Raw genomic sequence first — 113884 nt, 5'->3', positions numbered from 1 at the left:
CCATGGCACCGGCCTGCCAACGGAGCCCAGCACGCGTTCCTTGTTGAAAGTGGTGATGCTGGACGATTCCGTCATGCCGTAGCACTCATGCAGAGGTACCCCGAACCGCCCCTCGAATGCCCGCCAGATGTCCCTCGGACAACCTCCGCCCCAGGCGACGCGAACAGAGTGAGCGCGATCGCGATCGCTTTCGGGCTGCTTGAGCAATATCTGCAGGACGCCGCCGAGATAGTGGATCTGCGTCGCGCCGACCGCGCGGACCTGGTCCCAGAACTGGCTGGCGCTGAAGCGTTGGACCATCGCCAGCCTCACCTGCCGGATAAGCGGCAGCGCAATCAGCTGCGCGCCGCCGATATGATAGAGCGGCTCCCAGACGAAGAAGACATCGCCGTCACGCGCGTCCGAGCATAGGATCGCGCTCTCGCAGGCGAAGCGAAGCATGCGGTGAGTGACGCAGACCCCCTTCGGCCTGCCGGTGGTTCCGGACGTATAGTTGAGCGCGAACAGGTCACCAGCCTGGGGCAACGGCTCCGCGAAGATATGGTCATGCCCGGTCATCGATTGCAGCGTCCGGCCTTCACCGGCTTCGGCGATCAGCTGGAAGGCAGTGGCGTCGGCGCCACAGTCACGGATGACCGCAAACAAGTCCGCATTAGCGAAAACCACCTTGGGATCGCAATGCCCAAGCAGGTAGTTCAGGCCATCGCCCAGCAGCTGCACGTTCACCGGAACCCAGACGGCCCCGCACTTGGCGATGCCGAACAGCGCCGCCAGGCTGTCGGGACTGTTGCGCAACATCAGCGCCACGCGATCTCCCGGCACGACGCCGAGACGACGAAGCTCGACAGCGATGCTGTCCGACTTCCGATGCAACTGCGCGAAGCTGATCGGCTCGCCATCGAACGTGGCGTAGATCGCCTGTGGCGTCGAAGCGGCCCGTGCCGCCAGCAATGTAATAAACCCCTGTTCTTCCACGCTTGATATCCCGGGTGCCTTGGCTTTCAACGGATTGAGATCGTCTGACCGTGATCGATCAGGCGGATCTGCCTTTGCCACGCTTGGCCAGGAACTGCCCCATCATCCGGTTGGGCTCGCCGTCCTCGTAGGCAATGCGCTGGTTGCGCACCCCAGCCACGAGAGAGTCGCGGAAGCGGCCTTCGGTGACTTCGCAGAACCGCTGCTTGTTGAGCTTCATCGCCAGGCGCGGTTTGGCGGCGAGCTCCTCGGCCAATGCCAAGGCGGACTTGAGGACCTGTTCACGCGGCACGAGCCGGTTGATAAGCCCGATGGCTTGGCATTCGGAAGCCGGCATCATCCGACCGCTCAGGGTCAGATCGGTAGTGCGGGCCAGGCCGATCATCTCCATCATGATCCAGGGCCCGGTCGTGCTGGCTATCCCGGAATTGATCTCGGGCTGGCCCATCGTGACGCCCTCATGGCCGATGCGGAAGTCGCCGAGCAGAGCCAATTGGAATGCCGAGCCCGCCGCCAGGCCATTCAAGGCGATGATCAACGGCTTTGAAAGGCCGCGGATGCAACCGTAGAGACGTTCCCATTCGCCGATCCACAATTCGGCGCGGTCGGGATCGAAGGTCTTGGTCTCATTCAGGTCTTGCCCCGCGCCGAAGGCGCGCTCTCCGGCGCCGGTCAGCACGATGGCGCCGGTTGCCGGATCATTCTCGGCGTCGGTAAGCGCGGCAACCAGGGCCGAACGCATGGGGCTGTGCCACGCATTCAACACCGCCGGCCGATTGAGGGTGATCAACCGCGTGGCGCTGCGTTGTTCGGCCAGCACAAAGTCCGTCATGTCCTAGGTCCCGTATTACATTACAATATGGTAGATCGTATTGTAATACGGCCGAGAGTCAAGGACTGACGAAAGCGATTTTTGATCCCGGTGGCGCCAGCCCGCGGCCGCACGGTCAGCGCCTGCGTCCCCCCAAGGCCAGATAGATCTCAGAGCACGGATTTTGACGCGACCGGCGACGTCGCGATTGCCTACACCGGTGGCGGCATGCCTTGCGAAACCGAGCGCGCGGCAGCCGTCACGAGCGGTCCGAAAATCTCTTCGGCTTTCTCGGGCGTGTAACGCGCATTCGACACCCCGATATTGATGGCCCCCACTGGCCTGCCATCCTTGTCGATTATGGCGGATGCCACGGAAAGGTCGCCCGGGAAGAACTCGCCCCAGGCCGTCGCATAGCCGATCTCGCGCGCGGTCTCGAGACGCCGCATGAGATCGTCGATATTATGGACGGTGTGCGCCGTGAATGCCTGCAGCGGCGCGCCGCCAAGCAGTTGGCGTGCCTCGCCGGGGGAAAGCCTGGACAGGATGGCGCGGCCTGGAGCGGTACAGAACGCCGGCATGCGGGTTCCCACCACGACATCGGTGTTGAGCATATGCCGGCTCATGAAGCGAGCCGCGAACACGATGTCGGCTCCGTCTGGCAAGGTCAGGTTGACGGTCTCTTCGGTCGTACGGCTGAGATGAAGCAGATACGGCATCGCCTGGTTGATGACGGGATTCGCGCGGATGAAATGGCGCGCCATTTCCAGAGATTTCAAGCTGAGCTCGAACCGCTTGCTGACCGGGTCCTTGTGCAGATAGCCAAGTTTGTTCAGCGTGTGCGTGAAACGCTGGGCTGCGCTCTTGTCTATCCCGACGGAGGCGGAAATCTGCGCGAGATTGAGCGAGCGGTTCGCATTGTCGAATGCCTCAAGCACGCGAAAGGCTTTCACGACGGAGTTCACCAGCAGCTTGTCGTCCACCTCGGTTGGTGTCCCGGCCGGATCTGTTTTCATAAGAGGGCAATTCCCGAAGGTCTTGACAGGCTGTAGACGACAAGGCGCATCCTCGTAAAGGTGTGGATAACAATCGGCTCAGCCGATCTGAACCTATAGGCTGCCCATCCAAACGGAAAAACGATATCGCACAGCAAGCTGGCGGGCAGCACCATGTGCGAGATTGGTTTTTCCTTGGTTGTCGCCTTGATGAACTGCACGCGCGAACGGTTTGGCTGTTTTCACTGAGCTGGCAATCAATAGAATCGGCAAGAAGACAAAATATGGACACCATGGAACGATCTATGATCGGCGACGGCGAATTTGCAATCAAGACGGCATTCGTATCGGGCGCCGCCTCCGGAATCGGCGCGGCCATCGCGCGCCAACTGGCAGCACACGGCGCGCGCGTCGCTCTTGCCGATTTCAACCTCCATGGTGCCGAGACCGTGGCGGCCGAAATACTATCCGCTGGCGGGGAAGCTATTTCGATCCAGACCGATGTGGCCTCGGCGACATCCGTCGAGATGGCTGTTGCGAGAGCTGTCTCCCATTATGGCGGCCTGCAAATGGCGGTGAACTCGGCCGGCATAGACTTACCGCGCTGCGCCACCGGCGAATATCCGATAGAACACTGGCGACGTGTGATAGGGGTCAATCTCGACGGTATATTCCATTCGCTTCGCTACCAAATCCCCGCTATTTTGGCGCAGGGTGGAGGAGCCATCGTCAATATTGCATCCATCATGGGACTTCGCGGTATTGCCGGGCAGCCGGCATACACAGCCGCGAAGCACGGCGTCATAGGATTGACAAAGGCGGCAGCTCTTGATTACGCCCAAGCGGGCCTACGCATCAATGCGGTGGCACCAGGTTTCATTGAGACGCCGCTGCTTTCGCACCTGAGCGAACAATCTAAGAGGGAGGCGGCGTCAAGACACCCAATTGGACGAATCGGCACCTCGGACGAAATAGCCAACGTAGTGCTGTTTCTGCTCTCCCAACGCGCTTCATTCGTCACAGGGTCGTGCTACGAGATCGACGGTGGCTATCTCGCACGGTAATTCGGACACGCTCCACCTCGAATTGAGAGTGTCGAGCGCACGAGGTACCACAAAACGCACGGTGTCTGGCAGTGGCTTATTTTCATGATCCGCTCCAGCGGCGTACGGCCGGTCCTCCCCGCCGCCTACAGAGGTCATGGCCTCGCCCAAATGAGCCAGGCAGTGGATGTAGCCTGCGCAAGAAAAAGGTCCAACCACGAACGCTTCGTGGAACCGCTCATGGCACCAGTAGGCATCACGATCGCATGGAACGAATCTGTCCGAGCGGGTTTCCCGCGCGGTCGGCGGGCTCGACCGCGCTTCCAGGCTTTCTCGTCAGCACGTCTGCTGCGTCCGGCATACGCACGACCGCGGCGGCTGGCTGGCGGTCAAGATCGCTATGGGTCAGTGAATGCTGATGCGGACGGCCGCCAAATCCGCGAGCGCTGTGCAGCATGCCGATGAACGACACGTCGGAATAGCAGGTAGAACCTCATAGGCTCGCAAGTCTAGAACAAGGCGATCCGCCGCGGCCGTGCGCGTGAAAAACAGGCGGCCTATTCGCGGCCAAGTTCGATCGACCGGCGGCGGGCTGCCCCCACCGCCTCCTCGATAAGTGACTGAAGTCGGTTCCCACTCATCAGCACGCCTAGCGCCGCCGCCGTGGTGCCGTTCGGGCTGGTTACCTGGCGTCGCAGTATAGCCGGTTCTTCGTTGCTCTCGGCAGCAAGCGAAGCGGCGCCATTGACAGTCTGCATCGCAAGGAGGCGCGCCGTGTCGGCTGGCAGTCCTGCCTTCTCGGCCGCGATGGAAAGGCATTCGATGAAATAGAAGATGTAAGCTGGGCCTGATCCGGAGACCGCGGTCACGGCATCCATCAAGCTTTCATCGGCAATGCTTGCGACAGCACCGCTGGTTGACAAGAGGTCGTTGATGAAATGGCTTGTCGCAATCTGCACCTGCGGGGTGGAAAAAACCACCATCATGCCCTTACCGATTGAGGCTGGCGTGTTCGGCATGCAGCGGACGATCGGCGTGGTCGCTCCCAACACCTCCCGCAAGGTGGAAACCGATACACCCGCTGCAATGCTTAGGAACGTTGTGTTGCCACCGCCGAAGCGTTTGTAGCTTTCAGCAACGGTGCGAATGACCTGCGGTTTGACCGCTAGGACCACCAGTTCTGGCTGAGTGTCCGCGGGCAGGCTTTGTACGTTCTCGGCGGTCTGGCAGCCGAGCGTTTCAGCCTTCAGCCTCAATTCAGCGCTCGGCTCGACCACCATGATTTCTCTGGCGCTGATCTTGCCCGCCTTGTGCCAGCAGCACAGCATCGCATAGCCCATATTGCCGCAACCGGCGAGAACAAGTCTCATAGTCATCGCAGAGGCCCTCAATGTTCGTAGGAGAAACTCGTCCTTGTTGCGCAGGTCGAGCGCCGACTAGGCGCACCAGCAGCGGTTCAAAAGTCATCCAGAGTGTACGCCGCTTGGTACTTGGGATGACTGGTCCTGATTGGATGGAGGGTTCCGCCTCTGCCGGAACCGGTTTCTAATTCCTGCTTACGCGGTCGAGGCCGGCGACACGGCCCGGATTCAGCCTGCACTCTTAAACAGGAGGTCGCGCACACGGTCGGAATCGCGGGAAACATGGTCTCGCATAAGCGTCCGCGCTGATTCACTATCACCTGACACTATGGCTTGGGCGAGTAGCCGGTGGTCAACGGGTTGGGGCGTTGAAGGCGGCGCACTTTGATTGCAGAAGTACCACAGGCGCAATGCCAGATTGAAATTCAATGTCAGCATGGCCTCGAGATATTCGTTCCGCGCCATCTTGTAGATGCGTCTGTGCACCTCGGCGTCACCAGCGATCTGGCGCGAGATGTCTGACTCGCCGCAAAGAGCCTCTGTGAATTCGGCCAGCGCCTGACGCTCTTGAGGCGTCGCCCGCAGCGCCGCAAGGGACGCGGCAAGGCTCTCGATCTCGAGGCGTATCTCCTTTATCGATTGCTGGTCCCGCAGGCCGATCTCGGCGGCGAAGATCCCCCGGCGCGGATAAATGACCACCAAATGCTCACCCTGCAGGCGGCGCAACGCCTCGCGGATCGGCGCCAGCCCTATCTTCAGTTCGATGGTCAGCTCACGCTCGTTCAGCGGTTGAAGCGGCTGATAGTGCAGGCGCACGAGGCGATCGAGCAGCATGGAGTAAGCCTTGTCGCTGAAGCGGCCTTCCAAAGTGTCTGCCCGATCGTTTGCGGGAAGCATTGCCGGTCCCGTAGCGATGTTCACGATGTTCTGTCCTTTGGTCGCGTAGAGGATTGATGGTGGCGACGCATCGTCCCGTCCCGATTCTTCAAAGCCTTCCCGCAGCAGTCACCCGCCGCAGGAAAGATTGCGTGGCCGCCTCGCGGGGCGCTCCGAAGACCTGCTCGGCAGGCCCCTCTTCGAGGATTCTGCCACCGTAGAGGAAGCAGACCTTGTCGGAAATCTCCCGGGCGAAGCTCATCTCGTGTGTCGTCAAGAGCATCGTCATACCCTGCTTGGCCAGGTCGCGCACGAGGTCCAGCACCTCCATGACCAGTTCCGGGTCGAGAGCAGAGGTGATCTCGTCGAGCAAGAGGACCTGCGGCTGCATGATCATGGTGCGGGCGATGGCCACGCGCTGTTGCTGGCCGCCGGAGAGTTGGTCGGGAAAGGAACCGGCCTTGTCTCGCATGCCGACGCGCTCCAGCATCGCCAGGGCGCGCTCTTCCGCCTCGCGGCGCCCGCATGCGCCCGTGGTGAGCAGGGCAACCGTGCAATTGCGCAGCACCGACATGTGGGGAAACAGATTATAGCTCTGGAAGACCATGCCGATGCGCCGCCTGAGCGCGACATGGTCGACGCCAGGCCCGGAGATGACCTCACCGTCGAAGCTGATCTCGCCTTCCTGCACCTCCTCCAGGCCGTTAAGGCAGCGCAGCAAAGTAGACTTGCCCGAGCCGGACGCGCCGATCAGCGACACAACCGAATGACGCGGGATATCAAGGTCGATGCCGTCGATGACGCGGACATGGCCGTAGGCCTTGCCGACGCCCTTGAGTTCGATGAGCGCATCCATCTCAGCGGCCTTCCTTCGAATCGGCGCGGGCGACGAGATAATCGACCAGCCGCGTCTGAGGGATCGTGATGGCGATGAAGAGGATGCAGACGACGGTGACCGACGACAGGTTGTAGTAGTTGGCGGAATAGATCTTGGCCTGCGTAAAGGCGTCGACGATGCCGACGATGTTGACCAGGGCCGTATCCTTCTGAAGCGCAATGAAATTGCCGAGCAGCGGACCGGCGATGCGGCGCATCGCCTGCGGCAGCACGATGAGGCGCAGCACCGCGGAGGGCGGAATGCCTAGCGAAAGCGCCGCGGAAACCTGGCTGCGATGGATGCCCTGCAGGCCGGCGCGAATCTGTTCGCCGTTGTAGGCGGCGTAGGTCAACGAAAGCGCGACGATGGCATAGAGCATAGGCTGGCCGTCGCTGATGACAGGGATGCCCATCAAAGGCACGCCGAAGCACACCAGGTAGATGATGACGATGGCGGGCAGGCTGCGGAAGATGTCGACATACGCGATGCAGAAAGCCCGCACCAGGGCGAAGCTCGATCCTTGCAAGGAACGGCCGATGGCGAGCAGCAGCCCGATCAGCATCGACAGCACCTGGGCGCCTACCGCGATGGAGACGTTGACGCCAAAGGCCTTGGTGACGTCGAGGAGGCTGGCGAGGATGACGTCGCCGCGCAGGAAGGTCTTGTAGACGACGGCATCGTTGATGGTGACGAACGTCACGATGGCTAGGCAGGGCAGGAGGAACCCGCCCGCGCCAACCGCGGTGAAGGCGTGATGCCGCGCATGAGCCGCTTCCACGCGGGCTTCCACAAAGCGGCCGGCCGACCAGGCCTCGGTCGACCGGACGCGCGCCGAGACTGCACGGCCGATGAGGCCGGCAAGCACCGCCAGCACGCACAGAGCGGCCAGAACACCACCGGGCAAGCCTGTGCCCTGCCCGACCAGCGCGCCGACGTTGGCGCCTGCCAGGAAGGCAGCGCAGGCCGATCCAGCCGCAAGGACGGCAGCGATCGCCACCGCCCAGCCAGTCCGTAGCGGCGGCGTCTGCCGGGCGGCCGGGACCGCTGTGCCGCGCACGTCCTGGAGCCTGACCCTCATCATTCGACGGACCACTCCGGGATCGAGGAGACGGGGGCTCCCAGGATCGGTGCCAGCCACTTGGTCTCGATGGCCTCCAGCGATCCGTCGGCTCGCATGTCCTTCAGAATCTGGTTGGTAGGTTCCACGTTCTTCGAGCCCATTGGGAACAGGATCGCGACATCGCCGCCGATCGGATAGCGCCCGAAGACTTTCAACGCGCCGTTGGAGGCGGTCGCGCGCGGCAGGGCAGTCTCGGTGTCGGCAAGCGCGGCGTCAATCTGGTTGGCCATCAACGCTGCCCACATGTCGTCATTGGACTGAAAAATCCGTAGGTCGCTGGTCGGCTTCAGCTTTTCGCGAACGAATTTCTCCTGCACCGACCCCAGGAGCACGCCTATGCGCTTGGCAGCCAGCGTCTTGTCGGTAACATCGCTGCTCGACTTGGCGATCACACCCGTATCGGTAAAGCGGTAGCTATCAGAAAAATCGACGGATTTCTTTCGCTCCTCGGTAGGAAAGAGATCCCAGATAGACATGTCGAAATCGCCTGCTTTGCCGGTAACCAGCGACTCAAAAGACGCGTTCTTGACGACGATCTTGTCGACGCCACCACGGTTGGCGATCTCTGCGCCGAGGCAATACAAATAGCCGCCGTCGATCGTCTCGGGAGTGTTGCCTTGATAGGCCTGTGGCGAGGGAAGCGGCACGGCGATGGTGAGCACGCCGTTATGCGCCGGCGACAACGCGTGTTTGGAAACGTTCTCGCGGATTTCGCAACGGCCGAAGTTGCCGGCCTGGGCTACTGTCGGCAGAACCGAGGCTACCGCCAGCATCGCGACAACAGAAGAAGTGAACCACGTCTTGTTAAGAAGATTCTTCATTTCACGTTTTCCCTCTGGATGGAGCTTTTAGTTATTAAGTGAAGCGCCTTTTCTCGCGAGCGGATGGTTGGCCCAACTCTCAACCGGGCAACCGGAACCGCTCAGATGAGCGAAGCGACCACAGTGGGTACGCCGTTCTCCGGGGTTGAGGCGAAATCACCCACGGTGTGTTCCGCGCCTAACACCTCTTCGATGCGCAGCCGCTCATCGCCGACTGCTATGACAGGACCGAGCGAGACACGGCCGCGCCCGACTTTCCGTTCGATCAGTTTGTAATCCTTGATCGTGTTACGGCTGATGATGTCGAAGGACTGGAAGCCCGGACCATTGACCTCAGGCACCGCTCGCACCTGGTAGTGCGGAAAGAGCTGCAGGTCCGCCCAGGCGTCTCGGTTTACAGATGAGTCGAATTCGACTGCAATCTCGAACATGAGGTCGTCGTAAAGCGACGTCTTGCCGCGAAAACCCTCGGGCGTTCCTTCCATCTCGATGCGCGCGAAATGCTTGGGATAGCCCCAAAGTTCACGCCCTCCGGCAACGGTCGTATGCTTGTCCTCGTATTCGAAATAATAAGTTCCGCCGACATGTTCGCCGTAGCGGATCGGCAAAATGATGGCTGCATCGTAATAGGTACGGCCGGAATTGTTGCTGAAATCCGCAATCGAGACCACGAACCGGTCATCGGCCAATTCGAAAGGCAAAGGTTCGAGCAGCCTTTGCATCTGCTCACGGTTTCCCCGGCAATAGACCGACAGCGTTTTCAGGCCCGGGCAGGCATAGGTGGTATTGCCGGGCCCGAAGCGAAGGAATTTCCAGAACGTAAGGGGGTCGTACTTTTTCATGCCATCCACAGCCAATCAACATTACACTGACATTTCAGTGCAATTGCGATACGCTGTCAAGCGAAAATTTGCCAGGGCGATCTCCATTTTTAGATGTTTTGATCTACACGGCGACGTTCGATAAGGGTCTCGACGATCTGCCTGCGTCCTGATCGACGAATGCCTGAGCTCCGAACTGGCGAAGCTCGCGCGCGACCGTAGGTTCCCGGAGGCTGAGCCTTGATGTCGTCGCAGCCATGGCGGCGAAGCATCGCGATGGGCCGACAAGCGGCATTGGTGGAACATCCGCTGGCACCTCATCGAAGCGCCCGCCGGATGACGGTCAAGAGCGCGCCGCTGAGTGATGTGCTGTTAGTGCCGGAGCCATCGGCGAGGTCAAGGAGTCTGCGCCGGAGCGCAGCGATCAAAAACTGGTCATCAAGCATATGCCAAGGATTCGTGTTCCTGCTCGATGACGTGCTTCAGCGACGGCTTCAGGCTCGTTTCGAAAGCGAGCTTTTGCTCTGGGGCGCGGATGAGGCCTCCCATCTGATCGCGGTCGCGACCTTCGGCCTCACCCGGCCGGACTTGCGGTCACTGAGAAGATGGCGCTGATGGCCAAGAACTGGGTGCCCTACGACTCCGGCTATGAGAAGAAGCTGGTCGATGCACTTGCGCGAGTGAGTACGCAAAGCGTGAAGGGTCTTCGCTATGATTTGCCGGCAAATCGGCCAACCGCGAAGGCAATGCTTCAACATCAGCCCACGACATCGCTTACAGCCGCCCCCACACGAATTCGATCTCGTTCTCCATGCCGCGCTCGCAAGCGGTGCGATACATGTCCTCCAGTTCGGCGAGGCGGCCTGCATGTGGCCAAATTTCAGATCGCATCGGATCGCGTATTTCTCGATGATGTCGTGGCCACGCCAGCGGAGGTTCCAGATGAATTCGGCAGCGCCTCGTCCAAGCTTGCGGCTGAAATGCTTCAGCATTGCCCGGTCGCCCGAAAGCGAACCCGTTATCTGCCCGCCATTGCGGCTGGATGCTCCCCAGGCCACGCGGTTCGCTTCGAGCACGGCAACCCGCACCCCGCGTTCGGCCATCTCGACGGCCGTGAAATTCCCGTGAACCCGCCACCCACGATGGCGACGTCGACGTCGATGCTCTCCTCCAGTCGCGCGAACGGCCGTACGGGGTTGGCGGTGGCTCGTTCCCACGATCTGCCAGCGGAACAGCGGCAACCGGGAGACTGCATTGGCGATGCGGAACGGCTCGATATAGGCGTGAAGCGCGAGGTGGGAACAGCCGGGCAATACCAGCACCGCGACATCAAACGGACGGGCGGCCGCCATTGCCGTTTGCGGCGTGGTCAGCCCCTTCAATGCGCTGATGTTGGCCGGCGCGTTCATCGGCCCCCGTATGTGACCACCGGTTTGCCAAACATGCCGGGTTCGGGTTTCACGCCCAGCCCGGGCCCCTGTGGCACAGGGATGTGACCCTTTTCGATGACGACCGGGTGCTTCGCGTCAAAATGCCCATCGATATATTCCTGTGCGATCCACGCGCCCTCCATGCGGCGCGGCTCGATTGTGGCAGCTAGGTGGACACATGCCGCCGCGATGATGTCGCCGCCCCAGGCATCATCGCAGCTATGCGGCAACGAGCGAATGGCGCAAAGATCGCGCACGGTCGTCATCTTGGTGAGACCCCCGAGCCGCGTTACCTTGAAGCCGAAGCCGTCGGCGATGCCGAGCGAGATTGCCTTGAGCACCGCGTTCTGGTCCTCGGTGTTCTCGTCCAGATAGACAGGATGCGTCACGCGACCCTTCAGTGTAGCGACCTCATCCATGGTGTTGCAGGGTTGCTCGAAGACGAAGGGGATCGCCTGGCAAAGCCGGTCGAGATGGATCGCGGAGACGACCGTCAGGCCCCGGTTGCCGTCGACCGCGATCCGCGCCTTGTAGCCGATGGCTTCCCAGACCTTGTGCACGACGGCTACGTCCTCCTCGAGGTCGCGCCCTCCGATCTTGACCTGCAGGCGAGGATAGCCTGCCCTCACCTTCTCGGCGGCGATCCTTGCCGTTTCCTCCGGCGGCCCGACGATCAGCGAATAATAGGCGGGCACGCGATCCGTCAGCGCGCCGCCCAGCAACGTCGAAACCGGCACACCGAGCTTTTGTCCAAGCAAGTCGAGGAAGGCCATGTCGAACGCGGCCTTGGCATAGCCGTGTCCGTTCAGGCGCTCGTCCATTCGTTTCGCCAGCAGCCTGATCGAGGCGATCTCCGCACCGATGAGCCCGGGCGCGATTTCGGCGATCGCGGCGCGAGCGCCGAGCGCGTGGTGCGGCTGGTAGACCGGACCGATCGGGCAGGTCTCGCCCCAGCCGACCAGCCCGTCATTCGTCACAATTTCGATGAGGGTACTGTCCAGCGACTGCACGTCGTCGCTCGCCATGCGGTAGACACCGCCTTTGACCGGCAACTGGGCCGCATAGACGTTGATCCGATCGATGCGCACGCTCAGAATTCCTCATTCAATGCATCCACCGCAGGGATCTCGCGGGACCGCCGTTCGATATAGGCGCGCAGCTCCTCGTCCTTCGCGGCATCGAGCTTAGGTTCTTCATACTCGGCCAGAAGCCGGCGTGCATGCTCCAGCGCCCGCTGCTTGATGTCCTTGGCGCCGTCCGCGTACCACTGCTCGATCGAGTTGTTGTCGAACAGTTTTGGGATGAAGAAGGCGCGCTCGAAGTTGGCCTGCGTATGCGGATGGCCAAGATAATGGCCGCCGGGCCCGACGTCGCGCACGGCGGCCAGGGCCTCGTCGAAGTCGTCCCATTGTATTCCTTGCGTCATTCGATAGCCCATGGAGCAGACCTCGGCGTCGACGACGAATTTCGCGATCGAGCAGTGCATGCCTGCTTCATTCCAGCCGGCCGAATGCCAGATGTAGTTGGCGCCCGACATCAGCACGGCCATCATGGTCATGGCGCTCTCATAGCCGGCCTGCGCATCGAATACCTTGGCGCCGCCGAGCAGGTTCGATGTGCGCCATGGTACGTTGTAGCGGCGCGCCATCTGGCCGATCATGAAGTTCATCAGCGAGATTTCCGGTGTTCCCGCCATCGGCGCGCCCGACTGCATCGAGACGGTCGAGAGGTAGTGTCCGTAGATCGCTGGGCAGCCCTTGCGCACCACCTGCGTATAGGCGAGCGCGGAAAGCGCCTCGGCATTGAGCTGCGCGACCGCCGCCGCGGTGGAGGCCGGCGTGTTCGCGCCACCAAGAACGAAGGGAGAGCAAAGCACCGGCTGGTTGCGCCGGCAGAAGGCGCGCATGGCGCCAAGCATCACCTGGTCCCACACCAGCGGCGAGTTGCCGTTGCAATTGCCCGTGGTGACCGCGTGCGTCTCGAGGAAGTCCTTCCCAAACAGGACCTCGCACATATCGAGCACATCCTCGGCATTCTTGGGCGAGGTGGTCATGCCCATGAAGATCTTGTCGGAGTGCTTCATCGATGAATAGGTGATGTGCAAGTGCCGGTGCGCGACGACGATGTCCATTGGCTCGACGATATGGTGGGCCGATGAATGCAGCGCCGGCATCATATGCGCCAGCTTATGGAAGGTGCCGAGGTCCGCGATCGTCGGCCCGCGCCTGACATCGTCGAGGTCGCGCATGTAGGGCGCGCCGGTCATCGGCACGAAGATCGACTTCGGCCCACCGAGTTCGACGTTCTTCGCCGGATCGCGCGCGAAATATTCGATGCTGGGAGGAATGGTCCTGATCAGCTCCATAACCAGCCCGCGGTCGAGATGGACGCGGTCGTCCGCCCGCACGTCGGCACCGACTCTCTTCCAGTCCTCGATCGCGATCGGATCGCGGAAAACCACACCGACGTCCTCCAGAATGGCGAGCGACGCCTGATGAATCCGCTCGACCTGTTCGGCGTTCATCGGCTCAACGACGGGAAGGCCGCGCGTCAACGTGGGAAGCATCTCGGTTTTCGGCGCTGTGCGGATCGTGCGCCGCGCTTCCCTCCCTCCCCTACGAGAAACTTGCAGTTGTTGAGCAGTCATGCCGGCCTCCAGGAACAGATAGTGCGGCCCGTGTGAGCCGCTCGAACTATTGCCGGAAGCCCAAGATTTGACCTACTGCAAAAGTCTCACGCGCGGGTTGATAAAAGCGCCAGCAGACGCGCTGCGATGCGCGCGCACCCACCTGCGGCAAGAGCTCGTAGTCGGAAAGCTCGGGAGGGTGAACTCATCGTCCGTCGCGCTGCTTCCCCGACAAGGGGCATACCAACGAAACAAGCCGGCATTGAGAAATGCCGGCTTGCTTCCGTGTTGGAGCGATGCGTCACGCCTGCTGCAGCCAGACCGTTTGAAGGTCCATCTGAAAGGTCGGGTGGATCGAGTAGTTCTGCACTTTCTTGTTCATATGGTTGTAGAGTTTTTGCCAATAAGCTTGGATGATGATGCCCGAGTCCTGGAGGATAAATTCGACCTCCTTCATCACCGCCTTGCGCTTGTCGGGATCGCTGATGGAGAGTGCCTCCTTCAGCTTGGCGTCGAATTCCGGGTTGGAATAAGCCGTTTCATTCCAGGCCTCGCCCGTACGGTAGGCCAGCGCTAGAATCTGAACGCCGAGCGGCCGCATATACCAGACGGTGAGCGAGTAGGGAAACTTCGTCCAATCGTTCCAGAACGTTGAACCTGGAAGCACGGTGCGCTTGACCTTGATGCCTGCGTCTCTGAGTTGTCCGGCAATCGCGTCGCCCGTGCTCTTGTTCCAGTCGTCGTCCACCGTGATGATCTCATGCTCGAAGTCGGCTTGGCCGGCCTCTTCCAGCAGTTTCTTGGCGCCTTCCACGTCGGGCGTTTTTTTCGGCAACTCAGCGTATTCCGGGTGGATCGGGGCAACATGGTGGTTCTCGGCCACTGTGCCGCGCCCGGCATAGCCAAGCTGGAGCACGACCGCATTGTCGACGGCCATCTGCAGCGCGTTGCGCACGCGCTTGTCGTCATATGGCTTATGAGTGACGTTCGTGCGGGCCACGATCGTCGTCGCCGTCTGGATCTCCGTCGACTTCAGCCCCATCCCGGTCAGAATGTCGACGAACTCCGCGCCGGTCTCGTTGTTCACGTCGACCTCGCCCGACTCGAACGCATTCACGGTCGCATTCGGGTCGGTGCCGTAGTCAATAAACTGGACGCCGTCGAGAAGCGCCTCACCGCCCCACCACTTGCCGTTCTCGCGACGCTTTACCACCGCCTTCTGGCCAACGTCATAGGAAACAAGCTCGAAGGCTCCGGTTCCGATTGGCTTGGCCACCGGGTTGGCGCCGTCGGTATCGAAGTTGCGGTGAACCACCAGCGCTGGATAGTCGGTCATTCCAGGAATAATCGAAATGTCCGAGGCTTCGAGCTTGAGCTTGAGCGTATGGTCGTCGACCTTGGTGATTGCGCCCTCGCGTGCTTTGCCGGTGGCGGCATCGACGAGCGAGCTGACGCGCGCGGCCATCGAGTTGCCGCTGGCATTCTTGTCGCACCAGCGATTCAGATTGTAGATCACATCGTCTGCGTTGAAAGCGTCGCCGTTGTTCCAGGTGACGTCCTTGCGAACGTGGAACACGTATTCGGTAGCGTCGTCGTTGACGTCCCAACTCTCCAGAAGTACCGGCTCGAAGGTGAATTCACGTGTGTAGCGTACCAACGGCTCGAGCCAGGTACGCGAGATGTTGGCCATCTCCACCCAGTCATAGGTCCGTGGATCCTTTTGCTCCTTGACCGCTATCGCTACACGCAACGTTCCGCCCCTGGTGCCTTCTTGGGCAAGTGCCCGCGTGGGCATCGCCAAACCGGCCATACCGTAGGCCAGCGCTGTCGATGCTCCGAGCGCGCTGGCCATGGCCAGGAACTCGCGTCGATCCATTTGGCCGCTCCGAACGTCGGCGGCCATTTGCGTGATGACGCAGGGAACGCGGTCGCCATTGCTTTTGAAAAATCCCATTGAACCCTCCTGGAGTTGTTGTCGTTACGGGCGAGTCTCAGACTCGATGTCACCCGAGCCACATTCGGCTCGTAGTGGTTCGGACCAGAGCCGGTCGATGTTAGATGGCGAAGGCCCACTACGACGGGCCTGCGCTAGGCCGTAGGTAACGGGAGGCGGTCCAACTTCATATTTCACCGGCTGCCAGTTGCGGTCAGCCGTAGCACGACTCCCGAAACGAGCGGCTGCGCAAAAAAGTAGCCTGCCAAGTGATATTATTTCTTCCAGCATCTCACGGTTGATTTTCGCGGCAGCCGGCGCATGCCGCTACACAAGGCAATGATTGCCATCCGCCCGATGAAGTCGACCGGCGATCATCTGGTGTTGTGAACCGACAGGCTCAAACGGCTGAATTCGTGCCCTCTGCCTTTCGCGGGTATTGCACAACACGCCGTTCTGTCGTTCGCTGCGGCCAAAGTCGGGAGGCTAGGGATGGTTCGGCGATATTACGAGTTACCGTCGCTCACGACCCTTGCCGTATTCGAAGCATCCGCCAGGCATCTATCGTTTAAGCAGGCAGCGGCAGAGCTGAATGTCACGCCCGGTGCCGTCAGCCGGCAGATCAAGGCGATCGAGGACGAGCTCGGCGTTCCGTTGTTTACCCGGCTGGGAACAGGCGTCGCACTCACCAGTGCCGGCGAGGACCTCTACGGCGTTTTGGCCAGTAGCTTCTCTCGGGCCGCAGAGATTGTGCGAAATGTGAAGCGCGGCGATCGTTCGAAGAACGTTACCCTGGCTTGCTCGGACGCTTTCGCATCTATGTGGCTGATCCCTCGCATGCCGGAGTTCTGGACGCGGCACCAGGACATTTCCGTTGACCACCTCATCTCCGACAATCCTCGGGACTACCGCCGCGCCGAAGTCGAATTGCGCATCCGTTATGGTTTCGGTTCCTGGCCTGACGAAAGTGCCGAGCTCCTTTTCGACGAGACCATTTACCCCGTTTGCGGGCCGGGCTTTGCGAACGGGCATCGGGATGCAACCGCGGAATCATTAGCAGACCTGCCACTGTTGCACGTCGACTGGGTTGATCCTGATTGGGCCGGCTGGGATGAGGTTTTGCGGCGCACGGGGGTTCTACATGGCCCGACCCGAGGTCGGCGCTTCGGCAAGTTCTTCGTGGCGCTTCAGGCTGCCCAGGCTGACCAAGGCATAGCCGTTGGCTGGCACCGCCTTGTCAAGACACAGATCGACGAAGGAAAACTGGTCAGACTGACTGACCTCGAGTTGCCAGCACCGGGCGGTTACTATCTCACCTGGAATCCCAATCGGAAGCTTTCCCCTGCCGCCGAGAGCCTCCGCAGTTGGATCCGGGAGGTGGCGGCACAAGAACGCGAGACCTAATCTAGAGTTCCTTGCCTGCTCGTCTCTGCATCGCCCACAGCTTCAGTGGCGCCCCGATCGACATCAACGGTTCAGGATAAAGCCGGCCGGGCGCAGGCTCGTTCAAAGCGTCCGCAACCATCGGGTCATCGCGGCCGACCGCAAGGTCGGCGGCCAGCATTCCGTAGAGAGTACCCTGGACCGTACCCAAGCCATTGCAGCAGCCGGCAACGAACACCCGCTCCTCGATTTCCCCAAACGCGGGCGCGGAGTTTAGAGAAAGGCACAGATGGCCACCCCACCGAAACTCCATCGCTATGTCACGCAGCATCGGGAAGCGCGCGCGAAAGGATCGATCGTGCGCCGCGCCGATCTGCCTGATCTGCTTCTCGCTCGTGGACATTGCGGGGTTGTAAGTGAAGGTATTGCGCACCACGATCCTGTCGCCGACGCGCCGCAGGGTTGATCCCATAGGGTCGGCCGGAATCAAGCCCCAATGCGGCTCTCCACCCAGGGCGGCCTGCTCACTCTTGGAGAGGGGCCTGGTCATGCTGGCGTACGTGAAGACATGCAGCAGGCGCTTCTTGAAGAACCCGAAGCTTTCGAGATGACCGTTGACGGTGAGAATCAACCGAGGGGCCGTGATCTCCCCCTCGCTCGTTTTCACGGTATGCAATTTGCCGGTCTGCAGCGAGGTGACTGGAGAGTTCTCGAACAGGTGAACGCGGTTCGACAAACCCTCGGCGAGCCCCCGAATGAAGCCTGCCGGTTGCGCCATGACCGTGCCCGGCGTGAATGTGCCGCCGACGAAGAAATCGGTTCCGGTGATTTTCTTCAGCTGCTGCCCATCGAGCCGCTCGAACGGCTCGTCGAGGCCGGTTAGGTGGTTTTCGAACTCGCGTAGGACGGCAAGACCGTGATCGGTGGCGGCGCCATGGAACTTGCCGGCCCGAACAAAAAACCGCTGCAATCCATATTCGTCCGCCGCCGAACCCGAGAATTCGATCGCGGCGCGGTTCATGCGGATGCGCTTGCGATCGTGATCCGGGGTACCGCCATAATTCTCGCCGCCGAGCTCGTGCGGCAGGTCGATCATAAAGCCCGAGTTCCGCCCGGCCGCGCCCCAGCCGACACGCTGGGCATCGACCACGACGATGCGCTCGCCGGGTACCAGCTGCGACAGCCGGCGCGCGGCAGCCAGACCGGAGAATCCGGCGCCGACGATGACCCAGTCCGCCGTTTGCCGCCCACGCAGGATCTGGGCGGGTGGCGGAGCAGGCAGGAGCCCGTACCAGCCAGACATGTTGATGTCGGCAGGGGTCCTTACGGCGACGTGCATGCTCATGATTGGTCGGCTTAGTCGACCGCGCGCGCGACCGTCTGATCGGAGATGTCCGCCCAGATGGTCTTGAGCTCGGTGTATTGGTCGTGGGCGTGAAGCGACTTGTCCCGTCCGCCGAAGCCCGACAGCTTATAACCGCCGAACGGGGTCGTGATGTCCCCTTCGCCGTAGCAGTTGATGGTCACCGTGCCAGCGCGGATGTCGCGCGCGATCCGATGCGCCTTGCCGAGATTGGCGGTAAAGATCGAGGCGGCAAGCCCGTATTGCGTGTCGTTGGCGACGCGGACCGCCTCGCCGGCGCTCGCCACCTTGATGACCGACAGGACCGGGCCAAAAATCTCCTCACGTGCAATCGTCATTTCCGGCGTGACATCGTCGAACACGGTCGGTTCGATGAAATAGCCTTTGCCATGCTTATGGGCGTTGCCGCCCGTAACGATCCTGGCGCCTTCCGCGCGCCCCTTTTTGATGTAGCCCATGATGCGGTCAAACTGCTCTTTCGACACGATGGCGCCCAGCCGGTTGCCAGGATCCAGCGGCTCGCCCAGAGGCCATTCCTTGAGCTTGTGAAGGACGGTCTCGACCAGACGGTCCTTGATCTTCTCGTGCACGATCAGGCGCGAGTTGGAGGAGCAGTTCTCGCCCATGTTCCAGAAGACGGCCTGAGTGACATGTTGCGCGACGACGTCAAGGTTCTCGGCATCGTCCAGCACGATACACGGGTTCTTGCCGCCGCATTCGAGCACGATGCGCTTGAGATTGGACCTGGCCGAATATTCCAGGAATTTCCGGCCGATATCGGTGGAACCGGTGAAGGCAACCATGTCGACATCCGCATGCATTCCGAGTGCCTTGCCCGTGATCTCGCCCGGACCGGTGACGATCTGCAGGATGCCCGGCGGCAACCCGGCCTCATGCGCCAGCTCGGCAATCCGCAGCGTCGACATGTTGGTCTGCTCTGCGGGCTTCACGATGACGGAGTTGCCGGTTGCGAGCGCCGGGCCGATCTTCCAGGCCAGCATCAGGATCGGGAAATTCCAGGGCAAAACGCAGGCGACCACGCCGAGCGGCTGGCGCACGATCAGCGACACGACGTCGTCGCCCGAGGGTGAAGTCTGGCCGTAGAGTTTATCGGTGGCCTCCGCGTGCCATTCGAGACAATGCAGAGCCTCGGGGATGTCGATCGTCTCTACGTCGTAGATTGGCTTGCCGCTTTCGAGCGTCTCGAGCACCGCAAGCTCATGGGCGTTGCGCTCCATCAGCTTGACGAGACGGCGCAGAACCCGCTTGCGCTCGCTTGGATGCGCGCGCGACCAGACACCTGATTCAAACGCCAGCCGCGCCTTCTCGACAGCAAGATCGACGTCGGCCTCACCGCAGGAAGCGATCCTGGCGATCACCTGCCCCGTCGCGGGGTTGATGGTCTCGAATGTCTCCCCCGATTGCGCCGCGCGTGCCTTGCCATCGATCACCGCATTGGCGGGCAGCGGAAGGCTGTCCGCCAGGTTCTGGTACTCATCACGCGTTAATAGCGATGACATTTTCGGAAGCCCTCTTCTGGGATTTTGCGGTGATGGCGGCGATGACGGTTTTAAGGGTGCGGATCGTCGTCTCGAGTTCACGCTTCTGCTCGTCGTCGAGCGCCCGCATCGGCCGGCGCACAGGCCCGGCCGGCAATCCGGCCAACTCGCAACCGAACTTGATGCTCTGCACGAACTTGCCGCCCTGCTCGAGGACGCGCATCAAGGGCAGCAGCGCCGACATGATCAGCCGGCCTTTGGTGAAATCCTTCTCGACGACACAGGCTTCGTAGAGCGCGATGTGCTCCGTCGGCAGGCAATTGCCGGCCCCGCAGACCCACCCCTTGGCGCCCCAGGCGAAGAACTCCAGCGCCTGATCGTCCATGCCGCAGAAAAGGTCGATATGCGGGTAATCGCGCGCCAGCGCGTGTAATTGGTTCATGCTGCCGCTGGATTCCTTGATGGCACAGAAATTGGTGCTGCGGCCGACCCGGTCCAGAAATTCGAGATCCATCATCGTGCCGGTCCGGCCGGGATAGTTGTAGAGCATGACCGGGAGGTTGGCGGCCTTGTCGATCGCCAGCGCATGATTGGCCAGTTCGAGCTGTGTTGGCACGGCGTAGTATGGCGCGCCAATCAGGATACCGTCATATTTGAGGTCCTTGGCGACCAGCGCATAGTCAATGCAGTCCTCTGTGCGGATAGCGCCGACGCCGGCGATCAGCGGCACCCTTCCTTTTATGATGGTCTTGGCAAGCTTCAGCAGGCCGACGCGCTCGTCGCGCGACTGCCCGTAGTATTCTCCGGTGGTGCCGCCGACGATGATTCCGTGCACGCCCGATGCGACCAGATGCTCGACCACCACACGGAAGCCGTCCCGGTCGATCGATCCGTCCGCATGGAAAGGGGTGGTGACGGGCGGAATAATGCCTTTGAACGACATCTGCCTGGCTCCAATTTGGCTTCAGGCTTGTCGTTATATGCAACGATTGCGCGTTCAGCAGTCGAAATAAAATCACGCGACAGGCTACTTTTTTGCGCACCGGCGTTCGTGAAGGGGAGATATATCGCCGGCCCTATCCGAGCTTATCGATCTTCGCCGGATAGGTCCCCCCTCATAACATGGCGCTGCCCCCGAACGACATCGGTTGGCACGCCCATCCTGACCGCATTGTCGCCTCTGAGGTCGACCAGACGAAGGTCCGCCCTGGTCGTGACTTCCGCGTAACGTCGCCGTATCAACTCCACCTCATCGATCGGAAGGTCGTCGACAAGTCCCTTGCGTCGGTCGCGAAGCACGGTCTCGAGGAAGCACACCTTCAGAGTGTCGCCGAGGTAGAGGACGCCAAAGCGATTTGCATCGACACGGCGCCGCGGATCGCTGAAACGGCTTGGCGCCTTTCCGTATCCGAGGGGATCAGGATAGGCGCCCCAGTAGATCCGTCCAAATGTACGGCCCGGCGGTATCGTCTCGATCTCAAGCTCTGCCCGCTCGAAATCGCGTGGAGGTGGAACGCCAGGCATTCAGTCGAAGTCGCCTCTGGCCATACCTTCCGCGGCGGCCAGCACCAAGGCGTCATCGCCTTGCTGAAGGGCACGAAGACCTGTACGTCCATCGAGGGCGCCGTGACGCGACACCAGAAACCGGTAGACCGCCCAGGCACTGTTGCCCAACGCCGCGTGGAGCGCGGACAATGCGCCGAACGGCCGTCCGTCCTTGTCGAGTTGCCAGCCGGGAAAGCGAAAGCCGCGCTTGGCGCCGTCGATCCCCAGCACCTGACCGCTCTGCCGCCTGGCGTTGACTGTCACCCGCGAGGTGCCGAGCAGCTTGGCGAAGGCTTCCGCACTCAGCATGTCCTCGCCGGCGACAATTTCGGCGACACGCATGCGGCCACGCTGGCGTGCCGCGGCAAGAGCCGCCTCTAGTTCGGCATCCGGCTTGCCTGTGTCTTCGACGGGAAACACGTCGTCGGAAGCGACGGGCTGTTCCTCGACCGGCGTGATCGTCTGCGCATCGGCGGCTGGGTCGACCTCGACCCGGAACGATACGCGATGCTCGAACTTGCGGCTGCGTGCGATTGCTTCCTGGTACCGCTCCAGCAGCACCTTTTTGAAGTTCGCCTGTGCCGGCAGTTTTGTGGTGAAACTCAGGGCGGCGACTCCCGCATGCGACGCGGTCCCGCCATGATTGCTGCGTTTTGGAGCGGCCATGGTGACAACCTCCTTCTCGTTGTCACCAATGTGGTTACAAAAAGCAAGTTCGTCAAGTTCGATAACTTCGTAAAGTCGCCAGAATCATTTCAATGACCGGGTTTGAGCTGCATAATCCCCCAAGCGCGAAACCGTCCCCTCCCCGTCACCTCGCGCAGGCCGAGCTCGCCTATGAGATTGAGCGCTCCCTGTTTTGTTACCTTTAGCCGATCCTGGATCATGCTGGTCGAAGCGAGCGCCGCGACAGCACGAGCTCGACCAGCTCAGGAAGCTTCGAACTGGCGCGGCGCGGCCTCGGCCGTCGTTCCATCTGGCCCTTCGCCATCACCAGCCGGTCGTGCTCCTTCAGCCCTGCGAGCGCCGCTTCCTGGACGGCGTCGATAAGCGCCAACAAGCGCTCGCCGCTCCTTTTCGCGCGCCGGCGCTCTCTTGGAATGGTCTTGGCACCGAGGTGCAGGCCGGCAAGATGCCGGCGGCAACGCCTTCCTGCCGCAGCAGCGCGGCCACCAGCACCGGCCCGAGCCAGGCAGCATGCTACAGCACCTCGATTTGGGACAAGGCCTCGAGCAGGATCGCTGCGCGCAGCACTGGCGGTAACGCTCGCGTACGGCCGGCTCTGCTCGCAGGCGTTACTATCGTCGAACGTGCAGGTCCGGAAATGCTCCGGATGCTGCGCGGGCACATGATGGGCGGCAACCGGACCAGATTCTCTGACGCCGCCGAGAACATGATAGCGAGAGCCGGCAAGCTGCGAGCTTCTGGGCAAATGCAGTTAATTTGAGAATCTGCTGCTGCGATTCTCACGGTTAAGTGCCCAACCCGGCAAAACCACCGCATTCTTGCATTTAAAGGTTCTTCCTCAATTTGTGTGGTTCATCCGCTGTTAGCGACGATATCGCTATGGGCGGGCATGCAAAGGAAATCGAAATGGTCGCCCGGCCCAGGGGTCAAAATTCTGGATGTCGCGCTCGCTGTCGATGACAGTTGGGTTGTTTCCGCTGCCGGACCCACGATCGGCATCTGCCCCGATTGCGGACGACGGAGCCGAAGTCGGCATGGCTGGTCCAACCGGCGGCCGCCCTGGCGAGCGCTTGATGCAACGGCTCGGCATGCCTGTCAGCGACGACACCATCCTGCGGCAGCTGAAGCGGGATGCCGCGGTTGCTCACTGCGCCTCCAAGATTCGGGTGGTAGGCATCGATGACTGGAGTTGGCGACGAGCCACGCGATGAACGCACCGCAACCCTCGCGCGCTTCCAGGCGGCGGAACACCGGGCAAAGCCGGCCTTTCAAGGCCGTCAGTTCCCGCTCCCAACCAATCCCGGATCCAGCCCAGTCAGAAACAGACATCCCCAAAGCTCTCCTCAAGCTGTCCTAAACGCTTGAGGAGAATCATGATTTGCTAATAATTGCAACTGTAGTACTAGGATGTATAGAGATCCTTGTAGGCGTCGCGCAGAAGATTCTTCTGGACCTTGCCCATCGCGTTGCGCGGCAATTCGTCGACGAAGATCACCTGCTTCGGGTGCTTGTACCTGGCCAGGCGCCCGGCGATGGCGCCGAGGATTTCGGCTCCGCTGATCGCCGCCCCCGGCGCCCGCACGACGACCGCGGTGACGCCTTCGCCGAAATCCGGATGGGCGACGCCGATGACGGCGCTTTCGCTCACGCCGTCAAGCGCGTCGATCTCGCTTTCCAGTTCCTTCGGATAGATGTTGTAGCCGCCCGATATGATCAGGTCCTTGCCGCGGCCGACGATATGGACATAGCCGTCGGTGTCGACCATGCCGAGATCGCCCGTGATGAAGAAACCGTCGGCGCGGAATTCCGCCCTGGTCTTTTCCGGCATGCGCCAGTAGCCGCCAAAAACGTTCGGACCCTTGACCTCGATCATGCCGACTTCGCCTTGGGCCAGCGGCTTGCCGCTGTCCGGGTCGGCGATGCGCAGCGACACGCCAGGCAAGGGGAAGCCGACCGTGCCGGCGCGCCGTTCGCCCTCATAGGGGTTCGAGGTGTTCATGTTGGTCTCGGTCATGCCGTAGCGCTCGAGGATGGCGTGGCCGGTGCGCTCGCGCCAGGCCTTGTGCGTGTCGGCCAGCAGCGGCGCCGAACCGGACACGAACAGCCGGATAGTCTTCGTCGCCTGTCGGTCCAGTCCAGCCTGCTGCAGCAACCGCACATAGAAGGTCGGCACGCCCATCAGCGCGGTGGCGCGCCGCAGCAGCGCGACGATGCGGGCCGGATCGAATTTCTGTTCGAACAGCATCGAGGCGCCCGCCATCAGGACGACATTGGTGGCGACGAACAGGCCATGGGTGTGGAAGATCGGCAAAGCGTGGATCAGCACGTCGCCGGATGTGAAGCGCCATTGCTCGACCAGCACGCGCGCATTCGAGGCCAGGTTTTCGTGGCTGAGCATGGCGCCTTTCGAGCGGCCTGTCGTTCCCGACGTGTAGAGGATTGCCGCGAGATCATCCGGCCCGCGTGCCACATCGTGAAAATCCGACGGCAACCGCGAGGCCTGGTCCGCCAGCGATCCCCGGCCATTGCGATCGAGCGTGACGACGACGGCGCCGGATGGCTCGACCATGCGGCCGATATCGGCCGCCTTTGCCGGATCGCAGACGATGATGCGCGGCGCTGCATCCGAGAAGAAATAGTCGAGCTCGGTCAGCGTGTAGGCGGTGTTGAGCGGCAGGAAGACGGCGCCGGCGCGCACGCAGGCGAGATAAAGCAGCAGCGCCTCCGGGCTCTTCTCGACCTGCACGGCGACCCGGTCGCCGGGCTCGACGTCCAACTGCAGGAGCGCATGCGCGAGCTGCGCCGACCGCGCCAGCATGTCGCCATAGCCAAGCGCGCGCCCGTCATCGGTTTCCATCAAAAGATGCCCGGGCGCCGGCATCCGGGACCGGAACGCGTCGAACAGATGATTGCTCATGAAGTCTTCCCGCAGTGACGGCAATGGCGACGCCGGCAGCGCCTCTGGGGCGACATGAGTCGGCGGCGAAGAGTTCGCGTTTCCCGGCCATGCCGTCAAGGCCGCAAACGGCCGTCCCGCACGTCACGTCCGCCGAAAGGTGGCGAAGGATCGCGACAAGGCGCCAAGGGAAAAGATCGTTACCGCCGGGCGCGTGCGGCCGAGGCGGCGACCTTTGAGACTTCGCCTTGCTTGAAACGTTCCATGCATATGGAAGCGGTCAGCTGGTAGTGCTCGATCAAGGCTTGGACCGCGCCGTCGGCATTGCCGTCCAGTGCGCATTCGGCGATCAGCCGGTGTTCGGCGAAATCGTCGCGCGGGATGCTTTCGCCGTCATTGGCCATTTGCCGGTAGCGATAGGCGTGATCGGAAAGCTGATCGCAGAAACCCACCAGCCAGTGCGACCGGCAGGCCGAAATCAGCACCCGATGGAAGGTGCGGTGCAGTTTCTCCCAATCGGAATCGAGCGACGTGGCATTTTGCAGCGAAAGACGCGAGGCGCGGCCCAGGCGATGCAGCGCCAGCACCAGCTGTTCTTCCCACTCGGCGGTGCGGTGGGCGAGGGATTCGCGAAGCGCCCGCTCCTCGAGCCAGCAGCGGGTGCGTGTCAGCTCGTCGAGCTCCGCCGCACTGACCGGCATGATGAAGAAGCCACGCTGGTCGTGGCGACCAAGAAGTCCTTCGGAGGCAAGACGATTGAGAGCTTCGCGAACCGGGGAAGCGCCGGCGCCATATTTGGAAACAACCCACTCGACCCGCAGCTTGCTTTCGGTTTCTAGAGCGCCGCTGAGCAGATCCTCCCGCAGTTGATGATAGACGGTGCTGGCAAGCGTGCTCTTGGATCCTGTGCCGTCGTCGTTCAGATTGGCAGCTCCGTACGTCAAAGCGACTCCTCGTCCCAATTTCTGGCCTGGGCAATTCGAGTCCGAAAAACGTCTCTCTCCGTACATGTATTATACAGCCTCTGCCTTCGGGCGCTCAAGCAGAAGATCGCGTTATTGTACTTTAGAACAAAGAAATATACCCCGAACCGATGGCGGGCCGGGCAAACTCGCTCATCTCCACAACCAGCGGAAACTTAACGCGTTTCGTATGCACGCGGAATCAGCTGTTCTTCGTGTGCTCGTGCGAGCGCCTTTCTGCCGCGCGCAAAGATGCCGAACCGGGCGGCCGAATCAGCCCGTGTCCGGCCTCGACACTCGGCGCATGGATGCACTGGGCGGCCCGCTCGCCGGCCGGTCCAAATTGAACCGTGATCGGATCAGAGCAATTCCAGGAAAAGTGTGTAACGGTTTTCCCGGGAAAAGCCCGTAGCGCTTTCCCTTGAGAATTGCGTCAAAACAAAGCGTTAGAGCGATTTCGCCGTTTCCGTGAAACGGCGAAATGCTCTAGCCGGCGGCCTTGTCGGCCGCTGCCCTGATCGCCTCGATGTTGGCGCGGTAGGCTTCGACACTGCCGCCCTTGAAGATGGCCGCACCCGCCACCAGCACATCGGCGCCGGCCGCCGTGACCAGGGGGGCTGTTTCGGGCGAAACGCCGCCGTCGATCTCGATGCGGATCGGCCGGCCGCCGATCAGCGCCTTGACCTTTCTCACCTTGTCGACGATCCCCGGGATGAAGGCCTGGCCGCCGAAGCCCGGATTGACGGTCATGATCAGGATCAGGTCGAGCCGGTCGAGCACATATTCGATCATCGTTTCCGGCGTCGCCGGATTGAGCGACACACCGGCCTTCTTGCCGAGATTCCTGATGGTCTGCAGCGAGCGGTCGAGATGCGGTCCGGCCTCGGCATGCACGGTCATGCCATCACAGCCGGCTTCGGCGAAGGCGGCGAGGTAGGGATCGGCCGGCGCAATCATCAGATGACAGTCGAAGAAGGCCTTGGTGCGGTTGCGGATCGCCTTGATGACGGGCGGGCCGAAGGTGATGTTGGGGACGAAATGGCCATCCATGACATCGAGATGGATCCAGTCGGCGCCTGCCGCCGCGACGGCTTCGACCTCGTCGCCGAGCCTCGAAAAGTCCGAAGCCAGCACCGACGGTGCGATCAAGGTCTTTCTGCTCATCCTGCGGCCTTTCCAAGCGTCCTTTTTCATCGGGCTCTGAACCGACTGCCTAATGCGCTCCAGATGACTTGTCGAGGGCGCAGGTACGGGCGCGCCCGCACCCGCATGGCGCGGGCAGGATTGCCGAGGATCAAAAAAGAACCCGCCGGATCGCTCCGGCGGGTTTCTGGCCTGGCGTCGAGCAGCTGGTTACTGCTGCTGGAGCTTCAGGATCCTGTTTGGTGCTGGATCCTGCTGCTGGTCGACCTGCGGCTGACGCCGTGGCAGCACCTGCTGCAGCAGCAGTCCCGGGTTGATCTCCAGCGATGGTTGTCCCCGGATCGGCCGGCAGTTCGGATACCGTCCGATCGTGCCTTCCGGGCAGCGCCGCTTGAAGATCGGCTGGCACTGGCCATTGATCATCTGCGTGCCCGGTGCGCACTCCGTCTGTTGCCTGGGCTTGCGGCATGCGCCGTCGATGGCCTCGGTCCCGCGCGGACAGACACATTCGCCGCGCTTATTGTGGACCTGGCCGCGTATGTCGCATTGCTCAAGTTGCGGCTGCTTGCGCCGGCATGCGCCGTCGATCACCTCGGTCCCACGCGGGCAGACGCAATCGCCATTGGCATCGTGCACCTGGCCGCGGATAGCGCACTGCTCGGGCTTCGGCCGCACCGGCCGGCAGGCCCCGTTGCGCACCTCGGTGCCCTGCGGGCAGACGCAGTCGCCATCGCCATTGCGGATCTGGCCGGGGATGCGGCACTGCTGGGGCTTTGGCCGCACTGGACGGCAGGCGCCATTGTGCACCTCGGTCCCTTGCGGGCAGACGCAGTCGCCATCGCCATTGCGGATCTGGCCGGGGATGCGGCACTCCTGAGGCTTCGGCCGGATCGGACGGCAGGCCCCATTGCGCAACTCGGTCCCTTGAGGGCAGACACAGTCGCCATCGGCATTGTGGATCTGGCCGCGGATGGTGCACTGCTCGGGCCTGTCGGTCCTGACGCACTTGCCGTTCTCCAGTGCCGTGCCGCGCGGGCAGATGCAGCGCCCGTCCTCGGTGCGGATCTGGCCTTCGAGCAGCACGCAGCGCGGCGGCGGCACGGGAAGCGGCAGGAGGTTGTTGCCGCCGCCGGTGCACTGGCCGTTGCGGAAGGCGGTGCCTTCCGGGCAGACGCAGCGGCCGGCATCGTTCATGACGAAGCCCGGCGAGCATTCCTTTTTCATCTCATGGGTGATGTTGAAGGGATGGCACGCATAGGCCTTGCCGCGATCGCCCTGCACATTGGCCGCATCCTTGGACAGCATGTCGCCGCCGCCCTGCACCCGCGTGTCGGGAGACAGGACGCCAACGCAGTTCTGGCCATTGACGTTGCCCTGCAAATTGGCCAGACGCCCGTCGTCGGGAATGACCACGGTGACGTGATGCGACTGGCTTTCGCCGGCACCGAGCGTCAGGTTGGCGATGCAGGACAGAGGCAGGGTTGCCGGTTCGGGCGAGCAGCCGAAGGGCGGGTCGATCGAGGTGATCGCAACGCCGTCCAGCCGGCCGAGACCCTCCACGCCGATCGCATCGCCGATGCGAACCGGCCCGGAGAAGGGACTCGTCCCGTCATTGGTGATGGTGATGTCGAACGAGCAGGGCTGGCCGAGCCGGCATTCGCGGTCGCCGGTCTTCTCGACACGGATAGTCGAGGAGCCGCCGCCCTTGGCGCAGGCCTGGCCGACCGGATAGACGATGTCGTCGCCAGGCGCCGGACCATAGGAGCCGCGCGCGCAGTTCTCGAACTCGCCATTGGCCGAGACGGTCACGTCGAAGTGCCTGCTGGTTCCGGGCGTCATGACGGCGCCGGGTATCTGGCACGACAGCGTGTTGGCCGGAAGCGGTCCGCACGCCCATTCCGCGCCGTCGGGGGTGACGGTCTGGATCTGGACGGGCGCGCCGCCCGACACCAGCGTGGCGGCATCGTTGACCCGCACCGGACCGGTGGGGGCGGCCGTGCCGGCGTTGGAGACGGTGATGCGGCAAGAAACGACCGCGGCACCGGCCAGCGAGCCGTTGCACACCTTGGTGATGCGCAGGCCAGGCTTGCCGCCATTGGGACGACGGATGCGTTCCTTGGCGCAGGCCTTGTTGTTGGTGAGGTCGACCTCACCGGGAATGGCCTTCACCGCAGCGCAGTTCTCGACCGTATCCGACTGGTAGCCGGCCGGCATGACCGCCTTGACGAAGATCGGCGTCGAGGCGCCCGTGGGCAGCGAGATGCCGGCATTGTCGCAGCGGAACTGGCCGGGGCCGTTCGGACCGCATGTCCAGGGCGGGCTCGGCCCGAAGGTCGAGGAGCTCGGTGCGCCGCCAGGATAGTTGTCGATCACCGTCAGCGGCCCGTTATAGGTCGATGTGCCATTGTTGATGATGTCGATCACGAAGGTGCAGACGCCGTCCGGCGCGCAGATTTCGGTACGGGCCCGCTTCTTCAGGATCAGGTCGACCTTCTTCTCGACCGGCGGCTGGCAGTCGCGGTCACGATCGCCACGGCGGCAGATCGGGATCGAGGCGCAGCCACGGTCGTTCGACTGGCTGCCGAACAACGGCTTGCCGCTGGCGGCATAGTTGTAGGTCGCGCAGTTGCGCAGTGCACCGCCTTGCCAGCCTCCGGCCGGCTTGAAGCCGAGCTTGAGGTCGACAAAGGCCCCCGGATCGAGCGTGGTCACCGGATAGGTGCATGTCATCGGCGTGGCGCCGGGCACGCAGACCCAGGGCGGATTGGGCCCCGAACTCAGCGTCGAGCCGGCCGGCAGCGTCACCTCGTCGAGCACGATCTTGCCGTTGTAGGGGGCGGTGCCGACATTGGTGACCCGGATGGTGAAGTCACAGCCGCCGGCCATGGTGCAACGCGGCACGTCGGCACGCTTCTCGACCTTGAGGTCGGGCTGCTTTTCAGGCGGGCATCTGACGTCGCGCGGGATGACGATGTCGATGGTCTGCGTGCAGCACAGGCCCCAGCCTTCCTTCGGCCCGGCATAGGTCTCGATGCCGGTGACGATGAGGTGGATGACGTCGCCGGGCGACGCGCCGACGATCTTCCAGTTGAGCACGCCGCCGCCTGGAGGCACCAGCTGGGTGTCGGGGATTATGGTGATGCCGGGCGTGGTGGTCGACACCTGCACCCACTTGCCGCCCATCTCCGGGCCGACCGGCATGTGGTAGATGAAGGCGCCGCCGCCGGGCACGCAATCGACGGTGCCGCGTTCCACCTTGAAGCATTCCTTGCCGGGAGGTGGTGGTGGCGGGTTGCATTTGGTGACATCGATCTTGATCGAGGTCTTCACACCGGTCTTGTAGTCGCCATCGTCAGGCTTGCTCGGATCCTGCGACGGGATGATGGTCCCGGTGCCGGCTTCGTTGCTCACCTTGATCAGGCCCTGATTGTCGACGATCGTCGGCGCGGGAAACGCCGCATGGTCGATCTTGGCGGAGATCTGGAAGTTGATGACGCGTTCATTGGCGGCACCCGCGCCGTCGAGATCGGTGGCGGAGAGCCGGAAGTCGGACACCGTTGCCGTGTCGTTGGGGCCCGCCGAATTGCTGATCGTCGCGCCCGGCAGTGGTCCGCCGGAGGAATCCGTGCCGTCGCCGGACACGTTGACGTTGACGATCGCAAGGCCGTGCGGAAGCTGGTCCTTGAACTCGATCTTGAGTTTCTTCAGCAAGCCCACCAGGCCCGGATCGGCAAAGCCCTGCGGGTCACCGCGCAGGCCGAAGCTCAGGGAGTAGACGACATAGTCGCAGCCTCTCTGGGTGCCTTGCTTGGTGAAGAACGGGACGACCCGCTCCGGCCTCGGATTGACGACGCGCGAATTGTCGAGGTCGAGCCTCAGTTCCGGGGTGATCGGAGCGGCGTCTTCCGCATGGCTTTGCACAGGGGTTAGCATGGCGACCGCGATACCGGCCGCCATCAGCCAGCGCGCGCCGCGCCTGGCATATGACAGGGGTTTCATGATCGTCTCCATGACGGTTGAGTGGTTTTGCGCGAGCGGGGAGAGTGCGAGATTTTTCATCTTCCCCTCCTCAACGTTCGCAGCTGACGGCTGGGGTGCGGAGCGGCAAGGTCATCTTGCAGCAAGGGTAGTATCCACCCTTGTCCTTGTCGGACTTCCTGTAGAAGCAAAGTCCAACATCCACTCTGTCGCCCGGATAATGGCCGGTGATGCCGATCGTGTAAGGCGTGCCGGGCGCATGCGACATGGGTGAGGTCACCGCGACGCCTGGCGTCCTGGACTGGGCCTTGATCGAATCGCCGCCGAAGCCGGCATGGTCATGGAGATAGAGATCGGCCTCGAGGCCCGAAGGCGTGCAGTAATACTGGACGTCCTCGACATCGAGACAGGGAGGCAGGTTGCCGGGCGGAGGGAAGTCCGGCGGGTAGAAGGGTGGCAGGTAGCCGCCCGGGATTTCTTCATAATAGCCGGCGCGGCCCTCGCAGGGGTGCCAGACCGCGACGTCGCCGACATGGCCTCCCACCTCGGGATCTTCGAAATAGCCGTCGAAATCGACGAACCAGGAACCGAAGGGCGGCACGTTGGCCGGCTTGACCAGGTCCTTGGGCGTGATCTGCACGCCATGCACGGCGAGCGGCCCGCCGGCTGAGAGCCGCTCGGCAAGCGTCGGATTGTCGCGCAATTTGTCGCCTGTGTTGACCAGCGTCTGCGTGCACACCGACGTGTCGAGATTGCCGTCGGCGTCATAGCCATATTGCAGGTCGAGGCCGCCGGCCGACTGCCGGTTGCCTTGCGGGAAACCGACCGCATATTCCTGCGGCACTTCCACCCAGACCGATTCCGTTGCCGGATCGTCCGGATTCTCGTGCCAGTAGCGGATGACCTCGCCTTTGCCGGAATCGGCGAACTGGCTGTAATCATAGCGGTTTTCGACCGGGCCGCGCTGGGCGAGATACATGAAGCCGCTGTTGTCGAAGGCGATGTCGGTGACGGCGTAGTCCTTGTCGGCCCTGACCGTCAGTTCCCAGCGCGGGTCGCCGGCAAAGCTGCCGTCGCGGGCAATGCCCACCGACCAGATTTCCGACTTTTCGCCGACCGAATAGTAGAGCCGGCCGCCATGGTAGGAGACGGCCCAGACGCGGCGCTCGTCCTGGGTGTAGCCCCAGGTCTCGGGATCTTCCGTGTCGAAGGCGGCACCCTGAATGTCCATCACCGCGCCATCGTCGGCGACGGGAGCCAGGCCATGCGCCGGGCGCCCCGCGACGCCATGATCGAACGTGTCGATCAACCTGCCGGTGGCGTCGATGCGATGGATCAGGCCGGTGTCGAGATCCGAGGCGAAGAACTGGCGGTGAGTGGGGTCGAAGGTGAGATTGCCGATGCCGGGGCCGCTGTTGGTGTCGATGTCGGCGAATTTGGCGACCTGGCCGGTGATGCCGTCGATCTTCCAGATGGTGCCCGGTCCGCCGCCGTTTTCGGTGCCGAACTGGCCATCCATGAAGGTGGCGCCTGCCGTGCCGCGGCGCTGCCGCTCCGGCCTGCCGTCACTGTCGGCGTCCGGCGTGACGATGCGGATGCCGTGCAGCGAGGTTGCGGCGGCGTAAAGATTGGGAACGCCCGACGGAACCCCGTCGCGCACGCCGTCATCATAGGTGAGGCCGAAAACCTGGCCGATCTGGCCGGCCGTCACCTCGAAGGGCGGCGGCGTGAAGACGAGCTGGCCCGAGGCCGGCCCGCCGAGATGCGAAACGTCGAAAACGCGCAAGGTGGCGCGCGCGGTGTCGATGAAGGTTTCGTCGACCGGATCGACGCCGGGCGGCAGGCCTTCGTCGAAGTTCGGGATGATGGTGCCGGAAAATCCGGTGACCGCCATCGAGCCGGGATAGATGATCTGGGTGTCCTGCGCCCGGGCGACGCCGCCAAGCCAAAGGCCGGCGGTCAGGGCAAATGCAAGAAGTCCGCCGGTTGCCCTGACCAGGCGGCGCAAACGGCCGGTGCGAGAAGACACGAACGGGCCGTGATCGCAAGACATGGAACTCCCCCCGAAGTCTACGGGAGGAACCTCCGGCCGTGCCGCGCGAACCAGGGCAAGGCGCGGCGGTCCGGCTCGTTCTTCCCTGCTCGAATTGTCTGCTTTCCTCATTGTCACGATACGCCTGCTCTTACGCAGGGTCAACGGAATCAGCGGGAAGCCCAGCGCATCGATCCCGTCCCGAAGGCGGTGATCGCGCCGAGCTCCTGTTGTTCCAGGAGACCTGGGAGTCTCTGGGTTGCTGGTCATGGGGGGCTTCCTTTCCGGGCCGCACCATGCGGCACCTTGACCTCTGTCGCCGGCGGAGGTGGAAAGGTTCATGGAAGCCTTGCGCAGAATGCTTGCGCCCGCTGCCGCGTGTTCTTATATACGCGCCAAGCCGTCCGACGCCGGGACTCCGGTTGCCGGACGGGATTTCTTGTGAACAGGGGCTTTCGTCGGAACGCCTTCACGGGTCCTGAAAGCCTGCTTAGAGGAGAGACTAGAAAAATGGCAAAAGTAATCGGTATCGATCTCGGCACCACCAATTCCTGCATCGCCATCATGGATGGCAAGGAACCCAAGGTGATAGAGAATGCGGAAGGCGCGCGCACGACGCCTTCCATCGTCGCCATCTCGGGCGACGGCGAACGTCTGGTCGGCCAGCCGGCCAAGCGCCAGGCGGTCACCAATCCTGAAAACACCATCTTCGCGGTCAAGCGCCTGATCGGCCGCCGCTATGACGATCCGGTGACGGAAAAGGACAAGAAGCTTGTCCCCTACAAGATCGTCAAGGGCGACAATGGCGATGCCTGGGTCGAAGCCGGCGGCAAGAAGCAGTCGCCCAGCCAGATCTCGGCCATGATCCTGCAGAAGATGAAGGAAACGGCGGAAGCCTATCTCGGCGAGAAGGTCGAGAAGGCGGTCATCACCGTTCCGGCCTATTTCAACGACGCCCAGCGCCAGGCCACCAAGGACGCCGGCAAGATCGCCGGCCTCGAAGTGCTGCGCATCATCAACGAGCCGACGGCCGCCGCGCTCGCCTACGGCCTCGACAAGAAGGATGGCAAGACCATTGCCGTCTATGACCTTGGCGGCGGCACGTTCGACATTTCGGTGCTCGAAATCGGCGACGGCGTGTTCGAGGTGAAGTCGACCAATGGCGACACCTTCCTCGGCGGCGAGGATTTCGACATGCGCCTGGTCGAGTATCTGGCGGCCGAGTTCAAGAAGGAACAGGGCATCGACCTGAAGAACGACAAGCTCGCCTTGCAGCGCCTCAAGGAGGCGGCTGAAAAGGCCAAGATCGAGCTGTCGTCCACCACGCAGACCGAAATCAACCTGCCCTTCATCACCGCCGATGCGACCGGGCCCAAGCACCTGACGCTGAAGCTGACGCGCGCCAAGTTCGAAAGCCTGGTCGAGGACCTCGTCCAGCGCACCATCGACCCGTGCAAGGCAGCACTCAAGGATGCCGGCCTGAAGGCTGGCGAGATCGACGAAGTGGTCCTGGTCGGCGGCATGACCCGCATGCCCAAGATCCAGGAGATCGTGAAGCAGTTCTTCGGCAAGGAGCCGCACAAGGGCGTCAACCCGGATGAGGTCGTTGCTCTGGGCGCCGCCATCCAGGCCGGCGTGCTGCAGGGCGACGTCAAGGACGTGCTGCTGCTCGACGTGACGCCGCTGTCGCTCGGCATCGAGACGCTGGGCGGCGTGTTCACCCGGCTGATCGAGCGCAACACGACGATCCCGACCAAGAAGAGCCAGGTGTTCTCGACCGCGGAAGATTCGCAGTCGGCCGTGACCATCCGCGTCTTCCAGGGTGAGCGTGAAATGGCCGCCGACAACAAGGCGCTCGGCCAGTTCGACCTGGTCGGCATTCCGCCGGCGCCGCGCGGCGTGCCGCAGATCGAGGTCACTTTCGACATCGACGCCAACGGCATCGTCAACGTTTCGGCCAAGGACAAGGGCACCGGCAAGGAGCACCAGATCCGCATCCAGGCCTCGGGTGGTCTTTCGGACGCCGACATCGAGAAGATGGTGAAGGACGCCGAAGCCAATGCCGAGACCGACAAGAAGCGGCGCGCCGTGGTCGAGGCCCGCAACCAGGCCGAGGCGCTGGTGCATTCGTCCGAGAAGTCGCTGAAGGAATATGGCGACAAGGTCTCGGAAGCCGAGCGCACGGCGATTTCCGATGCCATCGCGGCGCTGAAGACCGCCGCCGAGGGCGACGACGCGGCCGACATCGAGGCCAAGAGCCAGGCGCTCGCCGAAGCTTCGATGAAGCTCGGCCAGGCCATGTACGAGGCCTCGCAGAAGGAAGCGGCGGAGGCCGACGCCAAGGCGGACGCCGCCAAGGACTCCGACGTGGTCGATGCCGATTTCGAGGAAATCGACGAGGACGACGACAAGAAGAAGTCGGCCTGAGCCGCTTGACGGCAAGATAAAGCGGAAAGCCCGGCGTAAAGCCGGGCTTTTTTGCAACCCTCGCTGAAAAAAGTGCGGGGCCTGCCGAAAAAATCACTGAAAACCACGGACAAGTTCGCGCCGGCCCTAGCATCGGGGCAGCACCGCTCCTAAATCGAGGCGACGTGCCGGCAAACGACGCAACAATGCATCAAGACGTTGAGCATCCGGACAGCGGGAAAAAATGAAAGCTGATTTCTACGAAACGCTGGGCGTGCAAAAGGGCGCCGACGAGAAGGAGCTCAAGAGCGCTTTCCGCAAGCTCGCCATGCAGTTCCATCCTGACCGCAACCCCGGCGATCATTCCTGCGAGCACAAGTTCAAGGAAATCAACGAAGCCTACGAGACGCTGAAGGACCCGCAGAAACGCGCGGCCTATGACCGTTTCGGCCACGCCGCCTTCGAACAGGGCGGCATGAATGGCGGGGCGCAAGGCTTTGGCGCCGGCGGTTTCGCCGACATCTTCGAGGATATTTTCGGCGACATGATGGGTGGGCGCCAGCGCCGCTCGTCGGGAGGCCGCGAGCGCGGCGCCGACCTGCGCTACAACATGGAAATCTCGCTGGAAGAGGCTTTCGCGGGAAAGACCGCGCAGATCCGGGTGCCGGCCTCGATCTCGTGCTCGGAATGCTCCGGCAGCGGCGCCAAGCCCGGCACCCAGCCGGTGACCTGCTCGATGTGCCATGGCCACGGCAAGGTGCGGGCGACGCAAGGCTTCTTCTCGATCGAGCGCACCTGCCCGCAATGCCAGGGCCGCGGCCAGACGATCAAGGATCCGTGCCCGAAATGCGCCGGCCAGGGCCGCGTCACCGAGGAGCGTTCGCTGTCGGTCAACATTCCGGCCGGCATCGAGGACGGCACCCGCATCCGCCTTGCCAATGAGGGCGAGGCCGGCCTGCGCGGCGGGCCCTCGGGCGACCTCTATATTTTCCTGGCGGTGAAGCCGCATGAATTCTTCCAGCGCGATGGTGCCGATCTCTATTGCAAGGTGCCGATCTCGATGACGACGGCGGCCCTCGGCGGCTCCTTCGAGGTGACGACGCTGGATGGCACCCAGACCAAGGTGAAAGTGCCCGAAGGCACGCAGAACGGCCGCCAGTTCCGCCTCAAGGGCAAGGGCATGCCGGTGCTGCGCCAGCCCAATGTCGGCGACCTTTATATCCAGACCGCTGTCGAGACGCCGCAGAACCTGTCGCGCCGTCAGCGCGAGTTGCTGGAGGAGTTCGAGCAGTTGTCCTCGCAGGACAATTCGCCCCAATCGAGCGGGTTTTTCGCCCGCATGAAGGATTTCTTCGAGTCCTTCGGCGAACGTTGATAGTGCAAGAACGGCGCGGGAATCGATAAAACGCGCCGTGTTTTGAGACGCGACGAAATCTATCTTATCCACGACATGCGCCTCGCAACGCCTTGCCTTGTGTCAACCAGGTGTTAAGTAGCTTTGCGGGGGAGCCTTGAGGAGAGCTTGCATGACACGTGGTCACGGACTGCGGAAGGCGCTTGCCGAAAAGTTCGACGACGAACTCAAATTCTTCAAGGGCTGGATCGACAAGCCGAAGACGGTGGGTTCGATCGTGCCGACCAGTTCGATCACCGCGCGCAAGATGGCCTCGATCGTCAATCCCAGGTCCGGCCTGCCGGTGCTTGAAGTCGGTCCCGGCACCGGTGTCATCACCCGTGCCATCCTCGCCCAGGGCGTGCGGCCCGAAAACCTCTATGCCGTCGAATACAACACGGATTTCGTGCGCCATCTGCGGCAGCTCTATCCCGGCGTCAACGTCATCGAGGGCGATGCCTTCAACCTCAACGCCACGCTTGGCGAGAGGAGCGGGATGATTTTCGATTCCGTCGTGTCCGGCGTGCCGCTGCTCAATTTCCCGGTCGCCCAGCGCATCTCCTATATAGAGAGCCTGCTCGACCGCATCCCGGTGGGCCGTCCGATCGTGCAGCTGACCTATGGCCCGATGTCGCCGATCCCGGCCGGCCGCGGCGACTACACGGTCAAGCATTTCGATTTCATCTTCCGTAACATCCCGCCGACGCAGCTGTGGATCTATCGAAGGGAAGCGCATTAAGTGAGAGGGGAGTAAGGGAGCAGGAAATGACGATTCAATTTCCAGACTATTCCCTGCTGACCTACTGCCCAACTGCCTTACTCCCCTATTCACCGACCCAGCCGTTGATTTGAGCCGCCTCTGGCTGTACCTGTCCGGGAACAAGGGTGGCCAATGGCAGTGATCCCGAAAATCCTCGTCTTCGCCGGCTCGGTGCGCAGCGGCGCCTATAGCGGCAGGACCGCCGATGTGGCGCAGAAGGAACTTGCGGTGCAAGGCGCCGAGGTGACCCGCATTTCGCTCGCCGATTATCCCTTGCCGATCCTCGATGAGGATCTCGAGAAGGAAAAAGGCGTTCCCGAAAACGCCGTCAAACTCGGCCGTCTGATATCAGCCCATGACGGATTGCTGATCGCCACGCCGGAGTATAACGGCTCGATCCCGCCGCTGCTCAAGAACACGATCGACTGGGTGAGCCGGGTGCGCCGCGATGGCGGCCGATCGGTCAGGCCGCTTGCCGGCAAGGTCGTCGGGCTGTGCTCGTCCTCCAACGGCCATTTTGCCGGCATACGCTGCATCAACCATCTGCGCGCCGTGCTGGTCCGCTGCCAGATGGAGGTGGTGACACCGGAATGCTCGGTGCCGGACGGCGGCGACGCCTTCGACGAAGGCGGCAATTTCCGTGACGAAAGACTGTACAAATCGATGGAGCATTTATGCCGCACGCTGATCGAAACCTCGCGCATGCTGTCGACCCGGATCGAGGCGTGACCGCCACGACCATGCAGGCCAAATCCATCCGGGCCCAGTCCATCCAGGAAAGGTTGATCGTCGGCCTCGACGTGCCGACCGTGCGGGAAGCCGAGCAGGCGGTGCGCGAACTCGACGGCGTCGTCGCCTTCTACAAGATCGGCTATCAGCTGGCCTTCGCCGGCGGGCTCGACTTCGCCAGGGAACTGGCGAGCGGCGGAACCAAGATCTTCCTCGACATGAAGCTGCTCGACATCGACCACACGGTGGCCAAGGGCGTCGAGAACATCGTCAAGATGGGCATGACCATGCTGACCATCCACGCCTATCCAAAGGCGATGCATGCGGCGGTGGAAGCGGCCAGGGGCAGCGACCTTTGCTTGCTCGCCGTCAGCGTGCTGACCTCGATGGACGAGCAGGACATGATCGATGTCGGCTATGAATATGACCCGCACACGCTGGTGCTGAGGCGCTCGGAACAGGCGCTGCATGCCGGCATGGGCGGCATCGTCTGCTCGGCGGCGGAGGCCGAAGCGGTGCGCCGCATCGTCGGCCCCGACATGGCGGTGGTGACGCCCGGCATCCGGCCGGCCGGCAGCGACCATGGCGACCAGAAACGCGTGGTGACGCCGGCGCAAGCGGTCCGCAACGGCGCCAGCCATCTTGTGGTGGGCCGCCCGATCGTCGCGGCAAACGACCGCCGCGCGGCAGCGCAGGCGATCCTCGACGAAATGCGCTCTGCGTAGAATAAGGGAGAGAACAATGCCGAAGGGATACTGGATCGCCCGCGTCGATGTGCGCGATGCCGAAGGCTACAAGGCGTATATCGCCGCTTCGAAGCTCGCCTTCGACCGTTTTGGCGCGAAATTCCTGGCGCGCGGCGGAGCCCATGAGCTGGCCGAAGGGCCTGGCCGCGCCCGCAACGTGATCATCGAATTCGAATCGCTTGCGATCGCGCATGACTGCTACCACTCGCCGGAATATCAGCGCGCGGTGGCCATCCGCCAGAAGGTCGCCGACGGCGAGATCGTGCTGGTCGAAGGGGCCTGAAGCCTATCCCGGCTCGCGACAGGCTTCAGACGAAGTCCTGAAGGTTCACGTCCCGCAGCTTGGCCCCGCCAAGCAGCGCCCCGACCAGCTGGTGCTTGAGGGCAAGGCACTGCGAGCGGGCAAGTTTCACGATGCCGGAAACGTCGCTCTTTTCGCAGGCCTGCAGCAATTGCCTCTGCTGTTCGATGATCAGCGGCATGAAATCGCGCGACTTGAAGCCGAAATGGAGCGCCCGTTCCGACTGGTCGAGGATCTGGCTGAGCAGCTGTACCAGCCGCAAATTCCCGGAAAGCTCGGCGATCGCCAGGCGGAAGGCACGGTCGGCCGCGAGGAACGCAACGGGGCTGCGCAGCGTCTCCGGCTTCAGCACCTTTCTGGCCGCCAGCCTGATCTCGTCCAGCCCGCGCTCGGTAATGCAGGTGGTGGCAACCCGGAACACTTCCGGCTCGACCAGGCTGCGCACGTCGAAGATCTCGTTGACGTCGCGCAGGGTCAGCGTGGTGATAACATAGCCGCGGCGCGGCTCGCTCCTGACCAGTCCTTCCTGCATGATCCGGGCAAGTGCGGAGCGGATCGTCGCCTTCTTGATGCCGTAGCGCGCCTCGATCTGTTTTTCGGTCAACGCTTCACCTGGCGACAGGACGCAGGCGATGATATCGCTCTTCAGCTGTTCGTAGGCCTGTTCGCTGCGCAGCACATCCGCCGTCGACAGCGCCGGCGTCCCGTCGGGGGACGCGGCCGATTTCGATGGCGTGGTTTTGGTCGGCCCCATGCTTCTCTCGCTTTGCGTCGGCCTTGACGCGCATTGGCCATCTTAGCTATGCTCACTGAGCATCTCAGTCAGGAGCTGTGGCATGCCGCTATCGGCCGACTCCCCTCTCTACCCCGCGATCAGGGATATCGTCAACGCGGCGGCTGGCGCCAATCCCTTCCAGGACATCAAGGCCGTCTTGGGCGACTATACCAACCGCTTCCATGCGCTCGGCGGACTGGTTCACGAGGAGCAGGACGACGAGCTTTTGCTGCATGCCGGCCCGCAGCTGACGATCTATCACATCACGCTCTCGCCCGGGGTGCAGTATCCGCCACATAACCATCTGATGGACGCCCTGGTCGGCATCTATTGGGGCGGCGAGACCAATTTCATCTATCCGCTCGCCGGCGAAAAGGTCGACGAGCCGGAGCGGCAGGATTTTTCAGCGCCGGCGCTGGTGCACATGTCTTCCAACACCATTCACTCGGTCGCCAATACCGGCAGTGCCCGCTCCGGCGCCCTGCATGTCTATCTTGGCGATCTGCCAGGCACCGACCGCCAATTGTGGAGCTTGGCCGACAACCGGCCCGAACCCTTCGACAACGCCAGGTACATGGCCGGCGCACGGCCGATATAGGCCGAACCTAGCCGCCGCGGCGCCGGCCGATAAATCGGCTTGCCGCCGTCTCGGCCATGGCGTCGGCAAGCTCCAGGCCCCATTGCCGGCGGCAGTAGGCGCGGAAATCGAAGCAGGGAAGGCCGGGGCAGACCTCGAATTCGATCAGGTGAACCGTGTCGTCGGCCTCGACGCGCAGGTCGATGGAAAACACGTCGCGCAGGCCGAGCCCGCCGATCAGCCGCCCGGCGATCGCCCTGATCCTGGCGTCCGCGGCCGGCTGGACATCGGCGACGGCGACGAGCTCCGGTTCGGCATAAAGTCCTGCCGCCTTCGCCGCCTCGCCGGTTTCGCCGTACAGCGCCATGCTGTCCGCCATGGTCTGGAAATCCGCGCCGGAATCAACAAAGGCGATGCCGAGCGCCTCGACACCGGTTTGCGGCGTCAGCCCGAGAAAGCTGGCGCGCACATTGCGGCCGGCGACATAGGGCTGGACGACGACATCGTCGCGATAGGCGGCGAAGACGCGCCGGCTAAGCTCCAGCGCGTGGCCGAAATCAGCCACACGTGAATCCGGCCAGATGCCGATCTTGGCGCCAAGCCGGTTGGGCTTGACGAACCAGCCGCCGGCGGAGGCCGGCGGCTCGACCAGCCATTTGCCGTCACGGGCAAGGCCGGCCTGCGGCGCCGGCAGGCCGAGCGCGCCAAGCACGGCGCCGGAGCGGAACTTGTCCTGGCAGAGCGCGAACAGCGAATCATCGGCGCCGATGGTGCGCAGCCCCTTGAGCCGTGCCAGCGCGGGCGCCGCGCCGCCGCGGAAATAGGCGATGCCGTCGGACAATGTCCAGACCAGCGTGTTCCGCGCATCCGCACCCTCCAGCGCCTCGGCGGCATCGTCGAGCGCCACCGGCGCAAAGGCGAGACCCCGCGCCTCGCAGGCTGCGGCGAGCGCGGCGAATTCGGGGGCGATGTCCGTCGACTGCGCGAGGTAGGATGAGATCTCGGTGGCGCGCTGCGATGGGAAGCCGTCGGCGATCAGACGATCGAAACAAGCCTTCTCCGGCTCGTAGACAAGGATCAGCTTCGGCTTGTGCTTTGACATGATGGGGCGGATTCCAGCGGTGCGATGGCTTGGAGCGCGTCGCGTCGAAACGACATGCATTACCATCACACGGCGCCTGCCATCGGCTTTCGCGAAACCGACCGTGCCGGGCGGTTGCGTGACAACGCCCGGCGAAAACAATTACCTGCTGCGGGTGTTCAGGCGATCAGCACGCGCGGTTCGAACCGACCGTTGACGGGGATATCGACGAGAAAGGTCATGCCCGCCTGCGGATCGAGCTTGCGCTGGTTGTCGTCCTTGCCCTTCCAGGCCGAGGTCACCGCCAGCCGGTCGGCCTTGGCGCCGATAAAGGCCGGGCAGGACACCTGCGTCGCCGGCATGGGAATTTCGCGCAACAATGTGCCATCGGGCGAATAGGCCTTCACCGCCTTGCCGCCCCAGACGGCATTCCACAGCACGCCATCGCGGTCGACGACGGAGCCGTCGACGTAGCCCTTCGACGAGCGGTGGTCGACGAATACTTTCGGTTCGCCAGCCGGCAGGCCGGTCACCGGATCGCAGCCGACGCGCATCAACAGGCCGGTCGCGGTGTCGGTGTAGTAGGCGATCGTCCCGTCCTCGGAAAAGCAGATCGAGTTCGACACGGTGATGTCCGAAAACAGGCGGCGCAGCTCGCCCCTAGAGAACCAGTAGATCGAGCCCGCGCCCTTGCTCTCGTCCTTGGCCATCGTGCCGACCCAGAACGCACCGCAGGGATGCACGCGGGAATCGTTGGACCGGGTGAGCGGGTTGTCGTCCTCGATGGGCGTGTGCAGCGTCATCGTGCCGGTCGCGGCATCGCGGACAAAAAGCCCGGTCTCGGTGGCGATCAGCTGGCGCTGCGCGTCGATGATGGCGATGGCGCTGGCCATCTGGCCAAGCTCATGGATCTTCAGCGCGCCGGTGAGCGGCTTTTCCAGAAGCTTTCCGTTGACGATATCGAACCAGAACAGCGCATCGCTGGCGGGATCGTAGCTCGGGCCTTCGCCGAGCTGGCAGATGTGATCGGAGAAAACCGAAACCGCGCTCATCATTCCTCTCCGAACACCGCATCCCAGGCCGCAACGGCGGCGTGCGCACGGGCAGCGACGTCGTCGACGCTCATGCCGGGCTTGAACAGGCTGGAACCCAGGCCGAAGACCGTGACGCCCACCGCCTTGTAGCCGGCAAAGTCCTTCTCCGAAACGCCGCCGACGGCGCCGACCAGGGTCTGCGCCGGCAGCACCGCCCGGATGGCGGAAATGCCTGATGCGCCGAGAGCGCTCGCCGGAAAGAATTTCAAGGCCGAGGCGCCCAGCCGGATCGCCTGAAAAGCTTCCGTCGGCGTGAACACGCCGGGCATGGTCACCATGCCGTAGTGCATGGCGCGCGCCATCACCTCGGCATCGATGTTGGGGCTGACCAGCAGCCGCCCGCCGGCCTGGTGCAGGCCGTCGACATCGGCCGCCGTCAGCACAGTGCCGGCGCCGACCAAGGCTGTTTTCGGCAGCACTTGGACAATCCTGGCGATCGACGAGAAGGGCTGGGGCGAGTTGAGCGGCACTTCGATTGCCTCGATGCCGGCATCGAACAGCGCCTGCCCCATGGCAATCGCCTCCGTGGGTTTCAGGCCGCGCAGGATGGCGACCAGCCCGCGCTTGAGTTTTGGAAAGGCTGCGGTCTCGGTCATGCCAAGGCTCCGGTTCTGGCGATCATGCCGTTTTCGCGCGCGGCTTCGATGAGGCCGGCGCGCACCGCTTCATCGGCGTCGACGGTGCGGACGGCAAGCCCTGCAAGGCCGAGCGCAACCTGGTAGAGCACAGCGAGCGCGCCCGAGGCAATCAGCACGACGGGCGCATCGCCGGCGCCATAGCGGCGCTTCGCCGAGGCGATCTCGCCGCCGATCATAAGCCCGGACAGGCAGGCCGCCGCATCTTCCGACTTCAGGTCCTGCAGCAGCCCGGCGGCGCGGATGGCAAACAGCTTCGAGGTGACGTCGCCGCCCTCGCCGAGCGCGCGTTCGCACCACTGCCGGAAGAACGGATTGTCCGCGGCGACGGGAGCCGGATGCTCGCCCAGCGAATGTTTGAGGATGGAATGCGCTGAAAGCACCGAGAACAATTCGCCGGTCGGCCATGTGCCGAAGCCGGCAACCGCGCCGTCCTCGACCAGCACCCATTTCGAATGGGTGCCCGGCATGCAGGCGAGATGCCGCCCCTTTGCCGGCAAACCGGCGCCGGCAAGCTGTGTTTCCTCACCGCGCATGACATCGGGCGCATCGGCCAGGCGCTGGGCAAGGCCCGGCACGATGCGGATGTCGCGTTTCTGATTAGCCACGCGGGCGGCACCGCCGAGGATGGCGCCGATGGGCGCCGGCACGCTCACATAGGGCGCCTCGATCCAGCCCTGACGGGAGCCGGCCATGCCGCAGATGATGACGGGCAGTGTTTCAGGCGCGCTCAAGGCGGCCAGATGGCCTTCCAGAACGTTCGAAAAACCTTTTTCGCGCGCGGTGATCAGGCCGTCATCGCCGCGGCGCTCGGCAAGCACCTTGCCGCTGCCGTCGATCAGCCATGCGCGAAGCCGGGTCGTGCCCCAATCAAGCGCGGCTACCGCCGGCATATTGCCTGCAAATTCCGGGCTCACAGAAAACCTCCGTCGACGATCAGCATCTGCGCGGTCAGCATGCGCGAAGCATCCGAGGCCAGGAACAGCACCGTGCCGACCATGTCGTCCGGGCGCATGACCTCCTTGATGCACTGCTTGGCGACATGGGCTGCAAGCGCCCCTTCGGTCACCCAGCGTTCCTGCTGCCGGTCGGTGATCACCCAGCCCGGCGCGACGGCGTTGACGCGGATGCGGTCGGGCCCGAGCTTGCCTGCCAGCCCTTTGGTGAGGCCGAGGATGCCCGCCTTGGCGGCGGTGTAGGCCGGCATGTCGGGATGGTTGATGAGGTAGGAAGTCGAGGTGAAGTTGATGATCGAGCCGCCGCCGGCCCGCTTCATGCCCGGCGCCACCGCCTGCGCGGTGAAGAAATGTGGTCTGAGGTTGATCGCCTGGTTGTCGTCCCAGAACTCCACCGTCACGTCCTCGACGGCGTGGCGCTCGTCCCAGGCGGCATTGTTGATCAGCACGGTGATATCGCCATGCGCCTCGGCCGCCTTGACCGCTGAGGCCCGCAACGCCTCGATGTCGCGCAGATCGGTCTTGAGATAGAGCGGCCGCCGGCCGAATTCCTTCTCGATGCGGTCGGCAAGCAGCGTGCTCGGACCCTCGGCGATGTCGATGAAGGCGACATTGGCGCCCTGGCGCACGAAACCCTCGGTCAGCGCCGCGCCAATCCCGGAACCGCCGCCGGTGATCAGCACCGAGGCTCCCTTGAGGTCGGCAAAATCCGCCGATGGCATCATCTTTCTTGTCTCCCTGCGCATGACCCCGAAAATCGGATCGATTTTCGGATAGGGATCATGTGCAAAAATAAGTTGCAACAGCGTCCTTTGCGCGTCCCAAGGACGCGCGGCACTGTAGGCGTGAACGGCGCGCATCCTAGCCACGCAAGTCGCGCGGGCAAGGGCGAAACGTCGGATTTGCAGGCTTATGTCGGACAAAACGACAATGCGTCGCAGTGGAAGCGCGCCGCGACATCGGCGGAACGCTGATTGCGTCGAAATCGTTGGTCAGATCGCCTTGGCGCGCAACGCGCCGCGGAAGGAATCGCGGAGATAGCCGAGCGTGGCGTCGGCGTCGACCGGCTTGCCGAACAGATAGCCCTGCCCGCCGGCGCAGCCGAACTGGACCAGGCGATCGGCCTGCGCTTCTTCTTCGATACCTTCGGCGACCACGTCCATGCCAAGCCCTTCGCACATGGCGAGAATGGCGCGGATGATGTGTTCGGACGGGCGGTCGTCGAGAATGGAGGAGACGAAGGCGCGGTCGATCTTGAGCTTGTCGAAATGGAATTCGCGCAGGCGGCCGAGCGAGGACTGGCCGGTGCCGAAATCGTCGAGCGAGACGCGGATGCCGACGCGGCGCAGATCCTCGACGATCTGCGCGGCCGAGGCCGGGTCGTTCATCAGGCCGGTCTCGGTGATCTCGATCTCGAGACGGCGCGGATCGAAGCCGGTGCGGTCGAGGATCGCCAATATGTGCAGGCCGGTGTTCTGGTCGACGAGCTGCGAGGGCGACAGGTTGAACGACAGGAACAGGTCGCTCGGCCAGCTCCTGGCCGCCTCGGTCGCCTTGCGCAGCACCAGCTGCGACAGCGGGCCGATGATGCCGCGTTCCTCGGCGATGGGGATGAAGACCGTCGGCGGCACGGCACCGAGGTCACGATCGGTCCAGCGCGCCAGCGTCTCGAAGCCGATGGTGCGGCGCGTGGTGAGGTCGACGATCGGTTGGAAATGCGGCTCCACCTCGCCGGCCGAGACGGCGCGGCGCAGCGCCTGCTCGATGCGGGTGACGCGCTTGGCCGCCTCTTCCATCTCGCGGGTGTAGACGACGACCCGGCCACGGCCGGAGCGCTTGGCGTGGTAGAGCGCCGTTTCGGCCTTGTTGATGAGGATCTCGGTGGTCTCGTCGCCGGAATAAAACAGCGAGCAGCCGACCGAGGCCGACAGCCTGGCGGTGCGTTCGCCGACATCGTACGGCGCCGACAGGATCTCGATCAGCATGCGGGATTTTTCCGCCGCCGCTTCCTCCGAGAACACCAGCGGATAGAGGAAGGCGAATTCGTCGGCGCCGATGCGGCAGACCGTCGAATGGCCGTCCATCGAGGCGCGCAGCCGCATGGCGACCTGGATCAGGATGTCGTCGCCGGCCTTGTGGCCGAACAGATCGTTGATCGGCTTGAAGCCGTCGAGGTCGAGAATGCCGACGGTGAAAGGCGCGGGATCATCGGCGCGGTCGCTGATCAGGCGATCGACCTTGTCGAAGAAGCGGCGATGGTTGCCAAGCCCGGTCAACGGATCGGTGAAGGCCAGATCCGTGCTCTCCCTGTTTGCCTGACCGGTGCCAAACGGAGTTTGCATCGGTGTCCCTGTTTTTGACGTCGGAATTTATATCGGAGACTGGCAGCAAACCCTTTAGGAAACGTATCTCGAAAATCGATTTTTTGCAGCCGGGACACGATCCGGAAAACGGAATCCGGTTTTCCCGGCGATGTTGCCGCGGCAAAGAGCCGGATGCCCGGGGAAAGCCGGCTAATCTGAGCGTCAAACCCTTGTTTTCGCGGTGATTTTCAGCCGCCGAGCTTGACGCGATAGAGCTCAAGCTGGGACCCAACTGTCTCTGCCACCGGCTCCAGCCAGTCCGGCACGTCGCCGCGCGCCAGCCCGGCCAGAAAGCCGTCCGGCGCCCTGCCGACAAGCAGGCGGGTTTCCGGGTTGCCGCGGCAGAGCGCGACAAGGCCGGCGTGGTGGCTTTCGATCACCGACCTGGCATCGGCGGCCGATCCGAGGAAGGTATCGAGCGCAAGCAGGTTTCCCGCGATGTTGCGATGATACGGCCCGGCGAACACGCGATGTCCGGAATAGGCCAGGATGGGCGAGCCGAGATTGGAAATAGCGAGCACGGTGGTGTCCGGCAGCTGGCTGAGCGCCGCGAACGAGGTCTTGCCTTGGCATTTCCCATTGACACTGGCGCCGTTGACGGCCGCAGCGGTTTCGAAGGCGCTTGACGCAGCCACGGCCGCGCACGCCCAGAGTGCGTTGACCGAGACCAGCCAGGCCGCGGCCACTCTGAGCGCGGAGCCGCGCGACGGGCTGGCTTCGGCCCGCTGCCGCAATTTGGCGGTCCAGGCGCAAAGCGGGATCACCGCCAAGGCAATGGAGAAGGTCGAGCCGCGCACTTGCCACGCACTGACCAGGAACGCCATCACCAGCAGTGCGCCAACCAGGCTGTCCTGCCGCCGCGAGCCGCCACGGCCGAGGCCAAGCGCCATCAGCAGGATCGCCACCAGTGGCGTGGCAAAACGCTCTACCACCGCGACCCGGTTGTAGATGACAAGCTTGTACAGCGACTGCACCTCTTCGATGTTATCGAGCCATAATTCCCTGAGGCGCGGATCGAGGTTCGCATAGGGGGCCGCCAGGCATTGCGGGAAAAGCGACACCACGACAGCGCCCAGCACCACGGCAAGCAGGCCGAGTGCCAAGAGACGCCGGCCGAGCGTGGCTTTGGCCATGTCGAGCGATGCCACGGCGGCGAGGCCGCATCCGGCGAGAGCGGCCACCACGAACTGCACCGTCGAAAAGGCATCGCATTGCGGCTGGCCCCATGCCGATGGGGCGATGGTGGTGACGAAGACCAGCCCTGAAACGCCGGCAAAGCCAAGGCCGAAATCCCTGGCGATCCGCCCCTCGCCGCCGGGGTCGGCGACAAACAGCAGGGCAATGCACGCGCCGATGGTGGCGACGTAGGGCGCCGTTTCCATGCCGACGGCCAGCGTCAGCGCCGCGCACAGGCCCGCGAGCAGCGCGGCCCAGCGCTGCACGGGCGCATCGAGCAGCAGGCTCAGGCAGGCCATGGTCAGCGTCAGCTGGACATTGTGATGATCGAGCGAGCCGGGCGAAAAGATGCCGATGAAGTGCAGCGCCGCGGCGCCGATGACGACGGCCGGCAGCACGGCGGCGGCACCGGCGAAACTGCGCGCCGCGCGGGCGGTAAAGAGCAAAGCGAGGTAGAAGAGCAGTGCCGGCCAGAGCACCTCGGCGATGGTCTCGGCCCTGGCCATGCTGCCGGTCAGCGCCGAGGCTACGAGAACGATGGCGGCAAGCGGTGCGTCGACCAGCCGCGACCAGTGCATGACGAAGCCGCCTTCGAGACCCATCCGGTACTGATGCAGGTCGAACCAGCCCTGGCCGGCCAGCATGTCGCGAACCTCGACCAGGCGCAGCAGATTGTCATTGTCGCCGCCGGCGTCGGTCAAGTCACGGAATCCGCTGAGAGCGTTGACGGCAACCATCACCAGCGTGGCGACGAGCACCAGCGCGAGGTCGTTGCGCCGTGACGGAGGTGGCGCAGCCTCGGCGGAGATCATGGTATCGGCGGGAGTCATGGACGGCCTCTGAGCACTCGTGAAGGAAACCTATCGCGAACTCACTGCGCAAACCTTAAACCGGTCCTGTACAAGCAATCCCATGTCGCGAAACGCTTTGTTTGCGATTCACGGATACGGTCCCAGATCAGACGATGAATAGGCAATTCAGTCCTGGACCTTGGCATGAGTGTTGTGGCGATCGAGAAAAAGATACTGAACGCAGCCCACAGCCGGGCAGTGTTTCAGCGCCGCATCCGGGTCCTCTCCGAACATATCGGCGCCGTGCTGGGCGCTGATGGCACCGTTCTCGATCTCGGTTGCGGCGATGGCTCGCTCGCCAAGGCGGTGATGGACAGGAAACCGGGGCTGACGTTTCGCGGGATCGATGTTTTTATCCGGCCGCGCACGGCCATCCCTGTAGAGGTTTTCGACGGCGCCACGATTCCGGCCGCTTCCGGATCGTTCGACTGGGTGACCATAGTCGACGTTCTCCACCACACGGACAATCCCGGCCATCTCGTCGCCGAAGCCGCAAGGGTCGCGCGGAAGGGCGTTGTCATCAAGGATCACCTGAGGGACGGGGTCTTCGCCCACGGCACACTCCGGTTCATGGACTGGGTGGGAAACAGGGGCCACGACGTAAGGCTGCCCTATAACTATCTGTCCAGACAGGAATGGGAAGCGATTTTCGGCCAGGTCGGACTCAAAGCCCAAAGCTGGCGAGAAAACCTGTCGCTATACCCCTTCCCGGCGAACCTGCTGTTTGACAGGGGCCTGCACTTCGTCGCATCGCTTCGCTAAAGCGCGTTTACGCGGCTCTTTGATCGTCGCGAAAGACCCAAGCCGATGAAAGCGCATAACTCGCCGCGCCTGCAGCGACCGTGATGACGGCTGACATGACCAGCGGCGACGCGGAAAATATCGACACCGCGACATGAGCCAACAGGCCCGCGAACACCGCGCAGACCAACTGGGTGACGAGATACCGTGGCAGCGCATGGGCGTGGTCGTGCCGTCCCTCGAACGTCCAGCCACGCTGTGCCGAATACGCCACGACAAATGCCAGCATATAGGCGATGACGCTTCCGGCGAACGGCGGCAAGCCGGCCGACACCAAGGCCCACGACAGTAGGAAGAACAGCAGCGCCGCGCCAATGCCGACGACGGCGAACCGGATAAGCCGTACCGCGGCGAATTTTCGTGCAAGCTGGTTCATTTTTCGGCAGTCGCGGCGGCTTCGCCTGATCCGGCGGGTTGGCCGGCTTTCAGCCGCTTGACCGGGATCTCCAGGACACCGAGCAGGAATGCCGAAAAGAAGGCCTGGAACGAAATGACGACCAGGCTCAGGCCCAGCACGACGATGCGCGGGATTTCGGAATCGCTCAGCGGGCCGAAGCCAAGATGTGCCCAGCGCAGGACCGCATAGCCGCAGAACAAGACGCCGCCGGCTAAGCAGATGCCGGCATTGGCGGCAAGACGGTCGGTGCTGATGGTCCTTCTCAGCCAGTCGGACCCGCGGCTGCGCGGCAGGATGCCGGTGATCTCGGCATAGTATCGCGATATGGCGCCGAAGGTGATGAGCTGGATGCCGGTGATGATCATGAAGCAGGCAGCGACGAAAGTGTTGAGGTCGAGCGAAAGATTGTCGATCACCCGCAGCGGTCCAAACACCAGAAGGGCCGCGAACAGCGTGCCCAGGCCGCACAGCGCCGCGCCCGGGATGAAGAACATCCAGCGCGGATTGTAGACGAGCAGGAATTTGAGATGCCGCCAGCCGTCACGCCAGGTCTTGAGATGCGGGGGCCGGCTGCGGCCGTCGGGCTTGAGCGTGGCCGGCACTTCCTCGATGCGCAGCCCGGCAAGCGCGCTGCGCACCACCATTTCGCTGGCGAATTCCATGCCCGTCGTCTGCAGGTCGAGCTTGCGGATGCTCTCGGCGTTGAAGCCGCGCAGGCCGCAGTGGAAGTCCCCGGTCTTGATGCGGAAGAACAGGCGGCCGACGAAGCTCAGCACCGGATTGCCGAGATAGCGATGCAGCGGCGGCATGGCGCCGGTTTCGATGCCGCCCTGGAAGCGATTGCCCATGACCAGGTCGGCGCCGTCGCGCAGGCGCGTCATGAAGGCGTCCAGTGCGCCGAAATCGTAGCTGTCGTCGGCATCGCCCATGATGATGAAGCGCCCCCGGGCGGCGGCGATGCCGCCCAGCAGGGCCGCGCCATAGCCCTTCTGCGCCACCGGTACGACACGGGCGCCGCCCTGGGCCGCGATCTCCTGCGAGCCATCGGTGCTGCCATTGTCTGATATCAGCACCTCACCCAGGATTCCGGCCTTGTCGAGGAAGGCCCTGGCCTTGCCGACACAAACGGCCAGCGTCTCGGCCTCGTTGAGGCACGGCATCAGGATGGTGAGTTCAAGCTGTTCGGTCGCGGCGGCGCGGATGGCGGTGAGCGCGTTCATGGTCGTTGTTCCATCGAGGACACCCATCCGGCGCCTGCCGTTGGGGTATTCGAGGCTTATTCTTGTACGGCAAGGCTTAAGAAAACGATGACGCGGCCGCTCGCCTTGTCGCGATCGGGCCGGCGGGGGTTGCGTCCTGCTGTTGCCATTCTTCGGACGTCGCGATTGGCAGAAGGCGCGGCGACCCTTATATCGCTTTCGTCGACTGCGCTGGGGACCCGCCATGAAGCTGAAAATCGCCGTCCAGATGGACCATATCTCCACCGTGTCGATCGCCGGCGACACTTCGTTCGCGCTGTCGCTGGAAGCGCAGCGGCGCGGCCATCAATTGTTCCATTACACGCCCGACCAGCTGTCGCTGCGCGACGGCAAGGTGTTTGCGCGCATCGAGGAGATGCAGGTGCGCGACGAGAAGGGCAGCCACTACTCGCTGGGCGAGAAGGTGCGCACCGACCTGTCGGAGATGGACGTGGTCCTGCTTCGCCAGGATCCGCCCTTCGACATGAACTACATCACCACCACGCATATCCTTGAGCGCATCCACCCGATGACGCTGGTGGTCAACGACCCGGCCTGGGTGCGCAACAGTCCGGAAAAGATCTTCGTCACCGAGTTTGCCGACCTGATGCCGGACACGCTGATCACCAAGGACAGCCAAGAAGTCGCCGCCTTCCGCAAGGAGTTCGGCGACATCATCGTCAAGCCGCTCTACGGCAATGGCGGCGCCGGCATCTTCCATCTGCACGAGGCCGACCGCAACCTCGCCTCGCTGCTCGAAATGTTCGGCCAGATGTTCCGCGAGCCCTATATCGTGCAGCGCTATCTCAAGGACGTGCGCAAGGGCGACAAGCGCATCATCCTGATCGACGGCGAGCCGGTCGGCGCCATCAACCGCGTGCCGGCCGAGCACGATTCCCGCTCCAACATGCATGTCGGCGGCCGCGCCGAAAAGACCGAACTGACCGAGCGCGAGCGCGAGATCTGCGCCCGCATCGGGCCGTCGCTCAGGGAACGCGGCTTCATCCTGGTCGGCATCGACGTCATCGGCGACTACATGACCGAGATCAACGTGACCTCGCCGACCGGCGTGCGCGAGGTGCAGCGCTTTGGCGGCGCCGACATCGCCAGCCTGTTCTGGGACGCGGTCGAGGGGAAGCGGCGCAAGTAGGCCGTTTTCAGTTCGTATTAACCATGTTCCGCCTTTTCAACCGGGCTCAATCCGGCTGCAACCATAGCGATTGCCTTGTTCTCGTAATGTTCTTGATTTGACCGGCAATCTGTGATTGTCTTCCGCCGGGGCCACGTTCCAGGCCTATCGCATGGGTTGCGGCCCATATCCGGGGTGGGAAAATGGTTGCGCGGGTTCGCACGGTTGCTTTCCAGGGCATCGAGGCCGTGCCGGTCGACGTGCAGGTGATGATCGCGCCCGGCAAGGTCGGCATGCAGATCGTCGGCCTGGCCGACAAAGCGGTGGCCGAAAGCCGCGAGCGGGTGCAGGCCGCGCTCCACGCGTCGGGTCTGTCGATGCCGTCGAAGAAGGTGACGGTCAATCTGGCGCCGGCCGACCTGCCCAAGGAAGGCAGCCACTACGATCTGCCGATCGCGCTTGGCCTGATGGCCGCGCTTGGCGCCATTCCGGGCGACATGCTGGCCTCCTATGTCGTGCTCGGCGAATTGTCGCTCGACGGCACCATTGCCGGCGTCGCCGGTGCCTTGCCGGCGGCGATCGGCGCCAATGCCGAGGGCAAGGGCCTGATCTGCCCGTTCGCCTGCGGGCCGGAAGCGGCGTGGGCCGGCAAGGATTTCGACATTTTGGCGCCGCGCAGCCTGATCGCCATCGCCAATCATTTCCGCGGCACGCAGGTGCTGTCGCGGCCGGAGGCCGGTATCCACGCCGCGGCGCGCGACCTGCCCGACCTTGCCGACATCAAGGGCCAGGAGACCGTCAAGCGGGCGCTGGAAGTGGCGGCGGCCGGCGGCCACAATCTTCTGATGGTGGGCTACATTAATTTTACATCCGGCATTGACGTTGCACTGAGTCCGGCAAATTGAAGGGCGACTTGAGCTGGAAGACTGAAAACTCCTATGACGAGGTGCGACAGAAAGCCTTCATCCCCGTGGAGGGCCTTTCCTCAGTGCGGAGCGATGGCTAACGCGGTTTCGCCTGCGCGAGCAGCGCTTCAACCATAGGGAGCATGTTTCTAACGATGATCGCATCACCCGCTGCATTTGGGTGGTCGTGGTCCGCTTGCAGCAACTCCGGATACCCAGTCACGCCCTCCTTGAAGTCGGCGTAGAGCAAGTCTCTATGCTTGGTCGCCAGCTCGGAGAACATCTTTGAAAACCGCTCGGCATAGTCACCCCCGTTCCTATACGAGCAATAGTCATAGGCCGCAGTTCCAACCACAAGCACTGGAACGCGCTTCTGGGCGAGGATACCCAGAAGCTGGTCGAGGTTCGCTCGCGTGCGATCAAGGTCGAGAAGCCCGCAATCGTTCTGTCCCAGTTCGACAATGACAACTTGGTTTGCAGGGCTCGCCTGCAGGTCGAGGCCGCGTGGCGATTTCGTCAGCCAACGGAGACCCGACCCGCTGTCGTTTGTGTACCCGACCTCAACAATTCTCACTTGGTGCCCGTCGGCGTTCAGCGCCGACTTTAGCCTGGTCGCAAAGGTCTCAATGGCGGCTACTCCATAGCTGTTGATGTAGCTGTCGCCGAGGGTGACGATTGTCGGGAGTGCGTCCTCGGCATCCACGGTGCCGGCTGACCCCAACATTGCGGAAAGTGCGGCAAGGGCCACAAACGAAACGTCACGCATTTTTGTCATGGTCTACCTCCCAGCGGCACCATTCGGGGCCCCTGGCCTAAGCCTCAGAGCCCGCGATGGATCGCAACAGCACATTCGCACGACCGCGTCGGCGAAGGAAGGTGGCCGCGCCGTACTGAGGTTGTGCCACATTAATTTTCAAGGATTCCCGCATGGGCTGGCGGGCTGACCAGGCACACGAGGAAGTGCAACGGGAGAGCTTCCAGCGCTCGTGGAACTCATTGGCCTGGTTGCCCCACTCATTTTTCACCCCCCGTAACGACCCATCAGGGGTTACGCCTCCAGCATGTCCCACCGATTCTCAAAGTCGCGGCATTTCTTCAATGGAATGCGTCCATCGATCCCGTTAGGCGCGGAATAGTGGAACTGCCTCAAAATGTGCCCGGGAATCACGTAGTAGCGCTCCGTGTCGGGATTGACGACATCGACCACGATGTAAGTCAGATCGTCATGCAGGCTATGTTCCCGTAATGTTCTTGCCTTGACTTGAAATCTATGGTTGTCTTGGGCCGACGTCGCGCGGCTTGATCCACAATGGCCCGAGCGAGCCTGTATTGGGGGCAGATCAAAATGGTTGCGCGGGTTCGCACGGTTGCTTTCCAGGGCATCGAGGCCGTGCCGGTCGACGTGCAGGTGATGATCGCGCCCGGCAAGGTCGGCATGCAGATCGTCGGCCTGCCCGACAAAGCGGTGGCCGAAAGCCGCGAGCGGGTGCAGGCCGCGCTCCACGCGTCGGGTCTGTCGATGCCGTCGAAGAAGGTGACGGTCAATCTGGCGCCGGCCGACCTGCCCAAGGAAGGCAGCCACTACGATCTGCCGATCGCGCTTGGCCTGATGGCCGCGCTTGGCGCCATTCCGGGCGACATGCTGGCCTCCTATGTCGTGCTCGGCGAATTGTCGCTCGACGGCACCATTGCCGGCGTCGCCGGTGCCTTGCCGGCGGCGATCGGCGCCAATGCCGAGGGCAAGGGCCTGATCTGCCCGTTCGCCTGCGGGCCGGAAGCGGCGTGGGCCGGCAAGGATTTCGACATTTTGGCGCCGCGCAGCCTGATCGCCATCGCCAATCATTTCCGCGGCACGCAGGTGCTGTCGCGGCCGGAGGCCGGTATCCACGCCGCGGCGCGCGACCTGCCCGACCTTGCCGACATCAAAGGCCAGGAGACCGCCAAGCGGGCGCTGGAAGTGGCGGCGGCCGGCGGCCACAATCTTCTGATGATCGGGCCGCCGGGATCGGGAAAATCGATGCTGGCGCAGCGGCTGCCGTCGATCCTGCCGCCCCTGATGCCGAAGGAATTGCTCGAAGTCTCGATGATCGCCTCGGTGGCGGGCGAGCTCGGCGAAGGCAAGCTGACCGATCGGCGGCCGTTCCGCGCGCCGCACCATTCGGCCTCGATGGCGGCGATGGTGGGCGGCGGCATCCGCGCCCGGCCGGGCGAAGTCTCGCTCGCCCATCACGGTGTGCTGTTCCTTGACGAGTTCCCCGAATTCACGCCGCAGACGCTCGATGCGCTGCGCCAGCCGCTGGAGACCGGCGACTGCATGATCGCGCGCGCCAACCATCGCGTCACCTATCCGGCGCGCATCCAGCTGGTGGCGGCGATGAACCCGTGCCGCTGCGGCATGGCCGGCGAGCCGGGCTATCGCTGCCTGCGCGGCGAGCGCTGCCGCACCGATTATCAGGCACGCATTTCCGGTCCGCTGCTCGACCGCATCGATTTGCGGATCGAAGTGCCGGCGGTCTCGGCCAGCGACCTGATAAGGCCGGACCGGGCGGAGAAAAGTGCTGATGTGGCGTTGCGCGTGGCACGCGCCCGCACCCTCCAGCGCGAGCGTTTCGAACGGCTCGGCGTGACCAGCGCCACCACCAACGCCCATTGCGCGCCCTCCGTCATCGAGGAGATCGCCATGCCCGACGCGTCAGGCCTGTCGCTGCTCAAGGACGCCAGCGAAAAGCTGGCTTTCTCGGCGCGGGCCTACCACCGCGTGCTGAAAGTGGCGCGCACGCTGGCCGATCTCGACGCCAGCGAAACCGTCGGCCGCATCCATCTGGCCGAGGCGATCTCCTATCGCATGAGTTCGGAGCGCCTGGCGCAGGCGGCATGAAGCGCCTTCCGCTGTCGTCAAAGCCGGCATCCATGCCTCGGTGCGCGACCTCGCCGACATCGGGCGTCGAAAGGTGACGGCTCGGAGAGATCGAAATTGCAACTTTCCCTATTTGCGGCAAACCTGACACTGTCACCGCGTGAACTTTTCCGCCCCGGTCGAAGCAAGCCCGCTCTTTAGATAGGGGTGTAGGGTCAGCCCGCATGCTTCGACCATCCGTCTCGATGGAACATTGGTCGTGGCGACCTGTTCGTAAAAGACGGTCGCCGCGAGTTGCTCGAATGCCATGACGGCGGCGCAGGCATTGATGTAGCTGCCAAGCGACCTGCCCCTGTGGGCTGGCGAGACCGCAGCAAGACCGCCCCAAGCGTAGGTGCGGAACGGACTAAAGGAATTGTGTGGCATATAGACAAACGACGTGGCGACGAGGTCCCCGTGTCCGTCGACAAGCGCCAAAGTTCGCCCGTTAACCGTTTCGCCTGCGAGAGTCGACCGTGAGAACGGCGCCAAGCCGTTCTCGGCAAGAAAGACCTGCACGCGCTCAAGGCAAGCCTCTGCAGGGTTGCCTGACAGATCAATGTGAAAGAGCCCTTGGGGCGGGCCTTGCGCAACGATCCGTTTCGACACAGCTAGAGCGTGATCGGCGGAACCCATGAACGTATCCCACCAATCCAGGCGATGTCCCCGGGCCGCCAAATGAGCGGATACCGCCGCCGTGCGGTCTTCATGCACGAGGCGAAAACCGAAGCCTCCGTCCGCTTCCAGCATCGCGACGCAAGCCTCAAGCCCGACACGATCGACGTCGTCCGTGGAGACCATCCGGCCGGCATTGCAGAGCCCAGGAGTGTTGACGACAGTGCCGGCAAGCTCATCCGCTCGTCGCTGCAGGCGCTGCTGGAGTTCGGTCCCGAAATATCCCCTCATGGACGTCCTCACCCCGACCGGCATCCAAGGCTAAATTAGCATGAATGATTATAAAGAAAAGTCTGCCCTGCGCGCCAAGCACCGCAATACTGGCAGAATAGACACGGTCGTGCCGTCATCGGCTGGGGCCGACGCTGGTGCGGGCACGGGGCACGCCGCCAAAGCCCGTCCTTGATCGGCACGGACCTACCACCGCGTGTTGAAGGTGGCGCGCACGCTGACTGATCTCCACGCCAGCCGCGCCGCGCGTCGCGATGCCGTTCATAAGGGCTATTGCAGGGGGTAGCGTACCTCCTAGCCAGCTCGATCCGTACCGGGAATTAGCCTCTGCAGCGTCGGCGTCAGGATCATGCCGAAGGTCAAGACATCGCCATAGGCTCGCGCGGAAAGCATTGCGCCATGCACGGTCGCCATGAAGGCCTCGGCCTCAACGCGTGGCGAAGCGGAAATTGCCAGCGTGCCTTTTTCGGCACCGCGCTCGATGACGCCAGTCAGCCATCCCGAGAGAAACTGAAAATACGCCCGGACTTCCACGGCAACCTCCGGCGGAAGGGCCGGCAGCTCGCTGGCAAGCAGCGCGCAGACGCAGAACGGCATGCTCGCATCCTCGATGCACCGGGCCCAGATGCCGGCATAGGTGCGAAGCAACTCCGGCGGCTGGGGGATATCGCGCTCGAGCCATGCCATGCCCGTGACGGCATCCTCGAGGTACTGCTTGAGAAGGGTCTGAACGAGGTCGACCTTGCTGGGGAAATGGTGATGGATGCTGGCTTTGCGGATACCAACCACTTCGGCGACATCGGCGTAGCTGAAGCCATTGTAGCCGCCGGCGACGATGAAGCTTCGCGCGGCGGCCAGGATCTCATCGGCGGTGTTCGAAGGCTTGCTCATGACTTGCTCCGGCGGACGGCTCCTCCGCACTTAGAGCGGTTCGCCGTTTCATGGAAACGGTGAACCGCTCTAACTCTTTTGTTTTGACGCAATTCCCACGGGAAAGCGCTCACACTCCTGGAATCGCCCTAGCTTGCGACCCGCGGTGACTTGCGAAGGATGTCGCTGACCGACAGCCATAGAGCGGACACGAGGAAGTAGAAGGCGCCGAACGCGGCATAGGGCGCAACATTGGCGATGCCAATGATCTCCGTGCCGCCGGCCATCTTGACGAAGAAGAGACCCGCCAGCGCCGATTGGGCGCCGCTCAGGATCATCGGCCATTGCGCACCGTTGGTTTTCCAGCGCCGCGCCGCGGTCAGCAGCTGAAACGCGCCGGAGACGACGGCCCAGACGCCGTAGACCGAAAGCACCGTGCTCATGCTGTGACCGAGCGCGATGGCGACCGCAATCGTGGCGACGATGCTGACGACGAAGTTCAGCAATTGCGACTTGTTGCGGCCGAGCCCGCCGGTACGCTGGGCGTCGATATAATTCGCGAGCGCGTCCCATGCAGGGTAGGCAACCAGCATGGCGGCGGCGAGCGGCGGGCTGCTTTTCGCGACGGTGAAAGCCGCCGCGACCCAGGCGGCCGATACGGCAAACCGCAGATAGTAGTAGCTTTTGAGCCAACCGTTTGATGACGGTGCGCGGCTCTGATCATTCATTTGTCCAGGCATGGTGGGGATCTCTCGTTTCACCTCTACCAACTAGTAGGTAGACAAGTGACCGTCAAGGCGCCTGGAACCGATTGCCGGTCACCTCGACATCGCATTTATGTGATCGACGCTCGATCTCGTGGCGCCAGTTCGCTGTCTAACCAATCGGAGCGCCGCGCGGACCGACGATACTTGATCGACCCGTTGCGTCAGGCCGTTTCAACGCAAATCCGCTTAATCCTGCTTCGCCTTCAGCTCCAGCCGCCGCGCGTGCAGCACCGGCTCGGTATAGCCGTTGGGCTGGCGGGTGCCCTTGAACACCAGGTCGCAGGCGGCTTGGAAGGCGATGGAATTGTCGAAATCCGGCGCCATCGGCCGGTAGAGCGGATCGCCGACATTCTGGCGGTCGACGATGGCCGCCATGCGCTGCAGGGAATCGCGCACCTGGATCTCCGAGCACACTTTGTGGTGCAGCCAGTTGGCAATGTGCTGCGAGGAGATGCGCAGCGTGGCGCGGTCTTCCATCAGGCCGACATCGTTGATGTCGGGCACTTTCGAGCAGCCGACGCCCTGGTCGATCCAGCGCACGACATAGCCGAGAATGCCTTGCGCATTGTTGTCGAGTTCGCGCTGGATTTCGTCCGGCGTCCAGTTCGGCCGCACGGCCACCGGCACGGACAAGATGTCGTCGAGCCTGGCCTTCGGCCGGTTCTTCAGCGCCGCCTGCACGGCATGCACGTCGACCTTGTGATAGTGCGTGGCATGCAGCGTCGCCGCCGTCGGCGACGGCACCCAGGCGGTGTTGGCGCCGGCGTTGGGATGCGCGATCTTCTGTTCCAGCATCGCCGCCATCAGATCCGGCATCGCCCACATGCCCTTGCCGATCTGGGCATGGCCGGCCAGCCCGCATTCGAGCCCGGTGTCGACGTTCCAGGCCTCGTAGGCGGATATCCAGGCGGCCTGCTTCATGTCGCCCTTGCGGATCATCGGGCCGGCTTCCATCGAGGTGTGTATCTCGTCGCCGGTGCGGTCGAGGAAGCCGGTGTTGATGAACACCACGCGGTCCCGCGCGGCGCGGATCGCTTCCTTGAGGTTGACGGTGGTGCGCCGCTCCTCGTCCATGATGCCCATCTTGATGGTGTTTTTCGCCATGCCGAGCAGCGCCTCGACGCGGTCGAAGATCTCGACGGCGAAGGCGACTTCCTCCGGCCCGTGCATCTTGGGCTTCACGACATACATCGAACCGGCGCGGGAATTGGCGCGGCGGCCTTTCGGCCCGACATCGTGCAGCGCGATCAGCGCCGTCAGCGCCGCGTCCATGATGCCTTCCGGCACCTCGTTGCCGTCGCGGTCCAGGATCGCCGGATTGGTCATCAGGTGGCCGACATTCCTGACCAGCATCAGCGAGCGGCCGGGTACGGTGAGCTGGCCGGCGGCCGGCGCGGTGTAGGCGCGGTCGGGGTTGAGCTTGCGGACAAACGTCTTGCCGCCCTTGCTGATCTCTTCGGCGAGATCGCCTTTCATCAGGCCGAGCCAGTTGCGATAGACGACGACCTTGTCCTGCGCATCCACCGCCGCGACCGAATCCTCGCAGTCCTGGATGGTGGTCAGCGCCGATTCCAGGATGACGTCGGCGATGCCGGCCGGGTCGGTGCGGCCGATCTGGTTGTTGCGGTCGATGACGATCTCGAGATGCAGCCCGTTCTTCACCAGCAACACGGCATCGGGGTTGGCGGCGTCGCCGCGATAACCGGCGAATTGCTTGGGATTGGCAAGTGTCGTGACACCGGCACCCTCGCCCAGCCGCAGCATGCCGTTGACAAACGAGAGCCCGTTGACGCCGGCCCACTTGCCCGAGGTGAGCGGCACCGACTGGTCGAGAAAATCCTTGGCCCAGGCGATGACCTTGGCGCCGCGCGCCGGATTGAAGCCCTTGCCCTTTTCAGCGCCGCCGGTCTCGGGAATGGCATCGGTGCCATAGAGCGCATCGTAGAGCGAACCCCAGCGCGCATTGGCGGCATTGAGCGCATAACGCGCATTCATCACCGGAACGACCAGCTGCGGACCGGCGACGACGGCGATTTCCGGATCGACATTCTCCGTCGACACGCTGAAGGCCGGCCCCTCGGGAACAAGATAACCGATCTCTTTCAGGAAGCCCCTGTAAGCCTCCATGTCGACGGGCGCGCCATTGGCGCGATACCAGCCGTCGAGCTTTTCCTGCATGGCGTCGCGTTTTTTGAGCAGCGCCCGGTTCTTGGGCGCCAGGTCGTGGACGATGGCCGAAAAACCATTCCAGAACGCATCGGCGGCGATACCGGTGCCGGGCAGGGCCTCGCCAGCCACAAAATCATGCAGCTCGCGGGCAATCCGCAATCCGGCGATCTCGATGCGATCGGTCATCAGGCTACTCCAGATGAAAGGCTTTGCCGGGCGTTTGGCATGTTGAGGTTGCAGGGTCAATTCGGCTTAGGGTGGAGATCGGGCATTTTGGCAAGTTGGCGAAGCTGCCAATCTCCCCCTCGTGGGGGAGATGCCCGGCAGGGCAGAGGGGGGCGTGAAGGATCGCTACCTTCACCCTGTGATCGATTTGAGCCCGGGCCAAAAGGCCTGATTGAAAACCACTGGCAGGTCGGCGGGACAGCGCCCCCCTCTGGCCTGCCGGCCATCTCCCCCACGAGGGGGGAGATCGCCCTCATCTTCACACGGCGATCCTTGGCCTGCCCGAGGCCACCGCCACCACATGCGCCTCGATGAACATGCGCTGAGCTTCGACCGTGGAAACCTTGAATTCGGTCGCGACGTCGATCTCGGCATTGTCGGTGCCGGCGTCCCGGGCGCGCCCGGCGACGATGGCCCGCACATCGGCCTCGGCGGCCGCGATCGCCGCCGCCTCGTCGAGGAAATCACGCACCGTCTCACCCGAGGCAAGCCGGAACAGTCCTTCCCTGGGCTGGCTGACCCGCGCCTCGGCCGAGACCCTGACCTGGCCGACGACGGCGCCAAGCGCGTTGGCGACATCGGTGTCCTCGGGCACCACGCAGTCATTGCCGACCAGGGGCGCCAGGCCGGCATAGTGCAGCGGCGCCGAAGCGCCGAGGCCGATGACAGGGCGGTCGAGCGCGACGCTCAGCCGGGCGATGCCGGGATGGGCATCGACGGCGCGCTGCACCAGCGCGTGTGCCACGGTCGCCGCGCCATCGAGCCCGTCCTCGGCGAAGGCGGTTTCGAGGATGTATTCGGCCGACCAGCGCGTCAGCGTCACCAGCACGCGCTCCGAGATTATCTCCGGCGACCCGGCAATAGGCTGGCCGCGGCCGTCGCGCTTGCGGGCGAACAGCTCGGCGCCGAGGCGCGCCGTTGCGGCATCCCAATTGGCCTGTTTGCCCATCACATGCGCCGCGTCCGAGGGGGTGAAGCCTGAGATATGCACCAGGCCGCGCGAGACCAGCCGGTTCAAGGTGGCGTTCTGGGCATTCGACGTCAGCAGCCTGTCGAGGGCCAGCGGGGTCGCGCCGATCGCCTCGTAAAGCCGCGCTTCCGGAGCGGTCAGCCCGGCGGCAAGCCAGTCCGGCACGCCGGTGCGCACCGCGAAGCGGCCGTCCATGCGGCCGGGATTGGGCGAACGCAGCTGGCGTTCGAGCTCCGATTTGACGGCCTCGCCATGCGCCATGCCAGCCAGCGCCAGCGGCACCAGGCGGCGCGGCCCAAGCAGGATCTTTGGATTGAGCGCGCCGTCCTCCAGCGCCACTTCGGAATCGCCGCCAAGGCCGAAGGTGCGCATGGCGACCGCTTCGACCATGGTGCGGAAGCCGCCGACGGTGGCGCCCTCGGGATCAAGGCGCGGCCGGCCTCGGTCGAGCACGGCGACGTCGGTGGTGGTGCCGCCAATGTCGGAGACCACGGCATTGTCGAGCCCGGTCATGTGGCGCGCGCCCACCAGACTGGCAGCCGGACCGGACAAAATGGTCTCGATCGGCCGCTGGCGGGCGAACGCCGCCGAGACCAGCGCGCCGTCGCCGCGCACCACCATCAGGGGGGCGGCGATGTCGCGGGCTTGCAAAAACCCTTCGGTCGCGGCCACCAGCCGGTCGATCATCGAAATCAGCCTGGCGTTGAGCAGCGTGGTCAGCGCCCGGCGCGGGCCGCCAAGCTTGGCCGACAGTTCGTGGCTCGCGGTGACCGGCAGGCCGGTTCGGTCGCGGATCAGCTCGCGGGCGGCGATCTCGTGCGCCGGGTTGCGGGTGGCGAAATAAGCGCAGACGGCAAAGCCGGACACCGAGGCGCCGAGTTCCGGCAAGGCGTCTTCCAGCCCTGACAGATCAAGCTTGGCGGCATTGCCGTGGACATCGTGGCCGCCCGGGCAAAACACCACCGGATCGGTGCCGAGCGCCGTCTTCAGCCCGTCGCGGGCGAGGTCGGCTTCGGAAAAGCCGATCATGACGAGCGCGACGCGGCCACCCTGGCCCTCGACCAGCGCATTGGTGGCAAGCGTCGTCGACATCGAGACCAGCTTGATCGCGGCCGGATCGCTACCGGCCTTTTCGAGCACCGCGTCGACCGCGCCGGAAATGCCGACGGCGAGATCATGCCTGGTGGTCAGCGCCTTGGCCTTGGCCAGCACCTTGCCCTTGTTCGGCCCCTGCTGCGGGCCTTCCGTCTCGGACCACAGCACGGCATCGGTATAGGTGCCGCCGGTGTCGATGCCGAGGAACAGGGGTTTTGGCTTGGTCTTGGCGGTCATTGGCAGTCCAGGCGGTGGGGAATTTTGCTTCCCCGCCCTTAACCTATCGCGGCCGGCCGATAAAGCCACGAGCGCTGGGCCAACACGCGATGACTGCAACAGGAGCCTCCGATCTCCCCTTGTTGTGGGAGAAGGGAAGGGCGCGCCCCATGCGCACTCAATCTTGTACACCTCGCTATGGCGTTTCGGGCCACGCGCGTAGCCTCGCGGCAATGGCTCCATCTTCCCTTCTCCCCTTGTGGGGTGAGCAGCCCGGTTCGCGAAGCGAATTCATCGTGCCAGTGGCACGATGAAAGACCGGCGAACGCCGGGACGCTGCGAAGCAGCGGGGACCCGGCAGGTGGATCGGCCACTACCCGGCCCTTCGCAGGCTCAGGGCGTTCGAAGTTCGAAAAGCCAAGCAATTGGCTTTTCGTCCACTGCGTGGACCGCTCCTCACCCCACAAGGGAGAAGGAAGAGGTGCCTTCATCACAAACCGGTGAGCGCTGTAACGAAGCGGCGGATGGCGGCGAAGTGGGGGAATGACCGGCGCGTCCCAGCGCCGCCCCCACGGAGCCCGCCATGCCGAGAGCCTCAACGTTCATTGCCCTGTCCAGCCTGGGAGCGCTGGCGCTCGCCGCCTCGCTCGGTGCCGCCGCCGCACAGCCGCTCAGCGTCGTCGAGCTGTTCACCAGCCAGGGCTGCTCGTCCTGCCCGCCGGCCAATGCCAATCTGATCAAGGTCAAGGACCAGCCCGGCGTGCTGGCGCTGTCCTTCAACGTTACCTACTGGGACTATCTCGGCTGGAAGGACACCTTTGGAAAGCAGGAGTTCACCCAGCGCCAGGTTTCCTACGAGCCGCCGCTCGGCCATGACGGGCCGTTCACGCCGCAAGTGGTGGTCAACGGCCATGCCGACGTGGTCGGCGCGGCGCCGGGCGAGATCGAGCATCTGATTTCCGCGACCGGCAAGACCGGCGGCCCCTCGCTGTCGCTCGAGGGTGGCAAGGTGGCGATCGGCGCCGGCGCCGCACCGGGCGGCAAGGCCGATGTCTGGCTGGTGCGCTATGCCAAGGGCGTCGTGCAGGTGCCGGTGGCGCGCGGCGAAAACACCGGCCGCACGCTGCCGCATGCCAATGTCGTGCATGCGCTGGAAAAACTCGGCAGCTGGACCGGTAACGCCACTTCCTATGCGCTGCCCGCCGCCTCGGGCGGCCTGAGCACCGCCGTCCTGGTGCAATCGCCGGGCGGCGGGCCGATCCTGGCCGCCGCCACCAACTGATTTTCTTTCTCTTCGCGCGGGGCCGCATGCAGCGGCAACGCATCACCCGGCCCGCTTGCGCGCCAAAACCCAAGGAGACTCTTAATGATCAAGTACCTGACCCTGCCGGCGCTCGCCTTCGCGCTCTCGGCCGCTGTTTTCGTCGCCGGCGCCCGTGCCGACGACGCGACCAACGCCATGAAGCCCGCCAATGCGATGGCCACCGACGCCATGAAGCCGGCGGATGCCATGAAGCCCGCGACCGACGCGATGAAGCCCGCCGACCCGATGGCCACCAATGCGATGAAGCCCGCAGCGGACGCCATGAAGCCTGCCGCCGACGCCATGAAACCTGCCGCCGACGCCATGAAGCCGGCAGCGGATGCGATGAAGCCGGCGCAGTAGACCAGGCTGCATGGCCCCTCACCCAGCCTCCGCTTCGCTCGGCTGACCGTTCCGGGCGAGCCGCTTGTCTCGCCCGTCCTTCGGACCCCCGCTGGGGAGGAGACTGCGAACGCCGGCGCTAATCTCTTCTCCCTGGGGGAGAAGGTGGCCCGGAGGGTCGGGGGAATGCCGACGACAGGAGCCGCCGCACGGCAAATTGAGACCTCTTGGCGGCTTGCGTCGTATATATTGGAACAACAACAGGAGATCAGAACATGACCGGTATCGAAAAGACACGGCCGTTCTTTACCCGCGGCGCGCTGGCCGTGCTCGGTTTTGCGGCGGTGGCGACGGCGGCCTTCTGGCAGACGCCGGCGCGCTCGGCCGAGGACGCGGTGGTGATCCCGCCGCCGGCAATGGACGAAAAGGCCGCCCCCGGCAGCGAGACGGCGATCTTCGCCGGCGGCTGCTTCTGGGGCGTGCAGGGCGTGTTCCAGCACGTCAAGGGCGTCAGCAAGGCGGTCTCCGGCTATACCGGCGGCGCCAAGGATGACGCCGTCTACGAGACCGTCGGCACCGGCCGCACCGGCCATGCCGAATCCGTCGAGATCACCTACGACCCGTCGAAGGTGACCTACGGCCAGCTGCTGCAGGTCTATTTCTCGGTCGCCCACAATCCGACGCAGCTGAACTACCAGGGACCGGATTCCGGCACCCAGTACCGCTCGACGATCTTCGCCGAGAACGACACGCAGAAGAAGATCGCGCAGAGCTATATCGAGCAGCTCGACAAGGCCAAGCTCTATCCGGCACGAATCGTCACCACGATCGAGACCGGCAAGACCTTCTACCCGGCCGAGAACTACCACCAGGATTTTCTGACGCTGAACCCGACCTATCCCTACATCGTCTACAACGACCTGCCCAAGGTGGCGAACCTGAAGCAACTGTTCCCGGCGCTGTACAGCGACAAGCCGGTGCTGGTGCTATCGGCGAGCAATTGATCCGAGCCGCGCGCAACCCGAGCCTTCTCCCCGTCACTAGACGGGGAGAAGGACGCTTATCGACGCCGCCCCTCAATCGTAGGTCAGATCCGTCGCCTTGCCGCCGAACACGCGGTAGGCATAGAAGGAATAGAAAATGATGATCGGCAGCACGACCACCGTGCCGACAAGGATGATGGCCAGGCTTTCGGTGGCCGACGCCGCCTGCCATATCGTCAATCTATCGGGCACCACGAACGGGTAGAACGACCAGGCGAGGCCGGCGAAGCCGAGCACGAAGATGGCGGCCAGCGTCAGGAACGGTGTCAGCGCATGGCGGTCGTCGGGCTTCGGCAAATGGAAGGTCTGCCGCCACAGCCACAGGAACAAGAGCGCCGACAGGATCGGCAGCGGCGAGAGATAGAGCATCTGCGGCCAGACGAACCATTTGTCGAAGATGCGCGGACTGGCGAAAGGTGTGGCCAGCGACACCGCCGCCATGCCGAGCGCGGTCAGCACCAGCGCGGTGCGCAGCCAGCGCACCGCCTTCTTCTGCAGCTCGCCCTCGGTCTTGTAGATCACCCAGGCGGCACCCATCGCCGCATAGGCGGCGGCCAGGCAGAACGCCACCAGCACGCCGAACGCCGTGCCGCCCAGGCCGACATCGAGGCCGAGCACATAGACGCCCAGCATATAGCCCTGCGCCAGCGAGGCGGTGACGGAGCCGAGGAAGAAGATGCGGTTCCAGCGATGCTTTTTGCCGCTCGGCACCTTGGCGCGAAAATCGAAGGCGACGCCGCGCAGGATCAGCCCGACCAAGAGCACGAAAACGGGAATGTAGAGCGCGGTGAGGATGACGCCATGCGCCATCGGGAAGGCGACCAGCAGCAGGCCGACGGCCAGCACCAGCCAGGTCTCGTTGGCGTCCCAGAACGGGCCGATCGCCGCGATCATCGTATCCTGCTCCGCGTCCTCGGCCATGGCGAACAGGATGCCGATGCCGAGGTCGAAACCGTCGAGGATGACATAGATCAGGATGGCGAGGCCCATCAGGCCGGCGAAGATCAGCGGGAGAGCGGTTGGCCAGTCGAAGGTCATTTTTCTTACTCCCCAGCCGCCGGCTGCGACATGGCTGCTTTCATGACGCCCGGCAGCGGTGATGAATCGCCATCCTTCGCGGCTTTCAGCGCCAGATGCACCAGCACGCCGAGATAGGCGATCAGCAACAGCACGTAGAGGGTGAGGTAGACGGCGAGCGTCAGCGCGACATGGCTGCCCGCCACCGGGCCGACGGCATCGGCGGTCTTCAGCACGCCCGTGACCAGCCAGGGCTGGCGGCCGATCTCGGTCGTGTACCAGCCGGCCAGCGTCGCCAGCCAGCCCGACAGTGCCATCGGCACCATCAGCATGGCGAGCGGCTTGGGCAGGCTGTGCCGGCGCTTGAGGAAGAAGGCGGCCGACCAGGAGACGGCGAGCATCAGAAGGCCGGTGCCGACCATGATGCGGAAACTCCAGAAGATTGGAAAGACCGGCGGATGGTTGCCGGGATAGTCGTTCAGCCCCGGCACCACGCCGTCGGTCGAGTGCCGCAGCACCAGGCTGGCGCCGTCGGGAATGGCGACCTCGAATTTGTTTTCCTTGGCCGCCTCGTCGGGCAGCGCGAACAGCACCAGCGGCACGTTGGGGCCGGTGTTCCAGTTGGCCTCCATGGCGGCGATCTTCTGCGGCTGGTGCTCCAGCGTGTTCAGCCCATGCTGGTCGCCGGCAAGGATCTGGATGGGGATCAGGATCGCGGCGGTGAAGACACCGGTGCGCAACGGCTTCCACATCGATTCCGAGCGGTCGCCGTTGAGATAACGCAGCGCCGACAGGCCCGATACCAAGAACGAGACCGTCAGCCCCGAGGCGAGGAGCATGTGCACCAGCCGGTAAGGCATAGACGGGTTGAAAACGATGGCCCACCAGTCGACGGCATGCGCCTTGCCGTCAATCATCTCGAAGCCGGCCGGCGTCTGCATCCAGGAGTTCAGCGCGATGATCCAGAAGGCCGACAGGGTGGTGCCGCCGGCGACCAGCACCGTCGCCAGCGTGTGGACGCGGTTGGAGACGCGGCGGAAGCCGAACAGCATGATGCCGAGGAAGGCCGCCTCGAGGAAGAAGGCGGTGAGGATCTCATAGGCCAGCAGCGGCCCGGCGATGTTGCCGACATGCTCCATATAGCCCGGCCAGTTGGTGCCGAACTGGAAGCTCATGGTGACGCCGGACACCACGCCCATGGCGAAGGACAGCGCGAACACCTTCACCCAGGTGAAATAGGCGCGCATCCAGGCGGAATCGTTGGTCGCATTGTAGCGCAGCTTGAAGAACAGCAGCACCCAGCCGAGTGCAATGGTGATCGTCGGAAACAGAATATGAAACGAAATATTCGCGCCGAACTGGATGCGCGACAGTATGAGCGGGTCCATGGCGGGCTCCGGCTGCTATTTGCTGGCGGCAGCGTATGCCCGTAATGCGCGTTGGTCAAAGCGGCGTCCTGCCGCGAGGCTGAACGCCACAGGACAATTTTACCGGTTCATGCGGCACATCTCCAGCCGCTGCCGGCACGGGCTGTCCAGAACTGTCAGCAGCGCGATTGACTTGCGGTTGCATGCGACGACATTCGGCCTATATCAGGGAACCTCTTTCAGGCAGCCGTTTTCAGCCCATGCCCTCCATTCTGTCCATTTCCGGGGTCTCCAAGACCTACGCCACCGGTTTCACCGCGCTCAAGGAAGTCAATCTCGACATCCAGCGCGGCGAGATCTTCGCTTTGCTCGGGCCGAATGGCGCCGGCAAGACGACCCTGATCTCGATCGTCTGCGGCATCGTCAACCGCTCGACCGGCACCGTCGCGGTCGACGGTCACGACATCAGCAAGGATTACCGCGCCGCGCGCAGCCTGATCGGCCTGGTGCCGCAGGAACTGACCATCGACGCTTTCGAGAGCGTCTGGGCGACGGTCAACTACAGCCGCGGCCTGTTCGGCAAGCCGGTTAACCACGGCTTCGTCGAGAAGGTGCTGCGCGATCTGTCGCTGTGGGACAAGAAAGACGCCAAGGCGATCACGCTGTCGGGCGGCATGAAGCGCAGGCTGATGATCGCCAAGGCGCTGTCGCATGAGCCGCGCATCCTGTTCCTCGACGAGCCGACCGCCGGCGTCGATGTCGAGCTGCGCCAGGACATGTGGGCGATGGTGCGCCGGCTGCGCGAGGATGGCGTCACCATCATCCTCACCACCCACTATATCGAGGAAGCCGAAGCGATGGCCGACCGCGTCGGCGTCATCAACCGCGGCGAAATCATCCTGGTCGAGAACAAGGCCGAGCTGATGCGCAAGCTCGGGCGCAAGCGGCTGGTGATGGAGCTGCGCAGTCCGCTGACCGCCATTCCCGAAACCTTCTCGCACTATGCGCTGGAGCTGTCGCCGGATGGCGGGCAGTTGACCTACACCTATGACAACCAGGCCGAGCGGCCGGGTGTCGCCTCGCTGATCCGCGATCTCGAGGCCGGCGGCATCCAGTTCCGCGACATCGACACGCAAAACAGCTCGCTCGAGGAGATCTTCGTCAATCTGGTGAGGAGAGAGCCATGAATTTCCGGGCAGTTTGGGCGATCTACCGGGTCGAGATGGCGCGTGCCTTCCGCACCGTGCTGCAGAGCATCATCTCGCCGGTCATCTCGACATCGCTCTACTTCGTCGTCTTCGGCTCGGCCATCGGCTCGCGCATCACCGAGATCGACGGCATCAGCTACGGCGCCTTCATCGTACCCGGGCTGATCATGCTGTCGCTGTTGACGCAGTCGATCTCCAACGCCTCCTTCGCCATCTATTTCCCGAAATTCGTCGGCTCGATCTACGAGCTTCTGTCGGCGCCGGTCTCCTATCTGGAGATCGTCATCGCCTATGTCGGCGGCGCGGCGACCAAGTCGATCATCCTCGGCCTGATCATCCTGGCCACCGCTTCTTTGTTCGTGCCGCTCCACATCGAACACCCGTTCTGGATGATCGCCTTCCTGGTGCTGACGGCGGTGACCTTCAGCCTGTTCGGCTTCATCATCGGCATCTGGGCGAAAAGCTTCGAGCAACTGCAGCTCGTGCCGCTGCTGATCGTCACGCCGCTCACCTTCCTCGGCGGCAGCTTCTATTCGATCCACATGCTGCCCGGCATCTGGAAGACGATCACGCTGTTCAACCCGGTCGTGTATCTGATCAGCGGCTTCCGCTGGAGTTTCTACGGCAAAGCCGACGTCTCGGTCGGCGTCAGCCTCGGCATGACGCTGGTCTTCCTGGCCGTCTGCATCGCCATCGTCGCCTGGATCTTCAAGACCGGCTACCGGCTGCGGAACTGACCGCCTCTCACTGCGACCAATACTGCCAGGCCCAGTAAAAGCTTTCGTCGCGCGGCGGCAGGCGGTCGCGGCCGGGCTGGAACCGGACCGGCGCCGGCGAGCGCGCCTGCCTCGCCGCCTTGTCATCGGAGGCAAGGCCGAGCAGCCAGGCGCCGAAATGGGCGAACAGCGCGGCGGTGGAATGGGTCATCGTCACTCTCCAAGCGAGCGCGCCGTTGGCGCCGTCCCCTACGACAATTTCGCTTTTGCGATTGCCACACAAATCCATGCCTCGAATCGCCGCGGAATTGACAAGCCGTTCCGCGTGTTCGAGGGTAAGTATAGTATCCTTATCGACATGAGGGATTGGAGACGACGATGAGCGGTTACCCGACCACCATGATCGCTCACGGCATACACCGGCTCCCGGACGCGGCTGTCCCGCGCGGAACCATTTGTCGCCTCGTCGCCGCCGAGATGCATTTCTGTGCTCTTACTGGCACAAAGGCCTGACAAAATGGCTGTTGCGGCTTGAAAACGAAGCAAAATCAACGTTTCTCGGCTTGTATATCATGTCACTAGAACTTATGTGTCATGGATGCTTGGGCGCGGCGGGGAGGCTCGCCAGGCGTTTCGCAACGGATGGCCTCGTGCCATCGCATGACAGAGAAACGTTCGGTCAATGCTCACCAAAAAAGGCAAGTACGGCCTCAAGGCGCTGGTCCACCTCGCGCACCTGCCGGCCGGGCAGCTGGCTTTCGTCAACGACATCGCGACCGGCAACAACATCCCGAAGAAATTTCTCGACGCCATACTGGGCGAGCTGCGCAATGCCGGTTTCGTCCAGAGCCGCAAGGGCAAGGATGGCGGCTACCGCCTGGCGCGGCCAGCCGACGAGATCAAGGTCGGCCATGTCGTGCGCGTCCTCGACGGGCCGCTGGCGCCAATTCCCTGCGCCAGCCGCACACAATATCAGCGCTGTGAAGACTGCAACGAGGCGACATGCCAAGTCCGACATCTGATGCTCGAGGTCCGGCAGGCGATCGCCGAGGTGCTCGACCAGCGCAGCCTCGCCGAGATGCGCGACATCGGCCTCGACGACCTTACGGTCGCGAGGGAGATCGACGAGCTGCCGGTCACCGTGAAGGTCCAGGCCTGACGCCTCGCATTCCACAGGTGCGCGCATGAGCGGGCGCGCCAGTTCGATCATCCCCAATTCGATCATCATCGTCGGCGGCGGTGCCTCGGGCGTCGTGATGGCCGCGCACCTCCTGAAATCGGCCAATCCGGATCTGCGGGTCACGCTGATCGAAAAGCGCCCGCATTTCGGCCAGGGCATCGCCTATTCGACGCTGCTGTCGGCGCATGTGCTGAATGTCAGCGCCACCGGCATGAGCGCCTATGCCGACGATCCCGGCAATTTCTGGCGCTGGCTGCAGGGGCGTGGCCTGGTCGACCAGGAGCAGACGCCGCAGACACCCTTTTACGCGCCACGCAGCATCTACGCCCGCTATCTCGGCGAACTGCTCGACGAGCTCGAAGCGCGCGAACAGCCGATCGGGCGGCTGCGCCTGATACACGAAGAGAGCCTGTCGATCACGCCGACCGCGTCCGGCGTCGAGGTGGCGCTCGCCAACGGCACCAGCGTCGTCGCCCACATGGCCATACTCGCCACCGGCCATGACGAACAGCCGGCGCAAGGCCATGCGATCCGCATGGGCTCGGAGGCCGACACCGCGCTCGACCCGGAAAGCCGCGTCATGGTGCTGGGCACCGGCCTCAGCATGGTCGACGCGTTCCTGGCGCTGGAACAGCGCGGCCACAGGGGCGAGATCGTCGCCGTGTCGCGGCGCGGCCTGCTGCCGTCGCCGCACCGCAAGGGCAATCCGATCAAGCTCGACGTCGCCGATATTCCGCTCGGCACCCAGCTTTCCTATTTCGTCGGCTGGTTCCGCGACCTGATCCGCGAGAACCAGAAGGCCGGCATCGACTGGCGCGACGTGGTCGACGGCTTGCGCCCCTTCAACCAGAAGATCTGGCAGAACTGGCCGGCTTCCGCCAAGCGCCGCTTCGTCGAGCACACCAAGGCCTGGTGGGACATCCACCGTCATCGCATGGCGCCGGAGGTCTACGCCAAGGTGACGCAAGCCGTGCAATCGGGCCGCATCCGGCTTGTCGCCGGGCGCGTCGTCGGCATCACGCCGAGCGAGGCTTTCAGCGTCGACGTCCAGTCCCGCCACAGCCAGCTTGTCGAGACTTTCGACGTCGCCCGTATCTATGATTGCTCGGGGATCGTGCGGGACATTTCGACCTCGTCGAACAGCGTGGTGCGCTCGCTGGTCGACCGCGGGCTCGCGCGGCCGGATCCGCTGCGCATCGGCCTCGACGTGTCGGCCAATTGCGAGATCATCGCCGGCGACGGCACGGTCTCGCGCAAGATCCTCGCCGTCGGCCCGCTGACGCGCGGCACCTTCTTCGAGATCGACGCCATTCCCGACATCCGCGTCCAGTGCGCGCGGCTGAGCAAGCAGTTGCTGGGTTAGGGCGACCTAGCCGCCCAGCGCCTCGCAGACCAGGCGCGCGGTTTCGGCGCCGGAAAAATTCTGCTGGCCGGTGATCAGATTGCCGTCGCGCACGGCAAAGCCGCGCCACAGTTTCGGGCTCGACAGGAAGCCGAGCGAGATGAGGTCGGTCTCCGAATAATAACCCGAGGGATCGCGCGGGTCGCTCAGCGCGTCGGCTTCGCATCCGCCGCCCTCGGGCGAGAAGATTTCCACCGCATAGCCGCGCTCGGTGAAGGCGAACCACGGATGCGTCAGCTCGCTCCACCAGAAGCCGACCGGCCATCCTGTCGTGCTCGATACGGCCGGATTGGCGATGACGATGGCGACACGCCTTGGCTTGCGTGCATTGACCGGATTGGCATCCCTGACGCTCATTTTGGCTCTCCCTTATGAAACTGTCGCCGACAAAGCTGGGTCCGGCAATCTGGTCACATGGCGGGGCAAATTCCGCTTCCGTCGCCGCAGGGCCTTGCCTACGATGACGGCATGGCACAACGCGGTAGACTCTATGGCTGCCCGGTCGAGTTCGCGCTCGACGCGCTCGGCGGCAAGTGGAAAACGGTGATCATCGCACGCATCAAGCAAGGGCCGCTGCGCTATTCCGAGCTGCGCCGGCTGATCCCCTCGCTGTCCGACAAGATGCTGACGCAGCGCCTGGCCGATCTCGTCGAGATCGGCTTCGTCGTGCTCGAGACGTCGCCCGACGGCAAGGGGCGCTACGCCTTGACCGAGCGCGGCCAGGATCTCGCCGCAGCACTCCAGGCGCTCTACGACTGGGGCAGCGTGCATGGCCGCGCCGAGGGCGTGCGCTTCCGCAGCGATATCGAGGCGGCGGCCTAGCAACTTTTATCCCTCAGGCCGCAGCGGCCAGCGCGCCGCAGAAGCCGGCGACATCGGTGATGACGGCCTCGCCAAGGAAACGCAGCGTCGCCATCGAGCGGTCGCGCGCTTCGCGGTTGCCGAAGCCGCAGGCGTCCTCGATCACAACAGCCGTAAAGCCATTGTCGGTCGCCTGGCGGACTGTCGGCTCGATGCCGATCTCCATGGCGAAGCCGGCAAGGGCGACGGCGCGCACGCCGCAATCGCCGAGCGCAAAGCCAAGCGCCGTGGAATCGAAGGCCGACATGGTCAGCTTGTCGAACACGGCTTCGTCGGCGCGGGGCGCCAGCTCAGGGACGATCCCGGTCGCTTGGGGGTCGCGCAAAAACCACGGCTCGACCGCGTCTGGGCCGTCGCGCCGCTGCCAGGCCATGGCGGTGCGCAGTTGGGTGGCGCCCATCCATTTGCGCGGCAGAGAGAGGTGGCGCGTGAACGCCACCCGCATGCCGGCCGAGCGGGCGGCTTCGAGCACGATGCCGGTGCGCTCGACGATATCGGCCGCGCCGGCGACCTGGCGGCAGATGCCGACCTGCATGTCGTAGACCACCAGCGCCATGCGGCTGGGATCGCACCATTCGACCAGCCTGGCTGGAATCTCGATGCCTTCTATCGACCGGATCATGCCGCGGTCCGGTCCCAGGGTTGGGCGATGTCGACGCCGGGGTTGAACAGATATTCGAGCGGCAGCGGTGCCGGGTCGAAGGCCAGGAAATGCCATTCGAGCAGCCCGGCCTTCGACAGCGGGAAGTCGTCGGTGTAGCGCCTGGCTTCCTCGACGCTGTCGAGCTCGAAGACGATGATGACGCCGCCGACATCGGCGCGGGCATGGTTTTCGCGCACGATGCCTGCCTTCCACAGCCGCCAGACATTCGACACCTCGGCGCGCAGATAGGGTTTTAGGTCGTCGAGGGTGACGCCGGGCTTGAAGTTGTCATAGGCGATGATCTTCATCGGCTGTCTCCTCTTGGCGTGTCAGCATCGCGCGACCCGCTTGCTGTTTGGGGCAGGCGTCACGTTCGGCTAGCATGTCGAAAATGGCGGCTTCAACGAACGAGATGGTTCGTTGAAGCGACCGGCCGGCTGGCCTTTCGTGGCGCGGCATCCAGCGAGAGGAGACGGAATGGGTATCGAGTGGCTGAACCCGAAGGGCATGCATGGCAACCACTCCGGCGATGGTGCTCGAAGCCGGCGGCGCCAGGCCGGAGGATCTCGTCCGCCTGTCGATCTACATTGTCGGCGACGCCGCTATCGGGCCGGCCTTCGGCGTCTGGATGGCATTCTGGGGCGATCGCGGGCCGCCGCCGGTGGTGACGGGCATACGCGTCCTCGGCCTCGCCAATCCGGATTTCCTGATCGAGATCGGGGGGCAGGCGGCCATCGTGTAGCAGCCCTGCTTTGGCGCCGTGGCGGACGAACAGCTGCCGCTTGGAATTTCATTCCTCGTCTGGCCGTCTGATTGGCACGTTCTATCTTCTTTCCCGCGACAAACGGCTGGAAAAGAGGCTACGCTGCCGCCTGCCAGCTCAATCAAATAAATAGAGCATGATGTCGTCCGAAAACCGCTTCACACTTTTCGGCATCATGCTCTAGGCGGTCGCTTGATCAGGGAGCTTCGATATGAGCGAGCACGGAAAAGCCGCGCCAGGCAGCGCCCCCTCGGACGGCCAATCCTCGCGCCTGCGGCCACCTTACAAATCGGTGCTCGACCTGATCGGCCAGACGCCGGTGGTCGAGCTGACCAAGTTCGACACCGGCAAATGCCGGCTGTTCATCAAGCTCGAAAGCCAGAACCCCGGCGGCTCGATCAAGGACCGTATCGCGCTGTCGATGATCGCGGCGGCCGAGAGGGAGGGCAAGCTCAAGCGCGGCGGCACCATCGTCGAGGCGACCGCCGGCAATACCGGCCTTGGCCTTGCCCAGGTCGGCATCCCCAAGGGATACCGCATCGTGCTGGTCGTGCCGGACAAGATGTCGCGCGAGAAGATCCAGCATCTGCGCGCGCTGGGCGCCGAGGTGCGCATGACGCGCTCCGACGTCGGCAAGGGCCACCCGGAATATTACCAGGACATGGCCGAGAAGATCGCGGCGGAAGTGCCCGGCGCCTTCTATGCCAACCAGTTCGCCAATCCGGCCAACCCGCTGGCGCATGAGACGACCACCGGCCCGGAAATCTTTTCGCAGCTCGACGGCAATGTCGACGCGGTGGTGGTCGGCGTCGGCTCGGGCGGTACGCTGACCGGGCTTGGCCGCCACTTCGCCAAGGTGTCGCCGAAGACCGAAATGGTGCTGGCCGATCCAGTCGGCTCGGTGCTGGCGCCCTTGATCAAGACCGGCAAGATGGAAGAGGCCGGCAGCTGGACGGTGGAAGGCATAGGCGAGGATTTCGTGCCGCCCAATGCCGATCTGTCGCTGGTCAAGAAGGCCTATTCGATCACCGACAAGCAAAGCATGCTGGCGGTACGCGATCTCCTGTCGCGCGAAGGCATTTTGGCCGGTTCGTCGTCGGGCACGCTTTTGTCGGCCGCCTTGCGCTATTGCCGCGAGCAGACGACAGCGAAACGCGTCGTCACCTTCGTCTGCGACAGCGGCAACAAGTACCTGTCGAAGGTGTTCGACGATTTCTGGCTGGCCGAACAGGGCCTGGCCGAGCACGAGCAGCATGGCGACCTGCGCGACCTCGTGATGCGCACCCACCGCACCGGCGACACGGTCTATGTCGGCCCGGACGAAAGCCTGCTCAACGCCTATGGCCGCATGCGCCGCTCCGATGTCTCGCAGCTGCCGGTTCTGGAAGACGGCAAGCTGATCGGCATCGTCGACGAGAGCGATATCCTGGCCAAGGTCGACGGTCCCTATGACGGGCGCTGGGAGCGCTTCAACGGTCCGGTGCGCACGGCGATGACCTCCAATCTGCACACACTGCAGGCCAGCCAGACGCTGGATGCGCTGCTGCCGGTGTTCGACCGCAACGAGGTCGCCATCATCTTCGACGGCGACGAGTTCGTCGGCCTGATCACCCGCATCGACCTGATCAACCATTTGAGGCGCGCACGATGACCAGCCACACACCACCACCATCGGGCAAGAATCGCCTGGCCTTCTCGACGCGCACCATCCATGGCGGCCAGAGCCACGACCCGCTGACCGGCGCGGTGATGGTGCCGATCTATGCCACCTCGACCTACGGCCAGCAGTCGCCGGGCGTGCACAAGGGGTTCGAGTACGCCCGCAGCCAGAACCCGACGCGCTTCGCCTTCGAGCGCGCGGTGGCCGATCTCGAAAGCGGCACGGCCGCGTTCGCCTTCGCCTCCGGCCTGGCGGCGATCTCGACGGTGCTGGAACTGCTCGATGCCGGCGCCCATATCGTCGCCACCGACGACATCTATGGCGGGTCGTTCCGGCTGATGGAGCGGGTGCGCAAGCGCTCGGCGGGCCTGCAGGTCTCTTTCGTCGACTTCACCGACCTTGCCGCGGTGGAAGCCGCGATCCGGCCGGAGACGAAGCTGCTGTGGGTCGAGACGCCGACCAACCCGCTGCTGCGCATCGTCGACCTCGAAGGCGTCGCCGCGCTGGCCAAGCGCAAGGGGATCCTCACCGTCGCCGACAACACGTTCTGCAGCCCCTATATCCAGCGGCCGCTGGAACTCGGCATCGACATCGTCGTGCACTCGACGACAAAGTATCTCAACGGCCATTCCGACATGGTCGGCGGCGTGGCGGTCGTCGGCGACAACAAGGAATTGGCGGCCCAGCTGAAATTCCTGCAGAACGCCATCGGCGCCATATCGGGTCCGTTCGACAGCTTTCTGGCGCTGCGCGGCCTGAAGACCCTGGCGCTCCGGATGGAACGGCATTCCGACAACGGGCTGAAGATCGCGCAGTGGCTGGAAGCGCGAAAAGATGTCCGCCGGGTCCTCTATCCCGGTCTCGCCAGCCACCCGCAGCATTCCATCGCCGTCCAGCAGATGCACGCCTTCGGCGGCATGATCACGGTTGTGCTCGACCGCGACCTCGCCGGAACCAAACGCTTCCTCGAACGCACGCAATTGTTCACGCTCGCCGAAAGCCTCGGCGGGGTGGAGAGCCTGATCGAGCATCCGGCGCTGATGACGCATGGGTCCATTCCGGCCGAGAAGCGGACGGAGATCGGCATTTCGGATTCGCTGGTAAGGCTGTCGGCGGGGATCGAGGATGGCGACGATCTGATCGCGGATCTGGACCAGGCGCTGGGTGGATAGCGCCAGCGGTTGACGCCAAACCCCATTCGCCCGAGATGTAGCGCCCATGGCCACGCGCGAACCCGAAAAACCCACCGAACCCCTGACCTTCGCGGTGCTGGTGTTCCCCGGCTTTCCGATGATGGCGTTCAGCTCCGTCATCGAGCCGCTGCGCGCCGCCAACATTCTGGCGAAGCGGCAATGCTATCGCTGGATCATCGTCGGCGGCACGAAGGGCGCGGTCGAGGCGTCGAATGGCGTCGTCATCCAGCCGGGGTTCTATGCCGAGGATGCGCCGAAGGTCGACCGCGTCGTCGTCTGCTCGGGCGGCGATGCGGACCATCTCGTCGCCGAGGACGCGGCGAGCTGGATCCGCCGCGGCCTGCGCAATGGCGCCCATATCGGCGCGGTGGCGGATGCGGCGTTCTTCCTGGCGCGCGCAGGCCTGCTCGACGGCCATGCCTGCACCTTGCACTGGACAAGCCAGGCCGCCTTCACCGAGGCTTTTCCTACAATCGAGCTGCGGCGCGACCTCTACGTCATCGATCGCAAGCGCTTCACCTCGGCCGGCGGCGTCGGCAGCCTCGACATGATGCTGGAGATCATCACCCGCGACTATGGCGCCGAGCTCGCCGCCGGCGTCGCCGAATGGTTCGTGCACAGCCAGCTGCGCTCCAGCATCGACCGCAAGCTGATGCCGCTCAGGCTGCGCACCGGCGTGCAGAACGAGCTGGTGCTGTCGGCCATCGCCATCATGGAAGACGCGGTCGAGGAGCGGCTCGGCATGGCAGAGCTGACGGCGCGGCTCGGCGTGTCCTCCGACAAGCTCGAGCGCTCCTTCCGCTCCGAACTCGCCATTTCGCCCAATGGCTATTACCGGCGGCTGCGGCTCAAGCGCGCCGCCGACCTCCTGGCGCATTCGACGCTGGCCGTGCGCGACGTGGCGCTGGCCTGCGGCTTTGCCTCCATGTCGAGCTTTGCCCGGGCTTTTCGCGAGGAGCATGGCCATCCGCCGAAGATGGCGCGGCGGCATTAGGTTCCTCAGTGCACTACTTTCAAATGCTGGAGCAACAGCGCCCCCCTCTGTCCTGCCGGACATCTCCCCCTCAAGGGGGGAGATCGAATGTTGTCCGGGCTTTCGCCAATCCTCCACCGTTGAACAAGAAGGCGAGGTTGGCGAAGCTGCCAATCTCCCCACTTGAGGGGGAGATGGCCGGCAGGCCAGAGGGGGGCGCTGTCCCGCTGGCGTTCCGCATCTCCAGCGGCATTCCGCACAACAAACGCGGTTTTCCGCACAATGCCTCCGCCGCTGCTGCGCCATGGTCACGTCTTGCAACCGATCCAAGGCCGAACCCCATGAGCATCGTCGTATTCGACCCCGACAGCACCGAGGACGTCGACTTCAAGGACCGCATGCGCCACCCGGCGGCGGCTGATCCGGCCGGCGGCATGTGGCTGTCGGACACCGAGCCGTCCTTCATCGATGCCGATGCGCTGCGCAAAGGCCGGCTGGCCAAGTTGCGCGGCTGGATGCGCGACGCCGGCTATGGCGGGGTGGTGCTGTTCGACCCGTACAACCAGCGCTACGCCACCGGCTCGCGCAACATGTTCGGCTACTTCCTGCGCAACTCGACCCGCTATTTCTTTATTCCGACCGAAGGGCCGATCGTGCTGTTCGAATATCCGCAGAGCTACCATGTCTCCATGGTGCTCGACACGATCGACGAGGCGCGTCCTTCCAAGCTCGTCTGGTCGTCCGTGTCCGGCCGTGACGATGAAACCGCCGGCCCCTTCGCCGACGAGATCGCCGAACTCCTGAAGAAGCATGGCGGCGGCTCGATGAAGCTCGGGCTCGACCGCTGCAGCCATCTGCAGGCGCTGGCGCTGGAAAAGCGCGGCTGCGAGGTCAGGGATTGCCAGGGCGAAATCCTGGCGGTGCGCGCGGTGAAGACGCCCGAGGAGGTGAAATGCCTGCAGGTGTCGATGGCCGGCGCCGAGGCCGCGGTCTATGCGGTGCGCGAGGCGATCAAGCCCGGCGTCTCCGAAAACGAGCTGTTCGCCATCATGTATGGCGAGGTGATCCGCCAAGGCGGCGAGTTCATCGAGACGCGGCTCTTGACGTCTGGCCAGCGCACCAATCCCTGGTTCAACGAGGCCAGCGGTCGCAAGATCCGGCCCGGCGAGCTGCTCGCGCTCGATACCGACACGATCGGCTGCTACGGCTATTATTCCGATTTCTCCCGCACCTTCCGCTGCGGACCGGGCAAGCCGACCGACTACCAGAAGTCGCTCTACCGCATGGCGCACGACCAGGTTCAGCACAATATTTCGATCGTCAAGCCCGGCATGGCGTTTCGCGAAATCGCCGAAAAGGCCTGGAAGATCCCCGACCGCTTCGTCGACCAGCGCTATACTTCGGTGATGCACGGCGTCGGCATGCATGGCGAGACACCGTTCATCGCGCATGCCATGGATTACGAGACCTATGGCCGCGACGGCCATATCGTGCCAGGCATGGTGGTGAGCGTGGAAAGCTATATCGGCGAGAAGGGCGGCCGCGAGGGCGTCAAGCTGGAGGACGAGATCCTGATCACCGAGACGGGCACGGAGCTTCTGTCGCGCTTTCCCTATGAGGACGCGTTTCTGGAGAAGCAGGTTTGATGCCTACTGTCCGCCTCCGTGATGTGACCTTCGCGGCGCGGACCGCCGACGCGGGTCCACTTGCATGAAAAGCCCCATCTCCATCAGCAGAGGCAGCGTGGCCGCCGTGTTCATCGACCTGCAGGAAGAGCACCGGCAGGACAAGCGCTATCTCGTCGAGGGTTTCGCCGGCATCCTGGCCAACGTCCAGCGCCTGCAAGAAGCGGCGCGCGCCAACCACGTGCCGCTCCAGCACTGGGCCTATATCGTCGATCTCGACAAGCAGGATCGGCCCTTTCATCCGCTCGGTGCCAACGGCAAGTCGGCCTTTTCCGACAAGTCCGATCCGCTGACCGAGATCTGCCATGAAGTGGCGCCGGCCAGGGACGAAGCGCTGCTGATCAAGGCCGAGGCCAGCGCCTTCCGCAGCGGGCCGGCGGCCGATCGGCTCAAGGCTTCCGGCATCGAATGGCTGGTCGTCGCCGGCGTCTGGACCGAGGCCTGCGTCGACGCCACGGTCAAGGACGCCGTGGCGAAGGGATTTCGCGTGCTCCTGGTCAAGGATGCCTGCGGCAGCGGCAGCGCGGCCATGCACCAGACCGGCATCCTCAACCTCGCCAACCGTCTCTATGGCGGGGCGGTCACCGACACGGACGGCGCCTGCCGGCTGCTGGCCGGCGAGACGGTCACCGCCTGGCAGGTCGAGGGGTCGGTGCCGCTTCGCTTCACCTTCGACAATGCGGCGGCGCTCTACGCCGATCTATGACACCGACATGACCGGCCGCGGCAAATATGAAACACGGCTCGACCCGGCGCTGTGGGCCTACATAGACAAGGTCAACGCCTGGTACCCGTCCGAGGTGATCGGCCTGCCGATCGACAAGCAGCGCGCGGTCTATGACAGGATGTGCCGGGCTTTCCACCGGGGCCGCCCGGCCGGGGTCAAGGCCAGCGACGGCCTGGTCGCCGCTCCGGGCCACGGCATAGCGATCCGCCGCTACCAGCCGGCCGGCAAGGCGGCGAGGGCCGTGGTCCTCTATTTCCATGGCGGCGGCTTCATCCTCGGCGGGCTCGACAGCCATGACGACATCTGCGCCGAGATCTGCGCCGGCACCGGCTTCGACGTGGTGTCGGTCGACTACCGGCTGGCACCCGAGCATATCCACCCCGCCGCCTTCGACGATGCGATGGCCGCCTTCGCATGGGCGGCGGAGACGTCAGGCCTGCCGGTCGTTCTGTGCGGCGAGAGCGCCGGCGGCAATCTGGCCGCCGCCGTGGCGCAGGCGAAGCGCGGGCATGTCAGGGCCGTGATCGGCCAGGTGCTGATCTATCCAGGCCTCGGCGGCGACGAGGCCGCCGGCTCCTATGTCGAACATGCCGAGGCGCCGCTGCTGTCCGCCGGCGATATCGCCTTTTATCGCGACGTCCGTTCGGCCAGGCGGCAATCGCCCGACGATCCGACCTTTTCACCGCTGCGCGACCGCGACTTTTCCGGCCTGCCGCCAACGGTGATCATCACGGCCGAATGCGACCCGCTATCGTCGGACGGCGAGACCTACCGCGACCGCATCGTTGCGGCCGGCGGCAAGGCATGGTGGCATGAAGAGAAGCGCCTGGTGCACAGTTTCCTGCGCGCCCGCACCACGGTGCCGGCCGCGGCGGAGGCGTTTGCGCGCATCATCGCGGCGATTGCATCACTGGGGCGGGGCCAGTGGCCGTATTGAGTCCTACGACGCCGCGACGCTCTTTTCGGAGGAATTGGCTTTCAGCCAGAGCGCCTTTTCGCCGAGCGTGGCGACCATGGCGGCATGCGCCGCGCGCTCCGCTTCGGTCAGGCGCGGCAGCAGCGGCCTCGGGCGCTCGGCGACGATGATCTCGATGTGCCTGACATTCTCGCCCTGTGCCGGCGCGGTGGCGCTGTCGAGGATAAGCGCCGCCTGCTTGCCGCCGATCAGCTCGATATAGACCTCGGCCAGCAATTCGGAATCCAGCAGCGCGCCATGCTTGGTGCGCTTCGTGTTGTCGATGCCGTAGCGCCGGCAGAGCGCATCGAGCGAATTGGGGCCCATCGGGTGCTTGCGCCGCGCCAGCGCCAGCGTGTCGACGACACGGCCGGGATCGACGACCGGATGGCCGAGCCGGCCGAACTCGACATTGAGGAAGCCGATGTCGAACGTGGCATTGTGGGCGACCAGCCTGGCGCCGTCGGTGAAGGTCAGCCATTCCTCGACGATTTCGGCGAAGGTCGGCTTGCCCGCGAGATCGGCCGCGCTGATGCCGTGCACGGCTTGCGCTTCCGCATGGACCGCCCGGCCCTGCGGGTTGATATAGTGGTGAAACGTCCTGCCGGTCGGGAAACGATTGACCAGCTCGACGCCGCCCAACTCGATCACGCGGTCGTCGCGCGAATCAAGGCCGGTGGTTTCCGTATCGAAGATGATCTCGCGCATCGAATCAGTTTGCTCCTGGGGAAGCAGAATCACGAGACCGGAACAAAATGGCAATGGGCAATGCTGACAGCCCGCCGTCAGGAACCCCTTTGTCCCCGGAGTTCGGCGATGATGCCGGCGACGGCGGTACGCGCGGCGTCCAGCCCCTGGCCGGTGTCGATGACGAAATCGGCCAGCCTGCGCTTCTCCTCATCCGGCACCTGCTTGGCCAGGATCGCCGCCAGTTTTTCTTCCGTCATTCCCGGCCGGGCCAGCACGCGCTGGCGCTGGATTTCGGCGGGCGCCGTGACGACGACGACCTTGTCGACGCGGCCACGGCCGCCGGTTTCGAAGAGCAGCGGAATGTCGAGCACGGCGATCGATTCGCCCGCGGTACGATGCCTGGCCAGGAAGGCGTCGGCGTCGGCGCGCACCAGCGGATGGATGATGGCTTCCAGCTGCTTCAGCGCGGCGGCATCGCCAAGCACGCGCGCGCCAAGTTTTACGCGGTCGACCACGCCATCGACAACCGTTCCGGGAAAAGCGGCCTCGATCAGAGGTGCCGCCGCGCCCGAATAGAGGCGATGCACCGTTTCGTCGGAATCATGGACGGGCACGCACGCCTCGGCGAACATTTTTGCCGTCGTCGACTTGCCCATGCCGATCGAGCCGGTGAGGCCGAGCACGATCATGGTTTCGGCACCAGATCGGCAACGATGATCGCGCGCAGCTCAGCCGTGACCTGCGGCCTGACGCCGAACCAATGTTCGAAGCCGGGCACGGCCTGGTTGAGCAGCATGCCGAGGCCGTCGACCGTCTTCAGCCCTCTGGCGCGCGCGGCGGCGAGCAAAGGCGTTTCCAGCGGCACATAGACAAGGTCGGTGACGATGGCGTGGGCCGGCAGCGGGGCCGGATCGGCGGCGAGGCCTTCATTGCCGACCATGCCAAGTGCGGTGGTGTTGACCAGCAGGCCGGCATCCGCCAGCAATTCGTTGGTTGCCGCCGTGCCATGCGCCGAAACGCCGGCGCCGAAACGATCGCGCAATTCCTGCGCCCGGGCCAGCGTGCGGTTGACGATGCGGATGTCGGCAAAACCGCGTTGCTTCAGCGCCTGGATGACGGCGCGTGACGCGCCGCCGGCGCCGAGCACGACCGCGGGGCCCGTATTCGCCCAGCCGGGCGCATAGTCATCGAGATTGGCGGCAAAGCCGTGACCGTCGGTGTTGCCGCCCCACAGCACGTCGTCCTCGAACCACAGCGTGTTGACGGCGCCGATTTCTTCGGCCGCCTGGTCGCGGCGGTGGGCAAGAGCGAAGGCGGCTTCCTTGTGCGGAATGGTGACATTGCCGCCGCGAAACCCGTTTGCCTGCAATGTCGCGACGAATTCGGCAAAATCCTGCGGCGCCACGTCGATCGCCTCGTAGCTGCCGTCGATGCCGTGCTGGGCCAGCCAGTGGCCGTGGATCTTCGGTGACCGCGAATGCGTGATCGGGTGGCCGGTGACAAAAGCCTTCTTCGTTGCCTCAACCATCGATGGCTCCCAACGTGCGCAGCTCCGCCAGCAGCGGCAAAAGCGGCAGGCCGACAATGGTGAAATGGTCGCCCTCGATCTTCTCGAAGAGCTGGATGCCTTCGGCCTCGATCTGGTAGGCGCCGACGCTGGCCAGCGCCTTGGCGCCGACACGGGCGAGATGGCGGCCGATGAAGCCGGGGTCGAGCTTGCGCATGGTCATGCCCGCGATGCCGACATGGCGCCACAGCACCTTGCCGTCACGCACCAGCACGGCGGCGCTGTTGAGCTGATGGGTCCTGCCCGACAGCGCCAGGAGATGGCGCCGCGCGCCCTCCATGTCGGCCGGCTTGTGGAACACTTCGTCACCCAAAGACAAAGTCTGGTCGCAGCCGAGCACCAGCGCGCCGGGCCGGCGTTCGCTGACCTCGGTGGCCTTGGCCTCGGCCAGCACCAGCGCGACGTCCTCGGGCGAAACGCCGCTGTCCTGCAACGGCGCCTCGAGCGCGCGCTCGTCGACATCGGCCGGCACCGCCTCGATGTCGAGGCCAGCATCGATGAGCATCGCCTTGCGGAATGGACTGCCGGAAGCGAGGATGATTTTTTCGCTCATGGTTGGTGCGCCTGACTGCCTGTCCAACTGCCGACGGGATGTTCACCCAAGTAGAAAACCGTTGCGTTCGTCGGCCACTGTAACGGCATGGATACTAGGGTCTCCGCGACGGAGCGGCGCAGACCCTAGGATCCATTCCGTGAGCTTCGGGCGTCGCGACGGTGAATGCAACAACCCGCAGCCCGGCTCCAATTATCTGTTCTTCCCCCGCAGGGCAACGATCGCCGCGGCCGTTTCCTCGATCGAGCGGCGGCTGACGTCGATCATCGGCCAGCCATGACGCGTGCAGATCTGGCGGGCGTAGGCGAGCTCCTCGTTGATGGCGGCGCGGTCGACATAGTCGGTCGGCACGTAGGAGCTGCTGTTGCCGAGGATGCGGTTCTGGCGGACATGCGAGATGCGCTCGGCGGTTGCGATCAACCCGACGATCAGCGGCGTCTTGGCGGCAACCAGGCTTTCCGGCACCGGCACGCCGAGCACGATCGGGATGTTGGCGGTCTTGATGCCACGGTTGGCGAGATAGATGCTGGTCGGCGTCTTCGACGTCCGCGAAATGCCGATCAGCACGACATCGGCATCGTCCATATTGGCCGGCAGCTGGCCGTCATCATGGTCCATGGTGAAGTTGAGGGCATCGATGCGGCGGAAATATTCGGCGTTGAGAACGTGCTGGGCGCCGACGCGGCGGCCGGCCGGCGTGCCGAGATAGGATTGGAAGACGGTGAGCACCGGCTCCAGCACCGACACACAGGGCAGGCCCATGGTGGCGCAGCGCTCGTCGATGCCGCGCGCCAGCTTCTGGTCAACGACCGTATAGAGAATGATGCCCGGCTCCTCCTCTATGTCCTCGAACACCTTGGCCACCTGCTTTTCGGTGCGGATGAGGGGATAGATGTGTTCAATCGCCCGCGCGTCCTTGTATTGCGCCGAAGCCGCCCGCCCGGCGGCGAGCAGCGTTTCGCCGGTCGCGTCGGAAATCAGGTGCAGGTGAAAGAAGCTCTGGGATTTGTTCACAGGGGATCACCTGGGGCTGTGGGCGGATGTGGATAAGCCGGGACAGAACGAGCGGCCGGTCGGAGGCGACTGTATCAGATGGCAGTTTGTCCACAATTCGATCCTCTGTCAGCTTCGCCGGCCGGCTGGGGACAAATCTGGGGACGCTCCCTTTTGCCTTTCGGCCATCCACAGGGCGGGATTCTTCCTTGGCTTGCTAACGCTTTGACTCCGATGACGGATTCCGGACTATCCCCAGAACCCTGAAGACGGGAGACGGAAGCGCGCGACAATATGCTTGCTGGCTTTTTGGCTGACGACGCGGGACAGGTGACAACCACCACAACCAACAGACTCTTAGAATCAGAAGAATCTTAGATATAAGAATCTTTGATTATAGGAAGGCCGGGAGAGGCGAGCGCCCAATGCCCAAAAGCCGGATCATGCTGGACGTCCTGAAGGGGGAGGCGCATTTACCGCCGCCGCTCTGGATGATGCGTCAGGCCGGACGCTATCTGCCGGAGTATCGTGAAACGCGCCGGCGCGCCGGTTCCTTCCTCGACCTCTGCTACGACCCCGACCTTGCGGTGGAAGTGACCTTGCAGCCGATCGAGCGCTTCGGCTTCGATGCCTCGATCCTGTTCTCCGACATCCTTGTCGTTCCGCATGCGCTTGGCCGCGACGTGCGCTTCGAGGAAGGGCGAGGACCGCTGCTGACGCCGATCTCCGTGGCCGAGATCATGGCTCTGGAAGGCGATGTGTTTCACGTGAATCTCGAACCGGTCTATGAGACGGTTCGCCGGCTGCGGGCAAAACTTCCTGACGAAACCACGCTGATCGGCTTCTGCGGCGCGCCGTGGACGGTGGCGACCTACATGATCGCCGGCCATGGCACGCCAGACCAGGCGCCGGCGCGGCTGTTCGCCTATCGCGAGCCGGCGGCGTTTCAACATCTCCTGAAGGTGCTTGCCGACCATTCGGCGGCCTATCTGATCCGCCAGATCGAAGCCGGCGCGGATGTGGTGCAGATTTTCGATTCCTGGTCCGGCGTGCTCGACGATGCGACGTTCGACCAGTTTTGCGCTTGGCCGGTGGCGGAGATCGTCCGACAGGTTCGCGCCGTCCATCCCGATGTGCCGATCATCGGTTTCCCGAAGGGCGCCGGCGCCCGCTACCGCACCTATCGCCAGAAGACCGGCGTGACGGGGCTGGGGATCGACTGGACGGTGCCGTTGGCGGCGGCGAAGGACTTGCAGCGTTCGGGTGCGGTCCAGGGCAATCTCGATCCCTTGCGGCTCGTGGCCGGCGGCAAGGCGCTGTCGGATGGCGTCGAGGCGATCCTGAAGGCGCTGGGAGACGGGCCGCTGATCTTCAATCTCGGCCACGGCATCACGCCGGAGACGCCGATCGCGCATGTCGAGGCGATGGTGAAGCAGGTGAGGAGCGCGACACGCTGATGAATGAGATAAACAACACCAACAGCACCGGACAGGCGATGATGCGCATGATTATCAGCATTGCTGTGCTGATCGTGCTGACGGCGCTTCTGTTTTTCGTCGCGCCCGAAAGTTTCTATCCCTGGGCAAAGGCGATCCATATCCTTGCCGTCATTTCCTGGATGGCCGGCATGCTCTACCTGCCGCGGCTGTTCGTCTATCACGTCGATGCCGAGAAAGGGTCGGTGCAGTCGGAGACCTTCAAGGTGATGGAGCGGCGCCTGCTGCGCGGCATCATCAATCCGGCGATGATCGTTACCTGGGTGTTCGGCCTTTGGCTCGCCTGGAAAATCTTCGGCTTCCAGGGCGGCTGGCTGCACGCCAAGATCGGCCTGGTGCTGCTGTTGTCCGCCGTTCACGGCTATCTGGCCGGCGCGGTGCGGAAATTCGCCGAAGATCGCAACGAAAAACCGGCGAGGCACTGGCGGATCGTCAACGAGATCCCCACATTGCTGATGGTCGCCATCGTGATCCTGGTTGTCGTCAAGCCGTTCTGATCAGGCCTGTTAAAACGCTGCTTGCTCTTTGATCCGACCGACGATAAAAGACGGGTCTTCCTTCCCGTCATGCGCCGCCCCTCATTATTTTCGGCCGCGCCCGGCATTTGTCGCATCCCGCCGATATTTTTCTCCCAAAGCTCACCCAGAGTCCGTCTATGCAAGAAATGAAACTTACCGAATTCAAGAACAAGAAGCCGCCAGAGCTGATCGCTTATGCCGAATCGCTCGAGGTCGAGAACGCCAGCGTCATGCGCAAGCAGGAGCTGATGTTCGCGATCCTGAAGAAGCTGGCCGCACAGGATATCGAGATCATCGGCGACGGTGTGGTCGAAGTCCTGCAGGACGGCTTCGGCTTCCTGCGCTCCGCCAATGCCAACTACCTGCCAGGTCCCGACGACATCTACATCTCGCCGTCGCAGATACGGCGCTTTTCGCTGAAGACCGGCGATACGGTCGAAGGGCCGATCCGCAGCCCGAAGGAAGGCGAGCGCTATTTCGCGCTGCTCAAAGTCAACACCATCAATTTCGACGACCCCGAAAAGATCCGTCACAAGATCCATTTCGACAATCTGACGCCGCTCTATCCGACCAAGCGGCTGAAGATGGAGATCGACAATTCGACCAGCAAGGACATCTCGCCGCGCGTGATCGACCTGGTCGCGCCGATCGGCAAGGGACAGCGCGCGTTGATCAACGCGCAGCCGCGGACCGGCAAGACGGTTCTCATGCAGAACATTGCCCACTCGATCACCGCCAACCACCCGGAATGCTATCTGATCGTGCTTCTGATCGACGAGCGACCGGAGGAAGTGACGGACATGCAGCGCTCGGTGAAGGGCGAGGTGATCTCCTCGACCTTCGACGAACCGGCGGTGCGCCACGTCCAGGTTGCCGAGATGGTCATCGAGAAGGCCAAGCGCCTGGTCGAGCATGGCCGCGACGTCGTCATCCTGCTCGATTCCATCACCCGCCTCGGCCGCGCCTACAACACGGTCGTGCCGTCATCCGGCAAGGTGCTGACCGGCGGTGTCGACGCCAACGCGCTGCAGCGGCCGAAGCGCTTCTTCGGCGCCGCCCGCAACATCGAGGAAGGTGGCTCGCTGACCATCATCGCGACCGCGCTGATCGACACCGGCAGCCGCATGGACGAAGTCATCTTCGAGGAGTTCAAGGGCACCGGCAACTGCGAAATCCAGCTCGACCGCAAGGTCGCCGACAAGCGCATCTATCCGGCGATGGACATCCTGAAGTCCGGTACCCGCAAGGAAGACCTGCTGGTGCCGCGCGCGGATTTGCAGAAGATCTTCGTGCTGCGCCGCATCCTGGCGCCGATGGGAACGACCGATGCGATCGAGTTCCTCATCGACAAGCTCAAGCAGACCAAGACCAATGCGGATTTCTTCGATTCGATGAATACGTAATTGGGCGGGGAGCGCATTCCCCGCCTTCGTCACCCTCGGGCTTGACCGATGATCGGTCCAGAGGCTCACCCGGCGGGAGCAGAAGCTGCACCGCGTCGCTTCGTTATGAGATGACGACCCTAGCGTCGCCGCAACAGCCGCTCCAACTCTTCAGCAACCGTCACCACCGGCAAACACACTTGCCCGGTACACAGCCAGGCACCGGCTTTGTCGGTCGGTGGCAGAATCCCACCCGGCAGCAAGGGTCGATTCGCTTCCGAACCAATCGCGGCAATGATATCGACGCGGCGCGGGTCGGCGCACCGATTCGCAACCGGAACGAGCTTCGAATCCTCTGGACTATCGACGATGACCAGTTTCAAAGGTTCGATGGCAAGCGCGCAGGCATTGACGATGCCGGCCTGGCCATAGGCCTGGTGCGCCGCGCGGCCAGCCGCGTGCTCGGCGATTTTCCAGGCTTTTTCACCGAGATCGAGATCGCCGGCAACGGAGGCCAGCCGCACAAGTGCTGCGATGATCTGGCTGGTGGCCGAGGAAATAGCCTCGTCGGCATCGCCCCTGATGCGGATCGGCACATCGGTGCTGTCCGAAGCAGTCAGATAGTAGCCTGTGCCGGCGGCATCGGTGTGCCAATGATCGAGCTGTTCGATGAACCGCTTCGCCTGGTCGATGTAGCTCCAATCGCCAGACGCCTCGAACAGCGAGATCGCCGCGTTGGCCATGGCGGCGTAGTCGCTCGACAGAGCGGGAAACAGTTTTCTGGCGCCGAGCATGGAATGCGGCAAGCGGCCGTCGCGGCTGGCGGCGGAGATGTGGGCGAAGGCCTTGGCCGCGGCCTCGATCCAGTCGGGACGGCCCAGCGAGCGACCGGCCTCGGCGAATGCCGCGATCATCAGGCCGTTCCAGTCGGTGAGGGTCTTGGCATCGAGGCCTGGCCTGACGCGCTCTTCCCGGACCGCGAGAAGCCTGGCTTTGAGCGGAATGAGTTTTTCGCGGTCGGCCACGCTTTGGGTTTGCTGGGCGCGGGTTTGGTGGACGACCGGCTTGCCTTCCCATCCATGCGGGGCAGATAGCGTGAAGTATTTGAAAAACAAGGCTGAATCGTCACCAAGGACGGCTTCGATCTCTTGCCGGCTCCAGGTGTAGAACAGCCCTTCCTCGCCTTCGCTGTCGGCGTCGAGGCTGGCGGCGAAGGCGCCGCCGGTGACGCGCATTTCGCGTAGCAGCCAGTCGACGGTCTCTTCGATTCGTATCCGGAACAAATCATTGCCGCTTGCCGAAAAGGCCCAGTTGCAGAAGCGGATCAGCTCGGCATTGTCATAGAGCATCTTCTCGAAATGCGGCACCAGCCATTCGGCATCGGTGGAGTAGCGGCTGAGCCCGCCGCCAATATGATCGTATATGCCGCCGCCCAGCATCCGTTCCAGGCTGACCATCACGTCGTCGCGATGCGCGGCATTGCCATCGCGCAGCCAGGACAGCCACAGCGTCAGCATGAATGGCGCGTTGGGGAATTTCGGCGCGCCACGCAGGCCGCCAAGGTCGCCGTCGATCATGCCGTCGATGCGGCCGGCGAGGTCGGTGAGCGTGCCGCGGTCGAGGCTCTGCCTGGCGTGCGTGCCGGAGAGCCGCGCCTCGACATGGGAGGTCAGGCCGTCGGCGCTCTGGTGCAGGCTGTCGCGCTTCTCGCGCCAGGCCTTGTCGACCGCTTCCATCACCTGGATGAAGCCCGGGCGGCCATAGCGCGCCTCGCGCGGAAAATAGGTGCCGCCCCAGAATGGCTTGCCGTCCGGCGTCAGGAACATGGTCAGCGGCCAGCCGCCTTGCTCGCCCATCGAGGAGAGCGCGGCCATATAGATCTGGTCGATGTCGGGACGCTCCTCGCGGTCGACCTTGATATTGACGAACAGACGGTTCATGACGGCGGCGACGCCGTCATTCTCGAAGCTTTCATGCGCCATGACATGGCACCAGTGACAGGCGGCATAGCCGACGGAGAGCAGGATCGGGCGATCGAGCGTCCTTGCTTCTTCGAGCGATGCCGGCGACCAGGCCCGCCAATGCACGGGATTGCCGCTGTGCTGCTGCAGATAGGGGCTGGCCTCTTCGGCAAGCAGGTTTTGCGCGGGCAATGTCACGATGGGCAACTCGGGTTGTTTGAAGGCGCGAGGCTAGGGCGGTTCAACAGAGCGAGCAAATGATTTCAGGCGATTCGATCGTTGCGCTGTCGAGCGGCCGGCTTCCGGCCGGCGTCGCCGTGCTGCGTATTTCCGGTCCACGGACTCGATTCGTGGTCGAAACGATTGCCGGCGGCATGGTTAAGGACCGGGCGGCGGTCCTGCGCAGGCTCAAGGCGCCCGATGGAACCGTGCTGGACAGCGGGTTGGTCATCTTCTTTCCCGGCCCGGCCAGCTTTACCGGGGAGGATGTCGCCGAATTCCATGTCCATGGCGGACGCGCCGTGGTGGCCAGGATGCTGGAGATCATCAGTGGCTTCGACGGCGTCAGGCACGCAGAGCCGGGCGAATTCACGCGCCGAGCCTTCCTCAATGGCAAGGTCGACCTCGTAGAGACGGAGGCGCTGGCGGACCTGGTCAATGCCGAGACCGAGGCGCAGCGGCGCTTTGCGGTCGAGAATGCCGAGGGTGTCCAGAGCGAGCTCTATCTGAGCTGGCGGCGCCGGCTGATCCACGCGCGGGCGATGATCGAGGCCGAGATCGACTTTGCCGACGAGGAGGATGTGCCGGGATCCGTTTCGGAGACGGTCTGGTCGGATGTCCAGGCTATGATCGGCGAGATCGATCGCCACATCGCCGGATTTCATGCGGCCGAAATCATCCGTGACGGCTTCGAGGTGGTGATTCTCGGCGCGCCGAATGCCGGCAAGTCGAGTCTCTTCAACGCCTTGGCGCGGCGCGATGCAGCTATTGTAACGGATGAGCCCGGCACGACCCGTGACCTGCTCGAGGTGACGCTGGATCTCCGTGGCTTGCGCGTCAGGCTGACGGATACGGCCGGCTTGCGCGACGCGCCTGGCAAGGTCGAGGCGATCGGCATCGAGAGGGCGCGGGCCAAGGCGGACCGCGCCGATCTCTTGCTGCTGTTGGAGGACGCCTTGTCGCCCAAGGTCATCGGCCAGGTTCCGAGCACGGCCCCAATGTTGCATGTCGGCACCAAGCTCGACCTGTTGGAGGAGCAGGCGGCCGGCGATGCGGCCGGCCGATACGACTTCGTCATTTCAGTCGTGAATGGCACGGGCGTGGAGGCGCTGCTCGCCGAAATCGGCCGGCGCGCGGCGGAAGCGGCGGGTCATGTCGGCGACGTTCTGCCGTCGCGCCTGCGCCATGTCGAACTGCTCGGTGAGGCGAATCGGCATCTGCTTCGCGCCGCTGCCGAGGGTGCCGCAGGCCAGGAACTGCGCGCCGAGGAGCTGCGGCTGGCGGCGGACAGCCTGGGCCGAATCGTCGGCGCGATCAATGTCGAGGATATGCTCGACGTTATCTTTTCGCAGTTCTGCATCGGGAAATGATTCACGTGAAACAAGCGCTTAGGCGGACATGGCGTGAGTGCGCTGTCCTGATGCTTGCTTGTCTTTTCTAAAGCGCCCCTGCGTCATCCTTGGGTCTCCGCGACAGAGCTTCGGTCCTGCTCCGCCCGTGGATGAGGAAGGCGACGCTTCGGCACTCCCCGACCATGACTCACGTGAAACAATTGCTCGGTTGAACACGCCGGGGTTTCTGTGGTGGTGATGCGTTTGCGGAAGTCGTGTCGCTTCGTCGTCCCATGGCGGAGCAAGGAGCGAAGCGACGCGGCGCAGACCATAGGATCCATGCCGGGCCTCCGACGCGTCACTAACGGTGCAAGATTCTGCTCCACTGCACCCCACGGTCACGGAATGGATTCTATAGTCTGCGTGACGGAGCTTCGCTCCGCCCGTGGATGACGAAGTTGGAGCCACTCGGCAATTACTAGCTGTGATTCACGTGAAACACAGCGCCACGCCCTACCTCCCGCTTGTGGGAGGTTGGACTGTAGGTCCGGGGTGCCGGTCTTAGCCGCACCCCTCCCCGCTGCTGCGCAGCGACCCTCCCACAAGGGGCGAGGGGAAGGCATTGCTCTGTTTCACGTGAAACCTGCCGCGAAGTTTTCTTGACAGCTTGTCCTTGCGGGGACATGTGTCCCTCAATCTCTTTTTTGAGTCCAGGATTTGAAATGACCGATCACTATGATGTGGTTGTGGTGGGCGGCGGCCATGCAGGGTGCGAGGCGGCCAGCGCTGCCGCGCGCGCCGGCGCCAGAACCGCGCTGGTGACGCTGCGCTTCGATACGATCGGCGTGATGTCGTGCAATCCCGCGATCGGCGGGCTTGGCAAGGGCCATCTGGTCCGCGAAATCGACGCCATGGACGGGCTGATGGGCCAGGTGGCGGATGCGGCCGGCATCCAGTTCCGTCTGCTCAACCGCCGCAAGGGTCCTGCGGTGCGCGGGCCGCGCACGCAGGCCGACAGGAAGCTCTATCGCCTTGCCATGCAGGAAGCGATTCGGCAGCAGAACGATCTCGACGTGGTCGAGGGCGAGGTCCTGGATTTCGAGATTGACGAAGGACGGATCGCCGCTGTCCTGCTGGTCGACGGCCGCAGGCTTGCGTGCGGCGCCGTGGTCCTGACGACAGGCACCTTCCTGCGCGGCCTCATTCATATTGGCGAGAAGAAGATCGTCGCCGGCCGGATGAACGAGCAGGCGAGCCTTGGCCTGTCGGCGACGATGGACCGTGCCGGCTTCAAGCTCGGCCGGCTGAAGACCGGTACGCCGCCACGGCTGGACGGAAAGACCATCGACTGGGCGTCGCTGGAAAGGCAGGCGGCGGACGAGGATCCCGTTCCGTTCTCGCTGATGACCGACCGCATCACCACGCCGCAGATCGAGTGCGGCATCACCCGCACGACGCCGGCCACGCATGCGCTGATCCGCGCCAATCTCGGCCGCTCCGCCATGTATTCCGGGTCGATCGAAGGCGTCGGGCCGCGCTATTGCCCGTCGATCGAGGACAAGATCGTCAAGTTCGGTGACCGCGACGGCCACCAGATCTTCCTGGAGCCGGAAGGGCTCGACGACGACACCGTCTATCCCAATGGGATCTCGACCTCGCTGCCGCAGGATGTGCAGTTCGACATCCTCAAGACAATTCCCGGGCTCGAGCATGCGACCATGCTGCAGCCCGGCTATGCCATCGAGTATGATCACGTCGATCCGCGCGAACTGCATCAGACACTGGAGACGAAACGTGTCGCCGGCCTCTTTCTCGCCGGGCAGATCAATGGCACGACCGGGTATGAGGAGGCGGCTGGCCAGGGCCTGCTCGCCGGCCTCAATGCGGCACGGCGGGCGTCGGGCGGCGAGCAGATCGTGCTCAGCCGCACGGAAGCCTATATCGGCGTGATGGTCGACGATCTGACCAGCCGCGGCATCAGCGAACCCTACCGCATGTTCACCTCGCGCGCCGAATTCCGGCTGTCATTGCGCGCCGACAATGCCGATGAGCGGCTGACGCCTGTCGCCGAGAGACTGGGGATCGCCTCGGCGCAACGCATGCGGCGCTACGGCGATGTCATGCAGCAGCTCGACGCGGCGCGCGAACTGGCCCGATCGGTGGCGATGACCCCGAACGAGGCGGCGCGGCATGGGCTGGAGATCAACCGGGACGGCGTGCGCCGGTCCGGTTATGAGCTGCTGGCCTATCCCGGCGTCGATGTCGCCTGGCTGGCCGGGATCGAGCCTCGATTTGCGGCGATCGACGCCAAGACCGCCGAGCGCCTCGAAACGGAAGCGAAATATTTCGTCTATCTCGACCGGCAGAAGAGCGATGTCGCGCAGATCCGCCACGAAGAGAGCCGGCTGATCCCCGAGACGGTCGATTTCGGAGGGGTAGCGGGCCTGTCCAATGAGTTGAAGCAGAAGATGCAGGCGCGGCGGCCGCGGTCCATCGCCGATGCGCAGCGCATGGAGGGCATGACGCCGGCGGCACTGGCGATCATCGTCGCGCATGTCCGCCACTGTGAGAGTGCGCAGAGACCCCAGAGCGAACAAAGGCCCCAAAGCGCACAAAGGGTTGTTGCGTGAGCTCTTTCTCCCGGAAGAGCCTGCAGGACGCGGCCGGTCCGGTTTCACGTGAAACATTCGATCGCCTTGTGGCGTTCGAAGCCATGTTCCAGAAATGGAATCGCAGCATCAATCTGGTGGCGCAGTCGACCGCGGGCGATGTCTGGCAGCGCCACATCCTCGACAGCGCACAGCTGGCGCGCATAGAACCCAATGCCAGGCATTGGGTCGATATCGGTTCGGGTGGCGGCTTTCCCGGTCTGGTCATGGCTTTCCTGCTCGCCGAGCGCGACGGGGCCAGTATCGATCTGGTCGAGAGCAACCGCAAGAAGGCGTCGTTCCTGCAGACCGTCATCGGCCAGTTCAACCTGCCGGCGCGGGTCATTGCGCGGCGGATCGAGGACAGCCATGCGCTTGTTTCGCAACCACAAATCGTCACGGCACGGGCCCTGGCCTCGCTTTCGGTCCTGCTCGACCTGTCCGCGCCGTGGCTGAGGTCAGGCGCGCGCGGCCTGTTCCACAAAGGCCGGGATTATCGCGCCGAAGTGCAAGAAAGCGTTAACCGATGGGCCTTCGATCTGGTAGAACATGCCAGTGTGACGGACCCCCATGGCGTCATCCTGGAACTGTCTAACCTGCGACCTGTCTGATCTTCGACTTGTCGGGCTATTTGGCGACCCAAAAATGAATTTCTGGCATAAACCCATGAAGAACGGCCCCCGAATCATCACCGTAGCCAACCAGAAGGGCGGGGTCGGCAAGACCACCACCGCCATCAATCTGGCCACCGCTCTGGCCGCGATCGGCGAAAAGGTGCTGATCGTCGACCTCGACCCACAAGGCAATGCCAGCACCGGCCTCGGCATCGACCGCAAGGACCGCACGGTCTCGTCCTACGACGTGCTGACCGGCGAGCTGGAGCTGGAAGCCGCGGCCATTCCGACCGCCGTGCCCGGCCTGTCGATCGTGCCGTCGACGCTCGACCTGCTCGGCATCGAGATGGAGATCGCCTCGGCGCCCGACCGGGTGCTGCGGCTGCGCAACGCCTTGCGTGCGGCCTCGGCGCGTTCGGCCGGCTTCGGCTATGTGCTGATCGACTGCCCACCCTCGCTCAACCTTCTGACGCTCAATTCGATGGCGGCGGCCGATTCGGTGCTGGTGCCGCTGCAATGCGAGTTCTTCGCGCTCGAAGGCTTGAGCCAATTGCTGGAAACCGTCGAGCAGGTGCGCCGGTCGATCAATCCGGACCTCACCATCCAGGGCATCGTGCTGACCATGTATGACGGCCGCAACAATCTCGCCAACCAGGTGGTGCAGGATGTCCGCCAGCATATGGGCGACAAGGTCTACGAAACCATCATTCCGCGCAATGTGCGGGTGTCGGAGGCGCCGTCCTACGGCAAGCCGGCGATCCTTTACGATTTGAAGTGCTCGGGCAGCCAGGCTTATCTGCAACTGGCCTCGGAAGTGATCCGCCGCGAGCGCAAATTGCGCGCCGCTTGATTAGATCGGATGCAGAATTAACAGCCGATTCGATACCGAAACGATCTCAAGACATTTATCCTAAATAGACCTGGAATAGACATGAGCGAAGACCTTTCGAGGAAAAGACTGGGCCGTGGCCTGGCGGCACTGATCGGCGAGATCGATCGCCCGGCGGCGCCGGAAAAGCCCGGCATGAGCGCCGACGGCAAGGTGCCGATCGAGTTTCTCAGCCCCAACCCGAAGAATCCGCGCCGGCACTTTGGCGACGCCGAACTGACCGACCTCGCCCAGTCGATCCGCGAACATGGCGTGGTGCAGCCGGTGGTGGCCCGGCCGTCGCCGACGCAGGCGGGTCGCTACGAGATCATCGCCGGCGAGCGGCGCTGGCGGGCGGCGCAGCGGGCCGGGCTGACCGAGATCCCGGTCATCATCCGCGAGGTCAACGACCGCACCGCGCTCGAGCTGGCGATCATCGAGAACGTCCAGCGCACCGACCTCAACGCCGTCGAGGAAGCGCTGGGTTACCAGCAGCTGATCGACGAGCACGGCTACACCCAGGCCGATCTCGGCAATGTCATCGGCAAGAGCCGCAGCCACGTCGCCAACACGCTCCGGCTGCTGAAGCTGCCGGATGTGATCCGCGACATGCTGGTCGACGGCGCGCTGTCGGCCGGCCATGCCCGCACGCTGGTGACGGCGGAGGATCCGGCCGGCCTTGCCAAGCGCATCGTCGAGGAAGGGCTTTCCGTGCGCCAGGCCGAAGCGCTGGCGCAGATGCCGGCCGGCCCCACGCCGGCCAAGCCGAAGCAGCCGCAAGCCGCGCCGGAAAAGGATACCGACACGCTGGCGCTGGAAAAGCTGATGACCGACACGCTCGGCATGATCGTGGCCATCGATCACAAGGGCAAGGGCGGCGAGCTGCGAGTGTCCTACCGCTCGCTGGAGCAGCTGGACGAGCTGTGCCGGAGATTGAAGCAGGAGCGGTAGTTAGGCGGCGAATAACATCAAGCGGAAGCTTGATTCAACGCAAGAAAAAAGGGGGCTGGCCGTTGGGTCAGCCCTTTCGTTTTGCCAGGGCTGGCGACACGAGCTGATGGGGAGCGATGCTGGCGGCGGCGGTAGGCGATTGGCCCATCTCCCCCCTTGTGGGGGAGATGGCTGGCAAGCCAGAGGGGGTGCTGGCCCGCCGACATCTCAATGGATAGTGATGCAGCTTCAGGTATCTCCGCCAGTCGAAGCTGGCCGACGCAGCGCTCTACGGCGCCCCGCACTGCCCTACCGGGCATCTCCCCCACGAGGGGGAGATTGCAGCTTCGCCGATTTCGCCAGTCACCAGCGCCGCGCCCGCGGCTTGACAGTGCCGGGCAACGGCGTACTCTATATTAGATATGGCTTAAATTAATTGCCCTAGCGTGCCGGTCGCGGCGAGGGCCGTTCGCCATTCCTGCAATAGTCCTGAAATGGCATCGCCTCGCCAGAATGATATGCCGACGCGCCTGACGCATGGGAGGTGCAAGTGGCAGTCCGTTGGCAATTGTCCGGAAGTTACTTCGAAAATTGCAGCTGCGATGTCGTGTGTCCCTGCCTGCTGTCCACCAAGCCGCAGCTGACATCGAGGCCGACGAAAGGCGTTTGCGACGTCGGCCTGGTCTTTCACATCGATACGGGCAATTACGGCGACGTTCGATTGGACGGGCTCAGTGTCGCGATGGTCGCTCACACGCCGGGTCCGATGGCAGACGGCAATTGGACGGCCGCCGCCTATATCGACGAACGGGCCGATGACGGGCAGACAGAGGCGCTGGGTGCCATCTTCACTGGCGCCGCGGGCGGCCCGATGGCGGTGTTGGCGCCCATGATCGGCACGAACCTCGGCGCCAAGAAGGTGCCGATAGACTACCGGATAGACGGCAAGAAGCGGTCGGTGGCGATTGCCGGCGTCATGCAGATGGCGGTCGAACCGCTGCCGACGATGCGCGAGGACGGGCAGATGTGGGCGGCCACCGGCCATCCTGTCAATCCCGACTGGCTCGGCATGGCGATGGGGGCGGAAGGCAGCACGTTCAGCGACCACGGCATGAGCTGGGACAATTCCGGCCAAAACGCACATTACGCCCCGATCAATTGGTCCGGCCAGTAGCCGCAGGCGCTGCCGACCTTCCAGTCGGCGGGCGCCATGACAGTGAATTGACCGATGGAGGCAGCGCCGAAAAGGGGAGGATTGCTCTAACGCTGCCCCAGCCTGGCGCTCTCCACCGCAATGCCGAGCAGCGCCTGACGCGCCAGTGCCTCGGACAGATCGGGCCGTTTGCGGGTCTGCAGCACCGCGGTCTGCAGCCGGGTCAGGGCGCGGCTGAGCGCATCGCTGCTCCAGCGCTCCAGCGCCTTCTCCACCAGTTTGCGCCTTGAGAAGAAAACCGGCGGGCGGGCGCCAGCGACGACCGAGGCGGCATTGCGCCCGGCGGAGTCCATCTGGCCGCGCATGATTTGAATCTGCTGCAACTGGCGCATCGCCGAGGACAGCACCAGGAAGGGCGGGCCGCCGGACTGGCAGTGGCGGGTGAAGGCGGTGTCGAAGTCGCCGATCTTGCCTTCCAGCAGCGCGTCGACGGCATCGTCGAACGAGGAGCCGGACACGTCGCCTGACATCGCCCTGATATCCTCCAGGCCGATCTCCTTCCGGCCGTGGGCGTAGAGGATGAGCTTTTCGATCTCGCCGCGCGAAGCGAGCCTGTCGCCGCCGAGATTGCGGCGCAGCGCCTGTCTCGCCTCCAGCGTCATCGACATGCCGGCCTTGCGCAATTCATCGTCGATGACCGTGTCGATGTCGCGCGCCTCGTCGGCGTAGCAAGGCAGCGCCATGGCGTTGTCCGCGCCTTCGACCACGGCGCGCAAGCCGACGCCCTTCTTGAGATCGCCGGCCTCGATGAGGATGATGGCATCGCGCGCGGGCTCCGCCGTCAGCGCCTTGACGTCCTCGGCCACCGCCTTCTGGCCGGTGGCATTGCGCACCCAGAGCAGCCGGCGGTCGGAAAACATCGGCACGGTGCGGGCCTCGTCGAGCAGCCGGCCCTCGTCGCGGTCGACCTCAGAGCCCTCGAGCCGGACCACGGAGAAGGGGTCGTCGAGCGGCAGCCCGGTCTTTTCGGCAAAGGCCTTTGCGCGCTCGGAGACGAGGCCGCGATCGGGACCGTAAAGCAGGACGATGGACATGCGCGCGTCAGGCCGCGCGAGCCAGGAATCGACCTCGAAAGCTTTCTTCTGTGCCATGGGGGGTGGTTAGCATGATGTAGGGTTGGGGTGAATGGCGATCGGCACCAACGCTCTTTTCCTTCTCCCACAAGGGAAGAAGGAAGACCGCGCGAGGCCTGCCGCCCATTCGCCTTATCTGACGCCAAGCCCGGCCCAAGCTTGCGCCAAATTGCGCGCCGCCATGAAACATCGACAAGAAATTTCGCGGACATATCTTCATCTTGGCGCAGGGAGGCTGGATCGGCCGGCGCGGCCGGTGCGACGACCTTCGGCGAATTCGCACTGGACGCGCGGATGTGCGAATATCGGCGCCAGGCAACATTGGAGGACGAAGGTCATGGCCGATGCTGGGATGTTGCGTTTCCACGTTCCGGAGCCGGAAGTTCGGCCGGGCGGCACGCCTGATTTCTCCAACGTGACCATCGCAGCCGCCGGCTCGGTGCCGCGCCCCGACATCGATGTCGATCCGCGCGCCATCCGCGACATGGCCTTCTCCATTATCCGCGTGCTGAACCGCGATGGCAAAGCCGTCGGCCCGTGGGCCGGGCTGCTCTCCAATGAGGAGCTGCTGGAGGGCCTGCGCCACATGATGACGCTCAGGACCTTCGATGCCCGCATGCAGATGGCGCAGCGCCAGGGCAAGACCTCCTTCTACATGCAGCATCTCGGCGAAGAGGCGGTGAGCTGCGCCTTCCGCAAGGCGCTTAGCCCGGGCGACATGAATTTTCCGACCTATCGGCAGGCCGGCCTGCTCATCGCCGACGGCTATCCGATGGTCACGATGATGAACCAGATCTATTCCAACGAGGCCGACCCGCTGAAGGGCCGGCAGCTGCCGATCATGTATTCGTCGAAGGAGCATGGCTTCTTCTCGATCTCCGGCAATCTGGCAACGCAGTATATCCAGGCGGTCGGCTGGGCGATGGCCTCGGCCATTTCGAACGATTCGAAGATCGCGGCGGCCTGGATCGGCGACGGTTCGACGGCGGAATCCGATTTCCACTCGGCGCTGGTGTTCGCCTCCACCTACAAGGCGCCGGTCGTGCTCAATGTCGTCAACAACCAGTGGGCGATCTCGACCTTTCAAGGCATTGCGCGCGGCGGCTCCGGCACCTTCGCGGCGCGCGGTCTTGGCTTCGGTATCCCGTCGCTGCGGGTCGACGGCAACGACTATCTCGCCGTCCATGCGGTGGCCAAATGGGCGGCCGAGCGGGCGCGCAAGAACCTTGGACCGACGCTGGTCGAATATGTCACCTACCGCGCCGGCGCCCATTCGAGCTCCGACGATCCTTCGGCCTACCGGCCAAAGACCGAATCCGACGCCTGGCCTCTCGGCGATCCGATCGTGCGGCTGAAGAACCATCTGATCGGGCTCGGCGTCTGGTCGGATGACCGGCACGCGCAGGCCGAGGCGGAAATCCTCGACACGGTGATCGCGGCGCAGAAGGAGGCGGAAAGCCACGGCACGCTGCATGCCGGCGGCAAGCCGTCGACGCGCGACATGTTCGAGGGGCTCTATGCCGAGATGCCGCCGCATCTCAGGCGCCAGCGCCAGCAGGCGGGAGTCTGAGCCATGCCAAGACGGACCATGATCGAGGCCATTCGCGACGCCATGGACGTGTCGATGGGACGCGACGACAAGGTCGTCGTGTTCGGCGAGGATGTCGGCTTCTTCGGCGGTGTCTTCCGCTGTACGCAAGGCCTGCAGGCCAAATACGGCAAGAGCCGCTGCTTCGACGCGCCGATCAACGAATCCGGCATTGTCGGCTCGGCCATCGGCATGGCCGCCTACGGGTTGAAGCCCTGCGTCGAAATTCAGTTTGCCGACTACATGTATCCGGCCTACGACCAGCTGACCCAGGAAGCAGCACGGCTGCGCTATCGTTCGAACGGCGATTTCACCTGCCCGATCGTGGTCCGCATGCCGACCGGCGGCGGCATTTTCGGCGGCCAGACGCACAGCCAGTCCCCGGAAGCCTTGTTCACGCATGTGTCCGGGCTGAAGACCGTGGTGCCGTCCAACCCGCATGATGCCAAGGGGCTGCTGATCGCGGCGATCGAGGACCCCGATCCGGTGATTTTCCTCGAGCCGAAGCGGCTCTACAACGGCCCCTTCGACGGCCATCACGACCGGCCGGTGACGCCCTGGTCGAAGCATGAGCTCGGCGAGGTCGCCGACGGGCACTACACCGTGCCGCTCGGCAAGGCGGCGATCCGCAGGGCCGGCTCGGCGGTCACCGTGCTCGCCTACGGCACCATGGTCTATGTCGCCCAGGCCGCGGCCGAAGAGACCGGCATCGATGCCGAGATCATCGACCTGAGGACGCTCTTGCCGCTCGACCTCGACGCCATCGTCGCATCGGTGAAGAAGACCGGGCGCTGCGTCATCGTGCATGAGGCGACGCTGACCTCCGGCTTCGGCGCCGAGCTGTCGGCGCTGGTGCAGGAAAACTGCTTCCACCATCTGGAGGCGCCGGTGGCACGGGTCGCCGGCTGGGACACGCCCTATCCGCACGCGCAGGAATGGGACTATTTCCCCGGTCCCGCCCGGGTCGGCCGCGCCCTGATCGAAACATTGGAAGCCTAGAGTGGGGGAGGCCTGACATGGGCGAACACATCATCAAGCTGCCTGATGTCGGCGAAGGCGTCGCCGAGGCCGAACTCGTCGAATGGCACGTCAAGGTCGGCGACATGGTGCGCGAGGACACCGTGCTTGCCGCCGTCATGACCGACAAGGCGACGGTCGAGATCCCGTCGCCCGTCGATGGCGAGATCCTGTGGCTGGGCGCCGAGATCGGCGACACGGTGGCGATCGGCTCGCCCATCGTGCGGCTGAAGGTGGCGGGCGAGGGCAATGTGAAACCGCAGGGCGATGCCATTGCCGAGGCGGTGGCCGCCGAGCCGCCCGCCAAGCTCCCGACGCCGAAGCCGGAGGCCGCCGCGCCGTCCGCCAAGGCCTCGCCAAAGGCCGGCGCCACGGAGGCGAAACCTGCTCCGGCCGTTGCGAAAAACACCGGGCCGAGCTCCGTCTCCGGCGCGCCGCGCGCGGAGGGTGAAAAGCCGTTGGCGTCGCCGGCCGTTCGGCTGCGCGCGAAGGAGGCCGGCATCGATCTCAGGCAGGTCGCGGGAAGCGGCCCGGCCGGCCGCATCGGCCATGACGACATCGAGGCGTTCCTGGCGCGCGGGCCGCAGGTCGCCAAGGCATCGGGCCTGGCGCGCAACGACGCGGTCGAGGACATCAAGGTGGTGGGCTTGCGGCGCAAGATCGCCGAGAAGATGACGCTGTCCAAGTCGCGCATCCCGCACATCACCTATGTCGAGGAGATCGACGTCACGGCACTCGAGGACTTGCGCGCCGCGCTCAACAAGGAAAAGCGTCAGGCCAAGGGTGCTGGAGAGAGGCCGAAGCTGACGCTGCTGCCGTTCCTGATGCGGGCGATGGTCAAGGCGATCGCGGACCAGCCGCAGCTCAATTCGCTGTTCGACGACGAAGCCGGCATCATCCACCAGCATGGCGGCGTCCATATCGGCATCGCCGCGCAGACGCCGTCCGGGTTGGTGGTGCCTGTCGTCAAGCATGCCGAGGCGCGCGACATCTGGGATTGCGGCGCCGAGGTCAACAGGCTGGCCGAGGCAGCCAAGTCCGGCACGGCGACGCGCGACGAGCTGTCCGGCTCGACCATCACCATCACTTCGCTCGGCGCCATGGGCGGCATCGCGACGACGCCGGTCATCAACCATCCGGAAGTGGCCATCATCGGCGTCAACAAGATGATGGTGCGGCCGATGTGGGACGGCACGCAGTTCATTCCGCGCAAGATGATGAACCTGTCGTCCAGCTTCGACCATCGGGTGATCGACGGCTGGGATGCCGCGGTGTTCGTGCAGCGCATCAAGACGCTGCTGGAAACGCCGGCGCTGATCTTTGTGGATTGAGGGGCGGGACAATTGAGATGCCGGCGGGACAGCGTCCCCCTCTGCCTTGCCAGGCATCTCCCCCCACAAGGGGGGAGATCGGACGTCACGCCGGCTTTCGCCCATTTTTTTCCGCTTGAGAAGCGAGCGGAGCGCCGATGCAGCCAATCTCCCCCCTCGTGGGGGAGATGTCCGGCAGGACAGAGGGGGCGCAAAGGATCTCGACAGACTGTTCATCCAGCGCGACAACCAGTTAGGATGCGATGATGAAAGAAATCTCCTGCAAGCTGCTCGTCATCGGCGCCGGTCCGGGCGGTTATGTCTGCGCGATCCGTGCCGGCCAGCTCGGCGTCGACACGGTCATCGTCGAGGTTGGCAAGCCCGGCGGCACCTGCCTCAATGTCGGCTGCATTCCGTCCAAGGCGCTGATCCATGCGGCGGAGGAGTTCGACAAGGTCTCGCACATGGCCGGCGGCAACAGCCCGCTCGGCATTTCGCTATCGGCGCCCGTGCTCGATCTTGGCAAGACCGTTGCCTGGAAGGACGGCATCGTCAGCCGGCTCAACAGCGGCGTCGCCGGCCTGCTGAAGAAGGCCGGGGTGAAGACCGTGCATGGCTGGGCGACGTTCCGCGACGGCAAGACCGTCGAGGTCGAGACCGAGACCGGAAGCCAGGTGATCCGGGCGGAGACGATCGTCATCGCCACCGGCTCGGCGCCGGTAGAACTGCCGTTCCTTCCCTTTGGCGGGCCCGTGATATCGTCCACGGACGCGCTGGCTTTGACTGCGGTGCCCAAGAAGCTAACGGTTGTCGGTGGCGGCTATATCGGGCTCGAGCTTGGCATGGCCTTCGCCAAAATGGGCGCCGAGGTGACCGTGGTCGAGGCCTTGCCGCGCGTGCTGGCGCAATATGACGCCGAGCTGACCCGGCCTGTCGTGAAGCGGCTCGCGGCGCTTGGCATCGAGGTCATGACGGGGGCCAAGGCCAAGGGGCTGTCGACCAAGGGCGATGCGCTGCTGGTCGAAACGGCGGACGGCAAGAATGCAAAAGTTTCCGCCGACAGGATCCTGGTGACGGTCGGCCGCAAGCCGGTGACCGAAGGCTGGGGCCTCGACCAGATCGATCTCGATAGGACAGGCAAATTCATTCGGATCGACGATCAGTGCCGCACCTCGATGCGCGGCATCTTCGCCATCGGTGACGTCACCGGCGAACCGATGCTGGCGCACCGGGCGATGGCGCAGGGCGAAATGGTCGCCGAGATCGTCGCCGGCCACAAACGCAGCTGGGACAAGCGCGCGATCCCTGCTGTCTGCTTCACCGATCCGGAGCTGGTGACGGTTGGCCTGTCGCCCGAGGAAGCCAAGGTCCAGGGCGAGATCAAGATCGGGCTGTTCCCGTTCGCCGCCAACGGACGGGCGATGACGAAGCTCGGCGAGGATGGTTTCGTCCGCGTCGTCGCCCGCGCCGACAACCATCTGGTGCTCGGCATCCAGGCGGTCGGGCAGGGCGTCTCGGAACTGGCGGCGGCGTTCGGCCTGGCGCTGGAGATGGGGGCGCGGCTAGAGGACATCGCCGGCACCATCCATGCGCATCCGACGCAGGGCGAGGGGTTCCAGGAAGCGGCGCTCAAGGCGCTCGGGCACGCGCTGCATATTTGAGGTTTACCCTCCCCTTGTGGGGAGGGTCGGCTCTCAATCGGAGCGAAGCGGAGATTGGAAGACGGGGTGGGGGTGAGCGCCGACGATCGGAGAAGACCCCCCCGCTCCGCTTCGCGGATCGACCCTCCCCACAAGGGGGAGGGTGAAAAGCTCAGCTCGCCAGCCGGCTCACCATCTCATGCTGGGCATAGGCCCGCCCAAAACGGTTGGCCAGAAAAGCATCCAGCGCGATGTCCTCCTGCTTGACGAAGCCGGTCGCCGGCAGGCTGCCGTCGGCCAGCATGTCGAGCACGGCGCAGATGCCGGACGCGGTGGTGATCTGGATGGCGCTGCGCAACTGGTCGCCGACGCGCTGCGAGTAGATCTTGTTGGCGTAGGTTTCCTGCAGCAGGCGGCCGTTGCGGCGGCCGGAGACGGTGACGAAGACGATGATGACGTCCTGCAACGTCGCCGGCAGCGCGCTTTCAAAGATGTCCTTCAGCACGTCGCGGCGGTGGCGCAGGCCGAGGTCGTTGAGCAGCGCCTTCATGATGGCGGCGTGGCCGGGATAGCGGATGGTGCGGTAGTTCAGCGTGCGCACCTTGCCCTTCAGTGTCTCGGCCAAGGTGCCGAGCCCGCCCGACGTGTTGAACGCCTCGTAGGTGACGCCGTCGAGCGAGAATTCCTCGCGCTCCTCCAGCGGCGGCACTTCGATCAGCTCGCCCTCGACGATCGCCTCGCAGGGCTCGCAATATTCGTTGATGACGCCGTCGGTGCTCCAGGTCAGGTTGTAGTTCAGCGCATTGGACGGGTATTGCGGCAGCGCACCGACGCGCATGCGCACGCTTTCCAGCGTGTCGAAGCGGCTGGCCAGATCATTGGCGACGATCGAGATGAAGCCCGGCGCCAGCCCGCATTGCGGGATGAAGGCGCTCTTGCCCGAACGCGCCAGTTCCTTGACGCGGCGGGTCGAGACGACATCCTCGGTGAGATCGAGGTAATGCACGCCCGCACTTGCCGCAGCTTCGGCGATGCGCGTGGTGAGATGGAAGGGGGCGGCGCTCAGCACCGCGAATTTGCCGGCGAGTGCTGCTTCCAGCGCGCCGGCCGTGGCGATATCGAGTTCGAGCGTCTCGACGACGGCAGGGACTTCGGCCGCGGCGAGCTGCGCCGCCGAGCGGTCGACGAGGGTGACGTGGTAGTCGCCGGTCGCGGCGAGCATTCCGGCGATGGTCGAGCCGATCTTGCCGGCACCGACGATAACGATGTTGTTCATGGTCAAATACCCCTGCCAGTTTTGCTTTACTTGGCGGGAATCATCGCAGCTTGCCTGTCGAAAGGAAGCGTGAAATCTGTCAGAATGAACCCTATCTTTAGTCGATCCGCCGAAGGAGATCGTCGAAATGCTAAGTGAAGCCGAACTGACCCTGCTTTCCCTGCTGCGCGCCAACGCCCGCGCGTCGACCGCCGAACTGGCGCGGCGGCTCGGCGTGTCGCGCACCACGGTGCAGAGCCGGATCGAGCGGCTGGAACAGCGCGGCATCATATCCGGCTACGGCGTCAAGCTTTCACCGGACTATGAGCAGGGATTGGTGCGGGCGCATGTTCTGCTCACCGTGACGCCCAAGCTCGCCGACAAGGTGGTGCGCGCGCTGCAGGCGCTGCCGCCGGTCAGGACGCTGCATTCGGTGAGCGGCAATTTCGACATGATCGTCATCGTCGACGCGCCGTCGATCCGCGACCTCGACGCGCTGCTCGACCAGATCGGCGCCATGGACGGTGTCGAGCGGACCTCGTCGTCGATCATCCTGTCGACGCGCATCGACCGCTGAGGGGGCTCTTGAGGACGATGGATGCGCCATGCAGATCGGCAATGGCCCCGACCAGGCTGACGCCGCCGATGCGCCCCCGGCATGTTGCGTGCGTGTGGCGGAGGAACCGAGCCGCTCCCGGCTCGGTCCCATTTCTCTCTATTTAGCCGGCTGGATGCTCGACGCCGCCAGCTTGCCGGCCTTGGTCGAATAGGTCACCACCACCTTCTCGCCAACCTTCAGCGTCTCGGCCTCGATACCTTCCGGCAAGACGAAGGTCTTGCCGTCGGAAAGCGTGATCGAGTCGCCCTTCTTGTCGATGCTGGCAATAGTGCCGGTGGCCGCCTTTGCGAAAGCACCGGTCGAGGATACGACGGCGAATATCATTGCGGCTGCGATGGCTGACTTCTTCATGGTCTTTTTCCCGTTTGACTTGGTTGTGGAGCCGCTGGCTATTGGCGGCTCCGTTATCCGGGCCGTTTGGCCGCCGGATCTGCCTCTTCGTTTTGACGCAATTCCCAAGGGAAAGCGCTCCACGCTTTTCCCGGGAAAACCGCACCGCGCTTTTCCTGGAATTGCGCCAGCGAGAGACAAAACGAGCTTAGGCCGTGGAGTTGTCGAGGGGCTGGCCGCAAGTTTACAAATAGGTAAATCGACGCCGGCCTCACAAGTCGCGCAGCTGTTCCGCCGCCTGTCCCACCGATGACCTGGCGGACCAAACGGCGGCGGCCACCGAAGCGGCGACGAGACCGAGCATGACCGCCAGATAAGACCAGGGGATCGACAGTGCTTCGGGTGGCGGATCGAAAACGCCGGTCAACAGTTTGACCAGCATCCATGCCGTCAGCAGGCCCGAAAGGAGGCCGAACGTCATGCCGCCAACGAGGACCAGCAGACCTTCGCTCCACAGGAAGGCCGCGAGTTGGTGCGGTTTGGCGCCGATCGCGGCCAGGATGGCGAAAGGCCGGCGACGCTCGAAGAACCCCAGGGCCAGCATCAGCCCGGCGGCGGCCGCGGCCATGACGACGGCGAAGGCCAGTTCGATTGTCGTCAATCCGCCGAGATCGACCGCGGTCAGGCTCGAGCCGATGAGATGTGCGGCCTGGCCGATATCGGCCACCCTCAGCGACGGATCGGAGGTCAGCGCCGACGAGACCTGCCGGGCCAATGCGGCAGGATCGGCCCTGGCCCGCATGAGCACGTATTCGGACGCATCGGAGCCGGTCATGCGGGCCACATAGGCAGAATTGGCGACGAGGAAGGAATCCTTTGGTGCGGTCGGAAATTCGCGGGCGACGCCGATGAACCTGAAGGCCACGGGATGATACTGGTGATCCCTGGCATCGATGAGCCGCAAATTGATCGTGTCGCCCTGCTGGAGCTGGAAATCCTGCACGGTCTCTTCCGAGACCAGAACGCCGTCCGGCGTCGCAGCGAGCAGGGCGAGCGCGCCGGCAGCAATGGCACCACTGAAATAGGCATCGGAAAGACCGGTGGCGCGGCCGATGCGGGCGGGATCGATGCCATAAAGATCCTGCAGGTCCGCGCCGACATAGGCAAAACGATGCTGCATGGGCTCGGCCGCCGCCGCTTCGGACAGTGAGGCGAGCGCCGCAAGGTGGGCTCCGGCCGGCCTGTCCGTCGTGCCGAAGACGGTGACGTCGGAGCCGTTCGTCAACTCGGCGTCGATGCGCGCCTGGGCATTGTAGGTGGTGTTGAAGATGGCGGTCGACGTGGCGAAGGAGATGGCCAGCGCGGTCATCGCAATGCCGATCGTCAGCCGCCCCGCTTGCCGCGACAGGGCGGCCGATACAATGGGCGCCAGCGGCCCGGAAACCAGGGCAACGATCCTCCGCAGGAGCGCGCCATTGCGGGCGATGACCGCGGCCGACAGCCTGATCGTCAGCAGCGCCATGCCAAGCCAGAACAAGGCCGGCGCGATGAACGCCTTGTAGTCCACCGACGTCGCCGCCACGCCTTCGGGCGCAAGCACGATCTGGTATCCGGTGCTCGCCGATTGCCAGAAGAACAACCCCGCCGTGGCGAGCAGCAGGATGTCCAGCCACAGGCGCTGCCAGAGCGGCGCGGCTGGCCGACTCACGGTCCGCCGCGCCGCGGTCACGGTCGCCCAGCGCGCGTCCCGCCATGCCGGGTAGAGAAAGGCGATGAACCCGACCAGCAGCCCGAACAAGGCGACAAGAAGCAGCGTCGACCCGTCGACGCCAAGCGCGGCCTTGAAGCCCGGAGCGATGATGGCAAGCAGCGATGCCGCGGCCATGCCGATCGCGGTGCCTGCGATGGCGGCGACGGCGGCTTCCGTGGCGGACAGCAACAGGATCGCTTTGGTCGTCGCGCCGCGGACGCGAAGCAGCGCCTGCTCCGTACGTCGGCGTGCCGCGCCGGACGCGGTGACGGCAAAGGTAAGCGCAACCGCCAGCGCGACACCGGGCAGCCCGAGAAACAGGAACAGGACGGAGGCGTACAGCGCATCCTCGCGGACCGCCCCGAGGCGCGAACCGAGATTGTCGGCCAAAAGGGCCTGACCGGCGACCCGCGCCTCGAGATTGCGCTGGGCGGCGGTGACAAAAGTATAGGCCGTGACGGGATCCGGCGGCAGCGCCTTGTGGGCCAGCCGCACATGCAATTGCAGCCGGGTGGTGTCGGGCCGCGTCTTCTGCTGCGGATCGAACAATTGCCGCCAGGCTTCCTGCTGCAGGATGAGGACATTGTCGGGCGGCGCCTGCGGCGCGGCCTGGGGCGGCAGGCCAACCGCCTGGAACAAAGCGTCGGCGTCTGGGAGGTCGACCACGCCGGCAATCCTGACCTGCGCCGGCGGCAGGCCCATCCGCTTGATCGAGACAGTGTCGCCGGGAGCGACATGGAGGTTGGCGGCTGTCTGCTGGGCAATCAGCGCGCCGTCGAGGGTGCCGGAAAGCGGGCGGATTTCCGCCGGGAAATCGCTGGAATACCGGCTGTCGAAAGCAACTGCCTGGCCAGGCCCGGTGGTCTGGGTCGTGCCGCCGGTCAGGGCCTCGAAGCTGGCGACATCGGCATAGCGGACCTGATGCACGGCCTTGACCGGAGCAGCTCCTGCCAGCGCTTTGCCCACGAGGTCCGGATCGGCACCGGAAATCACCTGCACCTGCCAGTCGATTGGCACCGCCGATACGGCTCGTGCGGTCATCGATGCACCGGCGTTGGCGAGGAAGAGCGCCATCGCCGCGAGCAGAGCGACCGTCAGGGCGATGCCGGCTGCGGCACCTGCCACGCGCAGGAAGCGGCGGGCAAGCACACCACGAATCCACAGCAGGGTGATCATTCGGCAGCGGCCCCTGGCCGATGCCCGGTGGTGAGCCGGCCGTGATCCATCACCCAGCGCGTCGCCATGCGGTTGGCCACGGCTTCGTCATGTGTGGCAACGACCAGGGCGCTGTCGGTATCTTCCAGGCGGTCGAACACGGCATCGAAGAAGCGCAGCGCCGTTCGGCTGTCCAGCTGCCCGGTCGGCTCATCGGCAAGCACGAGCTTCGGACCCATGGCCAGAGCGCGCGCCATCGCGATGCGCTGGGCCTGGCCGCCGGACAGTTCCTCCGGCAGCTTGTCGCCGAGTTCGCCGAGACCGAACGATTGCAGAAGCGACGCCCCGATGTCGTCGGCGCCGGCATTCTCGCCGGCCAGCAGCATGGGAAGGCCGACATTCTGGACCGCGGTGAGGGCGGGAAACAGGCTGGGCGACTGGAATACGAAGCCAATCTGGCGCGGCCTCAGAGTTTCGAATGAACCAAGTCCGGGCCATTCGACGGTACCGGCCGTCGGCCGGTCGAGGCCGCCAAGAATATGCAGCAGCGTCGTCTTGCCGCTGCCCGAAGGTCCGACGAGAGCGATGCGCGCGCCCGACGCGATCTCGCAGTCGACATCGCGCAGCACGCTGATCCGGCCGGCGTTGCCATCGCGGAAGTCTCGTCCGAGGCCCTTTGCGACGACGAGCGTTTCAGCCACGGGCGATCCTCCCATCCTTCAGCCTGATGATGCGATCGGCCCTCTGCGCCAGCAGCTTGCTGTGGGTGGCCAGCAGCGTCGCAAGTCCGGCCTCGCGCCGCGCCTCGAAATGAGCGATCAGCCGGGATTCGGTCTCGCTATCGACCTCCGCGGTCGGCTCGTCGGCAATCAGGATCGGCGGATCGGCGGCCAGCGCCACGGCAAGGCCGGCGCGCGCGGTCTCGCCGCCCGACAGCTCGGTCGGAAAAGCGCGGGCGCGATGCGAAAGGCCGACGCTTTCCAGCAGGCCGGCCATTCGCCGGTCGTCCGGATTGTTCGCCAGCAGCATTTGCAATCGAAGGTTCTGCTCGACGTTCAGGTGGCCAAACAGGTTTCCCGACTGCAGCAGAATGCCGAAGCTGGCGGCGCGAACGCGCGTGCGATGCGCCTCCGGTCGCCGCGTCAGCCGGACACCGCCCACCTCGACATAGCCGCCATCCGGCTCATCGAGGCCGGTCACGCAGGCCAGCAAGGTGGACTTGCCGCTGCCGGATGGTCCGACCAGGGCGACGATCTCGCCGGCGGCGACATGGAAACTGACGCCCCGCAAGGCGGCCGTCTCGTCGTCGCCGATATGGAAAAAGCGATAGATCTCATGCGCGTCGAGCGCGTGCATCTCACTTCCACCGGAATGAGTTCGACATCAGTTGCCACTGATCGACATTGTCGGCGCCCTTGGGTGCATAAAGTTCGAGCGCGACGAGCTTGCCGTCCTTGAAATAGAGGTAGCGTTCGTTTTCGAGGCGAACCTGCCGGTTGGTTACCGCGTTCGGCTCGGAGTTCGAGGTGTAGACGATGCGGATCGCGGTGCCGGCCGGCAGCTTGACCTGCTTGACGGCGCTGACCTTCACGGCGCGCCCGGCGGCCTCGAGCTTGGCGACATAGTCCGCCTTGGTGCTGTCGACTGTGGGCGCGGCGTCCGCCTTGGAAACCGAGACCACGACGCCATCCAGCTTGTCGACGAAGCTTGCGCCGTCGGCACGCTCCGACCGTGCCCAGCCCTCCGGCACTTTCAGGGTGAACCCTTGCGGCGAGGTGTAGTCGATGAAGACCTGCGAATCGGGAATGTCGCCCGGCGGGTTCTTCTCCGGCTGGACGGGCTTCTCTGCGGCCGAGGCCGGCAGGACGCCAAGCACCGGAACCAAGGCGGTTGTCGTGCCCAGGCACGCCGCGACGGCAAGAGCGGGCAAGACGCCGGGGGTTTTCCAAAAAAAGTCTTTCATTTTCCGCGGCCTTTCGATGGACGGTTAGGTCCATTCATTATGCCGCTGCAAGCTTACAGGCGGGTCGCCGGCCTCATACCCTTTTGTAAGCTATTGGCGCCTTGGTAAGTTTCTGGCACCAGCCTTCGGCGCTATGGCGCCGCCGATTTTACCAGCGGAAAACTCACCACCACGGCGAGGCCAGGCTGACAATCGTCAAGGGCGATGGATGCGCCATGCAGATCGGCAATGGCCCGCACCAGGCTGAGGCCAAGGCCGTTGCCCGGCGTCGAGCGGCTGTGGTCCAGGCGGTAGAGCCGCTGAAACACCTGTTCGCGCTCGTCCGGAGGGATGCCGGGTCCATTGTCGGCGACGCTGGCAAGGACACGCTCGCCCTGGCGCTTCACTGACAGTTTGATGGTCGTGCCGGGCGGGCAATGGCGCAGCGCATTCTCGACCAGATTGGCGAACATCTGCGTCAACAGTTCCCGATCGCCATGAATCGGGTCTGCTGTTTCGCGCAGCTGCGCCGACACCAACGACTTGCCGTCGTCCTCGGCAACGTCTGTGTAGATCTCGG

Annotated in this window: 102 protein-coding genes and 2 pseudogenes (1 of these 104 cut by a window edge); 43 read left to right on the top strand and 61 right to left on the bottom strand. The window is 64.1% G+C overall.

Annotated features, from left to right (window positions below):
• From FJ546_RS20455 to FJ546_RS20445, 3 genes are all read right to left on the bottom strand, one after another.
• Nucleotides 1–975: the 5' portion of an AMP-binding protein gene (locus FJ546_RS20455; RefSeq protein WP_140890971.1), read on the bottom strand. Its footprint begins 552 nt before the window's first position; the window shows 975 of its 1527 coding nt (coding positions 1–975); it begins with the start codon at nucleotides 973–975; its stop codon lies off the left edge, out of view.
• A 58-nt stretch (nucleotides 976–1033) separates the two neighbouring features.
• Entirely contained in the window at nucleotides 1034–1807 is a 774-nt protein-coding gene (locus tag FJ546_RS20450; RefSeq protein WP_140890970.1) for an enoyl-CoA hydratase/isomerase family protein, read from the bottom strand.
• A 191-nt stretch (nucleotides 1808–1998) separates the two neighbouring features.
• Nucleotides 1999–2802: an IclR family transcriptional regulator gene (locus FJ546_RS20445; protein ID WP_140890969.1), complete on the bottom strand. Its 804-nt coding sequence runs from the start codon at nucleotides 2800–2802 to the stop codon at nucleotides 1999–2001.
• 263 nt (nucleotides 2803–3065) lie between these two features.
• Between FJ546_RS20445 and FJ546_RS20440 the strand changes: the two genes are divergently transcribed.
• Nucleotides 3066–3845 carry a glucose 1-dehydrogenase gene (locus FJ546_RS20440; RefSeq protein WP_140890968.1) on the top strand — a complete coding sequence of 260 codons (780 nt, stop codon included), beginning with the start codon at nucleotides 3066–3068 and terminating at the stop codon, nucleotides 3843–3845.
• A 536-nt stretch (nucleotides 3846–4381) separates the two neighbouring features.
• Here the strand turns inward: FJ546_RS20440 and proC are convergent.
• The 10 genes from proC to FJ546_RS20385 all read right to left on the bottom strand — a co-directional run bounded on the left by proC (nucleotide 4382) and on the right by FJ546_RS20385 (nucleotide 15710).
• On the bottom strand, nucleotides 4382–5200 hold the full coding sequence (gene proC / locus FJ546_RS20435) for a pyrroline-5-carboxylate reductase (RefSeq protein ID WP_140890967.1): 819 nt from the start codon (nucleotides 5198–5200) through the stop codon (nucleotides 4382–4384).
• Between the two features lie 213 nt (nucleotides 5201–5413).
• Entirely contained in the window at nucleotides 5414–6106 is a 693-nt protein-coding gene (locus tag FJ546_RS20430) for a GntR family transcriptional regulator (protein ID WP_140890966.1), read from the bottom strand.
• A gap of 64 nt (nucleotides 6107–6170) precedes the next feature.
• Nucleotides 6171–6917 carry an amino acid ABC transporter ATP-binding protein gene (locus FJ546_RS20425; protein WP_140890965.1) on the bottom strand — a complete coding sequence of 249 codons (747 nt, stop codon included), beginning with the start codon at nucleotides 6915–6917 and terminating at the stop codon, nucleotides 6171–6173.
• Between the two features lies 1 nt (nucleotide 6918).
• Complete coding sequence (locus tag FJ546_RS20420; protein ID WP_210243113.1) at nucleotides 6919–8019, bottom strand: amino acid ABC transporter permease; 1101 nt, start codon at nucleotides 8017–8019, stop codon at nucleotides 6919–6921.
• Nucleotides 8016–8879 (bottom strand): ABC transporter substrate-binding protein, encoded by an 864-nt coding sequence (locus tag FJ546_RS20415; protein WP_140890963.1) that lies wholly within the window; start codon nucleotides 8877–8879, stop codon nucleotides 8016–8018. The genes FJ546_RS20420 and FJ546_RS20415 overlap by 4 nt, the downstream gene beginning before the upstream one ends.
• 101 nt (nucleotides 8880–8980) lie before the next feature.
• Nucleotides 8981–9721, bottom strand: a complete 741-nt coding sequence (locus tag FJ546_RS20410) for an acetoacetate decarboxylase family protein (protein WP_140890962.1) — start codon at nucleotides 9719–9721, stop codon at nucleotides 8981–8983.
• 473 nt (nucleotides 9722–10194) lie between these two features.
• Entirely contained in the window at nucleotides 10195–11109 is a 915-nt protein-coding gene (locus FJ546_RS32000) for an FAD-dependent oxidoreductase (protein WP_348641988.1), read from the bottom strand.
• On the bottom strand, nucleotides 11106–12218 hold the full coding sequence (locus FJ546_RS20395) for a mandelate racemase/muconate lactonizing enzyme family protein (RefSeq protein WP_140890961.1): 1113 nt from the start codon (nucleotides 12216–12218) through the stop codon (nucleotides 11106–11108). Before FJ546_RS20395 ends, FJ546_RS32000 begins: the two co-directional genes overlap by 4 nt.
• A gap of 2 nt (nucleotides 12219–12220) precedes the next feature.
• Nucleotides 12221–13777, bottom strand: coding sequence for a trimethylamine methyltransferase family protein (locus tag FJ546_RS20390; RefSeq protein ID WP_140890960.1), 1557 nt, complete (start codon nucleotides 13775–13777; stop codon nucleotides 12221–12223).
• Between the two features lie 280 nt (nucleotides 13778–14057).
• On the bottom strand, nucleotides 14058–15710 hold the full coding sequence (locus FJ546_RS20385; RefSeq protein WP_140890959.1) for an ABC transporter substrate-binding protein: 1653 nt from the start codon (nucleotides 15708–15710) through the stop codon (nucleotides 14058–14060).
• A gap of 471 nt (nucleotides 15711–16181) precedes the next feature.
• On the opposite strand from FJ546_RS20385, the gene FJ546_RS20380 reads away from it, so the two are divergent.
• Complete coding sequence (locus FJ546_RS20380) at nucleotides 16182–17093, top strand: LysR substrate-binding domain-containing protein (RefSeq protein ID WP_140890958.1); 912 nt, start codon at nucleotides 16182–16184, stop codon at nucleotides 17091–17093.
• A 1-nt stretch (nucleotide 17094) separates the two neighbouring features.
• Here the strand turns inward: FJ546_RS20380 and FJ546_RS20375 are convergent, their stop codons facing one another.
• The 7 genes from FJ546_RS20375 to FJ546_RS20350 form a co-directional block, all read right to left on the bottom strand.
• Nucleotides 17095–18417: an FAD-binding oxidoreductase gene (locus FJ546_RS20375; RefSeq protein WP_210243112.1), complete on the bottom strand. Its 1323-nt coding sequence runs from the start codon at nucleotides 18415–18417 to the stop codon at nucleotides 17095–17097.
• 11 nt (nucleotides 18418–18428) lie between these two features.
• A complete protein-coding gene (locus FJ546_RS20370) occupies nucleotides 18429–19955 on the bottom strand; it encodes an aldehyde dehydrogenase (protein ID WP_140890957.1) in 1527 nt (508 codons plus the stop codon).
• A complete protein-coding gene (locus FJ546_RS20365) occupies nucleotides 19933–20877 on the bottom strand; it encodes a dihydrodipicolinate synthase family protein (RefSeq protein ID WP_140890956.1) in 945 nt (314 codons plus the stop codon). The genes FJ546_RS20370 and FJ546_RS20365 overlap by 23 nt, the downstream gene beginning before the upstream one ends.
• A 143-nt stretch (nucleotides 20878–21020) precedes the next feature.
• Nucleotides 21021–21458: an RES family NAD+ phosphorylase gene (locus FJ546_RS20360; RefSeq protein WP_140890955.1), complete on the bottom strand. Its 438-nt coding sequence runs from the start codon at nucleotides 21456–21458 to the stop codon at nucleotides 21021–21023.
• Nucleotides 21459–22145 (bottom strand): XRE family transcriptional regulator, encoded by a 687-nt coding sequence (locus FJ546_RS20355; protein WP_140890954.1) that lies wholly within the window; start codon nucleotides 22143–22145, stop codon nucleotides 21459–21461.
• 89 nt (nucleotides 22146–22234) lie between these two features.
• Complete coding sequence (locus FJ546_RS31640) at nucleotides 22235–22366, bottom strand: helix-turn-helix domain-containing protein (RefSeq protein ID WP_246686891.1); 132 nt, start codon at nucleotides 22364–22366, stop codon at nucleotides 22235–22237.
• A complete protein-coding gene (locus tag FJ546_RS20350) occupies nucleotides 22363–22827 on the bottom strand; it encodes a DUF1612 domain-containing protein (protein WP_246686890.1) in 465 nt (154 codons plus the stop codon). The genes FJ546_RS31640 and FJ546_RS20350 overlap by 4 nt, the downstream gene beginning before the upstream one ends.
• A gap of 228 nt (nucleotides 22828–23055) precedes the next feature.
• Here FJ546_RS20350 and FJ546_RS20345 point away from each other — a divergent pair.
• Nucleotides 23056–23371 (top strand): annotated as a pseudogene (locus FJ546_RS20345) (ISL3 family transposase); the annotation flags it as partial.
• Nucleotides 23372–23568: 197 nt separating this feature from the next.
• On the opposite strand, the gene FJ546_RS20340 reads toward FJ546_RS20345, so the two are convergent.
• The 5 genes from FJ546_RS20340 to FJ546_RS20320 form a co-directional block, all read right to left on the bottom strand.
• Nucleotides 23569–25083, bottom strand: a complete 1515-nt coding sequence (locus FJ546_RS20340) for a malonyl-CoA synthase (RefSeq protein ID WP_140890953.1) — start codon at nucleotides 25081–25083, stop codon at nucleotides 23569–23571.
• A gap of 179 nt (nucleotides 25084–25262) precedes the next feature.
• A complete protein-coding gene (locus FJ546_RS20335; RefSeq protein ID WP_140891028.1) occupies nucleotides 25263–26006 on the bottom strand; it encodes a GntR family transcriptional regulator in 744 nt (247 codons plus the stop codon).
• A gap of 504 nt (nucleotides 26007–26510) precedes the next feature.
• Complete coding sequence (gene rpe, locus FJ546_RS20330; protein WP_140890952.1) at nucleotides 26511–27188, bottom strand: ribulose-phosphate 3-epimerase; 678 nt, start codon at nucleotides 27186–27188, stop codon at nucleotides 26511–26513.
• 189 nt (nucleotides 27189–27377) lie between these two features.
• Entirely contained in the window at nucleotides 27378–31226 is a 3849-nt protein-coding gene (locus FJ546_RS20325) for a hypothetical protein (RefSeq protein WP_140890951.1), read from the bottom strand.
• 10 nt (nucleotides 31227–31236) lie between these two features.
• Nucleotides 31237–33198 carry a hypothetical protein gene (locus FJ546_RS20320; RefSeq protein WP_140890950.1) on the bottom strand — a complete coding sequence of 654 codons (1962 nt, stop codon included), beginning with the start codon at nucleotides 33196–33198 and terminating at the stop codon, nucleotides 31237–31239.
• A 489-nt stretch (nucleotides 33199–33687) separates the two neighbouring features.
• On the opposite strand from FJ546_RS20320, the gene dnaK reads away from it, so the two are divergent.
• The 6 genes from dnaK to FJ546_RS20290 all read left to right on the top strand — a co-directional run bounded on the left by dnaK (nucleotide 33688) and on the right by FJ546_RS20290 (nucleotide 39494).
• Nucleotides 33688–35604 (top strand): molecular chaperone DnaK, encoded by a 1917-nt coding sequence (dnaK, locus tag FJ546_RS20315; RefSeq protein WP_010912682.1) that lies wholly within the window; start codon nucleotides 33688–33690, stop codon nucleotides 35602–35604.
• A gap of 223 nt (nucleotides 35605–35827) precedes the next feature.
• Nucleotides 35828–36958: a molecular chaperone DnaJ gene (gene dnaJ / locus FJ546_RS20310; protein WP_140890949.1), complete on the top strand. Its 1131-nt coding sequence runs from the start codon at nucleotides 35828–35830 to the stop codon at nucleotides 36956–36958.
• A 151-nt stretch (nucleotides 36959–37109) separates the two neighbouring features.
• Nucleotides 37110–37715, top strand: a complete 606-nt coding sequence (pmtA, locus tag FJ546_RS20305) for a phospholipid N-methyltransferase PmtA (RefSeq protein ID WP_140890948.1) — start codon at nucleotides 37110–37112, stop codon at nucleotides 37713–37715.
• A 153-nt stretch (nucleotides 37716–37868) separates the two neighbouring features.
• A complete protein-coding gene (locus FJ546_RS20300) occupies nucleotides 37869–38465 on the top strand; it encodes an NADPH-dependent FMN reductase (RefSeq protein ID WP_140890947.1) in 597 nt (198 codons plus the stop codon).
• Nucleotides 38466–38476: 11 nt separating this feature from the next.
• Nucleotides 38477–39190, top strand: a complete 714-nt coding sequence (gene pyrF, locus FJ546_RS20295; RefSeq protein WP_181168022.1) for an orotidine-5'-phosphate decarboxylase — start codon at nucleotides 38477–38479, stop codon at nucleotides 39188–39190.
• 16 nt (nucleotides 39191–39206) lie between these two features.
• Nucleotides 39207–39494, top strand: a complete 288-nt coding sequence (locus tag FJ546_RS20290; RefSeq protein WP_095773354.1) for a DUF1330 domain-containing protein — start codon at nucleotides 39207–39209, stop codon at nucleotides 39492–39494.
• Between the two features lie 25 nt (nucleotides 39495–39519).
• On the opposite strand, the gene FJ546_RS20285 is transcribed toward FJ546_RS20290, so the two are convergent.
• On the bottom strand, nucleotides 39520–40266 hold the full coding sequence (locus tag FJ546_RS20285; RefSeq protein ID WP_140890946.1) for a GntR family transcriptional regulator: 747 nt from the start codon (nucleotides 40264–40266) through the stop codon (nucleotides 39520–39522).
• 82 nt (nucleotides 40267–40348) lie between these two features.
• On the opposite strand from FJ546_RS20285, the gene FJ546_RS20280 reads away from it, so the two are divergent.
• Nucleotides 40349–40885 (top strand): autotransporter, encoded by a 537-nt coding sequence (locus FJ546_RS20280; RefSeq protein WP_140890945.1) that lies wholly within the window; start codon nucleotides 40349–40351, stop codon nucleotides 40883–40885.
• A 7-nt stretch (nucleotides 40886–40892) separates the two neighbouring features.
• Here the strand turns inward: FJ546_RS20280 and FJ546_RS20275 are convergent, their stop codons facing one another.
• The 7 genes from FJ546_RS20275 to FJ546_RS20245 all read right to left on the bottom strand — a co-directional run bounded on the left by FJ546_RS20275 (nucleotide 40893) and on the right by FJ546_RS20245 (nucleotide 48999).
• Nucleotides 40893–41966, bottom strand: a complete 1074-nt coding sequence (locus FJ546_RS20275; protein WP_140890944.1) for a D-alanine:D-lactate ligase-like protein — start codon at nucleotides 41964–41966, stop codon at nucleotides 40893–40895.
• Between the two features lie 158 nt (nucleotides 41967–42124).
• A complete protein-coding gene (locus tag FJ546_RS20270; protein ID WP_140890943.1) occupies nucleotides 42125–43000 on the bottom strand; it encodes an SMP-30/gluconolactonase/LRE family protein in 876 nt (291 codons plus the stop codon).
• Nucleotides 42997–43635 carry a 2-dehydro-3-deoxy-6-phosphogalactonate aldolase gene (locus tag FJ546_RS20265; RefSeq protein WP_140890942.1) on the bottom strand — a complete coding sequence of 213 codons (639 nt, stop codon included), beginning with the start codon at nucleotides 43633–43635 and terminating at the stop codon, nucleotides 42997–42999. The genes FJ546_RS20270 and FJ546_RS20265 overlap by 4 nt, the downstream gene beginning before the upstream one ends.
• A complete protein-coding gene (locus FJ546_RS20260; RefSeq protein WP_181168008.1) occupies nucleotides 43632–44591 on the bottom strand; it encodes a 2-dehydro-3-deoxygalactonokinase in 960 nt (319 codons plus the stop codon). Before FJ546_RS20260 ends, FJ546_RS20265 begins: the two co-directional genes overlap by 4 nt.
• Entirely contained in the window at nucleotides 44588–45355 is a 768-nt protein-coding gene (locus tag FJ546_RS20255; RefSeq protein WP_140890941.1) for an SDR family oxidoreductase, read from the bottom strand. The genes FJ546_RS20260 and FJ546_RS20255 overlap by 4 nt, the downstream gene beginning before the upstream one ends.
• 267 nt (nucleotides 45356–45622) lie before the next feature.
• A complete protein-coding gene (locus FJ546_RS20250; RefSeq protein ID WP_140890940.1) occupies nucleotides 45623–46972 on the bottom strand; it encodes an EAL domain-containing protein in 1350 nt (449 codons plus the stop codon).
• Between the two features lie 209 nt (nucleotides 46973–47181).
• Nucleotides 47182–48999 carry a GtrA family protein gene (locus FJ546_RS20245; protein ID WP_140890939.1) on the bottom strand — a complete coding sequence of 606 codons (1818 nt, stop codon included), beginning with the start codon at nucleotides 48997–48999 and terminating at the stop codon, nucleotides 47182–47184.
• Nucleotides 49000–49164: 165 nt separating this feature from the next.
• Here FJ546_RS20245 and FJ546_RS20240 point away from each other — a divergent pair, with 165 nt between their 5' ends.
• Nucleotides 49165–49782 (top strand): class I SAM-dependent methyltransferase, encoded by a 618-nt coding sequence (locus tag FJ546_RS20240; RefSeq protein ID WP_246686889.1) that lies wholly within the window; start codon nucleotides 49165–49167, stop codon nucleotides 49780–49782.
• Nucleotides 49783–49789: 7 nt separating this feature from the next.
• Here the strand turns inward: FJ546_RS20240 and FJ546_RS20235 are convergent, their stop codons facing one another.
• Entirely contained in the window at nucleotides 49790–50197 is a 408-nt protein-coding gene (locus FJ546_RS20235; protein WP_140890937.1) for a GtrA family protein, read from the bottom strand.
• Nucleotides 50194–51438, bottom strand: coding sequence for a glycosyltransferase family 2 protein (locus tag FJ546_RS20230; RefSeq protein WP_140890936.1), 1245 nt, complete (start codon nucleotides 51436–51438; stop codon nucleotides 50194–50196). Before FJ546_RS20230 ends, FJ546_RS20235 begins: the two co-directional genes overlap by 4 nt.
• 223 nt (nucleotides 51439–51661) lie before the next feature.
• On the opposite strand from FJ546_RS20230, the gene gshB reads away from it, so the two are divergent.
• Complete coding sequence (gene gshB, locus FJ546_RS20225; RefSeq protein WP_140890935.1) at nucleotides 51662–52606, top strand: glutathione synthase; 945 nt, start codon at nucleotides 51662–51664, stop codon at nucleotides 52604–52606.
• Nucleotides 52607–52788: 182 nt separating this feature from the next.
• Nucleotides 52789–53439: pseudogene (locus tag FJ546_RS20220) on the top strand (magnesium chelatase domain-containing protein); the annotation flags it as partial.
• Between the two features lie 148 nt (nucleotides 53440–53587).
• Here the strand turns inward: FJ546_RS20220 and FJ546_RS20215 are convergent.
• The gene (locus FJ546_RS20215) at nucleotides 53588–54265 is read right to left on the bottom strand and encodes a GDSL-type esterase/lipase family protein (protein ID WP_140890934.1); all 678 of its coding nucleotides are present in this window, start codon (nucleotides 54263–54265) and stop codon (nucleotides 53588–53590) included.
• Between the two features lie 570 nt (nucleotides 54266–54835).
• Here FJ546_RS20215 and FJ546_RS20210 point away from each other — a divergent pair.
• The gene (locus tag FJ546_RS20210) at nucleotides 54836–56368 is read left to right on the top strand and encodes a YifB family Mg chelatase-like AAA ATPase (protein WP_140890933.1); all 1533 of its coding nucleotides are present in this window, start codon (nucleotides 54836–54838) and stop codon (nucleotides 56366–56368) included.
• Nucleotides 56369–56500: 132 nt separating this feature from the next.
• Here FJ546_RS20210 and FJ546_RS20205 read toward each other — a convergent pair whose 3' ends face one another.
• The 5 genes from FJ546_RS20205 to FJ546_RS20175 all read right to left on the bottom strand — a co-directional run bounded on the left by FJ546_RS20205 (nucleotide 56501) and on the right by FJ546_RS20175 (nucleotide 63625).
• Nucleotides 56501–57292: a hypothetical protein gene (locus tag FJ546_RS20205; protein ID WP_140890932.1), complete on the bottom strand. Its 792-nt coding sequence runs from the start codon at nucleotides 57290–57292 to the stop codon at nucleotides 56501–56503.
• A gap of 294 nt (nucleotides 57293–57586) precedes the next feature.
• Nucleotides 57587–58183: a TetR/AcrR family transcriptional regulator gene (locus FJ546_RS20195; protein WP_140890930.1), complete on the bottom strand. Its 597-nt coding sequence runs from the start codon at nucleotides 58181–58183 to the stop codon at nucleotides 57587–57589.
• A 128-nt stretch (nucleotides 58184–58311) separates the two neighbouring features.
• On the bottom strand, nucleotides 58312–58902 hold the full coding sequence (locus tag FJ546_RS20190; protein ID WP_140891025.1) for a DUF308 domain-containing protein: 591 nt from the start codon (nucleotides 58900–58902) through the stop codon (nucleotides 58312–58314).
• A 213-nt stretch (nucleotides 58903–59115) separates the two neighbouring features.
• Nucleotides 59116–61284: a malate synthase G gene (locus tag FJ546_RS20185; RefSeq protein ID WP_140890929.1), complete on the bottom strand. Its 2169-nt coding sequence runs from the start codon at nucleotides 61282–61284 to the stop codon at nucleotides 59116–59118.
• Between the two features lie 298 nt (nucleotides 61285–61582).
• Nucleotides 61583–63625, bottom strand: coding sequence for a hydantoinase/oxoprolinase family protein (locus FJ546_RS20175; protein ID WP_140890928.1), 2043 nt, complete (start codon nucleotides 63623–63625; stop codon nucleotides 61583–61585).
• A gap of 562 nt (nucleotides 63626–64187) precedes the next feature.
• Between FJ546_RS20175 and FJ546_RS20170 the strand changes: the two genes are divergently transcribed.
• The 3 genes from FJ546_RS20170 (at nucleotide 64188) to msrA (ending at nucleotide 66253) form a co-directional block, all read left to right on the top strand.
• Complete coding sequence (locus tag FJ546_RS20170) at nucleotides 64188–64886, top strand: DUF1223 domain-containing protein (protein WP_140890927.1); 699 nt, start codon at nucleotides 64188–64190, stop codon at nucleotides 64884–64886.
• An 84-nt stretch (nucleotides 64887–64970) separates the two neighbouring features.
• Nucleotides 64971–65270 (top strand): hypothetical protein, encoded by a 300-nt coding sequence (locus tag FJ546_RS20165; RefSeq protein WP_140890926.1) that lies wholly within the window; start codon nucleotides 64971–64973, stop codon nucleotides 65268–65270.
• A gap of 254 nt (nucleotides 65271–65524) precedes the next feature.
• Nucleotides 65525–66253 (top strand): peptide-methionine (S)-S-oxide reductase MsrA, encoded by a 729-nt coding sequence (gene msrA / locus FJ546_RS20160; RefSeq protein ID WP_140890925.1) that lies wholly within the window; start codon nucleotides 65525–65527, stop codon nucleotides 66251–66253.
• 72 nt (nucleotides 66254–66325) lie between these two features.
• Here the strand turns inward: msrA and FJ546_RS20155 are convergent, their stop codons facing one another.
• Together FJ546_RS20155 and FJ546_RS20150 are read right to left on the bottom strand one after the other, a co-directional pair.
• Nucleotides 66326–67330, bottom strand: coding sequence for a cytochrome d ubiquinol oxidase subunit II (locus FJ546_RS20155; protein ID WP_140890924.1), 1005 nt, complete (start codon nucleotides 67328–67330; stop codon nucleotides 66326–66328).
• Between the two features lie 5 nt (nucleotides 67331–67335).
• The gene (locus tag FJ546_RS20150) at nucleotides 67336–68697 is read right to left on the bottom strand and encodes a cytochrome ubiquinol oxidase subunit I (protein WP_140890923.1); all 1362 of its coding nucleotides are present in this window, start codon (nucleotides 68695–68697) and stop codon (nucleotides 67336–67338) included.
• 239 nt (nucleotides 68698–68936) lie between these two features.
• Between FJ546_RS20150 and FJ546_RS20145 the strand changes: the two genes are divergently transcribed.
• Together FJ546_RS20145 and FJ546_RS20140 are read left to right on the top strand one after the other, a co-directional pair.
• Nucleotides 68937–69863, top strand: coding sequence for an ABC transporter ATP-binding protein (locus tag FJ546_RS20145; protein WP_140890922.1), 927 nt, complete (start codon nucleotides 68937–68939; stop codon nucleotides 69861–69863).
• The gene (locus FJ546_RS20140) at nucleotides 69860–70621 is read left to right on the top strand and encodes an ABC transporter permease (protein WP_095775669.1); all 762 of its coding nucleotides are present in this window, start codon (nucleotides 69860–69862) and stop codon (nucleotides 70619–70621) included. Before FJ546_RS20145 ends, FJ546_RS20140 begins: the two co-directional genes overlap by 4 nt.
• 7 nt (nucleotides 70622–70628) lie before the next feature.
• Here the strand turns inward: FJ546_RS20140 and FJ546_RS20135 are convergent, their stop codons facing one another.
• Complete coding sequence (locus FJ546_RS20135) at nucleotides 70629–70811, bottom strand: hypothetical protein (RefSeq protein ID WP_140890921.1); 183 nt, start codon at nucleotides 70809–70811, stop codon at nucleotides 70629–70631.
• Nucleotides 70812–71282: 471 nt separating this feature from the next.
• Between FJ546_RS20135 and FJ546_RS20130 the strand changes: the two genes are divergently transcribed.
• Entirely contained in the window at nucleotides 71283–71759 is a 477-nt protein-coding gene (locus FJ546_RS20130; RefSeq protein ID WP_095775621.1) for an Rrf2 family transcriptional regulator, read from the top strand.
• 25 nt (nucleotides 71760–71784) lie between these two features.
• Nucleotides 71785–73143, top strand: a complete 1359-nt coding sequence (locus FJ546_RS20125) for an FAD/NAD(P)-binding protein (protein WP_140890920.1) — start codon at nucleotides 71785–71787, stop codon at nucleotides 73141–73143.
• Nucleotides 73144–73149: 6 nt separating this feature from the next.
• On the opposite strand, the gene FJ546_RS20120 is transcribed toward FJ546_RS20125, so the two are convergent.
• Nucleotides 73150–73539 carry a hypothetical protein gene (locus FJ546_RS20120; RefSeq protein WP_140890919.1) on the bottom strand — a complete coding sequence of 130 codons (390 nt, stop codon included), beginning with the start codon at nucleotides 73537–73539 and terminating at the stop codon, nucleotides 73150–73152.
• Nucleotides 73540–73650: 111 nt separating this feature from the next.
• Between FJ546_RS20120 and FJ546_RS20115 the strand changes: the two genes are divergently transcribed.
• The gene (locus FJ546_RS20115) at nucleotides 73651–74004 is read left to right on the top strand and encodes a helix-turn-helix domain-containing protein (RefSeq protein WP_140890918.1); all 354 of its coding nucleotides are present in this window, start codon (nucleotides 73651–73653) and stop codon (nucleotides 74002–74004) included.
• 13 nt (nucleotides 74005–74017) lie between these two features.
• On the opposite strand, the gene FJ546_RS20110 is transcribed toward FJ546_RS20115, so the two are convergent.
• A complete protein-coding gene (locus FJ546_RS20110) occupies nucleotides 74018–74665 on the bottom strand; it encodes a cysteine hydrolase (protein ID WP_140890917.1) in 648 nt (215 codons plus the stop codon).
• Complete coding sequence (locus FJ546_RS20105; RefSeq protein WP_140890916.1) at nucleotides 74662–74994, bottom strand: hypothetical protein; 333 nt, start codon at nucleotides 74992–74994, stop codon at nucleotides 74662–74664. The genes FJ546_RS20110 and FJ546_RS20105 overlap by 4 nt, the downstream gene beginning before the upstream one ends.
• Nucleotides 74995–75197: 203 nt before the next feature.
• On the opposite strand from FJ546_RS20105, the gene FJ546_RS20100 reads away from it, so the two are divergent.
• From FJ546_RS20100 to FJ546_RS20065, 7 genes are all read left to right on the top strand, one after another.
• On the top strand, nucleotides 75198–75428 hold the full coding sequence (locus FJ546_RS20100) for a hypothetical protein (RefSeq protein ID WP_246686888.1): 231 nt from the start codon (nucleotides 75198–75200) through the stop codon (nucleotides 75426–75428).
• Between the two features lie 232 nt (nucleotides 75429–75660).
• Nucleotides 75661–77100, top strand: coding sequence for a pyridoxal-phosphate dependent enzyme (locus FJ546_RS20095; protein ID WP_140890915.1), 1440 nt, complete (start codon nucleotides 75661–75663; stop codon nucleotides 77098–77100).
• Nucleotides 77097–78281, top strand: a complete 1185-nt coding sequence (locus FJ546_RS20090) for a PLP-dependent aspartate aminotransferase family protein (RefSeq protein ID WP_140890914.1) — start codon at nucleotides 77097–77099, stop codon at nucleotides 78279–78281. Before FJ546_RS20095 ends, FJ546_RS20090 begins: the two co-directional genes overlap by 4 nt.
• Nucleotides 78282–78327: 46 nt before the next feature.
• On the top strand, nucleotides 78328–79296 hold the full coding sequence (locus FJ546_RS20085; protein ID WP_140890913.1) for a GlxA family transcriptional regulator: 969 nt from the start codon (nucleotides 78328–78330) through the stop codon (nucleotides 79294–79296).
• A gap of 320 nt (nucleotides 79297–79616) precedes the next feature.
• Nucleotides 79617–80921: a Xaa-Pro peptidase family protein gene (locus FJ546_RS20075; RefSeq protein ID WP_140890912.1), complete on the top strand. Its 1305-nt coding sequence runs from the start codon at nucleotides 79617–79619 to the stop codon at nucleotides 80919–80921.
• 64 nt (nucleotides 80922–80985) lie between these two features.
• The gene (locus tag FJ546_RS20070) at nucleotides 80986–81666 is read left to right on the top strand and encodes an isochorismatase family protein (RefSeq protein WP_140890911.1); all 681 of its coding nucleotides are present in this window, start codon (nucleotides 80986–80988) and stop codon (nucleotides 81664–81666) included.
• A gap of 7 nt (nucleotides 81667–81673) precedes the next feature.
• Nucleotides 81674–82624 (top strand): alpha/beta hydrolase, encoded by a 951-nt coding sequence (locus tag FJ546_RS20065; RefSeq protein WP_140890910.1) that lies wholly within the window; start codon nucleotides 81674–81676, stop codon nucleotides 82622–82624.
• 3 nt (nucleotides 82625–82627) lie between these two features.
• On the opposite strand, the gene dnaQ is transcribed toward FJ546_RS20065, so the two are convergent.
• The 5 genes from dnaQ to FJ546_RS20040 form a co-directional block, all read right to left on the bottom strand.
• Complete coding sequence (gene dnaQ, locus FJ546_RS20060; protein WP_140890909.1) at nucleotides 82628–83350, bottom strand: DNA polymerase III subunit epsilon; 723 nt, start codon at nucleotides 83348–83350, stop codon at nucleotides 82628–82630.
• 77 nt (nucleotides 83351–83427) lie between these two features.
• A complete protein-coding gene (gene coaE, locus FJ546_RS20055; protein WP_140890908.1) occupies nucleotides 83428–84021 on the bottom strand; it encodes a dephospho-CoA kinase in 594 nt (197 codons plus the stop codon).
• Nucleotides 84018–84860: a shikimate dehydrogenase gene (locus FJ546_RS20050; protein ID WP_140890907.1), complete on the bottom strand. Its 843-nt coding sequence runs from the start codon at nucleotides 84858–84860 to the stop codon at nucleotides 84018–84020. Before FJ546_RS20050 ends, coaE begins: the two co-directional genes overlap by 4 nt.
• Nucleotides 84853–85452, bottom strand: a complete 600-nt coding sequence (locus FJ546_RS20045) for a Maf-like protein (RefSeq protein ID WP_140890906.1) — start codon at nucleotides 85450–85452, stop codon at nucleotides 84853–84855. Before FJ546_RS20045 ends, FJ546_RS20050 begins: the two co-directional genes overlap by 8 nt.
• Nucleotides 85453–85644: 192 nt before the next feature.
• Nucleotides 85645–86466, bottom strand: a complete 822-nt coding sequence (locus FJ546_RS20040) for a pyruvate, water dikinase regulatory protein (RefSeq protein ID WP_140890905.1) — start codon at nucleotides 86464–86466, stop codon at nucleotides 85645–85647.
• 404 nt (nucleotides 86467–86870) lie between these two features.
• Between FJ546_RS20040 and hemE the strand changes: the two genes are divergently transcribed.
• The 3 genes from hemE (at nucleotide 86871) to rho (ending at nucleotide 89862) form a co-directional block, all read left to right on the top strand.
• Nucleotides 86871–87902, top strand: coding sequence for a uroporphyrinogen decarboxylase (gene hemE / locus FJ546_RS20035; RefSeq protein WP_140890904.1), 1032 nt, complete (start codon nucleotides 86871–86873; stop codon nucleotides 87900–87902).
• Nucleotides 87902–88438, top strand: coding sequence for a protoporphyrinogen oxidase HemJ (gene hemJ / locus FJ546_RS20030; protein ID WP_140890903.1), 537 nt, complete (start codon nucleotides 87902–87904; stop codon nucleotides 88436–88438). The genes hemE and hemJ overlap by 1 nt, the downstream gene beginning before the upstream one ends.
• A 158-nt stretch (nucleotides 88439–88596) precedes the next feature.
• Nucleotides 88597–89862, top strand: coding sequence for a transcription termination factor Rho (gene rho, locus FJ546_RS20025; RefSeq protein ID WP_140890902.1), 1266 nt, complete (start codon nucleotides 88597–88599; stop codon nucleotides 89860–89862).
• A gap of 119 nt (nucleotides 89863–89981) precedes the next feature.
• On the opposite strand, the gene FJ546_RS20020 is transcribed toward rho, so the two are convergent.
• Entirely contained in the window at nucleotides 89982–92000 is a 2019-nt protein-coding gene (locus tag FJ546_RS20020) for a thioredoxin domain-containing protein (RefSeq protein WP_140890901.1), read from the bottom strand.
• Between the two features lie 59 nt (nucleotides 92001–92059).
• Here FJ546_RS20020 and mnmE point away from each other — a divergent pair, with 59 nt between their 5' ends.
• The 6 genes from mnmE to FJ546_RS19990 all read left to right on the top strand — a co-directional run bounded on the left by mnmE (nucleotide 92060) and on the right by FJ546_RS19990 (nucleotide 99586).
• Nucleotides 92060–93391: a tRNA uridine-5-carboxymethylaminomethyl(34) synthesis GTPase MnmE gene (gene mnmE, locus FJ546_RS20015; protein WP_140890900.1), complete on the top strand. Its 1332-nt coding sequence runs from the start codon at nucleotides 92060–92062 to the stop codon at nucleotides 93389–93391.
• Nucleotides 93392–94074: 683 nt separating this feature from the next.
• Nucleotides 94075–95982, top strand: a complete 1908-nt coding sequence (mnmG, locus tag FJ546_RS20010) for a tRNA uridine-5-carboxymethylaminomethyl(34) synthesis enzyme MnmG (protein WP_140890899.1) — start codon at nucleotides 94075–94077, stop codon at nucleotides 95980–95982.
• A complete protein-coding gene (rsmG, locus tag FJ546_RS20005; RefSeq protein WP_140890898.1) occupies nucleotides 95979–96611 on the top strand; it encodes a 16S rRNA (guanine(527)-N(7))-methyltransferase RsmG in 633 nt (210 codons plus the stop codon). The genes mnmG and rsmG overlap by 4 nt, the downstream gene beginning before the upstream one ends.
• Before the next feature lie 55 nt (nucleotides 96612–96666).
• A complete protein-coding gene (locus tag FJ546_RS20000; protein WP_019862172.1) occupies nucleotides 96667–97464 on the top strand; it encodes a ParA family protein in 798 nt (265 codons plus the stop codon).
• 81 nt (nucleotides 97465–97545) lie between these two features.
• Nucleotides 97546–98433 (top strand): ParB/RepB/Spo0J family partition protein, encoded by an 888-nt coding sequence (locus FJ546_RS19995; protein ID WP_095789017.1) that lies wholly within the window; start codon nucleotides 97546–97548, stop codon nucleotides 98431–98433.
• A 523-nt stretch (nucleotides 98434–98956) separates the two neighbouring features.
• The gene (locus FJ546_RS19990; RefSeq protein WP_181168006.1) at nucleotides 98957–99586 is read left to right on the top strand and encodes a DUF1326 domain-containing protein; all 630 of its coding nucleotides are present in this window, start codon (nucleotides 98957–98959) and stop codon (nucleotides 99584–99586) included.
• An 86-nt stretch (nucleotides 99587–99672) separates the two neighbouring features.
• Here FJ546_RS19990 and holA read toward each other — a convergent pair whose 3' ends face one another.
• Nucleotides 99673–100716 carry a DNA polymerase III subunit delta gene (holA, locus tag FJ546_RS19985; RefSeq protein WP_140890896.1) on the bottom strand — a complete coding sequence of 348 codons (1044 nt, stop codon included), beginning with the start codon at nucleotides 100714–100716 and terminating at the stop codon, nucleotides 99673–99675.
• Between the two features lie 319 nt (nucleotides 100717–101035).
• Here holA and FJ546_RS19980 point away from each other — a divergent pair, with 319 nt between their 5' ends.
• From FJ546_RS19980 to lpdA, 4 genes are all read left to right on the top strand, one after another.
• Nucleotides 101036–102268 carry a 3-methyl-2-oxobutanoate dehydrogenase (2-methylpropanoyl-transferring) subunit alpha gene (locus FJ546_RS19980; RefSeq protein ID WP_140890895.1) on the top strand — a complete coding sequence of 411 codons (1233 nt, stop codon included), beginning with the start codon at nucleotides 101036–101038 and terminating at the stop codon, nucleotides 102266–102268.
• A gap of 3 nt (nucleotides 102269–102271) precedes the next feature.
• Complete coding sequence (locus FJ546_RS19975) at nucleotides 102272–103285, top strand: alpha-ketoacid dehydrogenase subunit beta (RefSeq protein ID WP_140890894.1); 1014 nt, start codon at nucleotides 102272–102274, stop codon at nucleotides 103283–103285.
• Nucleotides 103286–103302: 17 nt separating this feature from the next.
• Nucleotides 103303–104634, top strand: coding sequence for a dihydrolipoamide acetyltransferase family protein (locus FJ546_RS19970; protein WP_140890893.1), 1332 nt, complete (start codon nucleotides 103303–103305; stop codon nucleotides 104632–104634).
• A gap of 245 nt (nucleotides 104635–104879) precedes the next feature.
• On the top strand, nucleotides 104880–106274 hold the full coding sequence (gene lpdA / locus FJ546_RS19960) for a dihydrolipoyl dehydrogenase (protein WP_140890892.1): 1395 nt from the start codon (nucleotides 104880–104882) through the stop codon (nucleotides 106272–106274).
• A 151-nt stretch (nucleotides 106275–106425) separates the two neighbouring features.
• Here lpdA and FJ546_RS19955 read toward each other — a convergent pair whose 3' ends face one another.
• Nucleotides 106426–107529, bottom strand: coding sequence for a saccharopine dehydrogenase family protein (locus tag FJ546_RS19955; RefSeq protein WP_140890891.1), 1104 nt, complete (start codon nucleotides 107527–107529; stop codon nucleotides 106426–106428).
• Nucleotides 107530–107656: 127 nt separating this feature from the next.
• Here FJ546_RS19955 and FJ546_RS19950 point away from each other — a divergent pair, with 127 nt between their 5' ends.
• Nucleotides 107657–108085, top strand: coding sequence for an Lrp/AsnC family transcriptional regulator (locus FJ546_RS19950; protein ID WP_140890890.1), 429 nt, complete (start codon nucleotides 107657–107659; stop codon nucleotides 108083–108085).
• 138 nt (nucleotides 108086–108223) lie between these two features.
• Here FJ546_RS19950 and FJ546_RS19945 read toward each other — a convergent pair whose 3' ends face one another.
• The 6 genes from FJ546_RS19945 to FJ546_RS19920 form a co-directional block, all read right to left on the bottom strand.
• Nucleotides 108224–108478, bottom strand: coding sequence for a DUF1344 domain-containing protein (locus tag FJ546_RS19945; RefSeq protein ID WP_140890889.1), 255 nt, complete (start codon nucleotides 108476–108478; stop codon nucleotides 108224–108226).
• 250 nt (nucleotides 108479–108728) lie between these two features.
• Nucleotides 108729–111383: an ABC transporter permease gene (locus tag FJ546_RS19940; RefSeq protein ID WP_140890888.1), complete on the bottom strand. Its 2655-nt coding sequence runs from the start codon at nucleotides 111381–111383 to the stop codon at nucleotides 108729–108731.
• Nucleotides 111380–112063, bottom strand: a complete 684-nt coding sequence (locus tag FJ546_RS19935; RefSeq protein ID WP_246686887.1) for an ABC transporter ATP-binding protein — start codon at nucleotides 112061–112063, stop codon at nucleotides 111380–111382. The genes FJ546_RS19940 and FJ546_RS19935 overlap by 4 nt, the downstream gene beginning before the upstream one ends.
• Complete coding sequence (locus tag FJ546_RS19930) at nucleotides 112056–112718, bottom strand: ABC transporter ATP-binding protein (RefSeq protein ID WP_140890886.1); 663 nt, start codon at nucleotides 112716–112718, stop codon at nucleotides 112056–112058. Before FJ546_RS19930 ends, FJ546_RS19935 begins: the two co-directional genes overlap by 8 nt.
• A gap of 1 nt (nucleotide 112719) precedes the next feature.
• The gene (locus FJ546_RS19925) at nucleotides 112720–113325 is read right to left on the bottom strand and encodes a hypothetical protein (RefSeq protein WP_140890885.1); all 606 of its coding nucleotides are present in this window, start codon (nucleotides 113323–113325) and stop codon (nucleotides 112720–112722) included.
• A 131-nt stretch (nucleotides 113326–113456) separates the two neighbouring features.
• Nucleotides 113457–113884: sensor histidine kinase (locus FJ546_RS19920; protein WP_140890884.1), on the bottom strand; the 428-nt coding region annotated here is incomplete at its 5' end.

It is taken from the genome of Mesorhizobium sp. B2-4-19, assembly GCF_006441315.1.
In the GTDB taxonomy this organism is placed as follows: Bacteria; Pseudomonadota; Alphaproteobacteria; order Rhizobiales; family Rhizobiaceae; genus Mesorhizobium.
The sequence above is the reverse complement of the archived record's forward strand: the minus strand, read 5'-3'. Positions and strand labels throughout refer to the sequence as shown.

Excerpts from the sequence above, each read along its gene's own strand:
- FJ546_RS20450 (WP_140890970.1), bottom strand. The coding sequence starts at position 1,807 with ATGACGGACTTTGTGCTGGCCGAACAACGCAGCGCCACGCGGTTGATC.
- FJ546_RS20445 (WP_140890969.1), bottom strand. The coding sequence starts at position 2,802 with ATGAAAACAGATCCGGCCGGGACACCAACCGAGGTGGACGACAAGCTG.
- FJ546_RS20440 (WP_140890968.1), top strand. The coding sequence starts at position 3,066 with ATGGACACCATGGAACGATCTATGATCGGCGACGGCGAATTTGCAATC.
- proC (WP_140890967.1), bottom strand. The coding sequence starts at position 5,200 with ATGACTATGAGACTTGTTCTCGCCGGTTGCGGCAATATGGGCTATGCG.
- FJ546_RS20425 (WP_140890965.1), bottom strand. The coding sequence starts at position 6,917 with ATGGATGCGCTCATCGAACTCAAGGGCGTCGGCAAGGCCTACGGCCAT.
- FJ546_RS20420 (WP_210243113.1), bottom strand. The coding sequence starts at position 8,019 with ATGATGAGGGTCAGGCTCCAGGACGTGCGCGGCACAGCGGTCCCGGCC.
- FJ546_RS20415 (WP_140890963.1), bottom strand. The coding sequence starts at position 8,879 with ATGAAGAATCTTCTTAACAAGACGTGGTTCACTTCTTCTGTTGTCGCG.
- FJ546_RS20410 (WP_140890962.1), bottom strand. The coding sequence starts at position 9,721 with ATGAAAAAGTACGACCCCCTTACGTTCTGGAAATTCCTTCGCTTCGGG.
- FJ546_RS32000 (WP_348641988.1), bottom strand. The coding sequence starts at position 11,109 with ATGAACGCGCCGGCCAACATCAGCGCATTGAAGGGGCTGACCACGCCG.
- FJ546_RS20390 (WP_140890960.1), bottom strand. The coding sequence starts at position 13,777 with ATGACTGCTCAACAACTGCAAGTTTCTCGTAGGGGAGGGAGGGAAGCG.
- FJ546_RS20385 (WP_140890959.1), bottom strand. The coding sequence starts at position 15,710 with ATGGGATTTTTCAAAAGCAATGGCGACCGCGTTCCCTGCGTCATCACG.
- FJ546_RS20380 (WP_140890958.1), top strand. The coding sequence starts at position 16,182 with ATGGTTCGGCGATATTACGAGTTACCGTCGCTCACGACCCTTGCCGTA.
- FJ546_RS20375 (WP_210243112.1), bottom strand. The coding sequence starts at position 18,417 with ATGAGCATGCACGTCGCCGTAAGGACCCCTGCCGACATCAACATGTCT.
- FJ546_RS20370 (WP_140890957.1), bottom strand. The coding sequence starts at position 19,955 with ATGTCATCGCTATTAACGCGTGATGAGTACCAGAACCTGGCGGACAGC.
- FJ546_RS20365 (WP_140890956.1), bottom strand. The coding sequence starts at position 20,877 with ATGTCGTTCAAAGGCATTATTCCGCCCGTCACCACCCCTTTCCATGCG.
- FJ546_RS20360 (WP_140890955.1), bottom strand. The coding sequence starts at position 21,458 with ATGCCTGGCGTTCCACCTCCACGCGATTTCGAGCGGGCAGAGCTTGAG.
- FJ546_RS20355 (WP_140890954.1), bottom strand. The coding sequence starts at position 22,145 with ATGGCCGCTCCAAAACGCAGCAATCATGGCGGGACCGCGTCGCATGCG.
- FJ546_RS31640 (WP_246686891.1), bottom strand. The coding sequence starts at position 22,366 with ATGATCCAGGATCGGCTAAAGGTAACAAAACAGGGAGCGCTCAATCTC.
- FJ546_RS20340 (WP_140890953.1), bottom strand. The coding sequence starts at position 25,083 with ATGAGCAATCATCTGTTCGACGCGTTCCGGTCCCGGATGCCGGCGCCC.
- rpe (WP_140890952.1), bottom strand. The coding sequence starts at position 27,188 with ATGAGCAGAAAGACCTTGATCGCACCGTCGGTGCTGGCTTCGGACTTT.
- FJ546_RS20325 (WP_140890951.1), bottom strand. The coding sequence starts at position 31,226 with ATGAAAAATCTCGCACTCTCCCCGCTCGCGCAAAACCACTCAACCGTC.
- FJ546_RS20320 (WP_140890950.1), bottom strand. The coding sequence starts at position 33,198 with ATGTCTTGCGATCACGGCCCGTTCGTGTCTTCTCGCACCGGCCGTTTG.
- dnaK (WP_010912682.1), top strand. The coding sequence starts at position 33,688 with ATGGCAAAAGTAATCGGTATCGATCTCGGCACCACCAATTCCTGCATC.
- dnaJ (WP_140890949.1), top strand. The coding sequence starts at position 35,828 with ATGAAAGCTGATTTCTACGAAACGCTGGGCGTGCAAAAGGGCGCCGAC.
- pmtA (WP_140890948.1), top strand. The coding sequence starts at position 37,110 with ATGACACGTGGTCACGGACTGCGGAAGGCGCTTGCCGAAAAGTTCGAC.
- FJ546_RS20300 (WP_140890947.1), top strand. The coding sequence starts at position 37,869 with ATGGCAGTGATCCCGAAAATCCTCGTCTTCGCCGGCTCGGTGCGCAGC.
- pyrF (WP_181168022.1), top strand. The coding sequence starts at position 38,477 with ATGCAGGCCAAATCCATCCGGGCCCAGTCCATCCAGGAAAGGTTGATC.
- FJ546_RS20290 (WP_095773354.1), top strand. The coding sequence starts at position 39,207 with ATGCCGAAGGGATACTGGATCGCCCGCGTCGATGTGCGCGATGCCGAA.
- FJ546_RS20285 (WP_140890946.1), bottom strand. The coding sequence starts at position 40,266 with ATGGGGCCGACCAAAACCACGCCATCGAAATCGGCCGCGTCCCCCGAC.
- FJ546_RS20280 (WP_140890945.1), top strand. The coding sequence starts at position 40,349 with ATGCCGCTATCGGCCGACTCCCCTCTCTACCCCGCGATCAGGGATATC.
- FJ546_RS20275 (WP_140890944.1), bottom strand. The coding sequence starts at position 41,966 with ATGTCAAAGCACAAGCCGAAGCTGATCCTTGTCTACGAGCCGGAGAAG.
- FJ546_RS20270 (WP_140890943.1), bottom strand. The coding sequence starts at position 43,000 with ATGATGAGCGCGGTTTCGGTTTTCTCCGATCACATCTGCCAGCTCGGC.
- FJ546_RS20265 (WP_140890942.1), bottom strand. The coding sequence starts at position 43,635 with ATGACCGAGACCGCAGCCTTTCCAAAACTCAAGCGCGGGCTGGTCGCC.
- FJ546_RS20255 (WP_140890941.1), bottom strand. The coding sequence starts at position 45,355 with ATGATGCCATCGGCGGATTTTGCCGACCTCAAGGGAGCCTCGGTGCTG.
- FJ546_RS20250 (WP_140890940.1), bottom strand. The coding sequence starts at position 46,972 with ATGCAAACTCCGTTTGGCACCGGTCAGGCAAACAGGGAGAGCACGGAT.
- FJ546_RS20245 (WP_140890939.1), bottom strand. The coding sequence starts at position 48,999 with ATGACTCCCGCCGATACCATGATCTCCGCCGAGGCTGCGCCACCTCCG.
- FJ546_RS20240 (WP_246686889.1), top strand. The coding sequence starts at position 49,165 with ATGAGTGTTGTGGCGATCGAGAAAAAGATACTGAACGCAGCCCACAGC.
- FJ546_RS20235 (WP_140890937.1), bottom strand. The coding sequence starts at position 50,197 with ATGAACCAGCTTGCACGAAAATTCGCCGCGGTACGGCTTATCCGGTTC.
- FJ546_RS20230 (WP_140890936.1), bottom strand. The coding sequence starts at position 51,438 with ATGAACGCGCTCACCGCCATCCGCGCCGCCGCGACCGAACAGCTTGAA.
- gshB (WP_140890935.1), top strand. The coding sequence starts at position 51,662 with ATGAAGCTGAAAATCGCCGTCCAGATGGACCATATCTCCACCGTGTCG.
- FJ546_RS20215 (WP_140890934.1), bottom strand. The coding sequence starts at position 54,265 with ATGACAAAAATGCGTGACGTTTCGTTTGTGGCCCTTGCCGCACTTTCC.
- FJ546_RS20210 (WP_140890933.1), top strand. The coding sequence starts at position 54,836 with ATGGTTGCGCGGGTTCGCACGGTTGCTTTCCAGGGCATCGAGGCCGTG.
- FJ546_RS20205 (WP_140890932.1), bottom strand. The coding sequence starts at position 57,292 with ATGAGGGGATATTTCGGGACCGAACTCCAGCAGCGCCTGCAGCGACGA.
- FJ546_RS20195 (WP_140890930.1), bottom strand. The coding sequence starts at position 58,183 with ATGAGCAAGCCTTCGAACACCGCCGATGAGATCCTGGCCGCCGCGCGA.
- FJ546_RS20190 (WP_140891025.1), bottom strand. The coding sequence starts at position 58,902 with ATGCCTGGACAAATGAATGATCAGAGCCGCGCACCGTCATCAAACGGT.
- FJ546_RS20185 (WP_140890929.1), bottom strand. The coding sequence starts at position 61,284 with ATGACCGATCGCATCGAGATCGCCGGATTGCGGATTGCCCGCGAGCTG.
- FJ546_RS20175 (WP_140890928.1), bottom strand. The coding sequence starts at position 63,625 with ATGACCGCCAAGACCAAGCCAAAACCCCTGTTCCTCGGCATCGACACC.
- FJ546_RS20170 (WP_140890927.1), top strand. The coding sequence starts at position 64,188 with ATGCCGAGAGCCTCAACGTTCATTGCCCTGTCCAGCCTGGGAGCGCTG.
- FJ546_RS20165 (WP_140890926.1), top strand. The coding sequence starts at position 64,971 with ATGATCAAGTACCTGACCCTGCCGGCGCTCGCCTTCGCGCTCTCGGCC.
- msrA (WP_140890925.1), top strand. The coding sequence starts at position 65,525 with ATGACCGGTATCGAAAAGACACGGCCGTTCTTTACCCGCGGCGCGCTG.
- FJ546_RS20155 (WP_140890924.1), bottom strand. The coding sequence starts at position 67,330 with ATGACCTTCGACTGGCCAACCGCTCTCCCGCTGATCTTCGCCGGCCTG.
- FJ546_RS20150 (WP_140890923.1), bottom strand. The coding sequence starts at position 68,697 with ATGGACCCGCTCATACTGTCGCGCATCCAGTTCGGCGCGAATATTTCG.
- FJ546_RS20145 (WP_140890922.1), top strand. The coding sequence starts at position 68,937 with ATGCCCTCCATTCTGTCCATTTCCGGGGTCTCCAAGACCTACGCCACC.
- FJ546_RS20140 (WP_095775669.1), top strand. The coding sequence starts at position 69,860 with ATGAATTTCCGGGCAGTTTGGGCGATCTACCGGGTCGAGATGGCGCGT.
- FJ546_RS20135 (WP_140890921.1), bottom strand. The coding sequence starts at position 70,811 with ATGACCCATTCCACCGCCGCGCTGTTCGCCCATTTCGGCGCCTGGCTG.
- FJ546_RS20130 (WP_095775621.1), top strand. The coding sequence starts at position 71,283 with ATGCTCACCAAAAAAGGCAAGTACGGCCTCAAGGCGCTGGTCCACCTC.
- FJ546_RS20125 (WP_140890920.1), top strand. The coding sequence starts at position 71,785 with ATGAGCGGGCGCGCCAGTTCGATCATCCCCAATTCGATCATCATCGTC.
- FJ546_RS20120 (WP_140890919.1), bottom strand. The coding sequence starts at position 73,539 with ATGAGCGTCAGGGATGCCAATCCGGTCAATGCACGCAAGCCAAGGCGT.
- FJ546_RS20115 (WP_140890918.1), top strand. The coding sequence starts at position 73,651 with ATGGCACAACGCGGTAGACTCTATGGCTGCCCGGTCGAGTTCGCGCTC.
- FJ546_RS20110 (WP_140890917.1), bottom strand. The coding sequence starts at position 74,665 with ATGATCCGGTCGATAGAAGGCATCGAGATTCCAGCCAGGCTGGTCGAA.
- FJ546_RS20105 (WP_140890916.1), bottom strand. The coding sequence starts at position 74,994 with ATGAAGATCATCGCCTATGACAACTTCAAGCCCGGCGTCACCCTCGAC.
- FJ546_RS20100 (WP_246686888.1), top strand. The coding sequence starts at position 75,198 with ATGGCAACCACTCCGGCGATGGTGCTCGAAGCCGGCGGCGCCAGGCCG.
- FJ546_RS20095 (WP_140890915.1), top strand. The coding sequence starts at position 75,661 with ATGAGCGAGCACGGAAAAGCCGCGCCAGGCAGCGCCCCCTCGGACGGC.
- FJ546_RS20090 (WP_140890914.1), top strand. The coding sequence starts at position 77,097 with ATGACCAGCCACACACCACCACCATCGGGCAAGAATCGCCTGGCCTTC.
- FJ546_RS20085 (WP_140890913.1), top strand. The coding sequence starts at position 78,328 with ATGGCCACGCGCGAACCCGAAAAACCCACCGAACCCCTGACCTTCGCG.
- FJ546_RS20075 (WP_140890912.1), top strand. The coding sequence starts at position 79,617 with ATGAGCATCGTCGTATTCGACCCCGACAGCACCGAGGACGTCGACTTC.
- FJ546_RS20070 (WP_140890911.1), top strand. The coding sequence starts at position 80,986 with ATGAAAAGCCCCATCTCCATCAGCAGAGGCAGCGTGGCCGCCGTGTTC.
- FJ546_RS20065 (WP_140890910.1), top strand. The coding sequence starts at position 81,674 with ATGACCGGCCGCGGCAAATATGAAACACGGCTCGACCCGGCGCTGTGG.
- dnaQ (WP_140890909.1), bottom strand. The coding sequence starts at position 83,350 with ATGCGCGAGATCATCTTCGATACGGAAACCACCGGCCTTGATTCGCGC.
- coaE (WP_140890908.1), bottom strand. The coding sequence starts at position 84,021 with ATGATCGTGCTCGGCCTCACCGGCTCGATCGGCATGGGCAAGTCGACG.
- FJ546_RS20050 (WP_140890907.1), bottom strand. The coding sequence starts at position 84,860 with ATGGTTGAGGCAACGAAGAAGGCTTTTGTCACCGGCCACCCGATCACG.
- FJ546_RS20045 (WP_140890906.1), bottom strand. The coding sequence starts at position 85,452 with ATGAGCGAAAAAATCATCCTCGCTTCCGGCAGTCCATTCCGCAAGGCG.
- hemE (WP_140890904.1), top strand. The coding sequence starts at position 86,871 with ATGCCCAAAAGCCGGATCATGCTGGACGTCCTGAAGGGGGAGGCGCAT.
- hemJ (WP_140890903.1), top strand. The coding sequence starts at position 87,902 with ATGAATGAGATAAACAACACCAACAGCACCGGACAGGCGATGATGCGC.
- rho (WP_140890902.1), top strand. The coding sequence starts at position 88,597 with ATGCAAGAAATGAAACTTACCGAATTCAAGAACAAGAAGCCGCCAGAG.
- mnmE (WP_140890900.1), top strand. The coding sequence starts at position 92,060 with ATGATTTCAGGCGATTCGATCGTTGCGCTGTCGAGCGGCCGGCTTCCG.
- mnmG (WP_140890899.1), top strand. The coding sequence starts at position 94,075 with ATGACCGATCACTATGATGTGGTTGTGGTGGGCGGCGGCCATGCAGGG.
- FJ546_RS20000 (WP_019862172.1), top strand. The coding sequence starts at position 96,667 with ATGAAGAACGGCCCCCGAATCATCACCGTAGCCAACCAGAAGGGCGGG.
- FJ546_RS19995 (WP_095789017.1), top strand. The coding sequence starts at position 97,546 with ATGAGCGAAGACCTTTCGAGGAAAAGACTGGGCCGTGGCCTGGCGGCA.
- holA (WP_140890896.1), bottom strand. The coding sequence starts at position 100,716 with ATGGCACAGAAGAAAGCTTTCGAGGTCGATTCCTGGCTCGCGCGGCCT.
- FJ546_RS19980 (WP_140890895.1), top strand. The coding sequence starts at position 101,036 with ATGGCCGATGCTGGGATGTTGCGTTTCCACGTTCCGGAGCCGGAAGTT.
- FJ546_RS19975 (WP_140890894.1), top strand. The coding sequence starts at position 102,272 with ATGCCAAGACGGACCATGATCGAGGCCATTCGCGACGCCATGGACGTG.
- FJ546_RS19970 (WP_140890893.1), top strand. The coding sequence starts at position 103,303 with ATGGGCGAACACATCATCAAGCTGCCTGATGTCGGCGAAGGCGTCGCC.
- lpdA (WP_140890892.1), top strand. The coding sequence starts at position 104,880 with ATGAAAGAAATCTCCTGCAAGCTGCTCGTCATCGGCGCCGGTCCGGGC.
- FJ546_RS19955 (WP_140890891.1), bottom strand. The coding sequence starts at position 107,529 with ATGAACAACATCGTTATCGTCGGTGCCGGCAAGATCGGCTCGACCATC.
- FJ546_RS19950 (WP_140890890.1), top strand. The coding sequence starts at position 107,657 with ATGCTAAGTGAAGCCGAACTGACCCTGCTTTCCCTGCTGCGCGCCAAC.
- FJ546_RS19945 (WP_140890889.1), bottom strand. The coding sequence starts at position 108,478 with ATGAAGAAGTCAGCCATCGCAGCCGCAATGATATTCGCCGTCGTATCC.
- FJ546_RS19940 (WP_140890888.1), bottom strand. The coding sequence starts at position 111,383 with ATGATCACCCTGCTGTGGATTCGTGGTGTGCTTGCCCGCCGCTTCCTG.
- FJ546_RS19930 (WP_140890886.1), bottom strand. The coding sequence starts at position 112,718 with ATGCACGCGCTCGACGCGCATGAGATCTATCGCTTTTTCCATATCGGC.
- FJ546_RS19925 (WP_140890885.1), bottom strand. The coding sequence starts at position 113,325 with ATGAAAGACTTTTTTTGGAAAACCCCCGGCGTCTTGCCCGCTCTTGCC.